The organism is Variovorax sp. J31P207 (assembly GCF_030316965.1).
In the GTDB taxonomy this organism is placed as follows: Bacteria; Pseudomonadota; Gammaproteobacteria; order Burkholderiales; family Burkholderiaceae_C; genus Variovorax; species Variovorax ginsengisoli_B.
In genome coordinates this window covers 390,836-499,305 of sequence record NZ_JASZYN010000004.1, presented here as the reverse complement: position 1 = coordinate 499,305, position 108,470 = coordinate 390,836, and the positions used below count along the sequence as shown (strand labels likewise).

The following is a 108,470-nucleotide window of genomic DNA, read 5'->3' as shown; positions in this document are numbered from 1 at the left end:
CGATCACCCGGCCCCCGCCATCCAGGCCCGTGACCTGCACGTTGCCGACGAGGTGCGTGGTGCGCGTGACTGGCTGCTGCGACCAGTTGCGTGCGTGCTCGATGCGGCGCTGGCGTGTTTCGCGCAGCATGCGGTCTTCCCAGAACAGCGAGATCTGCTCGAAGGGGTCGGCCTGGCCGTGAAAGCGCGGCACCCAGTAGCGGCCGCCGTCGGTCCACAGCGCCAGCCACTCTGCGAAGCGGCGCTCGTCGAGCAGCCGCGCCTCGTCGAACAGGAAGTTCTCGATCGACCGGATGGCCGCTGCATCGAGCTTCGCACTTGCCACCGGTGTCGTCGTCACGTCGAAGTCGCGGTCAAGCAGCATGGCGGGCCTCCGTGCCGGGTGCCAGCATGTAGGCCTTCCAGGCGGCGAACTGGTTGCGCATCGGCAGTTCGCTGGTGCCGTTGGTCGACACCCAGCCGTCGTCGAGCGCGCGGTCGGTGCCCAGGTAGCGGTGCAGGCTGACCCAGTCGCCGCCGCGCGTGCCGTTGCCTTCCTGGCAGCGCCGGTACAGCTCGACGTCGTCGGGCATCACGTTCGACGACGGCGAGTTGATGAGGTTGGCATAGGTCAGCGCGCGGTCGAAGACAGCGGCGGGTGCGTCCTTGCAGCGGAACAGCTGGATCTCGATCATCGTCCGGTCGACCGTCAGGGGTCGGATGACTCGGAACTGCTGGTACACGGTGTGCGGAGATCCGCTGCCGTAGATGATCGTGTTGTGCCGGTTCATTCCGAGAATCGCGCGCGCTCTGTCTTCGCCATGGGCGGCGCTCAGGTTGGCGAAGTGTTCGGCTGCGACCGGGTCGCGGGTGGCCGCGCCCGGATCGAAGATGCCTTCCATGTAGCCGTGCCCGTGGTGGTAGGCGCGCAGTTCGAGCTTCTCCCAGAACGCGTAGGGCTCGCCGTTGCCGTCCATGATCAGCAGTTCGAACGGCATCTCACCGATTTCGCGGGACTGCTCGCGCGCCGCGGTGAACGAGGACTCGTGCGTGACGCGGGCGTGCATCGTGTCGCTGAGGTTCTCGTAGAAGACCTTCCAGTTCGACTGCTGCAGCACGCGGAAGCTGCCACCGGCCACCTCGACCTCGCCCACCGGCGACCGGTCGCAGAGGTTGTCGATCGACGACACGACGCCGCCGAGGAAGGTGCGCAGGTCGATCCCTTGCGCGCTCTGGCTGGCGAACACGAAGCCGCGGTAGCTCTCGACCCGGGCCAATGCGCGCATCGAGAAGTCGGGGTGGGTGGGGTCGTAGCAGGTGCCTTCGAAGCCGCTTCGAAGTGGCGCAGACAGGTGGGTTCCGTCGAGCTGGTAGGTCCAGGCGTGGTAGGGGCAGCGAAAGAACTTGCCGACGCAGCCGCTGCCTTCGGCCACCAGCTTGGCCCCCTTGTGCGCGCAGCGGTTGTAGAGCACCTTCACCGAGCCGTCGGCGGCCCGGACCATGATCACGTCCTGGTCGCCGATCCGGGTCGTGTCGTAGTCGCCAGGGGCCTTGACCTGGCTCTCGTGCCCGACATAGATCCATGCCTGGCCGTAGATGCGTTCCATCTCCAGTTCGAAGATGGCGGGGTCGGTGTAGACGCGCTTGTGAACGCTGTCCTCGCGCACCAGGCGCGAGAGTTCGTCGTGCGGGATCACTCTGCTGTTCTCCTGTGTCTGCCGGCCTGGCCTTGCACGGCCCGGTCATCGGCGGCATTCAGTCTGGTCGAACGGCGCCCGCCGCAATAGCCGGCGATCGCATCGGGCTATCCGCAAACGGCAAGTCGGGGCCGGAAAGCCGAAAGCGGATAGCCACCTCCGGAACCGGATAGACGCAGTGCCGCCGCCAACGCACGATGCCGGCAACCCACGCACATGAGACGACGCCAAGGACGCCCGAACCATGACTTTCACGCTCTTCATCGAGCAGCTCGCCAACGGCATCGGCTACGGCCTGATGCTGTTCCTGATCGCTGCCGGCATGACGCTGATCTTCGGCGTGATGGACACCATGAACATCGCCCACGGCACGCTGTACATGCTGGGCGCCTACTTCGGTGCCACGGCGCAGCTGCTCACGGGCTCGTTCCTCCTGGCGTTGCTGGCCGCAGTCGGCGGCGCCCTGGTCTCGGGTGCCGTGCTCGAACTGCTGCTGATGCGGCGCCTGTACCTGCGCAACCATCTGGTCCAGGTGGTCGCGACCTTCGGCGTCATCCTCGTGGCCGAGGATGCAGTGAAGGCGCTGTGGGGCGTCGCGCCGCTGATGGCCGCGACGCCGCAGTCACTGGCCGGCTCGGTGCAGATGTTGCCGGACCTGCCTTACCCCGCCTATCGATTGCTGGTGTTGTTCGTCGGGCTCGCGGTGGCGCTCGGCCTCTATGTCGTCGTCGGCCACACCCGCATCGGCATGCTGGTGCGGGCCGGGGCCTCGAACCGGCGCATGGCCGAACTGATGGGCGTGCGCGTGCGCCGCGTGTTTGCCGCGATCTTCGGGCTCGGTGCTGTGCTCGCGGGGCTGGCGGGTGCGCTGATGGGGCCGATCACGGCGGTTCAGATCGGCATGGGCGAGGCGATCCTGATTCCCGCGCTGGTGGTCATCGTGATCGGCGGGCTCGGGTCCATCCGTGGGGCCTTCGTCGCGGCATTGCTGGTCGGCGTGATCGACACCGCCGGGCGCGCCTTCGCGCCGCCGCTGCTGCGCCAACTGCTGCCGCCGGCGCTGGCGTCCGACCTTGCATCGTCGATCGCCGGCCTGGCCATGTACCTGCTGATGATCGTGGTGCTTGTCGTCAAGCCCCAAGGCCTGTTCCCGGCGCGCGGCTAGCCATGTCTGTCACTTCCACTTCCGTGGCTCGCGCCGTCCTCCGGCGCGAGAGAACCTCGTGGCTTGCCACCGCGTCGGCCTGGGCGCCATGGCTGCTCTTGTGCGCGCTGGCCGCGTGGCCGATCCTCGGTGCGGCAGTCGGTCTCGACTACTACACGGGATTCACCCGCCGCGTGCTGATCGTCGCGCTGGCGGCCACCAGCCTCAATTTCCTCGTCGGCGTCGGTGGCATGGTGGCCCTCGGGCATGCGGGATTCCTGGGCGTCGGCGCCTACACCCTGGTGGCCTTGAGCGAGGCCGGCGTCAGTTCCGCCTGGGTGCTCTGGGCCGGCGCGATGGCTGTGTCGGCATTGGTCGCGCTGGTGATCGGCGCGGTCTCGCTGCGCACCCGCGGCGTGTACTTCATCATGATCACGCTGGCCTTCGCGCAGATGCTCTATTACATCGCCGTATCGCTGCGGGCTTATGGCGGCGACGACGGCTACAACCTGGCGCAGCGGCCGTGGCTCGGCCTCGGCCTGGACGCGAACCCCGAGCTGGGCTTCCATGGCGTCGTGCTCGGCCTGTCGGCGTTGTGGTTCTGGTTCTTCAGCCAGATGCTCGGCTCCCGCTTCGGCAAGGCCATCGTCGGCATCCGCGACAACGAGGCGCGCATGGCCGCGCTGGGCCACCCGGTGTTTGCGCTCAAGCTCATGGCCTTCGCCATCGCCGGCGCGGCGGCGGGGCTTGCAGGCGCGCTGCTTGTGATGCACAACGGTTTCGTCAGCCCGTCGAGCATGCACTGGTCGCAGTCGGCCACGCTGATCGTGATGGTGGTGCTTGGCGGACTGGGCTCGCGTTGGGGAGGGTTGGTCGGCGCCGCGGTCTGGATGACGTTCGAGGAACTGCTGCGGCCCTGGACCGAGTACTGGCACTGGCCGCTCGGGTTGGCGCTGATCGCGATCGTGCTCGTGGCGCCGCAGGGATTGGCTGCACTGGCTCTTCGCGCCGGCCAGCGCCGCAACGGGAGTTCGCCATGAAGCGCCCCTTGTTCGTGGCCTGTGGCCTGCGCAAATCCTTCAGAGGCCTGCTCGCAACCGACGACATCAGCATCGAGGTGGCGGCTGGCGAGGTGCATGCGCTGATCGGACCGAACGGTGCCGGCAAGAGCACCTTGGTCAACCTGCTTTCTGGCCTGCTGCCGGCCGACGGCGGAACCATCGAGCTCGACGGCCATCGGCTGGAGCGCCTCGCGGCGCATGCACGCGCCAGGGCCGGGCTGTCGCGCTGCTTCCAGGTCACCAGCCTGTTTGCCGCCGCGTCGGTGCGCGACAACCTGCTGATGGCGGTGCAGGCGCATCGCGGCGGCAGCTTCTGGCCCTGGGGCCGGCGCGACAGCGAAGCCGCACTGGTGGATGCCGCGGCCGCGCTGGCGGACCGGGTCGGGCTGGGCGACCGCCTGGAGGCGATCGCCGGCACCCTGCCGCATGGCGCCCAGCGCCAGCTCGACGTCGCGCTCGCGCTGGCGGCGCGACCGAAGCTGCTGCTGCTCGACGAACCGATGGCCGGCATGGGCCCCGACGAATCGGCCCGTATGGCCGAGCTGATCGGGCAGTTGCGCCGCGAGATGGCAATCCTTCTGATCGAACACGACATGGAGGCGGTCTTCCGGCTGGCGGACCGCATCTCGGTGCTCGTGAACGGCCGTGTGCTCGCGACCGGAGACGTTGCGGCGATCCGGCGCGATCCGACGGTGCAGGCGGTCTACCTCGGATCGGAGCTGGCCGCATGAAGCCGCTGCTGTCTTGCCGCGGCCTGAACGCCGGCTATGGCGCGGGTCAGGTGCTCTTCGATCTCGACTTCGACATTGAAGCCGGTGAAGTGGTGGGCCTGCTGGGCCGCAACGGCATGGGCAAGACCACCACGATCAAGACCGTCGTCGGACTGCTGAAGCCGATGCGGGGCCAGCTGCTGTTCGAGGGCGTCCGCATCGACGCGCTGCCGACCGACGCGGTGGCGCGCCTGGGCATCGCGCTGGTGCCCGAGGGCCGCCAGTGCTTTCCGAACCTCACGGTCAGAGAGCATCTGCGGGCCTTTGCCGATGTCCGCCACGGCGGCCCCAGGCGCTGGACGCCGCAAGCGCTCTGCGAGCTGTTCCCGCGCCTGGCGGAACGCAGCGGCCACTTCGGCAACCAACTGTCGGGCGGCGAGCAGCAGATGCTCGCAATCGCGCGGGCGTTGTCGACCCACCCGCGCCTGTTGATCCTCGACGAGGCCACTGAAGGGCTGGCGCCGCTGGTGCGCGAGGAGATCTGGCGCTGCCTCGAACAGCTCAAGCACCAGGGCCAGACCACGATCGTGGTCGACAAGTACGTCGACCGCCTGGTCCGGCTGGCCGACCGTCACCTGATCCTCGAACGCGGCGCGCTGGCCTGGACCGGCAGCTCCGACGCGCTCGATGCCGATCGCGGCCTCTGGTCGCGCTACCTCGGTGTTTGACTTTCGATTCCCCACCTCCTGGAGCCTTGCCATGATCCACCGCAGAATTCGCCACGGACTTCTTCTCGCCGCTCTGGCGCTTGCGTCCACCGCGCAGGCGGCCGACAGCTTGAAGATCGGCTTCCTCACGACCCTCTCGGGGCCCGGTGCGGCGATCGGGCAGGAGGTGCGTGATGGCTTCCTGCTCGGCCTGCGGCATTCGGGCGGCACGTTCGGCGGCGTGCCGGTTGAGCTGAACATCGCCGACGATCAGCAGAACCCGGAAACCGGCCGCCAGGCGGTAGAGCGCTTCGTCAAGCGCGACAAGGCGGACATCGTCACCGGCATCGTGTTCTCGAATGTGCTGCTGCCGGTGCTGCCAGCAATCCTCGGTTCGGACACGGTCTACCTCAGCACCAATTCCGGCCCGGCCGAGTACGCCGGCGGCAAGTGCAACAAGAACTTCTTCGCCGTTGCCTGGCAGAACGAGGACATCCCGGCTGCGATGGGCAAGTACGCCACCGACCGCCAGTTCAAGCGCGTGGCATTGATCGCGCCCAACTATCCCGGCGGGCGCGAATCGCTCGGTGGCTTCAAGCGCCTCTTCCGCGGCCAGGTGGTCGAGGAGATCTATACCAAGCTCGGCCAGCTCGACTACGCGGCCGAACTGGCGACCTTGCGTGCGGCGGCACCCGACGCCGTGTTCTTCTTCCTCCCGGGCGCGATGGGCGTCAACTTCATCAAGCAGTACCAGGGCGCGGGGCTCGCCAGCCGGGCCACGCTGCTGGCGCCGGGTTTCTCCGCCGACGAGGACACGATCAAGGCGGTGGGCGACGCGCTGGTGGGTACCTACAACGCTTCGCAGTGGGCGGCCGATCTTCCGAATGCGGCCAACCGCAAGTTCGTCGACGATTTCAAGGCGACGTATGGCCGCATGCCGAGCCTGTATGCCTCGCAGGGCTACGACACGGCGCTGCTGGTCGACAGTGCGGTCAAGGCTGCCGGCAACCGGCGCAGCGACCCTGTCGCATTGCGCGATGCGCTGCGCCGTGCCGACTTCCAGTCGGTGCGCGGCGGCTTCAAGTTCAACAACAACCAGTACCCGATCCAGAGCCTGCACCTTCGAGTGGTCGAGAAGGACGCGACCGGCCGCGTCGGCAACAAGTTCGTCAGCACGCTGCTCGCGGACCATGCCGATCCGTTCGTCGCCGAATGCGCCATGAAATGACGCGCATCCCTTTCGGATCGCCAATCGACACAGCAAAGGAGTAACGCCATGCCGACAGACCGGTTTGACGCATTGATCGTGGGCAGCGGCATCAATTCGCTGGTCTGCGCAGCAATGCTTGCCAGGGAGGGCAAGAAGGTGTGCGTGCTGGAGCGCGAGTCGCAGCTCGGGGGCTGCATCCGCACCGAGGCGCTGACCCGCCCCGGCTTCCTGCACGACACTATGTCCACCGCGCACCCGCTGTTCGTCACTTCGCCGGCCTATGCAGAACTCGGCCCTGCGCTGCACGAAGCCGGCTTGGCGTACTGCCGCAACGACAGGCCCACTGGTGTCCTCCTGCCCGATGGGCGTCACCTGCTTTTGCAGACTTCGCGCCAGGGCAACGTCGAGCGCTTCGAGCAACTGGCGGCCGGCGATGGCGTGGCCTACGCGGCGGCCATGGGGGAGGTCGAGGGCAATGCCGAACTGGTCTTTGCGCTGCTCGGGCAGGAACTGTGGAGTTCCGGCGTCGCCAAGGCCGTCGCCAAGCGCGTGTGGCGACGCGGCGCCCATCCAACACTGGGGTTCTTCGGCGCGTCGCTGCAAAGCTGCCGTGCGTGGCTCGAAGGTGACTTCGAGTCGGACCTGCTGCGCGCGCTGCTGGCTCCGTGGGTCTTGCATTGCGGCCTCGGTCCGGAGAGCGCGATGTCCGGGCTCATGGCGCAGGTCGTCGCGATGTCGCTCGAAAGCGTCGGCCTGCCGCTGGTGCAGGGTGGCAATGCCAACACGGTGCTGGCCTTCAGGCAACTGATCGAATCGAAAGGTGGCCGGATGCTCACGGATGCCGACGTGACGGAGGTGATGGTGCAACGCGGCCGTGCAGTCGGCGTGAAGCTCACCGATGGGCGCGAGTTCGCCGCCCGACAAGTGGTCTGCAACGTCACGCCGACGCAACTCTACGGACGGCTGCTCGCGCCCGGGCATGCGCCGCCGGAGATTCGTCGGCAGGCTTCGGCCTACCGCTACGGCAAGGGAAACATGCAGATCCACCTGGCGCTGTCGGAACCGCCCCAGTGGCCCGATGCGCAACTTGGCGAAGTCACCTACCTGCACCTGACCGGTGGGCTCGACAGCGTGTCGCGGGCGGTCGACGAGGCCCAGCGCGGCCTGCTGCCGGCCGAGGCCACGGTGTGCGTGGCGCAGCCCAGCGCGGTCGATCCCTCGCGGGCGCCGGCAGGCCAGAGCGTGCTGTGGATCCAGTTGCCGGAGTGCCCGCGCGAACTGCGCGGCGATGCCCTCGGCCAGATCGCCACGCCGGCCGACGGCCGATGGAACGAGGAGGTGCGTGAACGCTATGCCGACCGCATCATCGAGCGCATCGCGCGCCAGGTGCCGAACCTGAAGCGCAGCATCGTCGGCCGCCACGTCATTTCCCCGGCGGACCTCGAACGCATGAACATCAACCTGGTGGGCGGCGACCCCTACAGCGGCGAATGCAGCCTGGACCAGTTCATGATGTGGCGCCCCTTGCGAGGCCTCAAGAACCACCTCACGCCGGTCGCCAACCTCTGGCACATCGGCGCCTCGACCCATCCCGGACCAGGGCTCGCCGGGACCTCGGGGTTCCACGTCGCCAGGCATCTGTCGCGCGCTTCTTCCTGACGATCTCGCGCGCACGTTCAACCCGCCATCTCTCAGAAGGAACCTCATGAGCATCGATCTCGTCAAGTTCGCGTCCGACATCGCATCGGGCCGCATCCGCATCGTCGACCTGACGCACACCTTGTCGGCGGATTTCCCGGCCCTGCAACTGCCACCGCAGTTCGGCCAGGTGTGGGCCTTCAAGCAGGAGCGCATCAGCCACTACGACGAGGCGGGCCCCGGCTGGTACTGGAACAACTTTTCCTGCGGCGAACACACTGGTACGCACTTCGATGCGCCTGCGCACTGGATCACCGGCAAGGATGGCGCGGACAACACGGTCGACACGATCGACCCGCGCAACTTCGTCGGCCAGGCCGTGGTGGTCGATGCGAGCGCCGAGGTCGCGGACAACCCCGACTGGCTGCTGAGCTCCGATTTCCTGCGCGCCTGGGAGGCCCGGCACGGCCGGATTCCGCGCGATGCCTGGCTGCTCTTCAGAACCGATTGGTCCAAGCGCGAGATGCCGGCGGCCTACGTCAACATGCACGACGATGGTCCTCATACGCCGGGCCCGACGCAGGAGGCGATCGAATGGCTGATCGGCGAGCGCCAGGTGCGCGGCTTCGGCGTCGAGACCATCAACACGGATGCTGGCCAGTCCTTCGGCTGGCCCATGGCCTATCCGTGCCACACGCTGATGCACGGCGCCAACCGCTTCGGCCTGCAGTGCCTGAGGAATCTCGATCAACTGCCGTCGACCGGCACGCTGATCTTCTCGGCACCTCTGAAGATCCAGAACGGATCGGGCAGTCCGCTGCGGGTGCTGGCGCTGGTGCCGGCAGAGCAGGGCGAGCGCGAGGGCGCTTGAGGAGGCGAGGGCGAGTGTGCGGCGATCCGCACACGATTTCTGCCCTGTGTCTGGATTCACGGGATCGGCCGACTCCGGATTCGAACAAGAGTCAAAGGAGCTTTTGAACGGCCTGAGCGCCCCCGGAGCGTGGCCAAAGAAAAAGGGCGCCGGAGCGCCCTTTGTTTATCCTGCGGATCGCCGCCGAGGATCAGCGGCCGAAGGAGCGGCCACCGCCGCCACCGCCGTAACCACCACCGCCGCCGCCGTAGCCGCCACCCGAGCGACCGCCGCCACCCGAACGGCCACCGCCGCCGGAACGGTTGCCGCCGTAGCCGCCACCGCCGCCACGACGGCCGCGGCCGCCCAGGCTGTCGACGCTGGTACGCAACGGATCGGGCTGGCCGTCGCCGCCGGCGACCGCTTCGGCGCGCAGATGCGCCACCGCATCGGCTTGCGTCGGGCTGTGGCTGTTGCCGTGATGGCGCGGCTGGCGCTCTTCATGCGGCAGATGGTTCTGATGGTGCGTCGGCGCATGGTGCGGCGCGCGCGCCGGTCCTTGCGGTCCGCGTGCCGGACCCTGGCCGCGGCCGCCCTGGCCACGCGGGCCCTGGCCGCCGCCGTTGGCGCTGCGGCCGGCCGGTGCGCCCTGGCCCTGGCCGCCGCCGCGGCGCTGGCCACCGCCATTGCCACCGCCGCCGCCGCCACTGCGCTCGCCCTGGCCCGCCTTGTTCTCGCGGATGCGCTGCATCATCTCGGTGCGAGCCGCCTTGGCGGCGGCCTGCATCACTTCGCGGCTCGGCGGACGGCCAGCGCCGCCCCAGATCGTCTGACGACCCATGGCGATCGGCTCGGCGCGTTCGCCGTCCTCGGGACCGAAGCCGTCGATGACCTGCACCGGAATCGTCTGCTTGGTGAAGCGCTCGATCTCCTGCATGAAGCCTTCTTCGTCGAGGCACACGAAGCTCACGGCCTCGCCGCTCGAACCGGCACGGCCGGTGCGGCCGATGCGGTGCACGTAGTCTTCGCTGACGTTCGGGATCTCGTAGTTGACGACATGCGGCAGCTCGTCGATGTCGATGCCGCGGGCCGCGATGTCGGTCGCCACCAGGGCGCGGATGTCGCCGCTCTTGAAGCCGGCCAGCGCCTGCGTGCGGGCGCTCTGGCTCTTGTTGCCGTGCAGCGCCATCGCCTCGATGCCGTTCTTGGTCAGGAACTCGGCCACGCTGTTGGCGCCGAACTTGGTGCGGGTGAAGACCAGCACCTGGCTCCACTTGTGCTCGTTGATGATGTGGGCGAGCAGCGCCTTCTTCTTGCCGCGGCCGACCGGGTGGATCACCTGCGTGATGCGCTGCACCGTGGTGTTGCGCGGCGTGACCTGGATGCTCTGCGGGTTCTTGAGCAGCGTGGCGGCGAGGTCGCGGATCTCGTCGCTGAAGGTGGCCGAGAACAGCAGGCTCTGCTTTTCGCGGGGCACCAGCGCGAGGATCTTCTTGACGTCGTGGATGAAGCCCATGTCGAGCATGCGGTCGGCTTCGTCGAGCACCAGGATCTGCACCTGCGACAGGTCGAGCATGCCTTGTTGCTGCAGGTCGAGCAGGCGGCCGGGGGTGGCGACCAGGATGTCGACGCCGCTCTTGAGCTTGCTGATCTGCGGGTTCATGCCGACGCCGCCGAAGATCACGGTCGAGGTCAGCTGGAGGTACTTGCCGTAGGTGCGAACGGACTCTTCGACCTGGGCCGCGAGTTCGCGCGTGGGGGTCAGCACCAGGGCACGGATGCCGGTGCCGCCGAACTTGTTGGTGGCGCTGCGGCTCATCGTGAGCTTGTGCAGCAGGGGCAGGGTGAAGGCAGCGGTCTTGCCGGTGCCGGTCTGGGCGCCGCCCAGGAGGTCGTGGCCGTCGAGCACGGCCGGAATGGCCTGGGCCTGGATCGGCGTCGGCGTTTCGTAGCCCTGCTCATGCACGGCCTTCAAGATGGCCGGGGCCAGCTTCAGTTCATCAAAGTTCATTGAGTTCAACAAGCGCCCTACACGGCGCAGTGGTATCCACCCGCTCGGGCGTCATGTGGACGTCGAGCCAGTAAGGGCAGATGAAGGTCAGAGGTGGGAGCCCGAAAGCCTGCATAAGGCCGTCTTCGTCCCCGGCAGAGAGCCGGCGTCGCGGGCAACTGGACCCGGCAACAGCCGCTATTGTCTCATGAACCGGGATGAAGGGTGAAATGACGCGGCGGGTCGTGGAAGCACGCGGTCCGGAACTGCGGCGCTAAACTCTTACTTCGCCAGTATTACCAGGAGCGCCCATGCGACTCACCTCCAAGGGTCAGGTGACCATTCCCCAGAACATTCGCGAGCTCGCGGGCCTCAAGCCCTACGACGAGGTGGAGTTCGAGTACCGCAACAAGCAGATCATCGTGAAGCCCGTGAAGCGCACGACATCGCCCGCCAAGGAAGCGATCGGCCTGCTGCGCGGCAGCGCGAACTCGAATATCGGCCTGTCGGCGGACGAGTGGCTGGAGATGACGCGTGGCGAACGCTGAGGCGCTGGAAACCTTCCTGATCGACAGCAACGTCCTGATCGACGTCATCCACGAAGATCCGAGATGGATGGACTGGTCGGCCTCGGCCATCGGCGATTGCCTGAACCGCGGCAAGCTGGCCATCAATCCGTTGATCTATGCCGAGGTGTCGGTCTACTTCATTTCGGACCGCGACCTGGACGCCGCGCTGCCCCCGCGACTCTACGAGCGGCTGGAGCTGCCTTATGCGGCGGCGCGAACTGCGGCATCGGCGTTCCACCAGTATCGCAAGGCCGGCGGCACGCGAGCCTCCCTGCTGCCGGACTTCTACATCGGCGCCCACGCTCAACTGGCGGGTTGCACCCTCGTGTCGCGCGACAGCGCGCGCTACAAGACCTATTTCCCCAAGCTCAAGCTCATTTCGCCGAAGCACAAGTAGAGCGTCCGCCGCCGGCCCGCTCCAGATAGACGAACATGCCCTGGATCGCCTCGCGCTGGTCTTCGCGGATCGGTGCCCGGATCAGTTGGACCAGGTCGAAGCCGTGCCGCGCGGCCAGCCCGCGCAGGTAGCGCTCCGAATGAGCGTAGCGCAGGCTCGGCAGCAACTCGAAATCGACGCTTTCGTCGGTGCTGCTCTCGGCCGAGAAACAGAAGAGTCCGCCTGGTTCCAGCCGCTGCTCCAGCGCGGCGAAGACCGGCTCCAGGTCGCCCACGTAGATGAAGACGTCGGCGGCGGTGACCAGGTCGTAGCGGGCGTCCGTGCCTCGCAGGTAGGCCCCGATGTCAGCGTGCGCAAGCTCGTCGTAGAGCCCGAGGGCCCGGGCCTTGTCCAGCATCTGGCTCGACAGGTCGACGCCGGTGAGCCGCACCGCCATCGGCTTGAGCAGCGCAGCGCACAGGCCGGTCCCGCAGCCGAGATCGAGGGCCGAGCGGAAGCGGCCCCGGCCCAGCGCGGCGAGGTGCCTGGCCAGGGTGCTGTGCGCCTGGTAGCCGAGCAGGCCCACCAGGTGCGCATCGAACTCGTCGGCGTAGTCGTCGAACAGGGTTTCGACATAGTGGCCCGGCGCGGTCGCCGGCGCAGGGCCGTCGGAGACCGCGGCGAGGTAGTACCGGTGCAGCGCCGGATCGCCGCCGTGCGCCAGGGCCTGCTCGAAGGCGTGGGCGGCTTCCGGGTGGCGGTTCAGTTCCCGCAGGATGCTGCCTCGATTGCTCCAGGCCTGGGCGATGCCGGGGTCGGCGGCCAGCGCGTGGTCGTAGGAGGCGAGCGCCTCCCCCGGCCGGCCCAGCGCCTGCAGGGTCTGGCCATGGCGAAGCCACAGCTCACCGGCGGGAAGCACGCCCAGCGACAGCAGCTTCTCGAAGGCCGCCAGGGCTTCCGGGTGCCGGTTCAGCTGCCCGAGGGCGCTGGCCTTGTGAAACCAGGCGTCCGGGTCCTCGGCTTCGGCCTCCAGGGCCTGCTCGGCGGCCGCCAGGGCCGCCTGCGGGCGCGACAGCTTCAACTGCGTCGCTGCGAGGTTGACCAGGGTCGAGACGCGGCCCGGCAGCAGCGCGAGCGACGACAGGAACAACTGCTCCGCGGCCTCGAAGCGGCCGGTCTCGAGGGCCTTCAGCCCATCGAGGAAGAACTGCCGGGCCTGGGCGAAGGCATCGGGGGTGGGGGTGGGGCGCATGGCGGCAGGGGCGGCGGCCGCCGCGGGCGGCGTCCGGAGAGCTCGGATGGAGCCGGAGAATAGCAGCGCCGCGCGCGCTTCTTCGGGGAATCAAGGGGCCTGGGTTAGACTTGGCCCCAAACCCCGGTCGGAAAACGCGCTGCAGCAGCAAGCGCCTGCCACGCAAGGCAGATTCGCCATCGATCCTCGCACAAGATCGTTGTCGGGTTGCCCGGCCACCCCGAACAGTCCCCATCACCGAACAGAGATAGACATGGCCCAGTACGTCTACACCATGAACAAGGTCAGCAAGACCGTGCCGCCCAAACGGCAGATCTTGAAGGACATTTCGCTCTCGTTTTTCCCCGGCGCCAAGATCGGCGTGCTCGGCCTGAACGGCTCGGGCAAGTCCTCGCTGTTGAAGATCATGGCCGGCATCGACAAGGAGATCGAGGGCGAGGCGCTGCCGATGCCCGGTCTCACGATCGGCTACCTCGAGCAGGAGCCCAAGCTGAACGCCGCCCACACGGTGCGCGAATCGGTCGAGGAAGCCATGGGCGCGGTCTACGCGGCCAAGGCGCGACTCGAGGAGGTCTACGTGGCCTACGGCGCCGAAGACGCCGACTTCGACGCACTCGCGGCCGAGCAGGCCGAGCTCGAAGCCATCATCGCCACCGCCGGCACCGATTCCGAACACCAGCTCGAGATCGCCGCCGACGCGCTGCGCCTGCCGCCATGGGACGCCAACATCGGCGTGCTGTCGGGCGGCGAGAAGCGCCGCGTCGCGCTGTGCCGGCTGTTGCTGAGCAAGCCCGACATGCTGCTGCTCGACGAGCCGACCAACCACCTGGACGCCGAATCGGTCGAGTGGCTCGAAGTCTTCCTGCAGCGCTTTCCCGGCACTGTCGTGGCGATCACCCACGATCGCTACTTCCTCGACAACGCGGCCGAGTGGATTCTCGAACTCGACCGCGGCCGCGGCATTCCCTGGAAGGGCAACTACAGCACCTGGCTCGAGCAGAAGGGCGAACGCCTGGCGCAGGAGCAGAAGAGCGAAGAAGCCCACGCCAAGGCCCTGAAGAAGGAACTCGAATGGTCGCGCCAGAACCCGAAGGCGCGCCAGGCCAAGAGCAAGTCGCGCCTGGCCCGCTTCGAGGAACTGAGCGACTTCGAATACCAGAAGCGCAACGAGACGCAGGAAATCTTCATTCCGGTGGCCGAGCGCCTGGGCAACCAGGTGATCGAGTTCAAGAACGTCACCAAGTCCTTCGGCGACCGGGTGCTGATCGACAACCTGAGCTTCGAGATCCCGGCCGGCGCGATCGTCGGCATCATCGGTCCGAACGGCGCCGGCAAGTCGACCCTGTTCAAGCTGATCGCCGGCAAGGAAACGCCGGACTCCGGCGAGGTGGTGATCGGCCAGACGGTCAAGATGGCCTTCGTCGACCAGAATCGCGACGCGCTCGGCAACGAGAAGACCGTGTGGGAAGACATCTCCAACGGCCTCGACATCATCAATGTCGGCAAGTTCCAGATGGCCAGCCGGGCCTACGCCGGGCGCTTCAACTTCAACGGCGCCGACCAGCAGAAGAAGGTCGGCACCCTGTCGGGCGGCGAGCGCGGGCGGCTGCACCTGGCCAAGACGCTGATCGCGGGCGGCAACGTGCTCATGCTCGACGAGCCGTCGAACGACCTCGACGTCGAGACGCTGCGGGCGCTCGAAGACGCGCTGCTGGAGTTTGCGGGTTCGGTGCTGGTCATCAGCCATGACCGCTGGTTCCTCGACCGGATCGCGACCCACATCCTGGCGGCCGAAGGCGACAGCCAGTGGACCTTCTTCAACGGCAACTACCAGGAGTACGAAGCCGACAAGAAGAAGCGCCTGGGCGAAGAAGGTGCCAAGCCGCACCGGATGCGCTTCAAGGCCCTGAAGTAACGACAGCAAGGCGCATAGACCCGGGCGCGTCGCGGCGCCCTTTCCGAAGGAGCATGCCATGGCAGCAGCGACTCGGTATCTTCTGGCGACGGCCCTGGCCGCCGTGGCCGGTTGCGGCGGTGGTGGTGGCGGCGGCAGCAGCGTCGCCGTCTCCGCCTTCGGCGTCAACGGCATGTCGACGCAGGGCGCGCCAGCCCCGGCCGGCAGCAGCGTCGCCGCACCACCCGCGGGCGCCGCGCCCTCATCGCCGTCGTTCAAGGTCACCGAACTGGCGACTGGCCTCGACACCCCCTGGGCTTTGGCCTTCCTTCCCGACGGCCGCATGCTGATCACCCAGCGCGGCGGCCAGTTGCGGCTGCGCAATGCCGATGGGTCGGCCGTCAATGGCGGTGCCGATCAGGTCGCCGGCGTGCCCGTGGTCGCGGCGGTGGGGCAGGGCGGGCTGCTCGACGTCGCGGTGGATCCGGCCTTTGCGAGCAATCGCCGCATCTATCTCAGCTTCGCGGAGCGCGATGGCGCCGATCCGAGCCTCAACGGCACGGCGGTGGCCCGGGCCGAACTCGACGCGGCCAATCGCACGCTCGGCAACCTGACGGTGATCTACCGCCAGTCGCCCAAGGTCGACAGCACGGCGCATTTCGGTTCTCGGCTGGTGTTCGACCGCAGCGGCTATCTGTTCGTGACCCTGGGCGAGCGCCTGCTCGACACCCAGCGCGGCTTCGCGCAAGACCTGTCGCGCGGCAACGGCAAGGTGGTACGGATCACCACCGACGGCGCGCCGGCTCCCGGCAACCCCTTCGCCGCCACCGCCGGTGCACAGCCCCACATCTGGAGCTACGGCCATCGCAATCCGCAGGGCGCGGCGCTGCATCCCGCGACCGGTGATCTCTGGACCCACGAGCATGGTCCGCAGGGCGGCGACGAGGTCAACCTGACCCTGCCGGGGCGCAACTACGGCTGGCCAGTCATCAGCTACGGGCAGGAATACGGCACGCTCACGCAGGTGGGCGAAGGCACCACCAAGCCGGGCCTCGAGCAGCCGCTGACCTACTGGGAAAAGATCGACGGCTCGGCCTGGACGCCGGGCACGCAGAAGTCGTCGATCGCGCCGAGCGGCATGGCCTTCTATACCGGCGATGCGCTGGCCGAATGGAAGGGCAATCTCTTCGTCGGCGCGCTCGCCGGCACCGCGCTCTGGAGGCTCAAGCTCGACGGCAACGCGGTGGTCGGCCGCGAGCGATTGCTGGCCGAGCGCGGCGAACGCATCCGCGACGTCCGGCAGGGGCCCGACGGCTGGCTGTACCTGTTGACCGACAGCAGCAACGGCAAGCTGCTGCGGGTGGAGCGCCAGTGAACAGGCCGAGCGCGCGGCGAGTCAAGCGGATCCGGTGGAGAACCTTTGCGCGGCACCTGCCGCGCGCGGCGCGCCCGCGAGCACGCGCCGGCGCACCGCCTCGATGTTGTTGCGCAGCGCATAGAGCTCGTCGGCATAGGACAGCGGCACCGCGACCTTGTTGACCACGCGGTCGAGGTCGCCGAGTTCCTTCAGCAGCGCGTCGGGGTCGCCGGTATGCGCCTCCAGCTTGTGCTCGACCTCGCGCAGCCGTGCATACCAGCGGAACACGCGGCGGCGGACCCGGAACTGGTAGAGCGGCGGCACGATCCGGCTCAGCGGCAGCATCAGCACCAGCAGGCCGCCCAGCACCAGCCACATCCGCTCGACCAGGTTGCTGGCCCAGAACGGCAGGTAGCGCTGCCAGAACGGCGGCGTGCCGTTGATGGCGCGATCGCCTTCGGGGCTGACCGGCAGTTCGCTGGTCCGGGTGTTGGGAAAGTCGCGCGCGCGGTTGAACCAGCCGGCGCCGCCATGCAGGCTCTGCGCGGTCTGCGCGAACAGCTGTCGCAGCGCGGGGTGGGTTTCCTCGCGCGACAGCAGCGAGGTGGTGGCGGCCAGCAGCGACACGTCGTGCGACGGCAGGTCGGCCGCCAGGTCGACCACGCCGCGCGGCAGGTCCACCGGCTGCAGGAAGGCGAAGCGCCGCGAATAGGCGTCGCTCTGCTGGAAGTCCATCAACTGGATGTCGGGCGCGCGCAGCAGCCGCTGCACCAGCGGCGATTGCGGTGCCGAGGCCAGCACGATCACGTCGAGCAGGCCGGCCTGCAGCGCTTCGGTCGCGGGCGTCTGCTCGAGGTTCGACAGGTTCAGCGCGGCCGGGTCCATGTGGTTGGCGTGGAACATCCGCTCCATGATGTCGGGCACGCCGCTGCCCGGCTTGTCGACGTTGATGCGCAGGTCCTTGAGCTGGGTCAGCGAGGTCAGGGTGCCGGTCTTGCGGTCGACCCGCTTCGCCGCATCGGTCCGGTAGAAGAACCACAGCGGCTCGAAGAACAGGCTGCCCAGCGAGGTCAGGCCGGCGGCCTCGTCCTTGACCGGGTCGGCGCTGCCGCCGCGCACGAAGGCGACGTCGGCGCCGCCGCTGCGCAGCAGCTGCAGGTTGTCGAGCGAGCCATCGGTGGGCTTGAGTTCGACTTCGATGCCGTTGGCCTTGAGGGCCGCGGCGTAGCGTTTGCCGAACTCGGCATAGGCGCTGCCGGCCGGCCCGGTGGCCAGGGTGACGCGCTTGGGCGGCTGCGGCTGCAGCCACCAGTAGGCGGCGACCAGCAGTGCGATGACGAGGAAGATGACGGGCCCGGCGGAAGCGATCAGGTCGCGGATCGACAGCAGGAACAGGCGGATGGCTTGGGGCATGCGGAAAGTTGGAACGAGGCTCGGGGACACCGCGGTCGCGGCAGCGGCATTTTCTGTGCTTTCCGCCCCCGGCTGGTTACAAAGCGCATGTCGGGTGCCCGCGCCGGCAGTGCTCAGCCCAGGTCGCCGGCGGCCGGGAAGTGGCTGTCGCCGATGCGCACCGAGCGCGCCGCACGTACCGCGCGCACGGTCGCCAGCGCCACGACTTCGGCAGCCATGGTGCCGAGCACCGTCATGCCGGGCGCGTCGCCTTCGAGCGGCACGCGGCCGGTGGCGAGCGCGAAGAGGGTGTCGCCGTCGCTCATCGTGTGCACCGGGTTGATCGCCCGCGCCAGTCCGTCGTGGGCCACGCTGGCCAGGCGGTTGGCCTGCACCTTGGTCAGCACGGCGTCGGTGGCGACCACGCCCAGCGTGGTGTTGGTGCCGGCCAGCAGCGGCTTCGGCAGCTCGCCGCGCAGCAGGGCGCGGCGGGTGTCGAGCAGGGCGCGGCCGTCTTCGGTGCGCGCGCCCGCCACGACGTGACCCGTATCGGGATCGATCACGTCGCCGAGCGCGTTGCAGGCGATCAGCGCACCGACCGTGACGCCCTTGACCGTGATCGACGCCGTGCCGATGCCGCCCTTCATGGCCCGGTCGACACCGAACAGCTTGCCCACCAGCGCGCCGCTGCCAGCACCCACGTTGCCCTCGGCCGGCGCCGTCCGGGAGGCCGCCGCGCAGGCCGCGTAGCCGGCATCGGCATCGGGCCGGATGCGGGCGTCGCCGACCGGCAAGTCGAACAGGACGGCCGCAGGAATGATCGGCAGGGTGCCGAAACGGACGTCGAAGCCCACGCCGCGCTCCTCGAGCCAGCGCATCGCACCGTCGGCGGCTGCCAGGCCCCAGGCGCTGCCGCCGGCGAGCATCACGGCGTGGACCTGCTGCACCAGGTTGCCGGGCGCCAGCAGATCGGTCTCGCGGGTGCCGGGCGCGGCGCCGCGCACGTCGACGCCGGCCACGGCGCCTTCGCGCGCGATGATCACGGTGCAACCGGTGGGGCGGCGGGGGTCGCTGTAGTGGCCGACTTCGATGCCGGCGACATCGGTGATGGCGCCGGCATGGGGGCGGTCGGGTGCAAACTGATCAGACATCGGGCGATTATGGTTGCTGTTCGACCTGTTCAATGGAATCGACCGGTGATAACATTGTTGCCACCATGAAAGCACTGCAAGTTCCTATCCGGGCGATCGGAAATTCTCGCGGGATCGTCATTCCCAAGCCACTGCTTGCGCAGGTCGGCCTGGAAGCTGTCGTCGATCTCACCGTCGAGCGGGACACGATCGTCCTGCGCAAGCCGGCCGCGGCAGTGCGCAGCGGCTGGGCCGAAGCTGCGCGGCAAGTGGCCGAGCGCGGTGAGGACGTGTTGGCGATCGGCGATTTCCCCAACGCCGAAGACGATGAGTCGGCATGGTGAAGCGCGGCGAGATATGGCTGATCAACCTTGACCCGACGATCGGGAGCGAGATCAAGAAGAGCCGTCCCTGCGTGGTGGTGTCGCCATCGGAGCTGCATGATCATCTGCGCACGGTCATCATCGCGCCGATGACTTCCAAGGGCTTCGAAGCCCCGTTTCGCGTGCCGGTGACGCATGCCGGTACCAAGGGCCTGATCTTGCTCGATCAGATTCGCGCCGTCGACAAGGTCAGATTGATCCGCCGGCTCGGCGCCGTGTCGGGCAGCCGTTTGAATTCGGTTCTGGCAACCTTGCAGGAAGTCTTCGCGCAGTAGCAGGCAGCGCCAACTAGCGCCCTCAGCGCCCGCGCTTCGGCGGGAGGGGTGCGCCCCGCTCGCCGAGCAGGTCGCGCAGGATCGCCGGGTCGTCCGTGATGATGCCGTCCACGCCCCAGTCCAGCAGGCGCGCCATGTCGGCGCGCTGGTTGACGGTCCAGGGCAGCACGGCCAGGCCGAGCGCGTGCGCCTCTTGCACCAGGGCAGGGCTCAGATCGTTGTAGGCCGGCGACCACGTCACCGGCCCTTTGCTGTCGCCCGCGGCGGCCTTCACGAGCCGCGGCGCGCTGCCGAAGTCCGCGTACTTCAGGCCCGCGGTCCAGCGGCTGTCCTGCAGCGTCCGGCTGCTCGTGAGGTAGGCGCGCGGCATCAGCGGCGCCGATTGGCCGACCAGCGCCAGCGTGCGCCAGTCGAAGCTCTGCACCGTCACGCGCGGGGCCATCCCGGCCTTGTCGATCTCGGCCAGCAGCGCGCGCACCATCTGCTCGGGCGACGCCGTTTCTTCCGGCCGCCCGGGGTCGAGCTTGGTCTCGATGTTGAAGCGGACTTCGGTCGCGCCGAGTTCGTTGGCCCGCGCGAACAGCGCCGCGAGCGTCGGAATGCGTTCGCCGTCGTGCCACAACTGCTTGGGAAAGGGCTTGCCGTAGCTGCTCTCGGGATTGATCCGGCCGACATCGTAGGTCTGCAATTGCGCCAGCGACAGCGAGCGGATCGGAGGGCCCTTGGCTGGCAGGAAGTTGCCCCGGGTGTCGCGCGTGTGGTCCGGATTGAGCACCGTGTCGTGCGAGATCACGACCACGTCGTCGGCGGTCAGGCCGATGTCGAGTTCGAGCGTGGTGACGCCAATGGCGATCGCATGGGTGAAGGCGGCGAGTGTGTTCTCGGGCGTCAGGGCACGCCCGCCGCGATGGGCCTGCAGGTCGACGGCGCGCTGCTGTGTCGGCGCCGGTGCGGCGCAGCCGGCCAGCAGCAGCGCCGACGCGACCCAAAGGGCCGGGCGGCTCACTTCAGCGCGACGGTGATGCCGTCGTCCTGTACCGTGATGTCCCCAATTTCGTAGGTCTTGCGCCCGACCGTGAGTTCCTCCGGCTTGAAGGTGCGCAGGGGCTGGTCGCGCAGCAGCTCCTGTGCGACCGCGCCGCCGATCTGCTGCAGCCGCTCGGCGTCGCGGCCGCCCAGGCCCTGCAGCTCGATCCGGTCGGCCTGCGGCCGGTCGAGCCGGACCGCACGCGCCGCGGCGTCGTACTTGAGGGCGCTGCTCACCGTGACGATGCCTTCGACCTGCGAGGGTCGCAGCAGCGGGCTGGCGATCGAGAGCACCGCGGTGATCGCCGCCCGGTTGTTGCGGGCATCGAGGCTGAGCTGGGGATCGCGCAGGCCGACCGTGAAGATATCGGCGTAGCGCTGCTGCACCGGGAAGCGCTTGGCGACCTGCGCCTGGAGTTCCTCGCGGCTGGCGGTGTATTCGCTGGTGAAGAAGTTGAAGCCGGCCAGGGCCGCCAGCGGCGCCATGGCGGTGGCGCCCCACAGGGCGCGCAGCAGCTGTCGACGGGAATGGTGTGGCATACCCTTCCGAGCTTGCCACAGGCCGGGGGTTCCCGGCCGCGCCCCTCGATCAGTCGTGCAACGATGAAAGAAACTGTTGCAGCTCCGGCGTCTTCGGACTGCCGAACAACTCCGCCGGCGGCCCCATCTCGTGCACCCGGCCCTGGTGCATGAAGATCACGCGGTCGCTGACTTTGCGTGCGAAGCTCATTTCGTGCGTCACCATCAGCAGGGTCATGCCCTCGACCGCCAGCGACTCCACCACGCGCAGCACCTCGCCCACCAGCTCGGGGTCGAGCGCCGAGGTGATCTCGTCGCACAGCAGCACCGCCGGCTCCATCGCCAGGGCGCGGGCGATCGCCACGCGCTGCTGCTGGCCGCCCGAGAGCTGGTCGGGCATGGCGTCGAACTTTTCGGCCAGGCCGACCCGCGTGAGCAGCTTGCGGGCCTGCGAGGCCGCCTCGATGGCGCTGCGCTTCTTGACCAGCGTCGGCGCCAGCATCACGTTCTTGCCGACCGTCAGGTGCGGGAACAAATTGAAGCTCTGGAAGATCATGCCGACGCGCTGGCGCAGCTCGCGCATCGCCATCGCGCTCTCGTGCAGCAGCGGCTTGCCGTCGACCGTGAGCGAGCCTTCCTGGAACACCTCGAGGCCGTTGATGCAGCGCAGGAGGGTGCTCTTGCCGGAGCCGCTCTTGCCGATGATCGCGATCACCTCGCCGCGCCTGACCTCCAGGTCGATGCCTTTGAGTACTTCGTTGCTGCCATAGGACTTGCGCAGCGCCGTGATGCGCACGATCGGCGCGGCGGAGACCCGGGCGGCGGCAGCGGCTTCGGATGCGGGGGCTTCAGCGACGAGCGACATTGATCTTCCTCTCGAGGTTCTTGGCGTACAGGCTCACGGGAAAGCACAGCACGAAATAAAGCAGGGCGACGCAGCTGAACACCACGAAGGGCTTGAAGGTGGCGTTCGAGATCATGCTGCCGGCCTTGGTGAGCTCGATGAAGCCGATCACCGAGGCCAGTGCCGTGCCCTTGATCACCTGCACCAGGAAGCCGACCGTGGGCGCCACCGCGATGCGGGTGGCCTGCGGCAGGATCACGTGGCGCATCTGTTCGCCGAAGCTCAGCGCCAGGCTGCCCGAGGCCTCCCACTGGCCTTTCGGAATGGAGGCCACGCAGCCGCGCCAGATCTCGGTCAGGAAGGCGCTCGTATAGAGCGTGAGCGCGACCGAGGCCGCGGTCCAGGCCGAGACGTCGACGCCGAACAGGGCGATGCCGAAGTAGGCCAGGAACAGCTGCATCAGCAGCGGCGTGCCCTGGAAGACCTGCACGTAGAGGCCGATGAGCCGGTCGACCACCGGACCTCCCGACAGCCGCGCGAACAGCAGCAGGCCGCCGACCACGCCGCCGCCGACGAAGGCGATCAGCGACAGCACCACGGTCCAGCGCAGCGCCAGCAGCAGGTTGCGCAGGATGTCCCACAGCGAGAAATCGGTCATGGGCGTTTCACCTTCCGAAGAAGTACTTGGGGCCGGCCCAGTTGAGCAGGCGGCGCGCACCGACCGACAACACGAGGTAGATCACGGTGGCGATGATGAAGGCCTCGAAGGCGCGGAAGTTGCGGCTCTGGATCAGGTTGGCCGCGTAGCTCAGCTCCTCGGTCGAGATCTGGCTGCAGACCGCCGAACCCAGCATCACGATGATGATCTGGCTCACCATCGCGGGCCAGACCTTCTTCATCGCCGGCGGCAGCACCACGCGCAGGAACACCTGCACCTTGTTGAGCGCCAGGCTCACGGCGGCCTCGATCTGGCCGCGCGGCGTGGCCTCGATGCCGGCGCGGATGATCTCCGTCGCGTAGGCGCCGAGGTTCATCACCATCGCGATCACCGACGCCACTTCGGGCGACAGCTTGAAGCCGGCCGCGGGCAGGCCGAAGAAGATGAAGAACAGCTGCACGATGAAGGGCGTGTTGCGGATCAGCTCGACGTAGCTGCCCACCAGCCAGCGCAGCCAGGTCGGGCCGCTGGCGCGCGACCAGGCGCAGGCGACGCCAACCACCATGCCGATGACGGTCGCGATGGCCGTCAGTCCCAGCGTCCAGAGCACGCCCCGCACCAGCAGGGGCCATTGGCCGAGGACCGCGCCGAAGTCGAATTCGATGCCCATGGCAGGCCGTCGCGATCAGACCGGAAGGTCGCCGGCCGGACGGCCGAGCCACTTCTTCGCCATCGCGTCGAGCGTGCCGTCCTTCTTGGCGTTGGCGATGATCTCGTTGACCTTGGCCTTCAGCGGGTCCTCGCCCTTGGCGATGCCGATGAAGCAGGGGCTGTCCTTGAGCAGCAGCTTGTACTCGGCGCCGAGCTGCGGGTTCTTCTGCATCATGTCGCCGGCGACCGCGGCGCTGGTGGCCAGGGTCTGAGTCTGACCGGCCACGAAGGCGGCGATGGTGGCGTTGTTGTCTTCGAAGCGCTTGTACTCGAGGCTGGCCGGCGCGACCTTGGCGAGCTCCTGGTCTTCCATCGCGCCGCGGGTCACGGCGACGGTCTTGCCGCCCATGTCGGCGAAGCTCTTGATGTTGAGGTTCTTGCCCGCGTAGACCGCCTGGAAGAAGGGCGCGTAGGCCGCCGAGAAGTCGATCACCTTCTCGCGCTCGGCGTTCTTGCCCAGCGTGGAGATCACCAGGTCGGCCTTGCGGGTCTGCAGGTAGGGGATGCGGTTGGCGCTGGTCACGGGCACCAGCTCGACCTTGACGCCCAGCTTGGTCGCGATCAGCTGCGCCATCTCGACGTCCAGGCCCTGCGGCGTCATGGTCTTGTCGACCGAGCCGTAGGGCGGGTAGTCGGTCGGCACCGCGATCTTGATGAGCTTGGCCTTCATGACGTTGTCGAGCGCGCTCTGGGCATGCGCGAGGCCGGTGGTGAACAGTGCGACGGCGGCGAGTGCGAGCGCGAAACTGCGCTTGGATGACTTCATAACAGGGCTCCTAGGTAGGTCGATGAATCGTCGGGTGAAGCTTCGGGTCCGGCCGCCTTGCGTCCCTTCCTGGCGGGGGTGGTACGCAAGAGCTGTGCCTCGCTCCGGGTGTGGTCGGCCGCGCCCTGCATCGGCGCCAGCGCGTCGCGCAGCCGAGCCAGCGGGTCGGTCGGTGTCGGCACGCGCAGCGCCGACTGCACGGTGCCGATGTGTTCGCTCATCAGGGCCTCGGCGGCGGCGGTGTCGCCGCGCTCGAGTGCCGCGACGATCCGCACATGGTCCTCGCAGGACTGCGCGGCGTCGTGCGAGGACTGGTAGAGCATCGCGATCAGCGTGGTGCGGGCCGTGAAGTCGCGCAGCGTGTCGGCCAGCAGCGAGTTGCCCAGGCATTCGGCCAGGCAGACGTGGAAGTCGCCCAGCAGGTAGCTGCGGTTGCCGATATCGCTGTCCTTCAGTGCGGCCTTCTCGCGCTTGAGGTGCGCCTTGAGCGCGCGCAGCGCGTCGCGGTCGATGGCGCCGGCGCTTCGGATCAGGCCGGACTCGATCACGCGCCGCGCCTCGAAGGCCTCGCGCGCCTCGTCCTGCGACGGTTCGATCACGAACCAGCCGCGGCGTGCGCTCACGGTCACGATGCCACGGGCGGCGAGCCGTGTCAGCGCCTCGCGCACGATGGTGCGGCTGCAGTCGAACAGCATCGCGAGCTGCTGCTCGCCCAGGCGGGCGCCGGGCGCGAGCTTCTGCGCCATCACCGCTTCGACGATGCGTGCACTGATTTCGGGAGCGCTGATGGACATGCCTGCACATCAGCAGCTTTCATGCCTGCTTGTATGCAAGAAGCTGGTGCGTGCGCGCGGGCGAAAAAAAGGCCCGCACGAGGCGGGCCTAACCTTGATTGCACTTGCAGCAATGACTAACACCCCGATTTTCGCGCTGTCCGGCGCGTTTGGGTGTGAAAAATTCGACAGTCGCGGACTGTTACCTGATTCTCTTTACAAGCCCATGAACTCCGAAATCCTCCGGACGACGGATTTCGGCGGCGGCGTGGCAAAGAGCGTTTCAACGGGCGGTGGCGCGCGCCGGGCGGCCACGGCCTCCAGCGCCTGGGCGACCAGCATCGACGAACCATCGGCACGCCGCCGCCATGCCCGGGCCACCTGGGCCAGCTCGGCGGGGGTCAGCGGCTTCGGCGGACTGTCCGGGGCGGGCCGCCGCTCCAACTGCTCCGGCGTCAGCCTGGGCCGCCGGCCGCCGAACAGGCCGTCGGGTGCGGGATCGGGGCGGCGAGAAAAATAAAGATGATCCATGTAAGACATTGTGACTACATGGTTTGCCCGTTTGAAGCCGTCCGAAAGTTGTAGGGCGAGCTTGGCCCGGCCTCAGTCCATCTTCGCGCCCGATGCCTTGACCGCCTTGTCCCAGCGCGGGGTTTCCGCGGCCAGGAACTTCGCGAAGTCCTCGCTGCCCAGGAAGGCCGGATCGGCGCCCTGGCTCACCATGCGCTCGCGCACCTCGGGGCTGGTCAGCACCTGCCTGAAGGCGTCGCTGAGCTTGGCGACGACGTCCTTGGGCGTGCCCGCGGGCGCCAGGAAGCCATAGAAGCCGACCACCTCGAAGCCCTTGATGCCGGCCTCGATCACGGTCGGCACTTCGGGCAGCGCCGGATTGCGGGCGGCGCTGGTCACGGCCAGCGCCCGCACCTTGCCCTGCTTGTGGTAATTGGCCGCCTGCGGGATCGACTCGGCCATGAACTGCACCTGGCCGCCCATCAGGTCGGTGAAGGCCGGCGCGCTGCCTCGGTAGGGGATATGGACCATGAAGATGCCGGTCGCGCTCTTGAACATTTCGGGCACCAGGTGGCTGATGCCGCCGTTGCCGGCCGAGCCGTAGTTGAGCTGGCCGGGCCGGGCGCGGGCGTAGTCGACGAACTGCCGCAGGTTCTGGACCGGCAGCTTCGGCGTCACCAGCAGCGCGAGCGGCTGCATCGCGGTGCGGGCGATCGGCGTGAAGTCGCGCAACGTGTCGTAGGGCAGCTTGGTGTAGAGCGCGCCGTTGATCACGGCGACGCCGGTGTTCGCCAGCATCAGGGTGTAGCCGTCGGGCGCGCTCTTGGCGACCGCCTCGGCGCCGACCGAGCCGCCGGCGCCGGGCTTGTAGTCGACGATCAGGGGCTGGCCCAGCACCGCCTGCAGCCGGTCGGTGAGCAGCCGCGCATGCTGGTCGAGCGGGCCGCCGGCCGGGAAGCCGATGACGATCTTGATCGGCTTGTCGGGAAAGGCGGCCAGGGCGGCCGTCGAAACCGTCAGCCACAGCAGTGCGGCGATGCCTTTGCGGGCCATGTTCATGCGTGTCTCCTCGTTGTGAGGCGATCATAAACAGCGGCCCGGCGGGCGCCGGCGTCAGGACTTGAGCGTGGCTTTCAGCGTGATCTCCGGCACGCTGGCCAGCGCCTTCGACAACGGGCAGCCGGCCTTGGCGCCGGCCGCCAATTCCTGGAACTTCGCCTCGTCGATGCCCGGCACCACGGCTTCGAGCTCGAGCTGGATGCGATCGATCTTGAAGCCCGGACCGTCCTTGGCCAGCCGCACGGCGGCCTTGGTGTCGATCGAGGTGGCGGTCAGGCCCGCGCCTTCGAGGGCGAAGGCGAAAGCCATCGTCAGGCAGCCGGCGTGCGCCGCGCCCAGGATCTCTTCGGGGTTGGTGCCGCGCTTGTCGTCCTCGAAGCGGCTCGCGAAGCCGTAGGGGTAGTCCTTGATCGCCCCGGTCTCGGTGCTGATCAGGCCCTTGCCGGTCTTGCCGGCGCCTTCCCAGTGAACGCTCGCGTGCTTGTCTGCAGCCATGGAAGTTCCTCGTCGAAATGGGTTGAGAGGCTGCTCTTTTACGGCAGATCGGGCGCCGCGTCTGTCGGTCGATGGCGGTAGCCGGTCTTTTCCTGGCCGGCAGAGGGAGTCGCCCAGGTGACGTCTGTCGGGGCTTCCCCGATGCGTCGGTGCGGCCGGGCATCGTAGGCTCTCACGCTCTCTGGAGACTGTATGGATCGACCGCACTACAAGTTCTGGCCCCAGCGCCTGCCCCACTCGATCACCGTGCCCGCGACTTCGCTCTGGCACAACTTGGCGGTCAACGCCGCGCGCTATCCGCGCAAGCCCGCGCTGGTGTTCTTCGGCAGCGAGATCAGCTATGCCGAGTTCGCGGCCCAGGCCGAGCGGCTGGCCGGCACCCTGCATGCGCTGGGCGTGCAGCGCGGCGACCGCGTCATTCTGGACATGCAGAACTGCCCCCAGCTGGTGATCGCGCATTTCGCGATCCTGCGGGCCAATGCGGTCGTGGTGCCGGTCAACCCGATGAACCGGGCCGAGGAGCTCAAGCACTACATCCTCGACCCCGATGCCAAGTTCGCGATCACGACCGGCGACCTGGCACCCGAGCTGGCCAAGGCCAGCAATGCACTCGATCCCAAGGACCGGCTGGCGCACATGATCGTCACCCAGTTCACCGACACCTTCGACCCCGAAGTGACCGGCGACGAGGCCCCGGCGCCGGCCTGGCGCGACTGGCTGCTGACGCAGCATCCGCTGCCGACCCTGGAGGGCGGCGCCGTGATGCGCTGGACCGAGGCGCTCGCTGCCGGCCATCCGCCGCCCGAGCACGTGGTGGGTGCCGACGACATGGCGCTGCTGCCCTACACCAGCGGCACCACCGGCCTGCCCAAGGGCTGCATCCACCATCATTCGAGCCTGATGCACAACGCCTGCGCCGGCCAGCTCTGGGGCCTGGGCTCGGCCGAGGTGGTGGTGCTGGCCGTGGTGCCGATGTTCCACATCACCGGCGTGGTCAGCATGATGCACACGACGGTGCTGATCGGCGGCACGCTGGTCATCATGCCGCGCTGGGACCGCGACGTCGCAGGGCGCCTGATCTCGCGCCGCAAGGTCACCAGCTGGACCAACATCCCGACCATGGTCATCGACCTGATGGCCAGCCCGAATTTCGCCAGCTACGACCTGAGCAGCCTGAGCTACATCGGCGGCGGCGGCGCCGCGATGCCGCAGGCCGTGGCCCAGCGCCTGTTCGAGCAGTTCGGCCTCAAGTACCAGGAAGGCTACGGCCTCACCGAGACCGCCGCGCCCTCGCATGCCAACCCGTTCGAGAACCCGAAGCAGCAGTGCCTGGGCATCCCCTACATGAGCACCGATGCGCGGGTGGTCGACCCCGACACCCTGGTCGAGATGCCGGTCGGTGAATCGGGCGAGATCATCATGCGCGGCCCGGGCGTGTTCGAGGGCTACTGGAAGCGGCCCGACGCCACGGCCGCGGCCTTCATCGAGTTCGAGGGCCAGCGCTTCTTCCGCTCGGGCGACATGGGGCGCATGGACGAGGACGGCTACTTCTTCATCACCGACCGCCTCAAGCGGATGATCAACGCCAGCGGCTTCAAGGTCTGGCCGGCGGAGGTCGAGCTGCTGATGTTCCGCCATCCCGCGATCCAGGAAGCCTGCGTGATCGGCACCAAGGACGCCTACCGCGGCGAGTCGGTCAAGGCGGTGGTGGTGCTGCGCCCCACGCACAAGGACACGACCGAGCAGGAGATCATCGACTGGTGCCGCGAGAACATGGCGGTCTACAAGATCCCTCGCGCGGTGCAGTTCGTCGACGCGCTGCCCAAGAGCGGCAGCGGCAAGGTGATGTGGCGGCTGCTGCAGGAAGCCGAGAGCGGCAACGCCTGAACCGGGTGCTGCCTGCCACCGCGGGCCGGGGCGCGCAACGCCCCCGGCCCCGTGCGCATCAGGACTTGCCGCCGAAGTCCAGCGCGGCCGTCAGGTCGCCCATCGGATGGGCGCCGTTCTTCACCAGCGCCGCATCGCGCTCGAGCAGGCCCTGAAGCGGCGGCAGCGACCAGCGGTGCGTGATGAAGCGCAGGGTCGAGGCGGTGTCGTACGGGGTCTTGTCGACGTAGCCCTTCTTCGAGAACGGCGAGACGATCAGCGCCGGGATGCGCGTCCCCGGGCCCCAGCGGTCGCCCTTGGGCACCGCGGCGTGGTCGTAGAAGCCGCCGTTCTCGTCGTAGGTGATGACGACCAGCATGTGGCCCCATTGCGGGCTGGCCTTCAGCTTGGCGACCAGGTCGGCGATGTGCTCGTCGCCGTCCTTGATGTTGGCGTAGCCGTTGTGCTGGTTCAGGTTGCCCTGCGGCTTGTAGAAGCTCACGGCGGGCAGCTTGCCGGCGGCGGCGTCCTTCAGGAAGTCGCTGTCGAAATCCTTCAGGTGCGCGGCGCGGGCGTCGGCGTGCGCCACCGGGTCGAAGCTCGCGTAGTAGTTGAAGGGCTGGTGGTGGAACTGGAAGTTCGGCGACTGCGCCGCGGGCGGCACGGCGGCCGGGAACTTGCGGTCGCCCTCGGCGATGGCGGTGGTGCTGTTCCAGGCGCCGCCGTACCAGGCCCAGCTGAGGCCCTTCTTGTCGAGCAGGTCGCCGATCGTGGTCTGGGTCTGCGGCGGCAGCGTGTTGGCCTTGGTCGGGTCGGCGTAGAGCTTGGTGCTGTCGCCGGCCGCCGGCGCATTGCTGCTGGGCTGGTAGGGCGGCTGCATCGTGTTGACCGCATAGAAATTGCCGCTGGCGTCTTTGGGCGTGAGCGTGTTGTCGTTCTTGTAGACCGCGGCGCCGGCCAGGACCGAGGCCGGCGAGGTGGCGGCCGGCGTCAGCCGCACGAAGTTGCCGGCGGCATCGACGTCGATGGCCGAGATCGAGGCCTTGGCCGGCGAGCTGTCGGCGTCGGCATTGGGATAGACCGGTGCGCAGGCGCACACCAGGTACTGGTGGTTGAGGAACGAGCCGCCGAAGGCCCCCATGTAGAAGTTGTCGGCCAGGGTGTTCTCCTGCGCCAGCTTCCACAGCTTCATCTGGCTGCCGTCGAAGTAGCCCATGCTCAGCGCGCCGGCGTCGGAGTAGGCCGCGAACTTGTCGTTCTTGCCGCCGTTGATCTGCATCTGGTTGTTGTAGAAGCGATGGACCAGGTCGCGCGTGATGGTGGTGCCGTCGACCGCGGTGCCGGTGTTGAAGAAGCCCGCGGGATCGTCGATGCGGAACATCTTGTTGGGCATGCCGACCGTCTGCGCCTGCGTGATCACGGTGGTCTGCCCGCTGGCGGTGACGCCGCCCCAGACCGGCGGCAGTGCCGGCAGCACCGAGCCGTCGAAGTCCTTCTGCGGCTCGACACTGCCGGTCGATGCCGGGTTGACGCCCGGGATGCCGTTGGCGCCGGGATAGAGCCCGTAGAGGTTGTCGAAGCCCCGGTTCTCAGCGTAGATGACGACCACGTTCTGGATCTGCTCGAGTGCGAAGCGGTTGCGCAGCGCCTGCGCGATGTTGCCGCCCGCGCCGGCCTCGGCGACGGCCTCGGCAATGCGTTCGATCGACTGGTCGATCTCCACCTGCAGCGCGGTCCGGACGGCGACGTCGGTGATCTTGTTGTGGTCGGCCAGCAGCTGGGCCTCGCTGACGCCAATGCGCGTGGCCAGCGCGGTACGGGCGGCGGCCAGGTCGCCGCCGTTGGCATCCATCAGCGCGGCGAGCTCGGTGCTGATGGCGCTCACCACGCCGTTGGCGCCGGCCGGGGCGCGGAACACCAGCGCATCGGTGACCGCGCTCTCGACGCCGGTGGCCGGATCGAAGCGCTTGCTCCCGGTGCCGATCTCGGCCACCAGCGCGCCCTGGCCGTTGAGCTTGAAGGCGCCGTTGGCATCGGTGACGGCGCTGGCCTCGCCGCTGTCGCAGCGGCCGTTGTTGTTGGCGTCGATGCAGACCTTGGCATTGCGGTAGTAGCTGCCGGTGACGCCGCCCGAGGTGGTCGGCGTGGCGGCGCTGGTCGGCAGGAAGCCGAAGTTCGATCCGCTGCTGCCGCCGCCGCAGGCGGCCACCACCGCGACGGCGATGATCGAGGCGGGCCAGGGCGCGAGGCGCAGGAACTTGGCGCGCAGGGGAGCGCGTTCGCGATTTGAAGTGCGGTTCATCATGTGAGGTGTTTTTAGATGTCGATGAGCTGGCCGAACGGCCAGCGCCCGCGATGCTCTGCCGGCTTCGTGACAAGGAGATTTCAGTGCGGCTGTCATGGCGCTGACACGGGCTCCGGATAGGCTGGGCTCCCCGCACCGCCTCCGTTCCCTTGAGGCGGCGCCCCTCGATGCCGCTCTTGTTTCCGTCGTTCTCCCGCTTCGTCCCGCACGGCCTCGCCGTCCTGCTCGCCATGGCACTGGTCGGCTGCGAACGGCCGGCGCCGCAGGCAGCGGCCGCCACGCCCGCCACGGCGCCCGTCCCTGCCTACGTGGGAGCGGCCTATGCACCGGTCCCCGGCCGGCCGCAGCCCAGTGCCGCGCAACTGACCGCCCTGGGCCGACGGATCTTCTTCGACGCCTCGTTGTCGGCATCCGGCGCGCAGTCGTGCGCCAGCTGCCATGACCCGCGCCATGCCTACGGCCCGCCGAACGCGCTGTCGGTGCAACTCGGCGGCGCCGACGGCCGCACGCCGGGGCCGCGGGCTTCACCGTCGCTGCGCTACCTGCAGACGCTCGCCGCCTTCAGCGAGCACCATCACGACAACGACGGCGACGACAGCATCGATGCCGGACCAACCGGCGGCCACATGTGGGACGGCCGTGCCGATTCGGCCCACGCGCAAGCCGCGCTGCCCCTGCTGTCGGCGGCCGAGATGGCGAATGCCTCGATCGGGGAGGTGGCGCACAAGCTCGCGCGGGCCGCGTATGCGGACGAGCTGCGGGCGGCCTTCGGCGACGACCTGTTCAAGGACGACGCGGCGGCGTTCCGGGCCGCGAGCCTGGCGCTGGAGGTGTTCCAGCAGTCGCCCGTCGACTTCTACCCGTTCACGAGCAAGTTCGACGCCGTGCTGCGCGGCCAGCAGAAGCTCGATGCCGCCGAGGCCCGCGGGCTGAAGCTCTTCAACGCGCCGGACAAGGGCAACTGCGCCGCCTGCCACATCAGCGAACGCACGCCGGACGGCGCCTTTCCGCTGTTCACCGACTTCGGCATGATCGCGATCGGCGTGCCGCGCCATCGCGGATTGGCGGCCAACGCCGATCCGGACTTCCACGACCTCGGCCTGTGCGGGCCGACCCGCACCGACCTGCGGGACCACCCCGAATATTGCGGCCTGTTCCGCACGCCGAGCCTGCGCAATGTCGCGGTGCGCCAGGCCTTCTTCCACAACGGCGTGTTCCACTCGCTGGAGGAGGCCGTGCGTTTCTATGCGCAGCGCGACAGCGCGCCGGGGCGCTGGTACGGGCGCGACGCCAGGGGCCGGACGGTGCGGTTCGACGACCTGCCCGCGCAGTACCACGGGAACATCAACACCGAGCCGCCCTTCGGCCAGCATCGCGGCGACCGGCCGGCCTTGAGCGAAGCGGAGATTCGCGACGTGGTCGCGTTCCTGAAAACGCTGACCGACGCCGATCAGTTGCCGCCGTCGAATTCGACCTCGGCCTCGATCTCGACCGGGATGTCGAAGGGCAGTTCGGCCAGGCCGACCGCGCTGCGGGCGTGGGCCCCGACCTCGGGGCCGTAGAGTTCGAGGATCAGGTCCGAGAAGCCGTTGATCACGGCCGGCATGCGGTTGAAGCCGGCCGCGGCGTTGACCATGCCGAACACCCGCACCCAGGCGGTGACGCGGTCCAGGTCGCCCAGGGCGCGCTGCAGGCTGCCGAGGATGCCGAGCCCAGTCAGGCGTGCCGCGTCATAGCCCTGCTCGACGCTGAGTTCGCGCCCGACCTTGCCCAGGGGCAGGGCGAGTCCGCCGTCGCTCGCGGTCGGGCCGTGGCCCGAAATGAGCGCCCGCCGGCCGACCAGCCGGACCCACGGAAAGGGCAGCACCACACCGGGCGGCAGCTTGGCGGGGGGCGGCAGCGACAAGCCGAGGGTCTGCAGTTTCTGCTCGATGCGTGCCATCAGTCTTTCCCCTTGGCGCGGACGTCCGCCACGACCCGCGCATAGCGCTGGAAGCTCCAGTAGGCGCTGGCCCAGTCCATCAGCACCACGAAGCGGTTGCGGAAACCGATCAGGAAGTAGATGTGCGCGAAAAGCCAGAACAGCCACGCCAGCTTGCCCGAAAAGCGCAGCGGACCGAAGGGGCTGCCGAGGTCGACCACGGCCGAGTTGCGGCCGATGGTGGCGAGGTTGCCGTAGTCGCTGTATCGGAAGGGTTCGGTCGGCTGGCCCGCGATCCGGCGCAGGATGTTCGAGGCCGCGGCGCGTCCCATCTGCTTGGCGCCGGGCGAGACGCCGGGCACGGGCGTCGGCTCTTTGCCGGGCTGGTGGCTCATCGCGGCCGCCAGGTCGCCGACCACGCTGATGTCGGGCCGGCCCGGCAGGCTCAGGTCGGGCAGGACCTTGACCCGGCCGGCGCGGTCGGTCTCGGCGCCGGTGGCCGCGGCCAGCATCCGGCCGAGCGGCGAGGCGGCGACGCCGGCGGCCCAGATCACGCAGCCGCAGTCGATGCGGTGGCTGCCGAGGCCGGCGCCGCCATCGCTGAACGGGGAGGCGATCTGCAGTCCGGTGCCGTCGATCGCGGTGACGCGGGCGTTGAGCCGGACCTGGACGCCGAGCTTCTGCAGCTGTTCCAGCGCGCGCTGGCTCAGCGACTCGGGCATCGCCTGCAGCACCCGGGCGCCACCCTCGATCAGCAGCACCTCGGCGCTGCTCGGGTCGATGTGGCGGAACTCGCCTTCGAGGGTATGGCGGGCGATCTCGGCCAGCGTGCCCGCCATCTCGACGCCGGTCGGGCCGGCGCCGATGACCGCGAAGGTCAGCAGCGCGCGCCGCCGCACCGGATCGGTCTCGACCTCGGCCGCCTCGAAGCTCACCAGCACGCGGCGGCGGATCTCGAAGGCGTCGGCCAGGGTCTTGAGGCCCGGTGCCATCGGTTCCCAGGCGTCGTTGCCGAAGTAGCTATGGGTGGAGCCGGCGGCGACGATCAGGTGGTCCCAGCCCAGCTGGCTGCCGTCGGCCAGTTGCACCGTGCGGGCCGCGGGATCGATCTGCGTCACCTCGCCGAGCAGCGTCGTCACGTTGGAATGGCCGCGGAACAGCACCCGGATCGGTGCCGCGATGGACGGCGCGGCCAGGCCCGCGGTGGCCACCTGGTAGAGCAGCGGCTGGAACAGATGGTGGTTGGTCTTGTCGACGATCGTGATGTCGACGTCGGCTTTTTGCAGCTTGCGCGCCGCCTCCAGGCCGCCGAAGCCGCAACCGACGACGAGGACATGGGGGCGACCGGAAGCCGGGGCCGTCGGCAGGGGGATGCTCATCCGCCGGATGATACGCAGGGACCGGGTCGGCGCCGGGCTGGCAGCCGGGAGCGAGTTGTGCCAAAGTGGCGCGTTCCGGTCAGCGCGCAGGCGCGACCTCGTCCTACGGCGTCTCCCCGCCTGCATCGGCTAGAAACACCAAGTCAAACTGGAGACCCCATGAACCTGATCCGGCCCAAGCTGCCGGCGGCAGAGGCGTTGCGCGAACTTTTCGAGGCCGTGCGCGCGCACAGCCTCGAACTGGCCGCCCCCCTGTCGGCCGAGGACCAGTGCATCCAGTCGATGCCCGACGCCAGCCCGACCAAGTGGCACCTGGCACACACCACCTGGTTCTTCGAGACCGTGCTGCTGCAGCCGCATGCGAGCGGCTACCAGGCGTTCGACCCGCGTTTCCACTACCTGTTCAATTCCTACTACGAGGCGCTGGGACCGCGCCATCCCCGGCCCCAGCGCGGCCTCCTGACGCGGCCCTCGCTCGACGAGGTGCACGCGTACCGGCGCCACGTCGACGGCGCGGTGCTGGCCCTGCTCGCGCACGCCGGGGAAGCCGACTGGGCGACCATCGAGCCGATCCTCACGCTCGGCCTGCACCACGAGCAGCAGCACCAGGAATTGATCCTCACCGACATCCTGCATGCGCTGTGGTGCAACCCGTTGCTGCCGGCCTACCGGGCGCCGGGCGGACCGGGGCTGCGGCTGGCATCGTCCCCGCCGCCGCTGAACTGGCTGGCGCGCCCCGGCGGCGTCGCCGAGGTCGGCCACGCCCAGGGCGGCTTCGCCTTCGACAACGAGATGCCGCGCCACCAGGTCCTGTTGCGCCCCCATGCGATCGCCGACCGGCTGGTGAACTGCGGCGAGTTCGCCCAGTTCGTCGCCGACGGCGGCTACCAGCGGCCCGAGCTCTGGCTGTCCGACGGCTGGGCCGCGGTGCAGGCACAAGGCTGGCGCGCACCGGCCTACTGGCTGGCGGCCGACGACCCGCGGCTGGCGCACGAAGGCGTGCCGGGCGGCTGGCAGGTGTTCGGCCTGCACGGGGTGCGGCCGCTGGAACCCGAGGCGCCGGTGGCGCAACTGAGCTTCTTCGAGGCCGCGGCCTACGCCGAATGGGCCGGCGCGCGGCTGCCGACCGAATTCGAATGGGAAGCCGCGCACGACGCGCCCGGCATCACGCAGATGAGCGGGCAGGTCTGGCAGTGGACCCGTTCTTCGTACGATCCCTACCCGGGCTTCCGGCCGCTCGCAGGCGTCGCGGCCGAATACAACGGCAAGTTCATGGTCGGCCAGCTGGTGCTTCGCGGCGGCAGCGTCGCGACGCCCCCGGGGCACACGCGGCCCAGCTACCGCAATTTCTTCCCGCCGGCCGCACGCTGGCAGTTCTCAGGGCTGCGGCTCGCGAAAGACCTCTGATGGGCAATCCGGCATTCAACCTCCATGCGTTCCGCGCCGCGCAACGCGCCGCGCCCCTGTCCGACTTCGCGCGCGAGCTGTTCGCCGGCCTGAGCCTCGACGCCCGCAGCATCTCGCCGAAGTTCTTCTACGACGTCGCGGGCTCGGCCCTGTTCGATCGCATCTGCGAACTGCCGGAGTACTACCCGACGCGCACCGAGCTGCGCATCCTCACCGAATGCGCCTCGGAGATCGCCGCCCAGATCGGTACCGATGCCGAGATCATCGAGTTCGGCGCCGGGTCGCTGACCAAGGTGCGGCTGCTGCTCGACGCGCTCGAGTCGCCGCGGCGCTATGTGCCGATCGACATCTCCGGTGCCCATCTCGAGGCCGCGGCCGAGCGGCTGCGCACCGACTATCCGCGGCTGGCGGTGCAGCCGGTGGTGGCCGACTACACCATGCCGCTGGTGCTGCCGCCGGGGCGCGGCAATGGCGCCGGCCAGCGCGTCGGTTTCTTCCCGGGCTCGACGCTGGGCAATTTCTCGCCCGACGAGGCGCTGGCCTTCCTGCAGCTCGCGCACCGGCTGCTGCGCGGCGGCGGCCTGTTGCTGGGGGTCGACCTGGTCAAGGATCCGGCGCTGCTGCACGCCGCCTACAACGACGCCCAGGGCGTCACGGCGGCCTTCAACCTCAACCTGCTGCGGCGCGCCAACACCGAGCTCGGCTGCGACTTCGATCTCGACGGCTTCACGCATGCGGCCTTCTACAACTCGCCGCTGCGGCGCGTCGAGATGCACCTGGTGAGCCGCCGGGCACAGGCTGTGATGCTCGACGGCCAGCGATTCCACTTCGACGAGGGCCAGACGCTGCACACCGAGAATTCGCACAAGTTCACGGTCGAGGGCCTGCGCGCGCTGGCCGTCAAGGCCGGCTTCCGGCCGGCGGCGGTGTGGACCGATCCCGAGCGGCTGTTCAGCGTCCACTGGTTGCAGGCGCCCGCGGCACAATAGGGCGCTGCCCCCGTTGTGGCGGGCACCGGAGAAACTTGATGAAAGCAGTTTGGAACGGCGTCACCGTGGCGCAGAGCGACGACACGGTGCTGGTCGAAGGCAATCACTACTTCCCCATGGATTCGCTCAACCGCGACCATGTGACCTTCAGCAATCACAAGACCACCTGCGCCTGGAAGGGCACGGCGAGCTATTTCTCGCTGCTGGTCAACGGCGAGCTGCATGCCGATGCGGCCTGGTACTACGCCGATCCCAAGCCCGAGGCCGAAATGGTCAAGAACCGCGTCGCCTTCTGGAAGGACGTGAAGGTGACGGAGTGAGCCTTGCGTTCAGTCCCCCCTTCACTCCGCCCGACCGACTCGTTCCCACCCTGCGCCAGGACGGCTATGCGGTGCTGAGCCCGCAGGGCGTGGCCGACTGGCTGGGCACGCCGCTGGCACAGCTCGAAGCCCTGCACGACGACTGGTCCCATCTGCCGCCTGACGACTACCTGAAGGACGGCGGCCGCTATCGCACGCGGCGCCATGCCTGTTTCACGGTCGACGGCGCGACGCTCGAGCAGGCGCCCCACCGCGCCCACTGGCAACCGGTCGAATACAACGCCTTGCACGGCGGCATGCAGCGCTGGTTCGCGCCGATGGAGGCCGCGACCGTGGCGCAGCCGGCCTGGCAGCAGCTGATGCGCAGCCTTGGCGAGGTGGCCAGCGGCGTGCGCGGGGCGCAGCGCTGGTACGTCGAGGCGCACCAGTTCCGCATCGATACCGCCGACGGCATCGGCCGCCCGACGCCCGAGGGCGCCCACCGCGACGGTGTCGACCTGGTGGCGGTGGCGCTGGTCGGGCGCCACAACATCAAGGGCGGCGAGACTCGCGTGTTCGAGGCCAGCGGCCGCCGCGGCGAGCGCTTCACGCTGACCGAGCCGTGGACGCTGCTGCTGCTCGACGATGCCCGGGTGATCCACGAGTCGACGCCGATCCAGCCCTTGATCGAGGGCGAGGCCGGCTGGCGCGACACGCTGGTCGTCACCTGTCGCAGCGGCGGTTTCCAGGGCGATTGACGCCGGCGTCCCCGCTCCGCAGTCGTCCTACAACCGATGGCCGTGCCTTGGATGTAAATTCGAGGCCCGGTTCGCGCGAACGAGCCCTGTAGAGAACCAAAGAGGTCCGCCATGTTCAATCACATCCTGGTCCCGATCGACGGATCCGACACCTCCATGCTCGCGGTCAGCAAGGCCAGCGGGCTGGCGCTGGCGTTCGGCAGTCGCATCACGCTCATCCATGTGGTGGACAACTACCCCTTCATCGGCGTCGGCGCGGACTATGCGCTGGGCCAGAACGAATACCTCGCGGCCGCCACCAGCAGCGCCAACGCGGCGCTGGCACGCGGCGTCGCGGCGCTGGCCGCCGAAGGCCTGCACAGCGACCAGCGCGTCATCGACGGCCATGTGGTGCACGAAGGCATCGTCGACACCGCGATCGCGATCGGTGCCGACCTGATCGTCATGGGTTCGCATGGGCGCACGGGCATCGAGAAGCTCTTGCTGGGCAGCGTCACGCAGCGCGTGCTGCAAGACGCCAAGTGTCCCGTGCTGGTGGTCCGCGGCGACCTCCACTGAAGGCCCTCAGGCGAACGGCAACGGACTTTCGAATCGGAGCGCCCGGCCGTCGGCCGGGTGGTGCAGGGCGAGCGTGGCCGCGTGCAGCAGCAGGCGGGGCGCGCGTTGCCGGATCTCGTCGCTGCCGTAGAGCGCATCGCCCAGGATCGGGTGCCCGATCGACAGCAGGTGCACACGCAACTGGTGGCTGCGCCCGGTCAGGGGCTCCAGCCACAGGTGGCTGGCCTGGCGTTCGGGGAGCAGCCGCTTCACGCGCCAGCGCGTCTGGCTCGGCTTGCCCGACGGATCGATTTTCTGCAGCGGCCGGCGCGGCCAGTCGGCCGCCAGCGGCGCGTCGATCAGCGACCATTCAGGCGACACCGGCAGCAGGCCGTCGACGATCGCTTCATAGCCCTTGTGCACCTGCCGGTCCGCGAACGCATCGCCGAGCAGGCGCTGCATCTGCGCACTGCGCGCCATCAGCACCAGGCCGCTGGTCGCCATGTCGAGCCGGTGAACCACCCTTGCATCGGGCCATTGGCGCTGGGCCCGGGCACTGAGACAGTCCTGCTTGTCCTCGCCGCGGCCGGGCACGCACAGCAGTCCGGCGGGCTTGTCGAGCACCAGCAGGTGCGGGTCTTCGTGGATCGGCTGCAGTTCGGTCATCGGGAGACCGAGTCTAGGGCCTGTTCACACGACTTCCGGGGATCGCGTTGTCGAGCAAAGGGGCTGGATGCAAGGCGCCCGCGCGCAGCAAGGCTTGCGCCTTGCAAGCGCGGGCAACGCGGCAGACGGCCCCTTTGCTCGGCAACCCGAAGGGAAGGTATGCCAGGGCGGGCCACTCCGCGTTGCACTCTTTGCATGTGCCAACGCACATGCGGCGTCGCGCGCCTTGATTGGCCCGCCCTGGCATACCTTCGCGACCCCGGAAGTCGTGTGAACAGGCCCTAGGCTCGGATATCCTCGACGCCGATGTCCGCCGCCTCCGAACCCGTCCGCGCCCCGAGTTTTTCCGACCTGACGAGCGAGCGGCCCTTCATGCGGCTGTGGTCGGCGCGGCTGTTCGGGACGGCCGCCAGCCAGATGCTGCTGGTGGCGATCGGCTGGCACATGTACGACCTCACCGGCAGTGCCTGGGATCTGGGGCTGGTCGGTCTCTACCAGTTCGTGCCGGCGCTGCTGCTGGCATTGCTCGCCGGGCATGTGGTCGACCGGCACCATCGCGGCCGCATCGTGGCGGCCTGCTTCGGGGTCCAGGGCGCGGTGGCGCTGGTGTTGCTGCTCGCGGTGCAGGCCCGGCACGACACGCGCGGCCTGCTGCTCGCCCTGTCGCTCGTGCTTGGCGCCGTGCGTGCCTTCCAGATGCCGGCGCAGCAGGCGCTGACCCCGCTGCTGGTGTCGCCGATGATGCTGCCGCGCGCGATGGCCTTCAGCTCGGCCGGCATGCAGGGCGCCATCATCGGCGGGCCGGCGCTGGGCGGGTTGCTGTTCGTGGCCGGCATGGGCGTCGTCTACGGGGTTGCGGTGGCCTTCTTCGTGGTGGCGGCCGCACTGGTGCTGCGGCTGCGCTATGCGCACCTGCCGCCGGCGCGCGAGCCCGTCACGCTGCGCACGGTGCTGGCCGGTGTCGACTTCATCTGGAAGCGCAAGCCGGTGCTCGGCGCGGTCTCGCTCGACCTCTTCGCCGTGCTGCTCGGCGGCGCGGTGGCGCTGCTGCCGATCTATGCCAAGGACATCCTTCACACCGGGCCGTGGGGCCTCGGGCTGCTGCGCGGTGCGCCGGCGGTGGGCGCGCTGGCCATGTCAATCCTGCTTACGCGGCGGCCGGTCGAGCGGCACGTGGGCCGCACGCTGCTGCTGGCGGTGGGGCTGTTCGGGGTCTGCATGGTGGTGTTCGGCATCTCGCGCAGCTTCACCGTGTCGCTGGTCGCGCTGGCGGTCTCCGGCGGTGCCGACATGGTCAATGTCGTGATCCGGCAGACCCTGGTGCAACTCGAGACGCCCGATGCCATGCGTGGCCGCGTCAGCGCGGTCAACTCGATCTTCATCGGCGCCAGCAACCAACTCGGCGAGTTCGAATCGGGCGCCACGGCGGCCTTGCTGGGGCCCGTGGGCTCGGTGGTGGCGGGCGGCGTCGGCACCGTGCTGGTGGCGCTGGCCTGGCTCAGGCTCTTTCCGTCGCTGGCGCAGCGCGACCGCATCGTTCGTCAGTCAGCGGCGGCGTGAAGCCCTAGAAGACGGAGAACGCGTACGGCACGTCGAGCACCACATCCCCCACCGGCTCAGCCACGCACGGCAGGATCCAGCCCTCGGCCTTCTCGTCGACGCTGACGCCGGGCCACTCGATGCGATATCGGATCTCGCCGCTGACGAGCCTGCACAGGCAGGTGCGGCAGGTGCCGTTGCGGCACGAACTCGGCAGTTCGATGCCGGCGGCATCGGCGGCCTGCAGCAGCGTCTGGCCGGCGTCGCAGTCGAAGCTGAAGCCGCCCGGCTGGATGTCGGCCTTCATTCGGGGCGCTGCGCCGCCGACTGCTGGCGGCGCTGGTCGCGCAGCATGAAGAGGTAGAGGCTCTCGACCTTCTCGCGCGCCCACGGCGTCTTGCGCAGGAACTTCAGGCTCGAGGCCACGCTCGGGTCGCTGGTGAAGCAGCGCAGCGGAATGCGCTCGCCCAGGCCGGCCCAGCCGTAGTGCGCCGCCAGCGCGGTCACGATGGCTTCCAGCGTGAGGCCGTGCAGGGGATTGCGCGGCTGCTTCGGCGCGGCCGCGCCCGGAACGGGCGCCTGGCTCACTTGTTCTTGAGCTTGCCGCGCGGAATCACGGCCGTGGTGATGGTGCGCACCGGCTCGATGGCGGCGCCCGGCGGCTTCGGCGGCGAAGTGTCCTTCTTCGGTTTCTTGGCTTCCTTGGTGCTGCGCTGCTGACTCTTTGCCATGGTTTTCTCTCCGGAATAGATGCGAATTGCGTCGGTCAGTTTAGCGGGGCGGCGACAATAGGCTGCTTTACCGTTCCGTTTCCCGCATTCATGTCCGACTACGAAGTTCGCCCCGCCACCCTGCGCGATGCCAAAGCCATCGCCGAAGTCCACGCCGCCGCCGCCCGGGCCGCCTACGAAGGCCTCTTGCCCGAGGACGAATTGCGCGCGCTGGCGCCTGCCACCCGCGAAGCCAAGTGGCGCGAGGCCATCGAATTCAGCGAGCCGCAGGTGCAGGTCGCGGTGCTCGACGGCGAAGTGGTCGGTTTCGTCGGCTTCGACCGCTCGCGCGATGCCAAGACGCCGTCGACCACCGGCGAGATCTGGGCCATCTACGTCCTGCCCGAGCATTGGGACAAGGGTGTCGGCGTCGCCCTCTGGGACGCCGCGCGCGACGGCCTCGAGGAAGAGGGCTGCACCGTGGTCACGGTCTGGGTGCCGCTGCGCAACGATCGCGCCATGCGCTTTCACGAACTGGCCGGCTTCAAGCGCGAGATGAAGACCGCCAAGACCACGGCCATCGGGAGCGTGAAGATCGAGGAGATCCGCCTCAAGCGCAACGTCTAGCGCCGCGCGATGGCCTCCAGCCTGCTGCTGCTGCTCGACGACATCGCGACGGTGCTCGACGATGTCTCGGTCCTGACCAAGGTCGCGGCCAAGAAGACGGCCGGCGTGCTCGGCGACGACCTGGCGCTCAATGCGCAGCAGGTGTCGGGCGTCAAGGCCAACCGGGAACTGCCCGTGGTGTGGGCGGTCTGCAAGGGGTCCTTCGTCAACAAGGCGATCCTGGTGCCGGCGGCCCTGGCCATCGGCACTTGGCTGCCATGGCTGGTGACGCCGTTGCTGATGGTCGGCGGCGCCTTCCTGTGCTTCGAGGGTTGCGAAAAGCTCGCCCACAAGTTCCTGCACAAGGAAGAGCACGCGCAGGACACGGCACGGCACGAGCAGGCGGTGGCCGACGAAGGCGTCGACATCGCCGTGGTCGAGAAGCAGAAGGTCAAGGGCGCGGTGCGCACCGATTTCATTCTCTCGGCCGAGATCATCGCAATCACGCTGGGGACCGTGCAGGGCCAGCCCTTCCTGACCCAACTCACGGTGCTGGTCGGCATCGCGCTGATCATGACCGTCGGGGTCTACGGGCTGGTCGCCGGCATCGTCAAGCTCGACGATGCCGGCCTGTACCTGAGCCAGCGCCAGGGCGCGGGCCCGCGCGCCATCGGCCGCGCCATCCTGGCCGCGGCCCCCTGGCTCATGAAGGGGCTCTCGATCGCCGGCACCGCGGCGATGTTCCTGGTGGGCGGCGGCATCCTGGTGCACGGCGTGCCGGCGCTGGGCCATGCGCTCGAGGCCTGGGCGGCGCACTTCGGCGGCCTGCTGGGCGGCCTGGCCTCGATGGGCGCCAATGCCGCGGTCGGGATCGTCGCCGGCGCCCTCGTGCTGGCCGGGGTCGAAGGGGTGAAGCGGGCGCGCCGGACCCGCTGAGCCAGGCCGGCTGCGGCCGTTCTTTCAGCGGTCCTGGCCCCGGGCCCGCTGCACCAGGGCCACGACCACCAGCGCGACGCCCAGCACCAGCGCGAACCATCCCACCACGGAGGCCCCGCCGACCGTCTCGCGCCAGCCTGGCGAACTCAGGAAGTTGGGGGCGATCAGCACCGCGGCGCCGATGAGGATGCACAGCACGCCGCGCTCGATCATGCGCGGGTTGCGGGAGGGTCGTCTGGAAGCCATCGTGCAAGTGTAGGGCGCCGGCAGGCTGTCACGGCCATGTGACAGCGGCCGGTCCAGTGTCGGCCCCAGCCCCGATCCAGTGCAAGGTCGCCGTTCGGCCCTGTGGCTGCTGGGATCGCTGCTATCTGAACCATAGCGTTGTTAATCGAAAGTGCACCATTTGTGCGCAATCCGTGAACTTGTTCCAACGAAAAAGAGTACCTAAATACTACAGTCGTAAGTATTAGTTTTGGCCTTCGGGCCTCTCATTTTCGGAAGAGCAACAGCATGAACCGCGTTTTCAGTGTCGTCTGGAATTCCTCACTTCGGGTCTGGGCCGTGGCCTCCGAACGGGCGCCGCGTGCCGGCAAGACGACGACGCGTAGCGTTGCGGTGGGCGGGATCGCCGCCGCGCTGCTGGGCTTCGGCGGGGCCGCGGCGGCCGCCTGCACTGCCAGCGGAACCGTGATCACCTGCGACACCAGCTCCACGCAGACAGCGACGGTGGGCACCGGGCCCGGCATGCCGCGGAACATCTCGGTGATCGTGAACGCCGACGCCCAGGTCAGCACCGGCAACCACACCGCCATCAGCATTGGCGACAACTCCAGCATCGTGATCCACGACAACGCCACGGTCGAGAACTTGGCGCTGAACGGCTCCACCGGCCCCCACGGCACGGGTGCCAACACGATCGAGATGGGCTCGAACAACACGCTGACCATCGCCGAGGGAGCCAAGGTGCTGTCGAGCGGTTCGTCGGGCACGGCCGAGGCGATCAATCCGGTCGGCAGCGGCAACGTGATCGTCAACAACGGCGAGATCCGCTCTAGCGCCGGCGGCGGCGCCTTCTGGTTCGAGGCCACTTCGGGCCACAACACCGTCGTCAACGGTGCCACCGGCATCATCGCGTTCACCGGCGGCTCGAACAACATCATGGGCGTGTCCGGCACGATGGCGATAGATTTCACCAACAAGGGCCAGGTGCTGGGCTCGCTCACCTTTGCCAACGGCGACGACCGGCTGACCATCCACGACGGCTCGAAGATCACCGGCAGCATCGACGGCGGCGGCGGCAGCAACACGCTGGCCCTCGGCGGCACCGGGGTCGGCACCTTCGACAAGGCGTTCTCCAACTTCCAGACCCTGGTCAAGGAGGACAGCGGCACCTGGACCTACAAGAACCTGCTGCCCGGTTCGGGCATCACCAGCACCCGGGTGGCGGGCGGCACGCTGGTGCTCGGCTCCAACGCGAGCGCCTATGCCGGCAGCATGACGGTCGACGCCGCGGGCACGCTCCAGACCCCAGCCGCCTTCGCGCCCCTGGCGATCACCGACAACGGCCTGGTGCGTTTCGCACAGCCGGCCGACGCCAGCTACACCGGCCTGCTGAGCGGATCGGGCGGCATCGAGAAGACCGGCAGCGGGACGCTGACCTTGACTCGCGACCAGGCCATCACCGGCACGACCACGATCAGCGCCGGCACCTTGAAGCTGGGCACGGGTGTCACGGGCGGCACGGCGGGCAAGGTCGACGGGCCGATCGTCGACAACGGCGCCCTGGTGATCCACCGGTCGGACGCCGTCACCTTCGGCGCGCCGATCAGCGGCAGCGGCAGCGTGACCCAGCTCGGCGGCGGCGTCACCACCTTCACGGCCGACAACAGCTACCTGGGCGGCACCACCATCGCGGCCGGCACGCTGCAACTCGGCAATGGTGGCTTCACCGGCAGCGTGGTCGGCGCGATGGTCAACGACGCGGCCCTGGTCATCAACCGTTCGAATGCCCTGACCCTGGCCGGCCCGATCAGCGGCAGCGGCAGCGTGACGCAGCTCGGCACCGGCAGCACGACCTTCACCGCCGACAACAGCTACACCGGCGGCACGACCATCGTCGCCGGCGCCTTGCACCTCGGCGACGGCGGCACCACCGGCAGCGTGGCGGGCAATATCCGGAACGACTCGATGCTGGTCCTGAACCGCTCGAACACGCTGCAGCTGGCGGGCATGGTCAGCGGCAGCGGCGACTTGCTGCAGATGGGCGGCGGCACCTCGGTGCTTTCGGGCGCCAACAGCTACCGCGGCGCGACCACAGTCGCCGCGGGCACGCTGAAGGCCGGTGCGGCCGGTGCCTTGAGCGCCGCGTCGGCTCACACGGTGGCGGCGGGCGCGACGCTCGACACCGGCGGCTTCGACCAGCGCGTCGCGTCGCTTCGCAACGCCGGCACGGTCAGCCTGCTCGGCGCCGCCGCGGGCAGCAGCCTGACGGTGAATGGCGCCTACATCGGCAGCGGCGGCGTGCTGAGCCTCGGCACCGTGCTGGGCGGCAGCGGCAGCCTCAGCGACCGCCTGGTGCTCAATGGCGCCGGCGCCAGCGCCAGCGGCAAGACCACGGTGCGCATCACCAACCTCGGCGGCCTCGGCGGCCTGACCGCCGGCAACGGCATCGAGGTGGTGAGCGCCGTCGGTGGCGCCACCACCACGGCGCAGACCACGCGCGACGCCTTCGCGCTGGCCAATGGCCATGTCGATGCCGGTGCCTTCGAATACCTCCTCTATGCGGCCGACGCCTCGGGCGCGGGGGAGAACTGGTACTTGCGCTCGACGACGGCGTCGCCGACGCCACCGACGGTCCCGCCGGTGCTCGAGAACACCCAAACGGGCAAGACCGAGTCGCCGGTCAACAGCGTGCCGACCTACCGCGCCGAGGTGCCGTTGTTCGCCGCGCTGCCGGCCCAGCTGCGCCAGTCCGACCTGGCGATGCTGGGCAACCTGCATCGGCGCGTCGGCGATGAACTGGCGCCGGCGGCCGGCATGGCGGCCGGCGACCCGTCCGGCGGCCGCCAGGCCTGGGCGCGCGCGGTCTACAGCGACCTCGACATCCGGCAGGAAGGCCCGGCGTCGGCCCAGAGCCAGGGTCACGTAAGCGGCATCCAGGCCGGCACCGACCTGCTGGCCAGCGGCGCCTGGCGTGCCGGCATCTACGTCGGCACGCTCGACGGCAATGCCAACGTGGTCGGCAATGCGCGCGGGCTGATCGCCTCGGTCGGGAGCAACGACCTGAAGTCGCGCTTTCTCGGCGGCTATGCGACCTGGATGGACGGCGACGGCCTCTACGCCGACGCCGTGGTGCAGGGCGGGCGCCACAGCTACACCGTGCAGCCCTACGGCAACCTGAACATCGACGGCAAGTCGAGCAGCCTCACGGCCTCGATCGAGACCGGCAAGGCCTTCGCCTTGGGCGAAGGCTGGACGATCGAGCCGCAGGCCCAGCTGATCCACCAGAGCATGCGCTTCGACAACGTGCTGATCGGTGGCGCGCTGGTGACGCAGGATGCCGGCGGCGGCTGGATCGGCCGCCTGGGCGTGCGCGTCAAGGGCGACGTCATGACCGCGGCCGGCCGGCTCCAGCCCTATGGCCGCCTCAACGTCTACCGTGCCGGTTCTGGGACCGACGTCGCGACCTTCATCGGGCCGGCGGCGAGCACCCCGATCGCCAGCCCGGTCGGCTATACCTCGACCGAGGTGGCCGCCGGCATGACGCTGGCGCTGACGTCCACCACCACGCTCTACGGCGAAGTCGGGCAGATCTACAGCGCCGGCGGCGCCGCCAAGGTGCAGTCGACGCTGCAGGGCTCGATCGGCATGCGGCTGCGCTGGTAGGCGGGCGTGCGGGGGGGCTGGTTTGGGTTCAAATACGCTTCCAGCAGCCGCCCCCGCCGGGCGGTGATCCGAAGCCATCGCCAGACCCGAACCCATGGACCATTCTCGTACCCGACTTTTCGTTTCCCTCGGGCGCATCGTTGCGCCGCTGCTGCTCGCCTTCGCCGTCTCGGGCGCGCCCGCGCAGCAGGACGCCGACCGCTTTCCCGCCGCCGCGATGAGTTTCCTGGGCGGCGAGCTGCCGGCCATGGAAGCCGCCATCACTGCGCGCGACCGCGATTATTTCGAGGACGCGATGGGCCGGATGCTCGACTTCTCCGACAGTTGGGGCTTCAAGACGCGCGACAACCCGGCGCTGGCGCGCTTTCCGATGTGCACCGATGCCGTGTCGGATTTCCTGGTGGTCGGCATGTGCCGCATCATGACCACCAATTCGGCCTGCGAGCCCGGCATGGCAGCCAGGTTCAACAGCAACCTGCAGAAGTGCCGCGAGCTCGCGGCCAAGCTCTGACGACCCGAGGGACTGCACCATGGACTACGGCCACTACCGCACCCTGTCGATCACCCGCCGCGGCGACGCCGGCGCCGTGCTCGACATCCAGATGCGCGCCGCCAACGGCAAACTGCCCACGGCCGGGCCTGACGGCCACCGCGAGCTGGCCGAGATCTGGCGCGACGTAGCGGCCGACGACAGCGTGCGCTGCGCCGTCCTGCGCGGCGAAGGCATGGGCTTCTCGGGCGGCGGCGACCTTGCCATGGTCGAGCAGATGTCGGTCGACGACGCGGTCCGCACCCGGGTCTGGAAAGAGGCGCGCGACCTGGTCTACAACCTGATCAATTGCGACAAGCCGATCGTCAGCGCGATGCATGGGCCGGCGGTCGGCGCCGGGCTGGTGGCCGGGCTGCTGGCCGACATCTCGATCGCCAGCAAGACCGCGAAGATCGTCGACGGCCACACCCGCCTGGGCGTCGCGGCGGGCGACCATGCGGCGATCGTCTGGCCGCTGCTGTGCGGCATGGCCAAGGCCAAGTACCACCTGCTGCTGTGCGAGCCGGTGAGCGGCGAGGAGGCCGAGCGCATCGGCCTGGTCTCGCTGGCGGTCGACGAGCCCGAGCTGCTGCCGCGCGCCTACGAACTGGCCGACCGGCTGGCGGCCGGCACCCAGAGTGCGATCCGCTTCACCAAGTACGCGCTCAACAACTGGCTGCGCCAGGCCGGGCCGACCTTCGATGCTTCGCTGGCACTCGAGTTCATGGGCTTCGCCGGGCCCGACGTGCGCGAGGGCGTGGCCTCGCTGCGCGAGCGGCGGGCACCGAAGTTCGGCTGACCGGACAGCCGTTCAGACGGCCTTGAGTCCCTGCAGCGTCTGCAGCAGCACCACACGGGTCTGGCCCAGCACCATGCCCTTCCATTCGTCGTTGTCGCAGTAGAAGGCGTCGCGCAGGTCCTGGCGGATCGCGCGTTGCTGGGCTGCCGGCGCGTCCGGATGGCGGCGCAGCCAGGTGTCGGCGCGCAGCCGGTTCAGCACCTCCTGGTCGGGCAGGGTGCCGAACTCGAGGCCCATCAGCGAGGCCCGCGCCTGCGGGCACTCGTCGTACACCGTCGACACCACGGGACCCGAGACGTCGGCCGAGGCCGAATTGCCCTCGAAGGGCGCGAACACGTCGGCGCCCCACCAGGCGCGCGCGCGGGCCAGATCGGCCGCCGCGTTGCGGCCCGGGTAGATCTTCTCGCCGTGGCCGTAGGGACCGAGGCCGGTGTGGACGTCGATCCAGGCGATGTCGGTGGCGTTCGCCGCGTACTTGCGCAGGATCGCACGCACCGTGCGGTTGCTCCACGAGGGCCCGGTGCCGCCATAGAACACGCCGTCGGGTGAGGCGTACTGGCCAGCGGTCACCGCGGTGCGGTAGGCGCGCAGGCCGTGCTGCGCGATGTAGGCGGCCATTGCGGCCTCGTCGGCGGGGCCCGGCGGCCAGCTGGCCGGCAGCACGAAAGGCTCGACCTCGGCGTAGGCCGCGTTGACCGGCAGCGGCGCATCGAAGGAGATGTGGTTGCGGTTGAGGTCGATGTTGTCCTCGTTGGTCCGATGCAGGTGCGAGAAGCCGTGGGGGTTCACCGCGTGCACCAGCAGCAGCGCGACGCCCGCCTGGGCCAGCCGGGCCAGCAGGTCGGCGTCGTGCAGCGTTGCCACCTGGCAGCCGGACCCGCTGAACCCCTCGGGCCCATGGGTGCCGGAGCTCACGATCAGCAGCTTGGCGGCGCCAGTCGCGCCAAGCAGCGCGACGTCGGTGGCCAGCGTCTCGCCGAGTGCGCCGCGATGGGCCTCGAGCACGAAGGATTCGACCGTGGCGCCGCTTGCGGCGGCGGCGTCGAGGAACTTGCGCCGGGCCTCGGCGTAGGTGCCTGAAAAATGGCGGGTGGCTGCGGAAGTGTGCATCGTGGGTCCTTGGGATGTCATTCGGGTTCAGGCGGGCTGATGGGCGCCCGCCGCGTCGATGTCCTTGCCGGTGAAGTCCTTGAGCCACAGAAGGCCCAGCAGCGACACCAGCGTCATGGCAAGAAGGTACCAGGCCGGCGCCAGCCGGTTGCCGGTGACGGCGAGCAGCCAGGTGCTGATGAAGGGCGAGAAGCCGCCGAACAGCGCCACGCCGACGCTGTAGACCAGCGACATGCCGCTGGCGCGCACATGCTTCGGGAACATCTCGGGCAGCATCGTGATCCCCGGCACCGTCTGGATCACCAGCGTGATGCTGAGCAGGCCGACCACGGCGAACAGCACCGCCGGCGTCGGCGACTGGTTGAGCCAGAGAAAGCCCGGATAGATCATCAGCACCAGCGCGATCCGGCTCCAGACGATCAGCGGCTTGCGCCCGATCCGGTCCGACCAGCGGCCGATGAAGGGCGCCAGGCCGAAGGACAGCAGCCCGGTGAGCGCGGCGCCGAACAGCGCCACCGTGGGCGGCAGGCCGAGTTCGCGGACCGCGTAGGTCGGCATGTAGAAGGTCACGACGTAGGCCGCCGCGGTGCCGCCGACGATGCTGAGGATGGCCGCCAGCACGGTGCGGCCGTGTTCGGAGCAAACCACCGACAGGCTGCTGCGGCGTGCCTTCGCCCGTGCCGCCGGCGTTTCGACGTCCAGCGATTCTTCGAGGTGCCGGCGGATGTACATGCCGACCGGCGCGATCAGCATGCCGAGGAAGAAGGGCACCCGCCAGCCCCAGCTTTCGAGTGCCGCCGGCGAGAGGGTGGCCGTGAGCAGGCCGACCGCCACGGCGCCGAGCAGGATGCCCAGGCCCTGGCTCGCGAACTGCCAGCTGGCCATGTAGCCGCGATCGGCCGGCGTCGCGTGCTCGACCAGCAGGGTGGTCGAGGCGCCAACCTCGCCGCCGGCCGAGAAGCCCTGGATCAGCCGCGCCAGCACGATCAGCATCGGCGCGGCGACGCCGATCCGCGCATAGGTGGGCGCCAGCGCGATCAGCGCGCAGCCCAGCGCCATCAGGAAGATGGTCAGGGTCATCGCCTTCTTGCGGCCGGCCCGGTCGGCATAGGCGCCGATCACGATGCCGCCGAGCGGCCGCATGATGAAGCCGACGCCGAAGGTGGCGGCGGTCAGCAGCAGCTGGCCGTAGGCGGTCGAGGTCGGGAAGAAAAGCTTGCCGATCAGGAGCGCCATGAAGCCGTAGACCGTGAAGTCGAAGAACTCAAGCGCATTGCCGATGGTGGTGGCGACGATGGTCTTGCGCCGTGTCATCGGACGGTTGAGAGCGGGAGGTTTCATCTGAATATGTTTCGTGATGTTGTCGCGGGCGGATGCTAGGCAAACATGGTGCTCATGAAAAGACAATAATTGGTCTTCGTCGATAACTTTTGGTTTTCATGAAGCCCAACCAGCTGCTGGCTTTCGTCGCCGTGGCGGAACAGTTGAGCATCCGGGGCGCGGCACGGACACTCGGCCTCTCGCAGCCCGCGGTCACCAAGATCGTGCGCGAGCTCGAGCGCGAGGTCGGCGCGCCGCTGGTCGAGCGCAGCGTCAAGGGCGTGAGCCTGACCCCCTACGGCGAGGCCTTCGCGCCGCGCGCGAGGCTGCTGCTGGCCGACATGCGCCGGGCCCGCGACGAGATCGCGCAGATCCGCGACGGCGCCACCGGCAAGGTGGCCGTCGCGGTCAGCACGTCGGTGGCGCTCACGATCCTGCCGGCCGCCTTCAAGGCCTACCACGCACGCCTGCCCGCGGTCGATGTCCACTTCAGCGAGGCGGTGCTGCCCTGGATGCTGGCGCGGCTGCGCGACGGCCAGCTCGACCTCGCGGTGGCCCACGTGATTCCCGGCACCCTCGATGCCGAGTTCGAGGCCATCGACCTGTTCCCGGTCCATCTGGCCGTCGGCGTGCGCGACGGCCATCCGCTCGGCGGCGCGAAGTCATTGCGGGAGCTGCATGCGGCCGAATGGGTGTTGCCCGGCGACGGCGAGCTGGGCCGCGAGGTGGTGGCGCCGCTGTTCTCCCCGATCGGCCTGACCGCGCCCCCCCGCGTGATCCTCGGCGCGTCGGTCACGGTGGCGCTCGGGCTGGTGGGCCACATGGACCTGGTCGGCCTGTTCGTCGAGCCGTTGGTCGAGCTCGCCTTCAGGCACCACGGCATCCGGCGCGTCGCCATCAGGGAGCAGCTGCCGCCGCTGCACGTCTGCGTGGTCAAGCTGCGCAGCCATCGGCTGACCCCGGCCGCGCAGCACTTCGTCGAGTGCGTGCAGCTGGCTGCGACGGCGCAGACAGGTTCTCAGGCGTAGCGCGCCAGCATGGCTTCGGTGTTGGTCTTGCGGTCGGCGTTGACCCTGGCCACGTGCGGCCGCTGGCCCATGCGCTTGAGATAGTCGCGCGAGGCCGGCAGCAGTTCGGCCAGCAGGTCGCGCCCGTAGATCAGCCGGGTCGCACCGGCGACCAGCGGCAGGTGCGTGATCGCGGCGCAGTCGGCCAGGGTGAACTGGTCGCCGGCGATGAAGGGCGTGTCGAAGCGCGCCAGCTTGCCGAAGGCCGGGATGTTCTTTTCGAGTTGCTGGCCGATCTTCTGCTTGAGGCCGTCGCTGACCTTGCCGCCGAAGAAGGCCTCGGGGTAGAGGTTGCGGGCCACCAGTTCGAGGTGCAGCTCGAGGTAGAGATTCAGCTCGCGCACCTTGGCGGCGGCATAGGGGTCGGCCGGCAGCAGCGGAATGTCGGGGTAGGCCGCCTCGATGTATTCGTTGATCGCGGCCGACTCGCACAGCATGCCCTGGTCGGTCCGCAGGTAAGGCACCTTGCCGAGCGGTGAGGCCGTCAGGTCGGTTTCGCCGATCCAGGCCAGCTCTTCGTCGAAGCGAACGTTCTTCTCGAGCAGCGCCAGCTTGACCTTGTTGTAGTAGTTGCTGGCGGCGAAGCCGATGAGTGTCAGCATGGGATGTCTCCTTGGTTGGTCGGCCGCCATTCTTGCCGGCTTGCCGGAACCCGGGCCGATTTCTGCGGTAACTTCGGTGCCATGTCAAATCCGCCCATCGAAATCGAAACCGGCCCGAACCCCACGGCCACCGTCCTCCTCATGCACGGCCTCGGCGCCGACGGCAACGACTTCGTGCCGATCGCCAACGAACTGGACCTGTCGTCGGTCGGGCCGGTGCGTTTCGTGTTCCCGAACGCGCCTGTGATCCCGGTCACCATCAACGGCGGCTATCGCATGCCGGCCTGGTACGACATCCTGGGCGCCGACCTCGCCAAGCGCGAGGACGAGGCCGGCCTGCGCCGCTCGCAGCTGACCCTCGAGGCGCTGATCGCCAACGAGAAGGCCCGCGGCATCCCGGCCTCCCGGATCGTGATCGCCGGTTTCTCCCAGGGTTGCGCGATGGCCTTCATGACCGGCCTGCGCCATCCGGAGCGGCTGGCCGGCATCGTCGGCCTGTCCGGCTACCTGCCGCTGGCCGACCTGACGGCGGCCGAGCGCCACCCGGCCAACCAGCAGACGCCGATCTTCCAGGCCCACGGCCAGCGCGACGGCGTGGTGGTGATCGCCCGGGCGATCCAGGGCCGCGACACCCTGAAGGCGCTGGGCTACGACCTCGAGTGGCACGAGTACCCCATGGAGCACTCGGTCTGCATGGAGGAAATCGCCGACCTGAACCGTTTCCTGGTCCGGGTGCTGGGCTGAAAAGGGGGCGCTGGCGGCGGATTTCAGTCCGCCTGCGCGCCTTTTCCGGTCATGCTACCTTCCGTCCCCACGAAAGAACGATGGGTGATAACTAAATGAGTAACTTCAAGGAGCGCCTGGACGCGCTCTCGCCCGCGCGGCTCCGGGGGGTGCGGCGCGGGATCGAGAAGGAAAGCCTGCGGGCGCAACCCGATGGCAAGCTGGCCCTGACGCCGCATCCCGCGGCGCTGGGCTCGGCGCTCACGCACCCCCACATCACGACCGATTTCAGCGAATCCCAGCTGGAGCTGATCACCGGCGCCCATGCGGACGTCGATACGGCATTGGACGAACTGGTGCGCGTGCACCAGTTCACCTACCGCGTGCTCGATGAAGCCGGCGACGAGCGCCTGTGGGTGTCGAGCATGCCCTGCGGCCTGCCGACCGACGAAACCATCCCGATCGGGCGCTACGGATCGTCCAATGTCGGCCGCGCCAAGAGCGTCTACCGCATGGGCCTGAGCCATCGCTACGGGCGGCGCATGCAGACCATCTCGGGCATTCACTACAACTGGTCGCTGCCGGACGTGTCGAGCGAACAATACTTTGCGCTGATCCGCAACTTCCGCCGCCACGCCTTCCTGCTGCTGTATCTGTTCGGCGCCTCGCCGGCGCTGTGTTCGAGCTTCGTCGACGGCCGGCCGCACGAGTTGCAGCCGCTGGGCGAGGGCAGCATGCACATGCCGCACGGCACCTCGCTGCGGATGGGCCGGCTGGGCTACCAGAGCGACGCGCAGGCCTCGCTGGCGGTGAGCTACAACAGCCTCGACGGCTACGGCGCCTCGCTGCAGGATGCGCTGACCCGGCCCTGGCCGGCCTACGAGGCGATCGGCATCCGCAACCTGGGCGGCGACTACAACCAGCTCGCCACCAGCCTGCTGCAGATCGAGAACGAGTTCTACGGCACGATCCGCCCGAAGCGCGTGATCTACCCGGGCGAGCGCCCGCTGCACGCGTTGCGCGAGCGCGGCGTCGAGTACGTCGAGGTCCGCCTGATGGACCTCGACCCCTTCGAGCCGGTCGGCATCAATGCCCAGACCATGCGCTTCCTCGATGTCTTCCTGCTGCACTGCCTGCTGTCCGACAGTCCGCCGGACACCCGCGAAGAGATCGCCGACCTGGCGCACAACCAGCACCTGACCGCCGCCCGCGGGCGCGAGCCCGGCCTGCGGCTGCGGCGCGGCGGCCGCGAGGCCGGGCTGACCGAGTGGGGCGCCGAGCTGCTGGAGCAGTTCGGCCCGATCGCCGCCGCACTCGATGCGGCGCACGGTGGCACGCAGCATGCCGATGCGGTGCGCGCGGCCGGCGCGGCGCTCGGCGACCCGGCCGTGCTGCCGTCGGCCCGCGTGCTCGAGGCCATGAAGGCCCACGGCGATTCCTTCGTCGGCTTCGTGCGTGCCCGCTCCGAGGCCACCCGCGAGGCGCTGCTCGCGCTGCCGTTCGCGGATGCGCAGCGGACCCTCTTCGAGCGCATGACCCAGACCTCGCTCGAGGCCCAGAAGCGGATCGAGGCCAGCGACAGCATGCCGTTCGAGATCTATCGCGAGCAGTACGTGTCGCCGGCGCGGCTCGGCTTCAAGAACCACTGGGCCGAGACGCCGGCCGAACCGGTGAGCCAGCGCGCCGCCCTCTGAGCGGGGCATGGGGTAGGCGGCTGCCTACCCGCATTGGCCGCCATGGCCCACCCGCGGGAGCGCGGCGATGGGGATGATGGCAACAGAGACACATACCGTCCTTTGTTGACATCCCACCATGACCTTCAAGACCTACCTGGTCGAAGACAACCCCGTGATCCGCGAGAACCTGGTCGGCTTTCTCGAAGAGATCGTCGATGCCACCGTGGTCGCGCACGCCAGCGGCGAAGACGAGGCCGTGGCCTGGCTGCGCCAGCACGGCGAGAGCTGGGACGTGGCCATCGTCGATCTCTTCCTTGACCAGGGCAACGGGCTCGGCGTGGTCGACGCCTGCCGCCAGCGGGCCGCCCACCAGAAGGTGCTGGTGGTCAGCAACTACGCCACCCCGGACGTGCGCGCCCGCTCCAAGGCGCTGGGTGCCGACGCCTTCTTCGACAAGTCGGGCGAAATCGACCTGCTGCTCGACTACTGCGAGCGCCTGAGTCGCCAAAACGACTGATCTTCCCGCTTCGCCGGCCGGACGGCTCGCTTTCTGGGGTAAAACGCGTCGCGTCAACGACTCCTACGAAAGCACTGAAAGCATGAGCAGCATCGATTTCAAGGGCCGCGTGGCCATCGTCACCGGCGCCGGCGGCGGGCTGGGCCGCCAGCACGCGCTGGCATTGGCGGCGCGCGGCGCCAAGGTGGTGGTCAACGACCTCGGCGGTGCCCGCGACGGCTCCGGCGGCTCGGTCAGCGCGGCCCAGGCGGTGGTCGACGAGATCCGGGCCGCCGGCGGCGAGGCGATCGCCAATGGCGCCTCGGTGACCGATTTCGAGGCCGTGCAGGCGATGGTCGCGCAGGCGGTCGCCACCTGGGGCCGGGTCGACATCCTGGTCAACAACGCCGGCATCCTGCGCGACAAGAGCTTCGCCAAGATGGACCTGGCCGACTTCCGGCTGGTGATGGACGTCCACCTGATGGGCGCCGTGCATTGCACCAAGGCGGTCTGGGCGCTCATGAACGAGCAGAAATACGGCCGCATCGTGATGACCACCTCGTCCTCGGGCCTGTACGGCAACTTCGGCCAGAGCAACTACGGCGCCGCCAAGCTGGCGCTGGTGGGCCTGATGCAGACCTTGTCGATCGAGGGCGCGAAGAATGACATTCGCGTCAACTGCCTGGCGCCGACCGCCGCCACCCGGATGACCGAGGACCTGATGCCCGAAGCCGTGCTCGAGGCCTTGAAGCCCGAGGCCGTGGTGCCGGCGATGCTGGTGCTGGCGGGCCAGGAGGCGCCGAACCGCACGATCCTGTGCGCCGGCGCGGGCAGCTTCGAGTCGGCCCACATCACCTTGACGAATGGCGCCTGGATCGGCCTCGGCGGCGATGCGCCGGAGCGGCTCGCCGAGCGGCTGGCCGAAGTGACCGACCGCAGCGGCGAGATCGTCCCGCAGAGCGGCGCCGCACAAGGCAGCAACGAGGTCGGCAAGGCGATGGCGAACGCCGGCCGGCACTGATGATGCGGCCCGGGCATGCGCGGGCCGTCCTTATTCGACCACCGCGTCGCCGTCCTTGCGGATCGAGTCGCGGTCGCGGTGGCCATAGAGCCGGCCCAGGGTGCTGTCGAGGGCGCGCTTGAGCTTGTCGGCGGCGCCGCGGAAGGCCTCGTCGAGTCCGGCCGCCTGGTGGCTCACGGCCAGCGGTTGATGGCCCGCGATGCGGGCCTCCATCGCGCAGCGCTTGGCCGCGCCGCCGCTGGCGGCGTGGTTCTCGTCGCTCAGGTGGATCTCGACACGCGTGACCTCGGCCGCGAAGCGGGCCAGGGTCTGGCGCATCTCGGTGTCGGCCCAGCGCTCCAGGGCTTCCTTGTTCTCGAGGCCGTTGCTGGTATTGATCTGGATCTGCATGGTGAGCGGTCCTTTCCTCGCAAAACCCTACTGTGCCCCGATCGGGGCGTGCCATACGTAAGCATTTCGGCAACGTGGTCGAGGTCGCAATGACCACACGCGCGGCGCGGCGACAATGGCGGGCCGCATCCTGCAGACAGAGAAAGAATTTCCCCGATGGCCATCCAGTGGTTCCCCGGTCACATGCACCTGACCCAGAAGGCCATTGCCGAACGGATCAAGGACATCGACGTCGTCATCGAGCTGCTCGACGCCCGCCTGCCCGGATCGAGCGCCAACCCGATGCTGGCCGAGCTCACCGGCCACAAGCCGGGGCTCAAGGTGCTCAACAAGCAGGACCTGGCCGACCCGGCCTGCACCGCGCTCTGGCTGGCCCACTACAACGCGCTGCCCGAGACCCGCGCGATCGGCCTCGACGCCAGCCAGACCACGCCGGCGCGCCAGCTGATCGATGCCTGCCATGCGCTCTCGCCGGCCCGCGGCGGCATGGCCAAGCCGATGCGGGTGCTGATCTGCGGCATTCCCAATGTCGGCAAGTCGACACTGATCAACACCCTCACCGGCAGCCGCAAGGCCAAGACCGGCGACGAGGCCGGCATCACCAAGCTGGAGCAGCGCATCACGCTGGCCGACGACTTCTACCTGTGGGACACGCCGGGCATGCTGTGGCCGCGCATCATCGTCGCCAAGAGCGGCTACAACCTGGCGGCCAGCGGCGCCGTCGGGCGCAATGCCTTCGACGAGGAAGAGGTGGCGCTCGAACTGCTCGACTATCTCAAGGGCCACTACGCGGGCCTGGTCGAGGCGCGTTTCAAGATCGATCCGATCGGTGCGCTGAGCGACGAAGAGGTGCTCGAGGCGATCGGCCGCAAGCGCGGCGCGCTGCTCGGCAAGGGCCGGGTCAACCTGCAGAAGGCGGCGGAGATCGTGATGAACGAATTCCGCAGCGGCAACATTGGTCGCATCACGCTGGAGACGCCCGGGGAGTTCGCGCAGTGGCTGGCGGCCGGACAGCTGCTCGATGCCGAGCGCGCCGCGAAGAAGGCGGCCCGGGGGCGCAAGAAGGGGTCGGGCCGGCGCGAAGACGCGCAGCCGGATCCGGCGGACGATCCGACCTGAGCACCGCTCTGCTCAGGGCGCGAGCACGAGATCGGCGTCGCGCGCGATGTAGGGCACGTGGCGGAAGTCGCGGATCAGGCAGAGCCACCCGTCGCGCCACTGCAGCTCGATGAAATAGCCGGGCGGACCGTCGCCGCGGCCCGGCAGCACGGCCAGCACCGCGCGGCCGTCCAGCCATGCGGGCACGAGCCGCCAGTCGTCGAGGCGCTCGTAGTTCGAGAAGTACACGCCGACCTCGCGCCGCCCCGCGGCCTTGCGGCGCGACACCAGGTCCAGCCGCACGTCGTCGGCCAGCAGGGCGCGCACGCCGTCCCAGTCGCGGGCGTTGAACAAGCGGGCGTAGTGCAGCAGCTCGGGCGTCGCGGTGCGCGCCGGCGCCGCGTCCGGCGTGGTGGCCGGCAACTGCCGCAGCAGGCCGCGTCCGCGATGCAGCGCTGCCTTCACGGCCGGCACGCTGAGCTCGAGTTCGGCGGCGATCTCTTCGAGCGAATGGTCGAGCACGTCCTTCAGGATGACGCAGCCGCGCTGCGCCGGCGCCAGCTGCAGGAAGCTGCGCAGCGCGGCCCGCACGGCCTGCTCGCGCGCCAGCGCATTGTCGGGCTCGAGCGCCGCATCGTCGGCGAGCTCGAGCGCCGCTTCGAGCGGCTCGGCCCGCCGATGGGCCTCGCGCCGCCAATGGTCGATGGCGCGGTTGTGGGCGATGCGAAACAGCCAGGGGCGCAGCGGCGGCATCGCCTTGTGCTGGGCGAGTTCGAAGCAGGCCCGCGCCAGCGTGTCCTGCACCACGTCCTCGCCATCTGCGACCGATCCGGTCATGCGCGTGGCGTAGCGGTGCAGGTCGGGCCGGATGTCGTCGACCAGCGCGAGGAACTGGCGCCGCGCCTCTTCGAGGGTGGCGATCAGCGCCTCGGGCGCCTCAGGACCCGAAGAAGCCATAGGAGCCGATTTCGCTGATCTCGACCGTGACGGGCGGCTCTTCGCAGCGCTCGCGCACGCCCGCCACGAAGGCCTTGAAGGCGGGCAGGGCGGTCAGCAGGTTGCTGCCGTCCGGCGCCTCGTGCGAGGCGATGTGGACGAAGCTCACGCCGTCCTCGAGCTTGAAGGTGGCGTAGCGCAGGCCGGCCGGCCGGCGCTCGGCGAGTTCCTGGTACACCGCCCGGACCAGGCGCTCGTTCTCGTCGACCCGATCGGCCTTGAGCTTGTAGCGGACCATGCGTTTCATGATGGAGCCTTTCTCCGGCGAGGCCGGTCTCATTGTTCACCAGGCAATGACGTTTCGGGCTGCCCGAAGGATGCGGAGGGCGGCCGCCTGCACGATCGGCCGTACGCGCCTATGCTCTGCCGCTTCGACACAAGGAGTGTTCTCGATGCGCAACCGTCCCCTGGGCCGCACCGGCCTTTTCGTTTCCGAACTCTGCCTCGGCACCATGACCTTCGGCGGCAGCGACGGCATCTGGAGCCAGATCGGCGACCTGCAGCAGGCCGACGCCGAGCGCCTGGTCGGCCAGGCGCTCGACGCCGGCATCAACTTCATCGACACCGCCGACGTCTATTCGGGCGGCCTGTCGGAACAGATCACCGGCCAGGCCCTCAAGAACCTGCAGGTGCCGCGCGACAGCGTCGTGGTCGCCACCAAGGTGTTCGGCGAGACCGGCCCCGGGCCGAACGCCCGCGGCGCCTCGCGCAGCCACATCATGGACGGCCTCAAGGCCAGCCTGAAGCGGCTGCAGCTCGACCACGTCGACCTCTACCAGATCCACGGCTTCGACCCCGCCACGCCGATCGAGGAGACCGTGCGGGCCCTCGACCAGCTGGTGCGCCAGGGCCATGTGCGCTACGTGGGCGTCTCCAACTGGGCCGCCTGGCAGATCGTCAAGGCGCTCGGCATCGCCGAGCGCTGGGGGCTGGCGCGCTTCGAATCGCTGCAGGCCTACTACACCGTGGCCGGCCGCGACCTGGAGCGCGAACTGGTGCCGATGCTGCAGAGCGAAGGTGTCGGGCTGATGGTCTGGAGCCCGCTGGCCGGCGGCCTGCTGAGCGGCAAGTACGGTCGCGAGCAGCAGGCCGAGCAGGGCAGCCGGCGCGTGAGTTTCGACTTTCCGCCGGTCGACAAGAACCGGGCCTGGGATTGCGTCGATGCGATGCGCCCGATCGCCCAGGCGCACGGCGTCTCGGTGGCCCAGGTGGCGCTGGCCTGGCTGCTGCACCAGCCCCAGGTCACCAGCGTGATCGTCGGTGCCCGCCGCGCCGAACAGCTGGCCGACAACCTGGCGGCGACCCAGGTGGCGCTCAGCGCGGCTGAGCTGGCGCAGCTCGACCAGGTCAGCCGGCTGCCGGCCGAATACCCCGACTGGATGTTCGCGCGGCAGGGCGAGAACCGCCGCAAGCAACTGGCCGGCGAGCCGCGTTGAGGCGCGCTCCGGCAGGTCTGGAGAACGATATTTCTTATAGCGTTTTTAGGGTTGTCACTCTCTCTGAAGAACGCATGTAACGGTATGTTCTGCGGACGACTTTTTTTCGACCCCTATTGGAGATTTTCCTGATGCTGTTTCGATTCAAGCTTCTTGCCGTGGCGGGCGCCGTGGCCTTCAGCGCTGGCGCGTTCGCGGCCGACCCGATCAAGATCGGCGTCGACGGCCCGTTCACCGGCGGCTCGTCTTCGATGGGCGTCAGCATGCGCGACGGCGTGCGCCTGGCCACCGAGGAAATCAACAAGAGCGGCGGTGTCCTGGGTCGCCAGATCCAGCTGGTCGAACGCGACGACGAGGCCAAGAACGAGCGCGGCGTGCAGATCGCGCAGGAGTTCATCAACAAGGAAAAGGTCGTGGCCGTGGTCGGCTACATCAACACCGGCGTGGCCCTGGCGTCGCAGCGCTTCTTCCAGGAAGCCAAGATCCCGGTGCTGAACAACGTCGCGACCGGCTCGATCATCACGCACCAGTTCGACAAGGAGCCCGAGAACTACGTGTTCCGCAATGCGGCGCATGACAGCATCCAGGCGCCGATGATCGTCGAGGAAGCGGTCACCCGCCGCGGCTTCAAGAAGGTCGCGATCCTGGCCGACTCGACCAACTACGGCCAGCTGGGCCGCGAAGACCTCGAGAAGGCGCTCAAGGCCAAGGGCATCACGCCGGTGGCGGTCGAGAAGTTCAACATCAAGGACGTCGACATGACGGCCCAGCTGCTGAAGGCCAAGGAAGCCGGCGCCGAGGCGGTGCTGACCTACGGCATCGGCCCCGAGCTGGCGCAGATCGCCAACGGCATGACCAAGCTGGGCTGGAAGGTCCCGATGGTCGGCAGCTGGACCCTGTCGATGGCCAACTTCATTGACAACGCAGGCCCGGGCGGCGACGGCGCGCGCATGCCGCAGACCTTCATCCAGGAGCCGACCACGCCCAAGCGCAAGGCCTTCATCACCAGCTACCTGGGCACCTTCAAGCCGAAGAACAACCGCATCGATTCGCCGGTCTCGGCCGCCCAGGGCTACGATTCGATCTACCTGCTGGCCGCCGCCATCAAGCAGGCCAACAGCACCGAGGGGCCGAAGATCCTGGCCGCGCTGGAAGACCTGAAGACGCCGGTCGAGGGCGTGGTGACGACCTACACCAAGCCCTTCACCAAGGGCGACCACGACGCCATCACCGCCAACATCCCGGTGTTCGGCGAGGTCAAGGGCGGCCGCGTCAACTACGCCAACGCCGACGACATGAAGAAGGCGGCCACGGTGCAGCTGAAGAACAACGCGGCCAACGACGCCCTGCTGAAGCCCTGACCCGCGCCTGCCTGACGGCGCCGCCCCGGGTCGCTCCCGCGGCGGCGCCTTTTTGTGCCAACGCCTCCCGAAAGCCGTCATGCAAATCCTGACCCAACTCATCTTCAGCGGCATCGCGCTGGGCATGATCTATGCCGTCATCGCCTTCGGCTACCAGCTCACCTTCGCCACCTCGGACACCCTCAACTTCGGCCAGGGCGACGCGCTGATGCTCGGCGCCCTGGTGGGCCTCACCCTGGTCACCCTGGGCGTCAACTACTGGCTCATGATCCCGCTGGTGTGCCTGTTCGGCGCGGTGCAGGGCGCCGTGGTCGAACGCATCGGCGTGCGGCCGGCGATCAAGATCAAGTCCGAATTCGGCTGGATCATGTCGACCATCGCGCTCGGCATCATCTTCAAGAACGTGGCCGAGAACGTCTGGGGCCGCGACGACCTCAAGTTCCCGTCGCCGCTGCCCGAGGCGCCGATCAAGTTCCTCAACGCCAACGTGCTGCCGATGGAGATCCTGGTGGTGGTGGGCGCCATCCTCATGATGCTGGCGGTCGAGCTGTTCAACCGCCGCTCGATCTACGGCAAGGCGGTGGTCGCGACCTTCAACGACCGCGACGCGGCCAAGCTGATGGGCATCAACACCGGCCTGGTCATCACTTTCTCGTATGCGCTGTCGTCGCTGACCGCGGCCTTCGCGGGCGTGCTGATCGCGCCGCTGACCTTGACCGGCGCCACCATGGGCGCGGTGCTGGGCCTGAAGGCCTTCGCGGTGGCGATCATCGGCGGGCTGACCAGCGGCATGGGCATCATCCTCGGCGGCATCATCCTGGGCATCGCCGAGACCACCACCGGCTTCTACCTGAGCACCGGCTACAAGGACGTGCCGGGCCTGGTGCTGCTGCTGATCGTGCTGGCGGTGCGCCCGGCCGGCCTGTTCGGCAAGACCGCGATCAAGAAGGTCTGACGCACACATGAATACCAAAATCGGACGCTTCCTCCTCGCCCTCGTCGGCTTCGCGGCGCTGCTGCTGTTCCCGATCGGCATCGACAACCCGTACTACATCCACCTGCTTGAGACCATCATGATCTACGCGATCCTGCTGTTCGGGCTGGACATCGTGGTCGGCTATACCGGGCAGGTCTCGCTCGGCCATGCGGGCCTGTTCGGGCTCGGCGCCTACACGGCGGGCGTGCTGGTCTACAAGCTCGGCGCACCGCTGATGGTGGCGCTGATCGCATCGATCGGCGTCACGGCGCTGTTCGGTGCGCTGCTGGCATTGCCGGCGCTGCGCGTCACGGGGCCGTACCTGGCGATGGTCACGCTGGCCTTCGGCACCATCATCCAGATCCTCATCAACGAGATGAGCTTCATCACCGAAGGGCCGATGGGCATCAAGCTCACCAAGCCGCCGCTGTTCGGCCACAAGCTCGACGAGCGCGAGTTCTACTGGCTGGTGGTCGTGATGCTGGTGCTGTCGCTGGTCGTGGTGCATCGCATCCTGCGCTCGCACCTCGGGCGCGCCTTCGAGGCGCTGCGCGGCAGCCCGGTGGCGTCGGACTGCATGGGCGTGTCGGTGTACCGCTACAAGGTCTATGCCTTCGTGATCAGCGCCGGCTTCGCCGGACTGGCCGGCAGCCTGTATGCGTATTCGGAGCAGTACATCTCGCCGAACACCTACAACTTCGAGCTCACCGTGCTGTTCCTGCTGGCCGTGATCATGGGCGGGCGCAAGAGCCGCATCGGCGCCATGCTGGGCGCGACCATCATCGTGCTGTTGCCCAAGCTGCTCGACGACGTGGAGTTGTTCCGCTACGTGTCGGTGGCGCTGGCGGTGCTGGTCATGGTGGTGGCGGTGGTGGGCGTGCAGATGAAGCGCGTCACGCCCAAGCAGATGGCCATTCCGGTGGTCGGCAGCATCGCGCTCGCGGGCCTGGCTTTCTGGCTCCAGACCATGACCGACTGGCGGCTCTCGATCTTCGGCGTGATCATGCTGTTCGTCGTCTACTACCTGCAGGACGGCATCGTGGGCTTCGTGCGCAACGCGCTGAACCTGCGCCGGCCCAAGGCCCAGCTCGAGGTCGAGGGCGCCGGCATCGCGCCGGCCGATGCCGTGGCGACCGCCGCCATGGCCGGCGGCCAGCCCGAGGTGCTGCAGGCGTCGGGCGTGCTGATGCAGTTCGGCGGCCTGAAGGCGCTCAACAATGTCGACCTGACTGTCAGGCGCGGTACCATCCACGGCCTGATCGGGCCCAACGGCTCCGGCAAGAGCACGATGATGAACGTGCTGACCGGCATCTACGTGCCGACCGCCGGCGCGATCAGCTTCGGCGGCCGTTCGCTGGTCGGTCGCACCTCGTCCGACATCGCGCTGTCGGGCATCGCGCGCACCTTCCAGAACGTGCAGCTGTTCGGCGAGATGACGGCGCAGCAGAACGTGCAGGTCGGGCTGCACCACACCTTCCGCAGCAACCTGTTCGACGTCGCGGTCCACACGCCGCGCTACAAGCGCGAGAGTGCGGCGGCGGCCAACCGGGCGCTGGGCCTGCTCAAGTTCGTCGGCCTCGAGGCCTTCGCCGCCGAGGAGGCGCGCAACCTGCCGTACGGCAAGCAGCGGCTGCTCGAGATCGCCCGCGCGCTGGCGCTCGACCCGCAGCTGCTGCTGCTCGACGAACCGGCCGCCGGCCTGACGGCGCCGGACATCAAGGAGCTGATCGCCATCATCCGCAAGATCCGCGAGCACGGCGTGACCGTGATCCTGATCGAGCACCACATGGACGTCGTGATGACCATGTGCGACACGGTCTCGGTGCTCGACTTCGGACAGAAGATCGCCGAAGGCGAGCCGGCCGCTGTGCAGGCCGACGCCAAGGTGATCGAAGCCTATCTGGGCGGCCAGGAAGCCGAGCCGCAGCCTGCTTGAGGAAGACCATGAACCCCCACGCTCATCACTTCGTGTATTCGCTGCCCCCCGAGGGGGCGCAGGCCTCCCTTGGGGCGGCCCGGCGGGAGGCCTGACCATGCTGACCATCCAGAATCTCTCCGCCGGCTACGGCAAGGTGCAGGTGCTGCACGGCGTCTCGATCGAGGTGCCCAAGGGCAAGGTCGTGACCCTGATCGGCTCCAACGGCGCCGGCAAGACCACGACCATGCGCGCGGTGTCCGGAATGATCCAGCCGACGGCCGGCGAGATCACGCTCAACGGCAAGCGCATCGACGGCCTCGAGTCCTACCACATCGCCAAGCTCGGGCTCGCGCATTCGCCCGAAGGCCGGCGCGTGTTCGCCACCATGACCGTGACCGACAACCTCACGCTGGGCGCCTTCCCCCGGCTCACGGGCAGCCGGCCGCGCGGCGATGTCGCGGGCGACCTCGAGCGGGCGCTCGACCTGTTCCCGCGGCTCAAGGAGCGGCGCACCCAGCTGGCCGGCACCTTGTCGGGCGGCGAGCAACAGATGCTCGCGATGGCCCGTGCGGTCATGCTGAATCCCGAGGTGGTGCTGCTCGACGAACCCTCGATGGGCCTGGCGCCGATCCTGGTGGCCGAGGTCTTCCGCATCATCGGGCGGCTCAAGCAGGAGGGCGTGACCATGCTGCTGGTCGAGCAGTTCGCGGCCGCCGCGCTCGGCGTGGCCGACTACGGCTACGTGCTCGAGAACGGCCGCATATCGCTGCACGGGCCGGCCGAGAAGCTGCGCAACGATCCGGGCGTGAAGGCGGCGTACCTGGGCAGCGGGCACTAGGTTTGCGGCCACGGGGTGCGGGTGTCGCCGCGATAGATTCCGTCAATGAACGGGGCTGGCTCATTCGAGACTAATTTCTTGTAATGAGATTGTTGTCTCATTAAAGTTTACGGGAACCCCATCACCTGGAGGACCCGGACATGGCGCTCACCCGAACCGAGATGGACCGCAGGATCGACCAGCATTTCCGCTTCGAGGCCACGGACGATGTCGAAGGCGTGCTGGCGACGCTCTCTCCCGACGTCGAGCACGACATCGTCGGCGCGCCGTCGGGGCCGACGCGGGGGCGCGACGGCGCGCGGCCTTTCTACGAGGCGTTGTTCAGCGACCTGTCCGACAGTCGCGTCGAATGCCTGCGGCGGCTTTACGGGGCCGATTTCCTGGTCGACGAATCGATCTGGCGCGGCAGGGCGCCCGGTCGACCCTTCGGCCTCGAGGGCCGCGGCCGGCCGCTCGAATTCAGGCTGCTCCATGTGGTCGAGTTCACCGACGCCGGGGACATCCGGCGTGAAAACGTATGGCTCGATCTCGCGGCCATCCTGCAGCAGTTGCCGCAGGATTCATGAGCGGCCCGTCAAGCGAGCAGGCCGGCCGCCCCAACCAGCGGCGGCGCACGCGCAAGGACCTGCTGCAGGCCGCCGCGCGCCTCATGCAGGCGGGCCGCCAGCCCAGCCTCGAGGAGATCGCCGAGGCGGCGGCGGTGTCGCGGGCCACCGCCTACCGCTACTTTCCGAGCATCGAGGCGCTTCACCGCGAGGCCTCGCTCGACATCGCGGTGCCCGAAGCCGCGGCGGTGCTCGGCGACACCCGCTCGCAGGACCCGGTGCAGCGGCTGGAACGCATCGATGCGGCGCTGAGCAGCATGATCGCCGCCAACGAGGCGTCGCTGCGCATGATGCTGGCGCAGTCGATGGAGCGCGTGGTGCGGGGTGGACACGACGCCGAAGTGCCGGCGCGCCAGAACCGGCGCAGCCCGCTGATCGAGGCCGCGCTGGCGCCGGCCCGCAGCCAGTTCAGGCCGGCGGCGGTGAAGACGCTCGAGCAGGCACTGGCGCTGGTGATCGGCACCGAATCGATGGTGGTCTGCAAGGACGTGCTGCAACTCGACGACGCGCAGGCGCTGAAGGTCCGGCGCTGGGCGATCCGGGCGCTGGTGGAGGCGGCGAAGAAGGCCGACTGACGCTCGCCTGCCGTGCCGGATCGGCGCACTTGTAGCAAACTGCTGCAATTCCGTCTCCTAACGACCCCCTCATGACCGACACCCAACCCGCCCTTGAAGTCCTGCCGCGCGACATTTCCGCCTACTGCGAGGGCAACACGGGCATCGACTACGTGCACCGATTCGAATCCGGCAAGCCCGGCCCGCACGTGCTGATCAATGCGCTGACCCACGGCAACGAGATCTGCGGCATGGTGGCCGCGACGCATCTGCTGGACAGCGGCGTGCGGCCCAAGCTCGGCACGCTGACTGTCAGCTTCGCCCACGTCGAGGCCTACAACGCCTTCGATCCGGCCAAGCCTTTCGACAACCGGCAGATCGTCCACAACCTCAACCGCGTCTGGTCCGACGAATGGCTCGACGGCCCCGAGGACAGCCCCGAGCTGCGGCGCGCCCGCGAGCTGCGGCCGGTGGTGGCTGCTGCCGACCACATCCTCGACATCCACTCGACCAGCCAGGACGTGGTGCCGTTCTGGGTCTACCCGGACTTCGAGCGCAATGCGCGGGTGGCGACCGCGATCGGCCTGCCGCCGGTGCACCTGGTGATGCCCAGCGGCCTGGGCTCGGGCACGCCGTTGATCCAGCACGGCATGCATGCCGGCGCCGATGCGCCGGGCGCCGCGATGGTGGTCGAGTGCGGCCAGCATTTCAAGCAGAGCGCGGCCGATCTCGCGACCGAGGTGACGCTGCGCTTCCTGGCGCACTTCGGATTGATCGACCGGGCAGGGGCGACGCCCGAGGTGGAAGCACAGCGCCGTTTCGAGTTGCTGCAGACGCACCTGATCAAGTTCGAGGATTTCCGCTTCGTTCGGCCGCTGATCGGCTTCGAGACCTTTGCCGAGGGCGAACTGATCGCCACGCAGGGGACCGACGAGATCCGCGCGCCCTGCGACGACTGCACGGTCTTCATGCCGGCGCAGCGGGTGATCGTGGGACGTGAGGCGGTGTATCTGACGAAGCCGCTGTAGGCTGCCTCAAGCCGCAATGAACAGCGCCGGATCCACCATCGTCCGGTTCAGCATCACCCCCCAGTGCAGGTGCGGCCCGGTCACGCGGCCGGTGGCGCCCACGGCGGCCAGCCGCTCGCCGCTCTGCAGCGCGTCGCCGGTCTTCACGTCGATCCGGCTCAGGTGGCAGTACATCGTGAGCAGGCCGCCGCCGTGGTCGAGCCAGACGGTGCCGCCGTTGAAGAAGTAGTCGCCGGTGTCGATCACCCGGCCCGGCAGCGGCGCCAGCACCGGCGTGCCGGTGGCGGCTGCGATGTCCATGCCGCTGTGCGGATTGCGCGACTGGCCGTTGAAGACGCGGCGCAGGCCGAAGGAGCTCGATCGCCGCCCCGGCACCGGCACCCGCATCTGCAGCTCGTGCGGCTCGGGTTCGCTGAAGGTGGCCATCACCGTCGCCTGGTGGTCGCGCTCGCGCTCGTAGCGGGCCTGGTCGGCAGCTGACAGGTCGACCGTACCCGGTGCCACCTTCAGGCGCTGTTCGCTGTATTGCTTGGGCGCGATCGTGTAGGCGATCGGGCGCTCGGCGCCATCCCCCGTGCGCACCATGATGCGGGCCTTGCCCGGGGCGGTCGCGAGTGGAATGCCGACCAGCACGGTCCATTCGATCGGGTCGCCCAGCACCAGCAGCGGGATGCCGCCCTCGGTGCGCGCCTCCGGCCGCGCCGCGGCAGGACCGAGCGACAGGCGCGCCACGCCGCCCGGGACCTGGGCACCATGCGGCCAGAGCGCGGGAGCGGGCGTGGCCGGCGAGGGTGTTGCAGCGGCCTGCGCGGCCGGCAGCGACAACAGGCCCATCGATGCAAGCAGGAGCGAGCGGCGCTGCATGGCGTGCCTCACTTGCCCCAGCTGTCCCGCATGCCCGCTGCGCGGTTGAACACGCGCTGGCCGGCGGTCGCCGCCTTGGCATCGACCACGAAGTAGCCGTGGCGTTCGAACTGGAATCCGGCTCCGCCCTCGGCGGCGCCGGCGAGCGAGGGCTCGACGAAGGCCTGGCAGGTGACCAGGCTGTCGCGATTCAGCTCTTCCAGCAATTCGCCGCTGCCCGGCTGGGCCGCCGCGAACAGGCGTTCATACAGGCGCACCTCGGCCTGCAGCGCATCGGCGGCGGCCACCCAGGTGATGTTGCCCTTGACCTTGATCGCGTCCGCGCCCGGCGTGCCGCTCTTGGTGTCGGGCACCAGCGTGGCCTGCACTTCCTGCAGCTTGCCCGAGGCGTCGCGGGTGCCGCCCGTGCAGACGATCGTGTGCCCGTACTTCAGCCGCACCTTGTTGCCCGGGAACAGGCGGAAGAAGCCCTTGGGCTGTACGTCCTCGTAGTCGGTGCGCTCGATCCAGACCTCGCGGCCGATCTTGAAGCTGCGCTGGCCGCGCTCGGGGTGGTGCGGGTGCACCGGCGCCGTGCAGTCGTCGAGGAAGCCGGCGCCCATCAATTCGTCCCAGTTGGTGATGACCAGCTTGACCGGGTCGAGCACCGCCATCGCGCGCGGCGCGATCGGGTCGAGGGTGTCGCGCAGCGCGGCCTCGAGGCTCGCGTAGTCGATCCAGCCGCCGGACTTGGTGACGCCCGAGCGCTCGCAGAACAGCTTCAGCGCCTCGGGCGTGTAGCCGCGGCGGCGCAGCCCGGCCAGGGTCGGCATGCGCGGATCGTCCCAGCCGTCGACGTGGTTCTCCTCGACCAGCTGGCGCAGGCGGCGCTTGCTGGTGATGACGTGGGTCACGTTGAGCCGTGCGAACTCGTATTGGCGCGGATGCGGCGAGGCGATCAGGCCGCCTTCGGCCAGCCTGTCGAGCAGCCAGTCGTAGAAGGGCCGCTGGTCTTCGAACTCGAGCGTGCAGAAGCTGTGGGTGATCTGTTCCAGCGCGTCCTCGATCGGATGCGCGAAGGTGTACATCGGATAGATGCACCACTTGTCGCCGGTGTTGTGGTGGGTGGCGCGGCGGATCCGGTACAGCGCCGGGTCGCGCATGTTGATGTTGGGGCTCGCCATGTCGATGCGAGCCCGCAGCACGGCGGCGCCATCGTCCAGCTGGCCGTCGCGCATGGCGCGGAAGCGCGCGAGGTTTTCCTCGGGCGTGCGGCCGCGGAACGGGCTGTCGGTGCCGGGCGTGTTGAAGTCGCCTCGATTGGCGCGGATCTGCTCGGCGCTCTGCTCGTCGACATAGGCCAGGCCGGCGCCGATCAGGTACTCCGCGGCCCGGTACATGAAGTCGAAGTAGTTACTCGCGAAGTACACATGGTCGTTGGCTTCGCCCGGCTTGGCGGGGTTGTCGGCCAGATGGGTGTCGTAACCCAGCCACTGCACGGCGTCGCGGATGGCGTCGACGTATTCCTGTTCTTCCTTTTCGGGGTTGGTGTCGTCGAAACGCAGGTGGCAGACCCCGCCATATTCCTTCGCCAGTTCGAAATTGAGCCAGATGCTCTTGGCGTGGCCGATGTGCAGGTAGCCGTTGGGCTCCGGCGGAAAGCGCATGCGGACCTTGGCCGGATCCTGCATGCCCTCGGCGTGATGGGCCGCGTCGCCCGGGGATCCGCCCCACTTGCGGGTGGAATAATTGCCCTGTTCGAGGTCGCTTTCGATCACGTGGCGCAGGAAATTGCTCGGCTTGGTGCTGTCGTTGTCTGCAGGGGAAGTCATCCATCCATTCTAGGTGGCCCCTCAGGCGCGTTACCTTTGGCAACGATCTTCACGCAAGGCCGTGCACCAGGTTCACACCTCGCGCGTTCAATACATTACATGGGCGGCCAATACCCGCCTTCACAGGAGTTTCACGATGAGCCTTACCCGCACCACCTTGTTCAAATGGGCTGCCGCCGGCGTCGTTGCCGCCGGAGCCTTGTTCGCTACAGCGTCGGCCAGCGCGGCCGTTGGCTGGTCGGTGGGCGTCAACGTGCCCGGCGTGGCGATCGGTGTCGCCGCCCCGCAGCCCTACTACGCACCCGCCCCGGTGTACGTGGCGCCGGCGCCGGTCTATTACCCGCCGCCGCCGGTCTACTACCGCCCGGCGCCGGTGTACTACGCGCCGCCTGCCGCCTACTACCGTCCGGCTCCCGGCTACTACCGTCCGGGCCCGGGCTACTACCGCCATCACGGACACGGGTACTACCGCTGAGCGGCCGATAGCCTCTTTTTTTTGCTGTCACCATGAAAAACCGGCCCCGTCGAACGGGCCGGTTTTTTCATGTCGGTTCACATGGCACGGAACAGGTGGGCGTAGAGCCGGCTGACCGGTATCCGGTCGTCCCGGCCCCGCAGGCTGAGGTGCTGGCGGCCGGTCTCGTCGCGGTGCACCGCCTCGATCGCGCTGCTGCGCACGACCACCGCGCGATGCACCTGCCAGAAGACATCGGGGTCCAGCTGCGGCAGCAGCTGCTTCAGCGGCGTGCGGATCAGGTATTCGTGGCCGGCGGTCAGGACGCGGACGTACTTGTCGGCCGCCTCGAAATACAGCACCTCGTCGACCGGGACCATGCGCACCGTGGCGCCGCCGGCCTCGCTGGCGGCGATGAACCTGAGCGGCCCGCCGTTGGGGGCCGGTGCCGCCGCGGCGCCGGCCAGCAACTGGCGCCACTGGGCCAGCGTCCGCTCCAGGGCGGCCGGCTCGGAGGCCGCCGCGGGCGCCTGGGCCGCCAGCGCCTGCTGGAGGCGCGCGACGGTCTTGCGCAGCCGTTCGGGCTGGACCGGCTTGAGGACGTAGTCGATCGCCTGGGTCTCGAAGGCGCGCGCCGCGTATTCGTCATAGGCGGTGACGAACACCAGCTGCGGCATCGGCGCCTCGTCGGCCGGCCAGGTGTCGGCCAGTTCGGCGGCAGCGCCCAGGCCGTCCTGCCCCGGCATCCGGATGTCGAGGAACAGCACCTGTGGCAACCGCTGCAAGGCCTCCCGCACGGCGCTGGCACCGTCGCCGACGCAGGCGACGATCTCCAGGTCGGGCCAGGCGGCGGCCAGTTCGGCGCGCAATGCCTGCGCGAGCAGCGGTTCGTCTTCGGCGATGAGGGCGGTGGCTTTCATGCGATCAGGTGGGAAAGACGACAGTTGCGAGGGTTCCGCCCGCGGCCGTCGCCTCGAGGGTCAGGCTGCCGCGCGCGCCGTAGACCGTGGCGAGGCGCTCGCGCACCTGCGTGACGCCGAAACCGCCGCCGTCGGACGGCGGCGCGGCGCCGAGCCCGACACCGGTGTCGAGGATCTCGATGCGGACCTGCGGCAGGCCGTCGGCGGCGCGGTTCTCGCGCAGCGCGCGAATGCGGATCTCGCCGCCCTCGACCTTCGGCTCGAGCCCGTGGCGGATGCTGTTCTCCACCAGGGGCTGCAGCAGCAGCGGCGGCACGGGCAGGTCGCGCAGGGCGTCGGGCAGGTCGAGCGCGAAGCGCAGGCGCGGACCCATGCGCACCGACATCAGTTCGAGGTAGTCGCGCAGGCGTTCGAATTCGCGCGCCAGCGGATGCGCAGTGGCGCGCGAGGCGGCGAGCGTGACGCGCAGGTAGTTGTTGAGATGGTCGAGCATCTCGACCGCCCGCGGCGGATCGACCATGATCAGCGCCCGCAGGTTGGCCAGCGTGTTGAACAGCATGTGCGGCTCGAGCTGGGTCTCCAGCAGCTTGAGCCGGGCCTCGCCGGCGTCGCGCTCGGCGGTGGCGATCTTGGCGATGAGGGCGGCGGCCTTGCCGCGGGCGTGGAAGTAGAAGCTCGCGGCGGCGCCGGCGACCACCGTGATGACCAGGCTGATGGTGTTGTCGCGCGAGGACGGGACGTTGCGGTAGTTGAAGAGGAAGTCGCCCACCCGGTCGCCCGCCAGGAAGCCGCAGGCGATGCCGATGGCCGTCAGCAGCAGGCCGCGCCAGCCTTGCGGCCAGCCATGGCCGCGGCCCGGGCCGCCGCCCTCGCAATGACGCTCGTCGACCAGGTAGCGGCCGAACTCGATGACGCTCCAGGTGATGGTCCCGACCGACAGCGCATAGCCGACCTGCACCAGGTAGGTCTTGTTCGGCCAGATGGCGGTGGTCAGCACGGCCACCACGCAGCAGAACGCGATGACTTGCAGGTAATGCCGGCCCGCGCTGGACCAATGGATCTTCATGGCGCCAGATTCTGGACGAAGAAGCGGGCGATGGCGTCGTAGACGGCGGGCAGGCTGGCCCGGTCGAAGCCCGGCGGGTCGTCCAGCAGCCGGGCCGCGCGCGGCGGCAGGTCGGGTGGCTGCGGCGACAGGATCGAGCCGTGGCCGGCCGACGGCATGTCGGCGACCAGCACGCAGGTCGTGCAGGCGGCGCGTACCGCGTCGATGTGCCAGGGCGGCGCCAGCCATTCGTCCTGGCCGGCACGCACCAGGCCGAGCGGGATCCGGGGCGTCGCTATCGAAGCCATGTCGATCGTCGCGGCCATGGGGACGGCGGCCACGGCGGCTGTGATCCGGGGATCGGTCCATGACTCGAGCGTGGTCTGGCTGCCCAGCTTGAAATGGATCACGCGGCGGGAGACCGCCAGGCGCATGCCGTCGAGCATGCCGCCCGTCAGCGCGGTCGCGAGGCCGACGCAGGCCGGGAAATCGTCGGCCAGGTGTGCCTGGCAATGGGCGTCCAGCAGGGCCGGCGACCAGCGGGCGCCGGCCAGCGTGAGCGCGGTCAGCCCACCGGCCGACATGCCGTAGACGCCGACGTGGCGGAAGTCCAGCAGCGGGGCGAAGCGCGCATCGGCCGCCATCGCGTCGATCGCCTGCGACACCTCCCGCGGCCGATGGCGCCAGGTGGCGGGACCGACGTCGCGCATGTCGCGGTAGTTGTCGCCGGCGTGCTCGGGCATGGCGACCGTGAAGCCGGCATCGACCAGCGCGATCGCCAGGTCGGCCTGCGGCCAGGGAGAGCCGCCCGAGCCGTGCGACATGACGACCAGGTGGCCGTTGCCGCGCAGCGGCGCCGCGTCGGACGCCAGCTCGAACGCGAACGGGCCGCGGACGAACCGGGCGGCCGGCGCGGCGGTCGGGAAGAACACCGTGACCGGACCGGTGTCCGGCGGTGCCGGCAGCACGGCGACACCGGTGGCGGCCGACGCCGCGTGGCCCAGGGCGCCGAGCAGCGCCAGCGCCAGCAGGCGCCGCAGGACCGCGGTCACCACGGGTCCCCCTTGGCGCTCGCGGCCAGCCTGGCGCGCTCGCGCTCGACCATGCGGCCGAGCAGCGCGCCGCCCGGCGGCAGCATCCAGACCGACAGGCCGTGGGCCAGCAAGCCGACGCCCCAGCCGAGCAGCGGGTAGATGGCCCAGCTGCGGCCGTTGGCCAGCGACAGGGCGACCAGCCCGAGGTTGACGAGGGCGTAGACCGCCGCATGGGCAAACCAGCCCAGCTTGGCCTTGGCCCGCCGCAGGGCGAGCTTTTCGATGCGTGCTTGATCGATGGACATGAGGGACTCCCGGGTCGAATGGATTCAGGCGCCGCCGACGTTGTACAACGCGCGGTCCTCGCGCAGCGCCAGCTTCCAGAGCCGGAGCGCGCGGCCGGCGAAGACACCGCTGAAGAAACCGTACATCAGGGGCACCGCGAGCGTGAAGGTGGCGTCGTGGCGGATTTCAGGATGCATCGCGAGCGTCGCCCCCACAGCGTACTTGGTGAAGAAGATGCCCATCATGAGCGCCAGCGGCACCGCGCTGCCGGCCAGGTGGAAGGTGCGCGACGCCGGCGTGTAGCGCGTGCTGGCCGGCAGCCCGCGCTGGAGCACCAGCGTCAGGGCCACCAGGGCGGTGGTGGCCCAGGCCAGCAGGGCGGTCGGCGAATCGCCGAAAGCCGAGGTCACACCGAAGATCGACAGGCCGGTCATCACGATCGGCATGACCGTCACGCGCCCCAGGCCAACGCTGTTCGCGAACAGCTGCTTGGCGCCGAGCCACACCAGTGCCGCGAACAGGACGAACACCCACTTGGGCGTGTGCAGGAAGATCTGGGTCAGCATGGTGGTTCTCCGTGGGAGGGTTGAAGAATGGCGGTTCCGTTCAAGCGAGGCCGAGCCATTGGCCCCAGAGGATCTGGCCCAGATAGCGGCTCGGCAGCAAGGTGAAGGCGCCGGCGACGATGCAGGCGCTGATGTAGGTCGCCTGCATGGCGATGCGGTGGCCGCGGATGTCGCCCTTGGCGAGCTTCCAGAAGGCGCGCGACAGGCCGAAGAAGGTGGCCGGCACCAGCAGGTGCACCAGCGTGTAGCCGCCGATGTTGGGCAGCCTGAAATCGCGGATGAAGAGCGCCGACAGCGCGGCCATGACGATCAGCGTGACCCAGGCGTAGCCCAGTGCGCGGTGCAGGCGCGGCCGCTGGGTCCGGCTCTGGCGGGCCCAGAGCACCACCGGCCCGAGGGCCAGGGCGGAGGCGGCGGCGGCGAGGTGGACGGCGATCACGGGGGACATCTGCATGGCGGGCTCCTGAAGACGATGGGCGGACTGTGCCGAGGCTCCCGGGCGCCCGCCACGGCCATGCGACGAACTGCAGCCGGGCGGCGCCAGTTGCATTCGGTGATCGCCGGACGCACGCGGTCAACGCCGGCTTTACCGAGGCTTTACGGTTCGTAAGGGCTGGGCGCTACGATTCGGCGATCCACTACGGGCTGCCGAATCCACGCCCACTCACCGATGTCGTCCCCCCTTCCCGAGCCCGCCACCGATCACCTCCCCACGATCCGCCCTGTTCCTTCACGACGGCGGCGCTGGCTCGGCAGCCTGGTGGCGCTGGCCGTGGTGCTGGGCCTGGCCGTGGGCGGCTGGTACCTGATCAAGCGTTCCGGCGAGCCGGCCGGCGGCCGGCCGAATTTCGGCGGCGCCAGTTCCACGGTCGGCCACGCGGCTGCCAGGCGCATGCAGATGCCGATCGTGATCGACGCCCTCGGCACCGTGACGCCGCTGGCCACCATCACGCTCAAGCCGCAGGTCGGCGGCGTGCTGACCGAGGTGCTCTACACCGAGGGCCAGTCGGTCGCCAAGGGACAGCTGCTGGCCCGCATCGACCCGCGTCCCTACGAACAGGCCTTGATGCAGGCCCAGGGCACCCGGGTGCGCGACGAGGCCCAGCTCGAGGCCGCGCGCGTGACCCTGTCGCGCTACCGCACGCTGCTGACCCAGGACTCGATCGCCCGCCAGGACGTCGACACCCAGGCGGCGCTGGTCAAGCAGCTCGAAGGCGCCGTGATCACCGACCGCGCCGCCGAAGCGGCCGCCAAGCTCAACCTCGACTACACCCGGATCACCGCGCCGGTGGCCGGCCGCATCGGGTTGCGCACGGTCGATCCGGGCAACAACGTGGCGGCCAACGCCAGCACCGGCATCGCGGTGATCACCCAGATGAACCCGATCGACGTCCAGTTCGCGGTGCCTCAGGACCGTGTGCCCGACATTCAGGCCCAGCTCGCCAAGGGCGAGGCGCTGCAGGTCAAGGCGCTCGACCGGGTGCGCAGCGCGGTGCTCGATACCGGCGTCTTCTCGACCCTCGACAACGTGGTCGACACCAGCACCGGCACGGTGCGGGCCAAGGCGCGCTTCGCCAACAACGGCACGCCGCTGTTCCCGAACCAGTTCGTCAACGTTCAGATGGTGCTGCGCACCGTCGATGCGCTGGTGGTTCCGGTCACCGCGGTGCGTATCGGGCCCAACGGCAACTTCGTCTACGTGGTCAACGAGGACCGGACGGTGTCGGTGCGCAACGTCAAGCGCGGCGACGCCACGGTCGACGTGGTGGCGATCCTCGATGGCCTGACGGCCGGCGAGGATGTCGTCACCGAAGGCGGCGACCGGCTGAAGGACGGCGCCCGCGTGGCGCTGCAGGGCGACAAGCCGGCGACGGCGCCGCGGCCGGGCGCGTCCGGTCCGCGCGGCCCGCGCGCGCCCGGCAGTCCGGGCGGCGAGGGCAGGCGTCAGCGGCCGCCGCAGTGAGGCAGACGTGCTGAGTCCTTCACGTCCCTTCATCGAGCGGCCGGTCGCGACCGCGCTGCTCATGGTCGCGATCGTGCTCGCGGGCCTGGTCGGTTTCCGATTTCTTCCGCTGGCGGCGCTGCCGCAGGTCGACTATCCGACGATCCAGGTGCAGACGCTCTACCCGGGCGCCAGTCCCGAGGTCATGAGCCGCACCGTGACCGCGCCGCTGGAGCGCCAGTTCGGCCAGATGGCGGGCCTCGACCGCATGAGCTCGACCAGCGCCACCGGCGTCTCGATCGTGACCCTGCAGTTCGCGCTCGACCAGACCCTGGACGTCGCCGAGCAGCAGGTGCAGGCGGCCATCAACGCCGGCGGCTCGCTGCTGCCGGCCGACCTGCCGGCGCCGCCGGTCTACGCCAAGGTCAACCCGGCCGATGCGCCGATCCTGACCCTGGCCGTGAGCTCCGAGACCATGCCGCTGACCGAGGTGCAGAACCTGGTCAACACGCGGCTGGCGCAGAAGATCAGCCAGGTCGGCGGTGTCGGGCTGGTGTCGCTGTCGGGCGGCCAGCGCCCGGCGGTGCGCATCCAGGCCAACACCAACGCGCTGGCCGCGGTCGGCATCGGCCTGGACACCCTGCGCACCGCGATCGCGGCGGCCAACGCCAACAGCGCCAAGGGCGGCTTCGACGGCCCGAAGCGGGCCTACACGATCAACGCCAACGACCAGCTGGTGACCGCGGCCGACTACAAGAACCTGATCGTTGCCTGGAAGAACGGCGCGCCGGTGCGCATGACCGATGTGGCGCGCGTCATCGATGGCGCCGAGAACACCCAGCTCGGCGCCTGGGCCGGTTCGGATTCGAGCGCCGCGCCGGGCGCGCAGGACGGCAAGCTCTATCCCGCGATCATCCTCAACGTGCAGCGCCAGCCCGGCGCCAACGTGATCGGCACGGTCGATGGCGTCAAGAAGCTGCTGCCCGAGCTCGAAGCCTCGTTGCCGGGCGCGCTCAAGGTCGAGGTTCTGAGCGACCGCACCACCGGCATCCGGGCCTCGGTGCGCCACGTGCAACTCGAGCTCGCGCTGGCGGTGGTGATGGTGGTGCTGGTGATCTTCTTCTTCCTGCACAGCCTGCGCGCCACCGTGATCGCCAGTATCGCGGTGCCGATCTCGCTGATCGGCACCTGCGGCCTGATGTACCTGCTGGGCTACAGCCTCAACAACCTGAGCCTGATGGCGCTGACCATCGCGACCGGCTTCGTGGTCGACGATGCGATCGTGATGATCGAGAACATCGCACGGTACCTCGAAGAGGGCGAGCCGCCGTTCCAGGCCGCGCTCAAGGGCGCGACCCAGATCGGCTTCACCATCATCTCGCTGACGGTGTCGCTGGTCGCGGTGCTGATCCCGCTGCTGTTCATGGGCGACGTGGTGGGGCGGCTGTTCCGCGAGTTCGCCGTGACCCTGGCGATCACGATCCTGATCTCGGCCGTGGTCTCGCTGACGCTGGTGCCGATGATGTCGGCGCGCTGGCTCAAGCCGCAGGCCGAGGAGGGCGGGCGCTTCGGTGCCGCGGTGCAGCGCTTCTTCGATCGCGTCATCGCGCGCTACGACACCTGGCTGCAATGGGTGTTCCGCCACCAGCCGCTGACCTTGGTGGTGGCGCTGCTGACGCTGGCGCTGACCGTGGCGCTGTACGTGCTGATTCCCAAGGGCCTGTTCCCGACCCAGGACACCGGGCAGCTCAAGGCGCGGGTGCTGGCCGCACAGGAAGTGTCCTATGCGCGGATGGCCGAACTGCAGCAGTCGGCGGCCAACATCGTGCTGGCCGACCCGGACGTGCAGAGCCTGAGTTCGGTGGTCGGCGTCGACGCCGCCAACAACATGGCGCTCAACACCGGCAGCATGCTGATCAACCTGCGCTCCGGCCATGACAGCCAGGCTGTCGTGATGCAGCGGCTGCGCGACCGCGTGCGCGAAGGCGTGGCCGGCGTGTCGCTCTACCTGCAGCCGACGCAGGACCTGACCATCGACGCCGAGACCGGGCCGACCGAGTTCCGGGTCTCGCTCGAAGGCGCCGACACGGCGACCGTGAACACTTGGGCGCAGAAGCTGGTCGAGCGCCTGCGCAGCGTGCCGCAGGTGCGCAACCCGACCACCGACGCCGGCGCCCAGGGCCTGTCGGCCTACGTCGACATCGACCGCAACACGGCGTCGCGGCTGTCGGTGACGGCTAGCTCGGTCGACGATGCGCTCTACAGCGCCTTCGGCCAGCGGATCGTCTCCACCATCTTCACCGAGACCAACCAGTACCGCGTGATCCTCGAGGCCGACCGCGAGTCGCTGTCCTCGCCGGAGGGCCTGGGCACGCTGCAGCTGCGCACCGGCGGCGGCACGGCGACGCCGCTGTCGGCGCTGGCGACGGTGCGCGAGCAGTTCGCGCCGCTGCAGGTCACGCGGGTGGCCCAGTACCCGGCCGCCACCATCGGCTTCGACACGCCACCGAACGTGGCGCTGGGCAAGTCGGTGGCGGCGATCCGCGCCGCGGCCAAGGACATCGCGCTGCCGCCGAGCGTGACCATGACCTTCCTCGGCGCCGCCGGGGCCTACGAGAAGTCGCTGACCAACCAGCTGTGGCTGATCCTGGCGGCGGTGGTGTGCGTCTACATCGTGCTGGGGGTGCTCTACGAAAGCTACATCCACCCGCTGACCATCCTGTCGACCTTGCCGTCGGCCGGCGTCGGCGCGCTGCTGGCGCTGATGGTGACCGGCAACGACCTCGGGGTGATCGGCATCATCGGCATCATCCTGCTGATCGGCATCGTCAAGAAGAACGCGATCATGATGATCGACTTCGCGATCGACGCCGAGCGCAACCAGGGCAAGGGGCCGCTGGAGGCGATCCACCAGGCGGCGCTGCTGCGCTTCCGTCCGATCCTGATGACCACGCTGGCGGCGCTGTTCGCGGCGCTGCCGTTGATGCTGGGCTGGGGCGAGGGCGCCGAGCTGCGGCGTCCGCTTGGCCTCGCGATTTTTGGCGGGCTGGTGGTGAGCCAGGTGCTGACCTTGTTCACCACGCCGGTGATCTACCTGGGCTTCGATCGGCTGGGGCGGCGGTTCGGGGCGAGGGCCGTGGCATGATTTTCTCTTGTCGCTGGAAGGGCGCCCGGCATGCGGTGCGGGCCGAACGACCCCACTGCGCCGGCCCTTCGGGCTGCCTTGCGGTGCTCGCTTCAGGCGGGGTCCGCGCGAAACTCGCTTCGCTCAAACACGCGCGGCCCTTTTTCCGCCTGAAGCTGCGCTCCTCAGCGGCGCAGAGGGGATCGCTCGTCCCGCACCGCATGCCGGGCACAGGGGGTGATCAAAGAGTTGCGACGCCTCCAACTCCGATGCAACCCCAACGTGTCAGCGGTGGCGGGCGGTATGCCCTGGGTCGGCCGTTGAGGCACCGCCGAGCAGCGCAGCGGTGCGCGGAAAAAGGGCCGCGCGTGTTTGAGTGGAGCGCAGCGGAGCGAGTTTGCGCGGACCCCGCGTACCGCGAGCAGCGCAGGGCAGCCGCGAAGCGGCCGGTGACGTCGGCCGGCCCAGGGCATACCGCCCGCCATCGCCGCCCCGAATCGACGGCGTGCGGAGAGGCGACATGAACCTCTCCAAGCCCTTCGTAGAGCGCCCCATCGCCACGATGCTCCTGACAATAGGCATCGCCCTGGCAGGCATCGTCGCCTTCTTCGTGCTGCCGGTCTCGCCGCTGCCGCAGGTCGACTATCCGACCATCTCGGTGCAGGCCAGCCTGGCGGGCGCCAGTCCGAGCACCATGGCCTCGAGCGTCGCCACGCCGCTGGAGCGAAGGCTGGGCATCATCCCGGGCGTCAACGAGCTCACATCGACCAGTTCCAACGGCTCGGCCCGGGTCACGCTGCAGTTCGACCTGAGCCGCAACATCGACAGCGCCGCGCGCGAGGTGCAGGCCGCGATCAACGCCGCTCGCGCCGACCTGCCGGCCACGCTGCGCAGCAACCCGACCTACCGCAAGCGCAACCCGACCGCGGCACCGGTCGTGATCCTGGCGCTGACCTCGAAGACCCGCACGCCGGGCCAGATCTACGAAGCGGTCTCGAATATCGTGAGCCAGCGGCTGTCGCAGGTCGAGGGCGTCGGCGAGGTCGAGATCGGCGGCGGTTCGCTGCCCGCGGTGCGGGTCGAGCTCGAGCCCTTTGCACTGAACCGATTCGGCATCAGCACCGAGGACGTGCGCGCCGCGATCCAGGCCAACAACGCCAACCGGCCCAAGGGCGCGATCGAGACCGCCGACCGCCGGCTGCAGATCTACACGCCGGCACCGGGGCGCTATGCCGCCGAGTACCGCGACATGGTGATCGCCTGGCGCAACAACGCCGCGGTGCGGCTGGGCGACGTCGCACGGGTGATCGACAGCGTCGAGAACACGCGCACGCTGGGCTTGTTCAACGGCGAACCCGCAGTGATCGTGCTGGTGACGCAGTCGCCCGGCGCCAACATCATCGAGACCGTCGACGGCGTGCGCGAACTGCTGCCCGAACTGCGCGCGCAGCTGCCGCAGGACATCGACGTCCAGGTGGCGTCCGACCGCACCAACACCATCCGCGCCTCGCTGCGCGAGATCGAGATCACGCTCATGATCTCGGTGGCGCTGGTCGTGCTGGTGGTGGGCCTGTTCCTGCGCAAGGCGCGCGCCACCATCGTGCCGGCGGTGGCGACCGTGGTCTCGCTGCTCGGAACCTTCGGCATCATGTACCTGCTGGGCTACAGCCTCAACAACCTGAGCCTGATGGCGCTCACCGTCGCCACCGGCTTCGTCGTCGACGACGCCATCGTGGTGCTCGAGAACACCACCCGCCACGTCGAGGCCGGCATGAACCGCGTCGAGGCCGCGCTGCGCGGCGCCCGCGAGGTCGGCTTCACGGTGCTGTCGATCAGCCTGTCGCTGGTGGCGGTGTTCATCCCGCTGCTGTTCATGGGCGGGCAGGTCGGCCGGCTGTTCCGCGAATTCGCGGTCACGCTGTCGGCCTCGGTGCTGATCTCGCTGGTGATCTCGCTCACCACCACGCCGATGCTGTGCGCCATGCTGCTGCGCAGCGAGGCCGATGAAGCCAAGGGCAAGCCGCCCGGGCGCCTGCGCGCCTGGTTTGGCCGTGTCGGCGAGCGGGCCTGGAACGGCACGCTGCGCACCTACGCCCACAGCCTCGACTGGGCCCTGGCCAGCAAGGGCGTGGTCGTCGTGGTGCTGCTGGCGGTGATCGGCCTCAACGTCTATCTGTTCAACGCCATTCCCAAGGGCTACTTCCCGCAGCAGGACAACGGCCAGCTCAATGCCGGGCTGCGCGCCGACCAGAGCATCTCGTCGGCGGCCATCGCCGACAAGCTGCGCCAGGCGGTGGACATCATCCGCAAGGACCCGGCGGTCGACACGGTGGTCGGGTTCTCGGGCGGGGGGCGCTCGGGCGGCGGCTTCATGTTCGTCAACCTCAAGCCGGTATCGCAGCGCACCGACAAGACCCAGGCGGTGATCGACCGCCTGCGCCCCCAGCTCAACCAGCTGACCGGCCTGCGCGTGTTCCTGAGCCCGGTGCAGGACCTGCGCATGGGCGGGCGCTCGAGCAATTCGAGCTACCAGTACACGCTCAAGAGCGACAACCTGGGCGACCTGCGCACCTGGTCGACCAAGCTCGCCAACCGGCTGCGCGAGGAGACTGCGCTGACCGACGTCGACAGCGACGATGCGGACAACGGCGTCGAGACCTTCGTCGACGTCGACCGCGATGCCGCCGCCCGGCTCGGCGTGAGTTCGTCGGCGGTCGACAGCGCGCTCTACAACGCCTTCGGACAGCGCTCGGTGGCGACCATCTACGACGAGCTCAACCAGTACTCGGTGGTGATGGAATGGGCGCCGCGCTTCCAGCGCTCGCCGATCGTGCTGAAGGACCTGTACGTGCCCTCGACCTTGCAGACCAGCACCGATGCCAACGGCCAGTCGATCACCAGTTCGATCAAGAACACGACCGACGCCAACACCGGCACCTCGACCACGGTGTCGGCCAATCCGGCCCTGCGCACCGCGTCCACCGGGCAGCAGATCGCCACCGACACCACGCTGATGGTGCCGCTGTCGGCCTTCGCCAAGCTCAGCGAGCGGGCGGTGCCGACCTCGATCGACCACCAGGACACCGAGCTCGCGAGCACGGTCTCGTTCAGCCTGGCCGACGGCGTCAGCCTGTCGGACGCCAAGCGCATCGTGGCGCAGGCCGAGGCCGACATCGCGATGCCGATCAACGTGCGCGGCAGCTTCCAGGGCACGGCGCTGGCGGCTCAGCAGTCGCAGGGCCAGCAGTGGTTCCTGATCGTCGCGGCGCTGGTGGTGATCTACATCGTACTCGGGGTGCTCTACGAAAGCCTGGTGCATCCGATCACCGTGCTGACCACGCTGCCCTCGGCCGGGGTCGGCGCGGTGCTGGCGCTCTTGATGTTCCGCATGGAGTTCTCGATCATTGCGCTGATCGGCGTCTTCCTCTTGATCGGCATCGTCAAGAAGAACGCGATCCTGATCATCGACTTCGCGCTCGAGGCCGAACGCTCGCGCGGGCTCAGCGCCGTGGAAGCGGTGCGCGAGGCCTGCCTGCTGCGCTTCCGCCCGATCCTGATGACCACGCTGGCGGCCGCGCTCGGTGCGCTGCCGCTGGCGATCGGCTTCGGGCTGGGCTCGGAGCTGCGCCAGCCGCTGGGCGTCGCGATCATCGGCGGGCTGATCGCCAGCCAGCTGCTGACCCTCCTCACCACGCCGGTCGTCTACGTGCTGCTCGACAAGCTGCGCCGGCGGCCCGCCAATGAAAAGTCCCTGAGCCGCGGCGCCGATTCCGCCCCGTCCGGCACGCCCGATATCGCCTTGAACCCATGACCGCAGCTACACGTTCTTTCCCCCGCCTTCCCCTGGCACTGGCCCTGGCGGTGCTGCTGGCCGGCTGCGCCGTCGGCCCGGCCTACGAGCGGCCACCGGTTACGACGCCGGCCGCCTGGAAGTCGGCCCCGGCCGCCGCCGGCTGGCAGCCCGCGGCACCGGCCGATGCCTTCGACCGGGGCGAGTGGTGGAAGCTCTTCGGCGACGCCACGCTCGACGAACTCGCGGCGCGCGTCCAGATCTCGAACCAGAACGTTGCCGCGTCGGTCGCCAGCTACGCGCAGGCCCAGGCACTGGTGCGCGGCCAGCGAGCCGCGCTGTTCCCGCAGGTCACGCTCGACGGCAGCGCGCGCCGTACCGGGGGCCGCGACATCTCGGCCGCCACCGCCTCCGCGGCGGCGCTGGGCGTCGACTGGCAGCCGGACGTCTGGGGCCGGCTGCGCCAGGCGGTCGACAGCGCGCAGGCCAACGCACAGGCCAGCGAGGCCGACCTGGCGGCGGCGCGCCTGTCGGCCGTGGGCGACCTCGCCACCAACTACTTCTCGCTGCGCGAAGCCGATGCCGAACTGCAGATCCTCGACGACACGCTCGAGGGCTACCAGCGCAGCCTGCAGATCACGCGCAACCGCTATGCCGCCAGCATCGCCGCCCAGAGCGACGTGCTGCAGGCCGAGACGCTGTACGCCAACACCCAGGCCGAGCGCGCGGCGCTGAAGCGCAACCGCGACGCGCTCGAGCATGCGATCGCGGTGCTGGTCGGCGTCGCGCCGGCCGACTTCAGCCTGCCGGTGGCCGAGTGGAAGATGACGGTGCCCGGCGTGCCTGCCGAGCTGCCGTCGACCTTGCTCGAGCGCCGGCCGGACATCGCGGCGGCCGAGCGCCAGGTGGCGGCGGCGAACGCGCAGATCGGCATCGCGCGCTCGGCCTACTACCCGAACTTCAGCCTGAGCGGCGGCATCAGCACCAGCGCATCGCGCATCGGCGACCTGTTCAATGCCTCGAACACGCTGTGGTCGCTCGGCCTGTCGGTGGCGCAGGTGGTGTTCGACGGCGGTGCGATCGGCGCCAGCGTCGATGCCGCCAAGGCCGGCCACGAGGCCACGGTGGCGCGCTACCGCCAGACCGTGCTGGCCGCCTTCCAGAGCGTCGAGGACCAGCTGACCGCGGGCGGCAGCCTGGCGCAGCAGGAGGACCTGCGCCGCCAGAGCTCGGCCGCGGCCGACCGCACCGAGCAGCAGTTCCTGAACCGCTACCGGGCCGGCACCATCGACTACACCAGCGTGGTGGTGGCGCAGGTGTCGGCGCTCAACAGCCGGCGCGCACTGCTGCAGGTGCAGGTCAACCGCCAGGTGGCCGCCATCACGCTGATCCAGTCGCTGGGTGGCGGCTGGCATGCCGAGTGGATGGCGCCGGCGCCGCAGCCGGTCGCCGCGGCGTCGCTGCCCAAGTCATGATTCAGGCGCCGCGCAGCCGCGGCGGCTGCAGGTAGGCGCCGGACTCGAACAACTGGGTTTCGGCCTGGTCGATGCGCTTCACGACCGGCTTGCCGGCGCGGCTCGCGAGGAGCTCCAGCAGCGCTTCGGCCAGCGCCGTGCCGGCGGCGATCGAGGGAAAGAACGACGGGCTCTGGATCGCGAACAGCAAGGTCTCGTCGGCCAGCAGCGACAGCGGCGAGGCCGCGCTGTCGGTCAGCGCCAACACCTTGCAGCCCGCCGCCCGGGCGGCCTCGGCCACCTGCAACGCCTCGCGCGAATAGGGGGCGAAACTGGCGACGACCAGCGCATCGCCCTTGCTCATCGCGCGCTGCTGCATCTCCAGCGAGCCGCCCTGGCCGTCGATCAGCTGCACGCTGGTGCGGAACATCCGGTACACGTAGACGAACGAGAAGGCGATCGGGAAGCAGGCCCTGAAGCCGGCGGCATGCACCGTGGCCGCCTTTTCCAGCAGGGCGCAAGCCTTCTGCAACGAGGCGGCGCTCTGCCGTTGTGTCGCCTCGAGGTTGCGGCGCTGCACCTCGAACATCTCCTCGACCAGGCCGTGGTCGGTCGCCCGGCCGACCAGCGTGCGGGCCCGCTCGCCGTAGGCCTCCGGACCGAGCCCCATCTCCGACGCCACCGCTTCCTTGAACTGCGGCCAGCCGGCATAGCCCAGGTGCTGGGCGAAGCGCACCAGCGTGGCGGGGGTGCCGCCCGAGCGCGTCCCGATCGTGCGCATCGAATGAGTGACCACGTCATTGGGGTGGTCGAGCACGTACCTGGCCACCTGCTGCAGCGCGGGGCTCAGGCCGGCGAAGCGCTGGCGGAGATCGTCCTTGACGCCCATGGAAGTCCTGTTGTGGTTTGGAACGAATGTACCGGATGGAACGGAGGTGTTCCAGAATCCCTTGACGGAACAAATGTTCCAAACAATAATTCAGTCGGTACATTAGTTCCATTGAGCCGACGCCATGACGCATGTCTTCCACCGCCATCTCCACCACACCCCGCCGGTCGCCGTTGCCGCGAGCGGCATGACGATCCGCGACGCCGCCGGCCGCGACTACCTCGACGCCTCCGGCGGCGCCGCGGTCTCCTCGCTGGGCCATGGGCATCCGGACGTGATCGCCGCGATGCACGCGCAGGTCGATCGCCTGGCCTATGCCCACACCAGCTTCTTCACCACCGAGGTGGCGGAGCAGCTGGCGGACGAGCTGGTCGGCAGCGCGCCCGAGGGCATGAGCCATGTCTACCTGGTGAGCGGGGGCTCCGAGGCGGTCGAGTCGGCGCTCAAGATGGCGCGCCAGTATTTCGTCGAGATCGGCCAGCCGCAGCGCACCCACTTCATCGCCCGTCGCCAGAGTTACCACGGCAACACGCTGGGGGCGCTGGCCGTCGGCGGCAACGCCTGGCGGCGCGAGCCCTTCGCGCCGATCCTGGTGCCGGCCACGCACGTCTCTCCCTGCTATCCGTACCGCGAGCAGCACGAAGGCGAAAGCGCCGAGCAGTACGGTCTGCGGCTCGCGGTCGAGCTCGAGGCGGCGATCCTGGCGCAGGGCGCCGACCGCGTGATCGCCTTCGTCGCCGAGACCGTCGGCGGCGCCACCGCCGGGGTGCTGACGCCGGTGCCGGGCTACTTCAAGGCCGTGCGCGAGGTCTGCGACCGCCATGGCGTGCTGCTGATCCTCGATGAGGTGATGTGCGGCATGGGCCGCTGCGGCACGCTGTACGCCTGCGAGCAGGAGGGCGTGGTGCCCGACCTGGTGACGGTCGCCAAGGGCCTGGGCGGCGGCTACCAGCCGATCGGCGCCGTGCTCGCGCAGCGCCGCATCGTCGAGGCGATGTCGCAGGGCAGCGGTTTCTTCCAGCACGGCCACACCTACCTGGGCCATCCGGTGGCCTGCGCCGCCGCACTGGCGGTGCAGCGGGTGATCCGCCGCGACGGCCTGCTGGCCAAGGTGCGCGATGACGGCGAAGCCTTCGGCGCGATGCTGCGCGAGGCGCTCGGCGACCATCCGCACGTGGGCGACATCCGCGGCCGCGGCTTCTTCTGGGGCGTCGAGCTGGTGGCCGAGCGTGCCACCAAGTCGCCATTCGCACCGGGGCTGAAGCTGCACGCCTGGATCAAGAAGGAAGCGATGGCGCGCGGCCTGCTGTGCTATCCCTTCGGCGGCACGGTCGACGGCCGGCAGGGCGACCACGTGCTGCTGGCGCCGCCCTTCATCGCGACCCGGCAGGACCTGCAGGAGATCGCGACGCGGCTGGCCGGCGCGATCGACAGTGTCACGCGCGCTGAGCTGCGCTGACCCGCCGCAACGAATTTCCCCTTCGCCTTCATTCCACCTGTTCCGAGGAGTTGCTCCATGGCCTTCGCTCGCCTGTCCCCGTTCGCCTGCGCCGCCCTGATGGCGGCCTGCGCGCTGCTTCCGCTCACGACCGCCCAGGCCCAGGAGGGCGGCACGCTGGCCAAGGTCAAGGCCAGCGGCGCCATCACCTTCGGCTATCGCGAGTCGTCCTTCGGCTTTTCGTACCTCGACGCCAGCCTGAAACCGGTGGGCTACAGCATCGACATCTGCATGCGGATCGTCGACGCCATCAAGACCGAGCTCCGGATGCCGAGCCTGGAAGTACGCTACCAGGCTGTGACATCGGCCAACCGGATCCCGCTGGTGGCCAACGGCACGGTCGACATCGAATGCGGCTCGACCACCAACCTGGTCGAGCGGCAGAAGCAGGTGGCGTTCTCGCCCGACATCTTCCGCTACAACGTGCGCATGCTGGTGAAGGCCGATTCGGGCATCAAGGACATCGCCGACCTGCAGGGCAAGACGGTCGTCACCACCACGGGCACGACCTCGTTCCGGCTGCTGCGCGAGGCCGACAAGGGCAAGAACCTCGAGGTCACGAACGTCGCGGCGAAGGACCACACCGAGTCCTTCCTGCTGGTCGAGAACGGCCGCGCCCAGGCTTTCGTGCTGGACGACATCCTGCTGGCGGGCCAGATCGCCAACGCCCGCAGCCCGAAGGACTTCAAGATCACCGGCGAAAGCCTGCGCACCGAGAACCAGTCGCTGATGCTGCGCAAGGACGACCCCGAATTCAAGGCGCTGGTGGACCGCGTGGTCGGTGGCATGATGAAATCGGGCGAGATGGAAAAGCTCTACAACCGCTGGTTCATGTCGCCCATTCCGCCGAAGAACATCAACATCAACTACCCGCTCAACGCCGAGACCCGGGACGCTTTCGCGAATCCGTCGTCGAAGGGGATCTGAGCACCGCCGATGACCCGTATCGCACTCATCCACGCCCTGGCGCATTCGGTTGCGCCGATCAACGAAGCGCTGGCGCGCGAATGGCCCGAGGCCTTGCGCATGAACCTGCTCGACGACAGCCTGTCGGGCGATCTCGCACGCGGCGGGCGCGGGCTCGACGCGGCCATGCACGAGCGCTTCCAGCGGCTGGCGCAGTATGCGGTCGATTGCGGCGCGCAAGGCATCCTCTTCACCTGCTCGGCCTTCGGTCCGTGCATCGAGGCGGTGGCGCGGCGCCACGCCGGCATGCCGGTGCTGAAGCCGAACGAGGCGATGATCGATGAGGCCGCGGCCGGCGCCGGCACGCTGGGCCTGATCGCGAGCTTCGGGCCCACGCTCGAATCGATGCCGGCCGAATTCCCGCCCGGCGTGGCGCTCGAACTGGCGCTGGCCGAGGGCGCGCTCGAGGCCCTGAATGCCGGCGACGGCGAGCGGCACGATGCGCTGGTCGCCGCCCAGGCCAGGGCCCTGCGCGCGCGCGGCTGCACCCGCATCGCGTTGGCGCAGTTCAGCCTGGCACGCGCCCGGGCGGCCTGCGAAGTGGCCTCGGGGCTGCCGGTGTTGACCACCGTCGACAGTGCGGTGCGCGCCCTGCGGCGGCGACTGGAAACGCGATGAACCCGCTGCTCGACAACATCGCCTGGAACACGCTCTCGGGCCCGCACGCCGGCTTCGCCACTGGCACCGACCGCGCCCGCCGCTACGCGCCCGGCTTTTCTCCGATCGTCGGCTTCGCGAATGCCGGGCATCCCGAGCTCGACGATCTCACGCCGTTCTGCGCGCCCGGCGATCACTTCTACTGCATGGACTGGTCCGGCAGCGCACCCGCGGGCTGGCGCATCGATCTGGACTCGACCATGTTCAGGATGGTGTGGCAGGGCGCGATGCCGGACGACGACCCGGCCCTCGACGCCACGCCCTTGCGGCCGGAACATGCGGCCCAGGCGGTCGAACTGGCCGCGCTGACCCGCCCCGGGCCCTTCGGCCCGAGGACACCCGAGCTCGGCGACTACTTCGGCTGCTTCGAGGGCGACCGCCTGATCGCGATGGCCGGCGAACGCATGTGCGCCGGCACCCTGCGCGAGATCAGCGGCATCTGCACCCATCCCGACTTCCAGGGGCGCGGCCTGGCGCGCCGGCTGGCCGTGAAGCTGATTCGCCGCCAACTGCAGCGCGGCGAGACTCCGTTCCTGCATGTCATGCGCGACAACCAAGGCGCCCATGGGCTTTACCAGCGGATGGGCTTCAAGGACCATCGCGAGGTGGTGGTGCGCGTCATCTCGCCGTGTTGATCTGAACGGAACCTGACCGCCGCGATCGCGATAATCGACGCTCTTTCAAGGAGCGCGCGTGGATATCGTTTTGCTGGCCAAGGCCGCCATCATGGGCATCGTCGAGGGCCTGACCGAATTTCTTCCGATCTCGTCGACCGGCCATCTGATCCTCGCCGGTTCGCTGCTCGGCTTCGACGACGACAAGGCCAAGGTCTTCGACATCGCGATCCAGACCGGTGCCATCTTCGCGGTGGTGCTGGTCTTCTGGCACAAGATCCACTCGACCGTCGTGGCGCTGCCGCGCCAGCCGAAGGCGCGGCGCTTCGCGCTCAACGTGTTGATCGCCTTCCTGCCGGCGGTGGTGCTGGGCCTGCTGTTCGGCAAGGCCATCAAGGCCCACCTGTTCACGCCGACCGTGGTGGCGAGCACCTTCATCATCGGCGGCTTCATCATCCTGTGGGCCGAGCGGCGCCCGCCGGGCTCGGTGCGGATCGAGAACGTCGACGACATGACGCCCTGGGATGCGCTCAAGGTCGGCCTGGTGCAGTGCTTCGCCATGATCCCCGGCACCAGCCGCAGCGGCTCGACCATCATCGGCGGCATGCTGCTCGGGCTGTCGCGCAAGGCGGCGACCGACTTCTCCTTCTTCCTCGCGATCCCGACCCTGATCGGCGCCGGCGCCTACAGCCTCTACAAGGAGCGCGCGCTGCTGTCGATGGCCGACATCCCGCTGTTCGCGGTCGGCCTGGTGTTCTCGTTCGTGAGCGCATGGCTGTGCGTGCGCTGGCTGCTGCGCTACATCAGCACGCACGACTTCGTGCCTTTCGCCTGGTACCGGATCGCCTTCGGGATCGTGGTGCTGGCGACCGCCTGGAGCGGGGTGGTGGTCTGGGCCGACTAGGGCCTGTGTGAACAGGCCCTGGTGTCAGTGGTAGTCGTCTTCGCGCTGATGGCGAATCGCTGCGATCGATACGGTGTCGCTGTCCTGGATTTCGAACAAGGCCACGTAGCCGCTGTGTCCGAACGGGATCACGAGTTCGCGAATGAACGGGTCATGGCCCGCCTTGCGGCAGGTAAAGGGTGAGTAGCGCAGCATGGCGATGCCGGCCTCGATGGCTTCGAGGGCGCGTTCGGCCAGTTCGAGGTTGCCGGCTCGCTCCATTTCGCGCTCCAGCACGAAAGCGTAGAGCCGATCCAGGTCGGCCAGCGCTTCCCGCGTGAAGCGGACGCGATAGCTCACGGAGCAGGCTGGGGACGGCGCGCCTTGGCAATTGCGAGCTTCTTGCGCAGGCTGGCCACGACCTCATCGGCTTCGAGGTAGTCACCGGTGCGCTTCGCCTTCTGGAGCGAGCGGAGGCCGCGCGCGACGAACTCGGCTTGTTCGATGCGCTGGCGCACCGAATGGCGGACCGCGTTCTCGACGAATTGGGACAAGGACTCGTCTTCGCCCAGCACTTGCTCGATCTGTTCGCGCAGTTGCGGCTCGACGCGAACCGCGGGAATGGTGGAAGTCTTCATGTGGCTCGAATGTAGTGCAATTGCAGCACATTCTCAAGGCGCTCAGACCAGCAGGTTGCGCAGCGCCGCCTCGACCGCCGCGGCGGTGGCGATCGGCTTTTCCATCGGGAACAGGTGGGTGCCGTCGAGCATCATGATCCGGCCCTTGGTGACCTGCTGGGTCATCGCCATGCCGACCCGCTTCATCTCGACCGACTGGCGGCCGCCGACGAAGGCCGCGCGGCACTTGAGCGGATGGGCGCGCAGCAGGGCGCCCAGGTTGTGCGGGATGGTGTCGTAGATGGCGGTCTCGACATCGCGGTCGAAGCTCAACGCCCGGGCATCGTCCAGATCGAAGGTGCCATGCTCGATGTAGTCGCGCAGCACCCGCTCGTCCCACTTGGCGAAGGCCTTCTTGCTGCGGAAATGCTCGAACACCGCCTCGCGGTGCTCCCAGCTGTTCCTGCGCTTGCGGCTGATCATGCCGGGGGACACGCTCTTCATCAGCGGCGTGCGCTTCATGAGGTTGATCGTGCCGGCGCGCCAGCCGCCGATCAGCGGCGAGTCGAGCAGCACCACGCCGCGGGCGAGCGCCGGATGCAGGGCGGCGCACATCAGGCTCAGGAAACCGCCGAGCGAATGGCCGACCAGCAGCACCGGGGCGCCGGCCCGGTCGGCCCGTGCCTGGGCGAAGTCCGCCAGCTGCTGCACCAGGTGCGGCCAGTTGTCGGTGACCGGGTACTTCGGGTCATGGCCGAATTTCTCGACCGCATCGACGTCGAAGCCGCGGTTGCGCAGGCTGTCGAGCATCACGCGGTAGGTGCTCGCGGGAAAGCTGTTCCCGTGCGAGAAGATGACTGGAGGGAGCATGGCAAAGGGGCACCGGCGGGCGGCGCCGGGCACGGTCAGATCAGCTTTTCTTCGGGCGTCGAGATCTTGCGCAGCGGGCTGTGCCGCGTGGCCGGCATCTTCAGCGGATGCTCGGTGTAGGCGTCGTCCCAGACCGGGTCCTCGATGCTGTCGAACACCTCGCGCAGCTTCTGGCCCCAGCTGTTGTGCATCATCCGGTAGTAGGGGTTGTCGGCGTCGATGCAGATCACCTTGTCGGTGCGCAGGGTGTTGGCCTCGTACACCACCAGGTCGAGCGGCAGGCCGACCGACAGGTTCGACTTCATGGTCGAGTCCATCGACACCAGCGCGCACTTGGCGGCTTCGTCGAGCGGGGTCTCGGGGGTCAGCACGCGGTCGAGCACCGGCTTGCCGTACTTCGACTCGCCGACCTGGAAGTAGGGCGTCTCGGTGGTCGCCTCGATGAAATTGCCGGCTGCGTAGACCAGGAACAGGCGCATGCCCTCGCCCTTGACCTGGCCGCCGAAGATGAAGGAGACATTGAAGTCCAGCCCGGCGTGCTTGAGCGCCTCGGCATCGCGGTCGTACACGTGGCGCACGGCCGAGCCGAGCACGCGGGCGGCGTCGAACATGCTCTTGGCGTTCCAGATGGTGATCGGCGGGCTTTCCTCGCCGTTCTCCTTGGTTTCGCGCAGCTCTTCGATCTGGAGGATTTCGCGCACTGACTGCGAGATGCTCAGGTTGCCGGCCGACAGCAGCACCATGACGCGGTCGCCGGGCTGCTCGTAGACGATCATCTTGCGGAAGGTGCTGATGTGGTCCACGCCCGCATTGGTGCGCGAATCGGACAGGAACACCAGTCCGGCGTTGAGTTTGATGCCGACACAGTAGGTCATGAGTTCTTCTTGCACGAATCGAGCCATCAGCCCTGCTCGCGCATCTGGAGTTTCTTCAGTGTGTAGAGGGCCTCGAGCGCTTCGCGCGGGCTCATCGCATCGGGGTCGATCGCACTCAGCGCGGATTCTACGGCGCTCGCCAGCGGCGCCTCGGCCGCCGGCGGCGGCGCGAACAGATCGACCTGGGCGCGGGTCTGGGTCTGCTGCGATTCCAGGGCCTCCAGCGCCTGCCGCGCGTGGTTGACCACCGCCGCCGGCATGCCGGCCAGCCGCGCCACCTGGATGCCGTAGCTCTTGCTGGCCGGGCCGGGCTGCATCTCGTGCAGGAAGACGATGTCGCGGCCGGCCTCGGTGGCGCTCACGTGCATGTTGACCGCGCCGTGGTGGCTGGCCGGGAATTCGGTGAGCTCGAAATAGTGGGTCGCGAAGAGCGTGAAGGCGCGCGTGCGGTCGTGCAGCTGGGCGGCGATGCCGGCCGCCAGCGCCAGCCCGTCGAAGGTGCTGGTGCCGCGGCCGATCTCGTCCATGAGCACCAGCGAGTGGGCGGTGGCGCCGTGCAGGATCTGCGCCGCCTCGGTCATCTCGAGCATGAAGGTCGACTGCGCGTTGGCCAGGTCGTCGGCCGCGCCGATGCGGGTGTGGATGGCGTCGATCGGCCCGAGCCGGCAGGCGGCGGCCGGCACGTGCGAGCCGATGGACGCCAGCAGCACGATGATCGCGACCTGCCGCATGTAGGTCGACTTGCCGCCCATGTTGGGGCCGGTGATGACCTGCATGCGCTGCTGGGGGCCGAGGCGGGTGTCGTTGGCAATGAACGCGCCCGATGATTTCTCGGCCAGCCGGGCCTCGACCACCGGATGGCGGCCCTGTTCGATCTCGATGCAGGGATGGGCGACGAAACTCGGCGCGCGCCAGTGCAGCGCATGCGAGCGCTCGGCCAGCGCGCAGAGGGCGTCGAGCGTGGCGATGGCGCCGGCCAGCCGGGTCAGCGCGGCCACCGAGGGCTGGAGGGCGTCGAGCAGCTGCTCGTAGAGCCACTTCTCGCGCGCCAGGGCGCGGTCCTGCGCCGACAGCGCCTTGTCCTCGAAGGCCTTGAGCTCGGGCGTGATGAAGCGCTCGGCGTTCTTCAGTGTCTGGCGCCGGCGGTAGTTGTCGGGCACCTTGGCCAGCGCGCTCTGCGTGACCTCGATATAGAAGCCGTGCACGCGATTGAACTGCACCCGCAGGTTGCTGATGCCGGTGCGCTCGCGTTCGCTGGCCTCGAGCTGGAGCAGGAAAGCGTCGCAGTTCTCGCTGATGGCGCGCAGCTCGTCGAGCTCCGCATCGTGGCCGCTGGCGATCACGCCGCCGTCGCGGACCAGGGCCGAGGGCTCCGGGGTGATCGCGGCGACCAGCAGCTCGGCGCAGCCGGAGGGTGGCGCCAGCTGGTCGGCCAGTTGCGCCAGCAGCGCCGACGCACCGGGCAGGGCGGGTGCCAGCTGCCCGGCCTTGGCCAGCGCCATCCGAAGGGCCAGCAGCTCGCGCGGGCGCACCTGCCTGAGCGAGATGCGGGCCGCGATGCGTTCGACGTCGCTGGTGTTCTTGAGCTGGTCGCGCAGGGTGCGCCAGGGCGCCGCGGTGCCGCCGGGCGGCGGGGCCTGCAGCGCGGCGATCGCTTCGAGCCGCGACTGGGCCGCGCCGCGGTCGCGTCGGGGCGCCAGCAGCCAGCGCTTGAGCAGCCGGCTGCCCATCCCCGTCATGCAGGTGTCTAGCAGCGAGAACAGGGTTGGCGACTCTTCGCCGCGCAGGGTCTGGACCAGCTCGAGGTTGCGCCGGGTGGTCGGCGGCAGTTCGATCAGTTCGCCGTCGCGCTCGACCGCCAGCCGCTGCACGTGCGCCAGCGCCCGGCCCTGGGTGTGCTCGGCATAGCCCAGCAGCGCGGCGGCGGCGGCATGGGCGTTGGCGAGCGATTCGGCATTCCAGGCCGCCAGGTTGGTGCTGCCCATCTGCTCGCAGAGCTTGCGCTCGCCGAGGCCGCCATCGAATTGCCAGGCCGGCCGCAGCGACAGGGTGAAGGGAGTGGCGCCGCGCGCTGCCTTAAGGCGTTGCTCGAAGGCGGGCGTCACCTCGGCGCTGTAGAGCAGTTCGCTCGGTGCGATCCGTGCGATCCAGGCTTCGAGGGCGTCGGACGGGCATTCGGCCAGCCGCAGCTCGGCCCCGGTGACGCTGAGCCAGGCCAGGCCGCAGAAGTTGCGCGCACCCGCGTGCACGGCCAGCAGCAGCGATTCGCTCTTGTCGTTGAGCAGTTCGGCATCGGTCAGCGTGCCCGGCGTGACCACCCGTACCACCTTGCGCTCGACCGGTCCCTTGCTGGCGCCGACTTCGCCGACCTGCTCGCAGATGGCGACCGATTCGCCGAGCTTGATCAGCCGGCCGAGGTAGGTATCGACAGCGTGAAAGGGCACGCCGCACATCACGACCGGCTGGCCGGCCGACTGGCCGCGCTGGGTCAGCGTGATGTCGAGCAGCCGCGCGGCCTTCTCGGCGTCGGCGTAGAACAGCTCGTAGAAGTCGCCCATCCGGTAGAACAGAAGGGTGTCGGGGTGGTCGGCCTTGAGGCCGAGGTACTGAGCCATCATGGGCGTGTGACCGGACAGGTCAGGCGTCGCAGGCCCCTTCGCGGACGTGCCTTTGGGCGCTATCCCTTTGATTTCAATAGGGATATCACGGTCTTCGACGATCTGGTTCAACTTGCGGGCACCTAACAAAACTTGGCCGTTGCAGCCGGGCCCGCACATTATGGTGGACGGTTGTCCGGGCTTTCTCTCGCCGATTCGTGCGCACAATCTGTATCAATTGCACCGCCAGCGCACTTTCGCGAGGGGCCGGAGAATCTACAGATGAACGACAAAAGCGATTTCGGATTGATCGGCCTGGCCGTCATGGGCCAGAACCTGGTGCTGAACGTGGAAAGCCACGGCTTCCAGGTCAGCGTCTACAACCGCACCGAGGCCACCACCGAGGCCTTCGTCGCCGCCAACCCCGGCAAGAAGCTGGTCGGCGCCAAGACGCTCGAGGACTTCGTCCAGAGCCTGGCCAGGCCGCGCAAGATCCAGATCATGGTGAAGGCCGGCGCACCGGTCGACCAGGTGATCGAGCAGCTCATCCCGCTGCTCGACAAGGACGACATCGTCATCGACGGCGGCAACAGCCTCTACACCGACACCGAGCGCCGCGACGCCTACCTGGCGGGCAAGGGCCTGCGCTTCATCGGCGCCGGCGTGTCCGGCGGCGAGGAGGGGGCGCGCAAGGGGCCGTCGATCATGCCGGGCGGACCGCTGTCCACCTGGGAAGTGATGAAGCCGATCTTCGAGAGCATCGCGGCCAAGGTGGACGGCGAGCCTTGCGTGATCCACATCGGGCCGGGCGGCGCCGGGCACTACGTCAAGATGGTGCACAACGGGATCGAGTACGGCGACATGCAGCTCATCTGCGAGGCCTACAGCCTGTTCAAGGCCGCCGGCTTCACGACCGACGAGATGGCCGCGATCTTCGATGAATGGAACGAGGGCGAGCTGCAAAGCTATCTGATCCAGATCACCGCCAAGGCGCTCGGACAGAAAGACCCGGAGACCGGCAAGCCGATCGTCGACGTCATTCTCGACAAGGCCGGCCAGAAGGGCACCGGCCAGTGGACGCTGATCAACGCCGCCGAGAACGCGGTGGTCATCAGCACCATCAACGCCGCTGTCGAGGCGCGGGTGCTGTCGTCGCAGAAGAAGCAGCGCGTGGCGGCCAGCCGGCTGCTGCAGGGTCCGAAGATCGCGCTGTCGCTCGACAAGAAGGCGCTGGTGGCCAAGGTCCACGATGCGCTCTATGCATCGAAGGTCATCAGCTACACCCAGGGTTTCGATCTCATCAAGACCATGGGCGACAAGAAGGACTGGGGCCTCGACCTCGGCCGCATCGCGGCGATCTGGCGCGGCGGCTGCATCATTCGGGCGCGATTCCTGAACCGCATCACCGACGCCTTTCGCACCGACCCCGCGCTCGGCAATCTGATGCTCGACCCCTTCTTCAAGGACCTGCTGAACCGCACCCAGCAGAACTGGCGCGAAGTGGTCGCGCTGGCGGTCGGCAACGGCATCCCGGTGCCTGCGTTCAGCGCCTCGCTGGCCTACTACGACAGCTACCGCACCGAGCGCCTGCCGGCGAACCTGCTGCAGGCGCAGCGCGACTTCTTCGGTGCCCACACCTACGAGCGGACCGACCAGCCCGAAGGCCGGTTCTTCCATACCGAATGGCCCGAAGTGATCGGATGATCCTGCGCCGGACCTAGGCCGAATTTCGCCAGATGCGGCCGATCACGACCTGGTTGTTCAAGGTGAAGTCGTTGTAGGCGTCCAGTTCCTCCTGCGAGCGGTTGGCACGCCGGAGCGCGTCCCCGACCTCCCGCGTGTTCGTTTCGTGCCGCGCGTACAGCGTGCGCAGCGTTTCCACCGGCAATGACTGCAGAAGACTTTCGAGCAGGACGTTGCTGGCGATGAACTGGCCACGCAACTGCGCGAGCGACATCTCGTTCTTCACGTCGATCCCCTTCAAGAGTAGGTGGCTCGGGCCGGTGACATTTTGCTTCGGAATGAATGCGGCGAGGGTCGGCCTTTTGCGCTACCTTCCGGGTCATGAGCAAGAAGTCCGCCCGCCGCGAATACCTCCAGGCCGTCGCCGAGTTCGACGCCGGCTGCGAGCGCTTCGCGCGTGGCATGGCCCGGATCCTCGAGACGCCCCTGCCGACGGCGGTGAGCCTCGTTCAGCTGGGCCCGAGGAAGCCGGCCAAGCGGGCGCCGCGCCCCGAGCCGGCGCGCGCTGGCGGCATCCGCAGGGCCTGACGATCCGCCTCCCAACAAATGATGAGGCAAGGCACGAGGGCTGCAGTAAGCTCCCGGCGTGAAGCACCTCCAACCACTCCTTCTTTTCGGTGCCGTCGTCTTCGCTGGCCTTGCCTGGTCGGCGGAGCCTTCGACCCCACCCGCGACCCAATCCAACAGGGCCTGCCACTGGGACCGGCAGACAGGCCGGATGATCTGCCAGCGGGTCCGCGCACCCGGCACCGGCGCGCCGCCGCCGGTGGCGGCGCCGAAGCCCCAGCAAGGCGGGACGCCCTGACTCCCTGATGGTCTGCAGGATGCGCAGAGTCGGCTGAAGGCTGCCGCTCAGGCCTGGCCGCGCCGGCGGCGGGCCACGCGGACGGCCTCGACCCAGGTGTCGATGTTGAAGCGCTGCCCCGATTCGGCGATGCGCGCCGATGCTATGCGGTGCAGGGGCAAGCGCCGCGTGTCGCCCGGCAGTTCGCCGTGGCCGACGATGACCTTCTTCTGCAGGTCGAGCTGGTCGACCTGCAGGATGCACTCGATCTTCCGGTCCTGGCCATCGAAGTACCGGACCCGGATGCGCGGCGTCTCGTCGACGATCGCGTGTTCGCCCTTGCCCTGGATGAACCACTCGGGCAGCGTGTCGGGCACCGAGTCGCCCGAGGGGCTGCTCCCGCCGCGCACGGTCGGTATTTCCAGCGGCACATGGCCGGAGCGAACCCTCGCGGCCTCGATGCGGCGTTCCATTTCGCGGCGACCGGCGACCCGTCGCCAAGCCCACATCAGGGCCAACAGCAACGCGCCAGTCAGCACGGCGATCAATATCTGCCAGTGCGCAGGTCCGGTGCTCATCGCTCAACCCCCTCGGCGCACGCGCCGCCTAATTCCAAAGTACTCAGTTTCTGGAATTTTGGGACCATGGGCCGTCATCGTCAAACGGCCGCGCGGCATAGCGCGTTTGGGGGAGAGCCGCCGGCGCTCAGTCCTCGTGGGTGTCGTGCGTGGCGGCGGCGCCGCGGCGCCAGTAGCCGGCCGCCTTGACCCATTTCGGGTGGGCGCCGCGCTCGCCCACGAGATGGGCCCGAATGGCCTTGGCGGCGCTGGACTCGCAGGCCACCCAGGCGTGGAAGTCACCTTCGGGCAGGGTCAGTCCGCGCAGTGCATCGAGCAGCGGCGACCCGGTGCCCGGCTCCGCGCCGCGGCGGTGCACCCACTGCAGGTCGAGGCCGACCTGGGTGTCGAAGCAGATTTCGTCGGCGTCGCTGTCGACTTCGGCCAGCACCACGGCGCGCGCGCCGGCGGGCAGTTCGGCCAGCCGCCGCGAGATCGCGGGCAGCGCCGTGTCGTCGCCGATCAGCAAGTGCCAGTCGAAGGCGGTCGGGATGATGAAGGAGCCGCGCGGGCCGCCGACGCCGACCACGTCGCCGGGCCGGGCCGCTTCGGCCCATTGCGTGGCCGGACCGGCATCGTGCAGCGCGAAGTCGATCTCGAGCGTGCCGGCCTGGGCATCGTGGCGGCGTGGCGTGTAGTCGCGCATGGCCGGCTTCGGGCCGGGCGGCCAGACCGGGCCTTCGGGGCCGGCCGTGGGCACCGTGAGTTGTCCGGTCGCGGCATCGGGAAAGAAGACCTTGGCGTGGTCGTCGAAGCCCGGGCTCGTGAAGCCGGCGAGCTCGTCGCCGCCGAGCGTGATCCGGATCAGGTGCGGCGTGAGGCGCTGCACGCGACGGACTTCGAGTTTGCGGAAGCGCAGGTCGTGGCGCACCCGGCGCGGCAGCCGGTCGGGGGTGGACGAAGCGATAGAGGTGTCGTTCATGAGGTTCCGATGCGATCCAGTTGTTGGGCGGCGTGGTCGAGCACCGCGGCGAATTCGTGGGCCTGTTGTTCGGTGAGGGGGGCGCCGGCGAGGCGCAAGCGCATCGCCAGCTTGAGGTTCTCGATGGCGCGAACGACCTGCGGCGGACGGCCGGCGCGCGGGCCGGCACCGTCGACGCCGCCGGCCATGCGGGCCATCATCTCGTCGACGGTCGCGCGATGGGCGGCGAGATAGTCGAGGCCGCCCGCGGTGACGCTGTAGCGCTTGCGCCCGCCGCCGTCGGCGGCATCGACGCTGACATAGCCCAGTTCCTCGAGCAGTGTCAGGGTCGGGTAGACGATGCCGGGGCTGGGACTGTAGCGGCCGCCGAGGCGCTCTTCGATGGCCTTGATCAGTTCATAGCCGTGGCTCGGCTTGTCGGCGATCAACTGCAGCAGCACGAAGCGCAGGCCGCCGTGGCCGAAGATCCGGCCGCCGCCGCGTCCGCCGCGGTGTTCGCCCGCTTCGGCTCGGCCGCCGCCGAGGCCGTCGCCGTGTTCAGCGCGCCGGCTGCCATGTAGGAAGTGTCTGTGATCTCGCATGGTGAGTCCTTGAATTCGTTATCTATTTGATAAAAGATATATCTAAATGATATCGAAGTCAAGATGCGACCCGGGCATTCGTGACAGAGGCCCGGATTTGGCGGGGTCGTCGGGACTGGGAGCACTTGAAATCTAGGGTAAACCCTTAAAATAGCGCCCATGACCCACTCCAACGCCTATTTCCCCCGCAATCCGAAGTTCACCGACACCTTCGAACGCGAGCTGGCCAACGACGACGCCAGCCACCTGAGCCGCAACGAACCGTCGGTGTTCATGCCGCTGCTGAAGCGCCTCGGCGCCGGCCTCTCGGCATTCGCGCAGACCGTGCGCTTCCTGCGCGCATCGGCCCAGCGCCCCCAGCAGCGCTACCAGGCCAGCTGATGCGGGGCGGCCCGGCGCTGGCTCAGCGCTGCGGCATGTCCTTGACCGAATAGCCCAGGCTCACCGTCGCATCCTCCGGGATCGGCGGCATGGCGGCGTTCCAGGCCAGCCAGTCGGCGCGCATCGCGGCCAGGCGCTCCGGTTCCTTCTTCGCCTGATTGGCCCGCTCGCGCTCGTCGGCCGGGATGTTGAACAGGTACTCGTTGCCGTCGACCTGCAGGTATTTCCAGTCGCCGTCGCGCAGCGCGCGCTGGCCGCGATGGTTCATGCGCCAGTGCAGCGGCCGCGCGAAGGTCTTGCCGGCGTCGCGCAGCACCGGCAGCAGCGACACGCCGTCGAGCGGGTAGCGCGGGTCGGCCGCGACACCCGCGGCGGCGAGCATCGTCGCCGACCAGTCCATCGTCATGCATTGCTGCGCGGTCACGCCGCCGGCCCCGATGCCCTGCGGCCAATGCGCGATCCACGGCACCCGGATGCCGCCCTCGGTCAGGTCCATCTTGCCGCCCACCAGCGGCCAGTTGTCGGAGAAGCGCTCGCCGCCGTTGTCGCTGGTGAAGACCACCAGCGTGTTGTCGGCGATGCCGTGCTTCTCGAGCGCCGCCATGATCCAGCCGATGCCCTCGTCCATGTGGTGGATCATGCGGCGGTAGGTGTGGATGTTGCCGCCCGAGAGGTCGAACAGGTTGTCCTTCACCGCCGGTGCCTTGGCCGCGTCGTCGCGCGTTTCCCAGGGCCAGTGCGGCGCCGTGTAGTGCAGGCTCAGGAAGAAGGGCGCCTCTTGCTGCGCCATCCGCTCGACGTAGTCGACCGCGCGGCGTGACAGCAGGTCGGTGAGGTAGCCCTCCTGCGGGCAGTCCTCCTCGCCCGACCAGAGGTCGTGCCGGCCGCTCGAATCGCAGTGCGTGAAGTAGTCGACGCCGCCCGACATCGGGCCGAAGAACTCCTCGTAGCCCGATCGCAGCGGACCGAAGCTCGGCGGATAGCCCAGGTGCCACTTGCCGACCAGCGCCGTGCGGTAGCCGGCGCCGCGCAGCAGCGAGGGCAGGGTCGGGTGATCGGCCGGCAGGCCCAGGGTGGCGCTGCCGCGGCTCTTGCTGTTGATCGGCTCCTCGGCGGCGCCGCGCAGGCGGTACTGGTAGCGCGCGGTGATCATCGCGAAGCGGGTCGGCGAGCACACCGGCGAGTTGGCATAGCCCTGCGTGAAGCGGATGCCCCTGGCTGCCAGGCCGTCGAGCACCGGCGAGACCGGGCCGAACTCGGCATCGCGGCCGCCGTAGCAGCCGAGGTCGGCATGGCCGAGGTCGTCGGCCACGATGAAGATGATGTTGGGTCGTTGCATGGGGTTCAGGGTTGGTAGCCGGATTTCTGCACCACCGGCGCCCATTGCGCGCGGTAGGCCTTGAGCATGGCCTCGGTCTGGGCCTGCGTGCTGACCACCGGCGTCATCAGCGTGTCCTTGAAGCGGCGCTGGATGTCCGGGTCCTGCATGACTTCGCGGATTTCCTGCGACAGGCGCGCCACCTTGTCCTTCGGCATGGTGGCCGGCGCGAAGAAGGTGTTCCAGCCAGTGGCGACCAGGTCGAGGCCGGCCTCCTTGAAGGTCGGGATCTCGGGCGCGAAGGGCGAGCGCTTGGCCCCCGAAACCGCCAGGATGCGGATCTTGCCGGCCTGGTGCTGCGGCAGGTCGACGTCGAAGGTGTCGAAGGCGATCGGCACCTGGCCGCCGATCAGGTCGGTCAGCAGCGGGCCCGAGCCGCGGTAGCCGACCACCTCGGCCCGCACCTTGGCCTTCTCGCCCATCATGAGGCCGAAGAAGTGCGGCAGGCTGCCGGTGGCGGGCACGCCGAAGTTGGCCTTCTCGGGGTTGGCCCGCATCCAGGCCAGCAGGTGCGACAGCTCGCGCACCGGCACCGCGGTCGACACCGCCAGCGCGAACTCGTAGTCGTTGACGTGCGAGACCGGCACGAAGTCGCGCTCGGCGTCGTAGCCGTTGTCCTTGAAGACCAGCGGCGCCACCACCATCACGGCCGGATTGGCGAGCATCAGCACGTTCTGGCCGGCCGGCGTGGCCTTGGCCTGCTGCGCCGCCAGCCGGCCGCCGGCGCCGGGCTTGTTGTCGACGATCACGGGCACGCCGAGCCTGGCCTGCAGCTTGTCGCCGACGATGCGGGCCACACGGTCGGTGGCGCCGCCGGCCGCATAGCCGACCACGATGTGCAGCGGGCCGCCTTCGAGGGCCTGGGCCTGGGCCCCGAGCACCACGGTGCCCAGGGTGAGGGCGGCGGCGAGGCGGGGAAAGAGTCGACGAGAAAACATGGGAGCTCCGATGCGAGGCAAGGTCAGTCGTTGGCCTGGAAGTTCACGGCCTTCATGATGCCGCCCCAGCGGGCGGTGTCCTCGCGCATTGTCTTCAACAAGGCGTCGGGGCCATCGCCCACCGGATACATGCCGTTCTGCAGCAGTTGCTGCCGCACCTCGCGCGAATTGACCGCGCGGGTGAACTCGGCCCGCAGCTTGTCCACGATCGGCTGCGGCGTCTTGAGCGGCGCGTAGTAGGCAAACCAGGCAGTCGCAACCACGTCCTTGAGGCCGGCCTCGGTGAAGGTCGGCAGGTTGGGCATCAGCGGCGAGCGCTTTTCGCCGCTGGTCGCCAGCACCTTCACGCGGCCGCCGGGCTGCATCTGCAGCGCGCCGCCGACGGTGTCGAAATACACCGGGATCTGGCCCCCCATCACGTCCTGCCGCGCCGGCGTGGAGCCGCGATACGGCACATGGACCATCTTCAGCCCCGCCGAGCGATTGAGCATCTCGCCGAGGAAGTGCGAGGGCGTGCCCGCGCCGTACGAGCCGAAGCTGAGCTTGTCGCCCTGCGCCTTGGCCCAGGTGATGAACTCGGCCAGCGTGTTGGCCGGCACGTCCTTGCTCACCACCAGCGCGAGCTCGAAGCGGGCCGCGTTGACGATCGGGATGAAATCCTTGATCGGGTCGTACGAGAGGCTGCGGTAGGCGCTCGGGAACATCGCCATCATGCTGGCGGTGCCGAGCAGCAGCGTGCGGCCGTCGGGCGCGGCGTTCTTCACCGCCTCGGCCGCGATGCGGCCGGCGGCGCCGGAGCGGTTGTCGATGATCAGCGGACCGAGCGAATCGCGCACCTCGTGGGCGATGGCGCGGGTCAGCACGTCCTGCGTGCCGCCGGCCGGCACGCCGATCAGGACCTTGATCGGTTGGCCGGGGGTGAATGCCTGAGCGCGAGCGAGGGGCGCCAGTGCCAGGCCGCCCAGGGCCGCGAGTGCGCGGCGGCGGTCGAATGCGTGATGCATGTGTGCGTGTCTCCTTTGGATCGACTTTAGAGTCGTGCCATTCGATTGTTCTAATCAACCATTCCAAGGATTTACCACTAGATGAGTGTGAGCGCGCCACGCCGACCCCTGGACGACCTGCTGCTGTACCGCCTGTCGCGGCTGATCGCGGTCGGCGGCAGCATGGTCATCCGCCTGTGCGAAGGGCGCTTCGGCATCACGCGGCGCGAGTGGCGGCTGATCGCCACGCTGGCCAGCCGCGGCGAGCTGAGTTCTTCGCAGCTGGCCGGGCGTGCCCAGCTCGACCGGGCCCGGACCTCGAAGGCGGTGGGCTCGCTGGTCGCCAAGGGGCTGCTGTCGCGCACGCACCCGGCGGGCGATCGAAGGCAGGTACTGCTCGGCCTCACGGCGAGCGGGCAGGCCTTGTACGACGAGCTGTTTCCGCTGGTGTCGCGGATCAACGCCGACCTGTTGGGGGCCCTGGACGAGGAAACCGCCACCCGCCTGGACGATGCGCTCCGGCGCTTGCAGGCGCAAGCCGAACGCATGGCCGGCGAAGCGGTGCTGCCGAAAGCCGACCGATCGCGGCGCGGCGCCGGCAGCGGCTGAGCCGGATGCCGTGGCTCAGGGCTGCGCCGCCGGCACCGCCGGGCGGGCGTCGTCGCCCTCGATCCGCATCCGTGGCAGGAATTGCGGGTACTCGCGCTGCATGAAGGCGATCAGTCCCTCGCGCACCGTGCAGCGCAGGTCGAAGGCCAGCGCCGACGAGGCCGCGGTGCACAGCACGCGGATCTGCATGGTGCGTTCGGTGGCGTCGGTCACGCGCAGGTTGAAGAAGCGCCCGTCCCATTCGGGCGCCGCCTTGACGATGCGCTCGACCTCGGCGCGCAGCGGCGCCAGCGGCATGCCGTAGTCGGCGTAGACGAAGACCGAGCCGAGCAGCTGGGAGTCGTGCCGGGTCCAGTTCTGGAACGGCTTCTCGATGAAATAGGTGAGCGGCAGGATCAGCCGGCGGTCGTCCCAGATGCGCAGCACGACGAAGGTCCCGGTGATCTCCTCGACCCGACCCCATTCGCCCTCGACCACCAGCACGTCGTCGATGCGGATCGGCTGTGCCAGCGCGATCTGCAGGCCGGCGATGAGGTTGCTGAACACCGGCTTGGCGGCCAGGCCGGCGACGATGCCGATCACGCCGGCCGAGGCCAGCAGGCTGGCGCCGACCTGGCGCGCGCCCGGGAAGGTCATCATCATCAACGCCGCCCCGGCCACCACCAGCACCGTGTTGGCGGTGCGCGCCAGCACCCGCGCCTGGGTCAGGATGCGGCGTGCCTGCAGGTTGTCGCGCACGTCCGACGGATGCTGCCTCACCATGCCCTCGGCGAAGCCGCTGACCGCCCGCACGGCGAGCCAGGTCGCCGCCCCGATCAGCGCCAGGCCATTGAGGTGGCGCACGTTGCCGACGAAGCGCAGGTCCTCGGGCGCCGCCTGCCAGACCAGCTGCAGCGCTACCAGCGGAAGCACGAACAGCGCCGGCCGCTTGATCGCCATCAGGGTTGCGTGGAGCGTCGGCACCGAGCGGGTGAGGCGCTCGAGCACCAGGCCGGCGAGGCGGTGGCCCAGCAGCGCCAGCGGCACCGCCAGCAAGGCCGCGAGCAGCGGGGCGGACCACGGATAGGCGAGCAAGGTCGTCATCATGAGGCGGTCTGGGGGCTGTCCTCGGCGGCGGGTTGCAGGATGCGCGCCGCGTCGTCGCGCAGCTGGGCGGCGATGCCGGTGGCGAGATCGAGCCGGCGCAGCAGCCAGGGCGTGACGTCGTTGTCGAAGGGGTCGGGCAGGGGGATCGGGCCAGCCAGCGTGGTGGCGGGCGCGCCCTCGGGCATCACGGGGCCGCTGGTGGGTGCGGCGCCGATGCTGGCCTCGATGCGCTGGGCCGTGCGGGCCAGGGGGCCTTCGATCTCGGCCGGCGTCAGCCGGTCGCGCCGCAGCACCAGCATCGACTTGACCGCGCTCAGCTGGGCCAGCAGCTGGTAGCTGTGGGCCTGCAGGTGCTCGAGCGGCTCGAGCGGGGGCCGCACCGCGCGCGGCTCCGAGAGCGAGCGCTGCGTGGCCTGCACCAGGGCCGACAGGCTGTCGTAGGCCTCGCGCCGGGCCAGCCGCCATTCGAGCTCGGGGCTGACGCCGACCGAGCGCAGCTGGCCCAGCCCCAGCGCCAGCCGCGCGTGCCGCGCCTGGGCGTTGAGCACCCGCGCCACCAGGGCCGGAATCTGCCCGCGCTCCCAGGACGGCAGCACGTAGCAGAAGGCCCAGGCCAGCGCGGCGCCGATCAGGGTGTCGGCGACCCGCTCGAACAGTGCGAAGGTGGTGCTCATGCCGGTGTTCAGCATGTGGGCCTGGACCAGGCCCAGCACAGTGGCCGCGACCGCGGTGATCAGGTAGCGCCGCACCGCGAAGCCGTGGGCGATCGCCTGCGCCAGCGTCATGCCGGCCAGCAGCGTCAGCGGCGATGGATGGGCCGACAGCAGCGCCACCGCGAAGACACAGCCCAGCAGCGTGCCGGCCACGCGGCTGTTGCGCCGCTCCAGGGTCTGCGAGAGGCTGCCGCGCAGCACCACCACGATGGTCAGCAGGATCCAGTAGTCGTGCGAGCCCCAGGGCAGGGCCAGCGCGATGCCGTAGCCGGCCGCGATCGCCAGCGCGGCGCGGATCGCATGGCGCAGCGGCGGCGCGTCCCAGCGCCAGAGCGCGAGAAAGGGCCGCAGCGACCATTCGGTCGGGCTCACGAACATCTGCCAGCTGGCCCGCACCACCGCCAGATCGGGCTCGCGCTCGCCGCGCGCCAGCGCCGACAGGCGCAGCACCTCGTCGTTGATGTGGCCGATGCGGCTGGCCAGCCCGCGCGCCAGCATCGCCGGCGTCGGGCCGGTGTAGCTGCGCGGCGCCGCGTCCTCGTCGAGGTGGATCGCCGTCAGTTCGCGCCGGCGGTCGGGCACCGTGGCCGGCGGGCGCCCGAGCAGCAGGGCGTCGGCCAGCGCCGCGGTGTCGGCGGCCAGGGCCTCCAGGATGCGGCGCATCTCCACCAGCGCCGCCGCATGGCCGGGATGGGTCTTGAGGGCGTCGAGGTCGAGCTCGCTGGCCAGCAGCAGGTCGCGCAGTTCGAGCACCGTCATCAGCATGCCGGCGAGGCGCTGCCGGTAGGGTGTGCGCGGCGATTCGAGCACGATGTCGCGCGCCGCCTGCAGCAGGTCGGCCAGCGCGGCCTGTTCGCGCAGCAGCTGGCCGAGCAGCGAGGCCGGCACCTCGCGGATGTCGCCGGAGTCGTCGCGGGGCGTGAACTGGCGCGCCTCGGTCCGCATCAGGGCGGCCAGCGAGAGCAGCAGGTCGGCCATCACCTGCACCCGGTAGCGGGCGTTGAGCGCCAGGTTGGCGAGCACCGCGTAGATCACGTAGAGCCCGGCGCCGAGGCCGAAGTACAGCGTGCGCTGCACCGCCTCGGCCATGTCGTCGGGCTTCGGCGTCGCCATCGAGAAGATCATCGAGAACATCACGGCGATCGCGATCGGGATGCCCCGCTTGCCCCAGGCCATCGCCAGGAAGGCCAGGAAGGTGGCCGGCACCAGCAGCAGGCCGAGTTCGAGCGGCTTGGCGTGCAGCAGCTGCACCAGGAAGAACAGCGGCAGCCCGATCAGCGGCGCCGGCAGCATCTGCAGCAGCTTGCCGCGGCGGGGGGCGGGCAGATCGGGTGGTGCGGTCACGATGACCCCGACCGAGGCGGCCGACGCCGCGAGGGTTCCGAGCACCAGGTGGACGCCGCCGGAGATCAGCAGCAGCCCGAAGGCCACCGAGATGCCGTTGGCGATGTAGTGACCCAGCGCCACGCGCAGGGCGGCACGGCTGCGGACGGCGGCCGCGCGGGGCGCCTCCATCACTTCGCGGCGGCGTCGCCCTCGGCGGGCGCCACGGGGACTTCGCGGCGGATGCGCGTGAGCTTGCGCGGTGCCGGCGCCGCCTCGGCGGCCGGCTCGGTCTCGGGCGCCGCGGCCGGCGTGGCGTCGATGGTGCTGCGGGCGTAGGTGTCGCCGCCCTGGGCCGAGGGGTCGACCGCGCGCATCCGGTCGCTGGCGCGCAGCTTGTCGTCGAGGCCCGCGAACTTGGAGTACTTGGCCAGCAGCGGCACCAGCTGGCCGTAGATGCGCGGGGCGCCGGCCAGGCATTCGCGCTGGTCGAGGAACTCGGGCTCGCCGGTGAAGTTGCCGATCAGGCCACCGGCCTCGGTGACCAGCAGCGAGCCGGCCGCCACGTCCCAGATGTTGAGGCCGGTCTCGAAGAAGCCGTCGGTGAAGCCGGCCGCGACATAGGCCAGGTCGAGCGCCGCGGCGCCCGGGCGCCGCAGGCCGGCCATGCGCGGCATCAGGTCGGCCATGATCGCCAGGTACTGCTTGAAGTTGTCGCCGGTGCGGAACGGGAAGCCGGTCGAGACCAGGCATTCGTTGAGGCGGGTGCGCTTGCTGACGCGGATCCGGCGCTCGTTCATGAAGGCGCCGCGGCCCTTGGTGGCGGTGAACAGGTCGTTGCGGCTCGGGTCGTAGATGACCGCCTGCTCGATCTTGCCGCGCACCGCGAGCGCGATCGACACGCAATAGACCGGGAAGCCGTGGATGAAGTTGGTGGTGCCGTCGAGCGGATCGATGATCCAGACGTAGTCGGAATCCTTGGCGCCGTGTTCGGTGCCCGATTCCTCGGCCAGGATGCCGTGCCCCGGGTAGGCGGTGAGCAGCGTCTCGATGATCGCTCGCTCGCTCGCATGATCGACTTCGGTGACGAAGTCGTTCACCTGCTTTTGCGAAATGCGCACCGCTTCGACGTCGAGCGCGGCGCGATTGATGATGGCGCCGGCGGCGCGGGCGGCCTTGACGGCCACGTTGAGCATGGGGTGCAGGTTGGGGGACGACATGAATTGTGTGAAGAACGGAAAAGGGGCGATCGGTTGATGCGGTGGCCCCCTGAAAAGCGGCCCGGCGATGCGGGCGGCGAGAATCATGGGATTTTACCCGCAGCCATGCGCAC

The 108,470-nt window shown here is 69.0% G+C and carries 109 protein-coding genes (2 of these 109 running past the window's edge); 55 read left to right on the top strand and 54 right to left on the bottom strand.

Annotated features, from left to right (window positions below):
- A protein-coding gene (locus tag QTI68_RS16965; protein WP_286522911.1) for an aromatic-ring-hydroxylating dioxygenase subunit beta crosses the window boundary here: on the bottom strand, positions 1-364 show its 5' portion. The gene continues 170 nt to the left of window position 1, outside the view; 364 of the gene's 534 nt are visible here — the first part of the coding sequence; its start codon is at positions 362-364; the stop codon falls past the left edge of the window.
- Positions 354-1,673 carry an aromatic ring-hydroxylating dioxygenase subunit alpha gene (locus QTI68_RS16960; RefSeq protein ID WP_286523196.1) on the bottom strand — a complete coding sequence of 440 codons (1,320 nt, stop codon included), beginning with the start codon at positions 1,671-1,673 and terminating at the stop codon, positions 354-356. The genes QTI68_RS16965 and QTI68_RS16960 overlap by 11 nt, the downstream gene beginning before the upstream one ends.
- Before the next feature lie 247 nt (positions 1,674-1,920).
- On the opposite strand from QTI68_RS16960, the gene QTI68_RS16955 reads away from it, so the two are divergent.
- From QTI68_RS16955 to QTI68_RS16925, 7 genes are read left to right on the top strand one after another with little or no spacing between them, the layout of a single operon-like run.
- On the top strand, positions 1,921-2,841 hold the full coding sequence (locus QTI68_RS16955; RefSeq protein ID WP_286522909.1) for a branched-chain amino acid ABC transporter permease: 921 nt from the start codon (positions 1,921-1,923) through the stop codon (positions 2,839-2,841).
- A gap of 2 nt (positions 2,842-2,843) precedes the next feature.
- A complete protein-coding gene (locus QTI68_RS16950) occupies positions 2,844-3,860 on the top strand; it encodes a branched-chain amino acid ABC transporter permease (RefSeq protein WP_286522907.1) in 1,017 nt (338 codons plus the stop codon).
- Positions 3,857-4,612: an ABC transporter ATP-binding protein gene (locus QTI68_RS16945; RefSeq protein WP_286522905.1), complete on the top strand. Its 756-nt coding sequence runs from the start codon at positions 3,857-3,859 to the stop codon at positions 4,610-4,612. The genes QTI68_RS16950 and QTI68_RS16945 overlap by 4 nt, the downstream gene beginning before the upstream one ends.
- On the top strand, positions 4,609-5,319 hold the full coding sequence (locus tag QTI68_RS16940) for an ABC transporter ATP-binding protein (protein WP_286522903.1): 711 nt from the start codon (positions 4,609-4,611) through the stop codon (positions 5,317-5,319). Before QTI68_RS16945 ends, QTI68_RS16940 begins: the two co-directional genes overlap by 4 nt.
- Positions 5,320-5,350: 31 nt before the next feature.
- Positions 5,351-6,526, top strand: a complete 1,176-nt coding sequence (locus QTI68_RS16935; protein ID WP_286522901.1) for an ABC transporter substrate-binding protein — start codon at positions 5,351-5,353, stop codon at positions 6,524-6,526.
- Between the two features lie 48 nt (positions 6,527-6,574).
- Positions 6,575-8,167 carry a phytoene desaturase family protein gene (locus tag QTI68_RS16930; RefSeq protein WP_286522900.1) on the top strand — a complete coding sequence of 531 codons (1,593 nt, stop codon included), beginning with the start codon at positions 6,575-6,577 and terminating at the stop codon, positions 8,165-8,167.
- A gap of 46 nt (positions 8,168-8,213) precedes the next feature.
- On the top strand, positions 8,214-9,017 hold the full coding sequence (locus QTI68_RS16925; protein ID WP_286522899.1) for a cyclase family protein: 804 nt from the start codon (positions 8,214-8,216) through the stop codon (positions 9,015-9,017).
- 190 nt (positions 9,018-9,207) lie between these two features.
- Here QTI68_RS16925 and QTI68_RS16920 read toward each other — a convergent pair whose 3' ends face one another.
- Positions 9,208-11,007, bottom strand: coding sequence for a DEAD/DEAH box helicase (locus QTI68_RS16920; protein ID WP_286522897.1), 1,800 nt, complete (start codon positions 11,005-11,007; stop codon positions 9,208-9,210).
- 290 nt (positions 11,008-11,297) lie between these two features.
- Between QTI68_RS16920 and QTI68_RS16915 the strand changes: the two genes are divergently transcribed.
- Positions 11,298-11,534: an AbrB/MazE/SpoVT family DNA-binding domain-containing protein gene (locus QTI68_RS16915; RefSeq protein WP_286522894.1), complete on the top strand. Its 237-nt coding sequence runs from the start codon at positions 11,298-11,300 to the stop codon at positions 11,532-11,534.
- Positions 11,521-11,952, top strand: a complete 432-nt coding sequence (locus QTI68_RS16910; protein ID WP_286522893.1) for a type II toxin-antitoxin system VapC family toxin — start codon at positions 11,521-11,523, stop codon at positions 11,950-11,952. The genes QTI68_RS16915 and QTI68_RS16910 overlap by 14 nt, the downstream gene beginning before the upstream one ends.
- On the opposite strand, the gene QTI68_RS16905 is transcribed toward QTI68_RS16910, so the two are convergent.
- Complete coding sequence (locus QTI68_RS16905) at positions 11,930-13,183, bottom strand: tetratricopeptide repeat protein (protein WP_286522892.1); 1,254 nt, start codon at positions 13,181-13,183, stop codon at positions 11,930-11,932. The two genes, QTI68_RS16910 and QTI68_RS16905, sit on opposite strands and share 23 nt — an antisense overlap.
- Positions 13,184-13,436: 253 nt before the next feature.
- Here QTI68_RS16905 and ettA point away from each other — a divergent pair, with 253 nt between their 5' ends.
- The gene (ettA, locus tag QTI68_RS16900; protein ID WP_286522890.1) at positions 13,437-15,098 is read left to right on the top strand and encodes an energy-dependent translational throttle protein EttA; all 1,662 of its coding nucleotides are present in this window, start codon (positions 13,437-13,439) and stop codon (positions 15,096-15,098) included.
- Between the two features lie 58 nt (positions 15,099-15,156).
- Positions 15,157-16,452 carry a PQQ-dependent sugar dehydrogenase gene (locus tag QTI68_RS16895; protein ID WP_286522889.1) on the top strand — a complete coding sequence of 432 codons (1,296 nt, stop codon included), beginning with the start codon at positions 15,157-15,159 and terminating at the stop codon, positions 16,450-16,452.
- 21 nt (positions 16,453-16,473) lie between these two features.
- Here QTI68_RS16895 and QTI68_RS16890 read toward each other — a convergent pair whose 3' ends face one another.
- Positions 16,474-17,847: a TAXI family TRAP transporter solute-binding subunit gene (locus tag QTI68_RS16890; protein WP_286522887.1), complete on the bottom strand. Its 1,374-nt coding sequence runs from the start codon at positions 17,845-17,847 to the stop codon at positions 16,474-16,476.
- Between the two features lie 113 nt (positions 17,848-17,960).
- Positions 17,961-18,977, bottom strand: coding sequence for a P1 family peptidase (locus QTI68_RS16885; protein ID WP_286522885.1), 1,017 nt, complete (start codon positions 18,975-18,977; stop codon positions 17,961-17,963).
- A 32-nt stretch (positions 18,978-19,009) separates the two neighbouring features.
- Here QTI68_RS16885 and QTI68_RS16880 point away from each other — a divergent pair, with 32 nt between their 5' ends.
- Together QTI68_RS16880 and QTI68_RS16875 are read left to right on the top strand one after the other, a co-directional pair.
- Positions 19,010-19,300 carry an AbrB/MazE/SpoVT family DNA-binding domain-containing protein gene (locus QTI68_RS16880; protein ID WP_503011702.1) on the top strand — a complete coding sequence of 97 codons (291 nt, stop codon included), beginning with the start codon at positions 19,010-19,012 and terminating at the stop codon, positions 19,298-19,300.
- A complete protein-coding gene (locus QTI68_RS16875; protein WP_286522882.1) occupies positions 19,294-19,614 on the top strand; it encodes a type II toxin-antitoxin system PemK/MazF family toxin in 321 nt (106 codons plus the stop codon). The genes QTI68_RS16880 and QTI68_RS16875 overlap by 7 nt, the downstream gene beginning before the upstream one ends.
- A 22-nt stretch (positions 19,615-19,636) precedes the next feature.
- Here QTI68_RS16875 and QTI68_RS16870 read toward each other — a convergent pair whose 3' ends face one another.
- From QTI68_RS16870 to QTI68_RS16825, 10 genes are all read right to left on the bottom strand, one after another.
- The gene (locus QTI68_RS16870; protein WP_286522880.1) at positions 19,637-20,620 is read right to left on the bottom strand and encodes a glycerophosphodiester phosphodiesterase; all 984 of its coding nucleotides are present in this window, start codon (positions 20,618-20,620) and stop codon (positions 19,637-19,639) included.
- Positions 20,617-21,180: a YceB family lipoprotein gene (locus tag QTI68_RS16865; RefSeq protein WP_286522878.1), complete on the bottom strand. Its 564-nt coding sequence runs from the start codon at positions 21,178-21,180 to the stop codon at positions 20,617-20,619. Before QTI68_RS16865 ends, QTI68_RS16870 begins: the two co-directional genes overlap by 4 nt.
- Before the next feature lie 49 nt (positions 21,181-21,229).
- Positions 21,230-22,024 carry an amino acid ABC transporter ATP-binding protein gene (locus QTI68_RS16860; protein ID WP_286522876.1) on the bottom strand — a complete coding sequence of 265 codons (795 nt, stop codon included), beginning with the start codon at positions 22,022-22,024 and terminating at the stop codon, positions 21,230-21,232.
- Positions 22,008-22,661, bottom strand: coding sequence for an amino acid ABC transporter permease (locus QTI68_RS16855; protein ID WP_286522874.1), 654 nt, complete (start codon positions 22,659-22,661; stop codon positions 22,008-22,010). The genes QTI68_RS16860 and QTI68_RS16855 overlap by 17 nt, the downstream gene beginning before the upstream one ends.
- Positions 22,662-22,668: 7 nt before the next feature.
- Entirely contained in the window at positions 22,669-23,331 is a 663-nt protein-coding gene (locus QTI68_RS16850; protein WP_286522871.1) for an amino acid ABC transporter permease, read from the bottom strand.
- A gap of 15 nt (positions 23,332-23,346) precedes the next feature.
- A complete protein-coding gene (locus tag QTI68_RS16845) occupies positions 23,347-24,138 on the bottom strand; it encodes a transporter substrate-binding domain-containing protein (RefSeq protein ID WP_286522870.1) in 792 nt (263 codons plus the stop codon).
- Positions 24,135-24,932 carry a GntR family transcriptional regulator gene (locus QTI68_RS16840; RefSeq protein ID WP_286522868.1) on the bottom strand — a complete coding sequence of 266 codons (798 nt, stop codon included), beginning with the start codon at positions 24,930-24,932 and terminating at the stop codon, positions 24,135-24,137. The genes QTI68_RS16845 and QTI68_RS16840 overlap by 4 nt, the downstream gene beginning before the upstream one ends.
- Before the next feature lie 195 nt (positions 24,933-25,127).
- Positions 25,128-25,442, bottom strand: coding sequence for a hypothetical protein (locus QTI68_RS16835; protein ID WP_286522866.1), 315 nt, complete (start codon positions 25,440-25,442; stop codon positions 25,128-25,130).
- Positions 25,443-25,514: 72 nt separating this feature from the next.
- Positions 25,515-26,480: a Bug family tripartite tricarboxylate transporter substrate binding protein gene (locus QTI68_RS16830; protein ID WP_286522864.1), complete on the bottom strand. Its 966-nt coding sequence runs from the start codon at positions 26,478-26,480 to the stop codon at positions 25,515-25,517.
- A 54-nt stretch (positions 26,481-26,534) separates the two neighbouring features.
- Positions 26,535-26,975 carry an OsmC family protein gene (locus QTI68_RS16825; protein ID WP_286522862.1) on the bottom strand — a complete coding sequence of 147 codons (441 nt, stop codon included), beginning with the start codon at positions 26,973-26,975 and terminating at the stop codon, positions 26,535-26,537.
- Positions 26,976-27,167: 192 nt separating this feature from the next.
- Here QTI68_RS16825 and QTI68_RS16820 point away from each other — a divergent pair, with 192 nt between their 5' ends.
- Entirely contained in the window at positions 27,168-28,862 is a 1,695-nt protein-coding gene (locus tag QTI68_RS16820) for a long-chain fatty acid--CoA ligase (RefSeq protein ID WP_286522859.1), read from the top strand.
- A gap of 58 nt (positions 28,863-28,920) precedes the next feature.
- On the opposite strand, the gene acpA is transcribed toward QTI68_RS16820, so the two are convergent.
- Entirely contained in the window at positions 28,921-31,146 is a 2,226-nt protein-coding gene (gene acpA, locus QTI68_RS16815; protein WP_286522857.1) for an acid phosphatase, read from the bottom strand.
- Between the two features lie 167 nt (positions 31,147-31,313).
- Here acpA and QTI68_RS16810 point away from each other — a divergent pair, with 167 nt between their 5' ends.
- Positions 31,314-32,708 (top strand): cytochrome-c peroxidase, encoded by a 1,395-nt coding sequence (locus QTI68_RS16810; protein WP_503011700.1) that lies wholly within the window; start codon positions 31,314-31,316, stop codon positions 32,706-32,708.
- Here QTI68_RS16810 and QTI68_RS16805 read toward each other — a convergent pair.
- Positions 32,597-33,088 carry a RidA family protein gene (locus tag QTI68_RS16805; protein WP_286522856.1) on the bottom strand — a complete coding sequence of 164 codons (492 nt, stop codon included), beginning with the start codon at positions 33,086-33,088 and terminating at the stop codon, positions 32,597-32,599. The two genes, QTI68_RS16810 and QTI68_RS16805, sit on opposite strands and share 112 nt — an antisense overlap.
- Positions 33,088-34,446, bottom strand: a complete 1,359-nt coding sequence (locus QTI68_RS16800; protein ID WP_286522855.1) for an NAD(P)/FAD-dependent oxidoreductase — start codon at positions 34,444-34,446, stop codon at positions 33,088-33,090. The genes QTI68_RS16805 and QTI68_RS16800 overlap by 1 nt, the downstream gene beginning before the upstream one ends.
- A 159-nt stretch (positions 34,447-34,605) precedes the next feature.
- Between QTI68_RS16800 and egtB the strand changes: the two genes are divergently transcribed.
- The 5 genes from egtB to QTI68_RS16775 all read left to right on the top strand — a co-directional run bounded on the left by egtB (position 34,606) and on the right by QTI68_RS16775 (position 38,457).
- On the top strand, positions 34,606-35,853 hold the full coding sequence (gene egtB, locus QTI68_RS16795) for an ergothioneine biosynthesis protein EgtB (RefSeq protein WP_286522854.1): 1,248 nt from the start codon (positions 34,606-34,608) through the stop codon (positions 35,851-35,853).
- On the top strand, positions 35,853-36,842 hold the full coding sequence (gene egtD, locus QTI68_RS16790) for an L-histidine N(alpha)-methyltransferase (protein ID WP_286522853.1): 990 nt from the start codon (positions 35,853-35,855) through the stop codon (positions 36,840-36,842). The genes egtB and egtD overlap by 1 nt, the downstream gene beginning before the upstream one ends.
- A gap of 38 nt (positions 36,843-36,880) precedes the next feature.
- Positions 36,881-37,162, top strand: a complete 282-nt coding sequence (locus tag QTI68_RS16785; protein WP_286522852.1) for a DUF427 domain-containing protein — start codon at positions 36,881-36,883, stop codon at positions 37,160-37,162.
- Positions 37,159-37,899 (top strand): 2OG-Fe dioxygenase family protein, encoded by a 741-nt coding sequence (locus QTI68_RS16780; RefSeq protein ID WP_286522850.1) that lies wholly within the window; start codon positions 37,159-37,161, stop codon positions 37,897-37,899. Before QTI68_RS16785 ends, QTI68_RS16780 begins: the two co-directional genes overlap by 4 nt.
- Positions 37,900-38,010: 111 nt before the next feature.
- Positions 38,011-38,457 (top strand): universal stress protein, encoded by a 447-nt coding sequence (locus QTI68_RS16775; protein ID WP_286503925.1) that lies wholly within the window; start codon positions 38,011-38,013, stop codon positions 38,455-38,457.
- 6 nt (positions 38,458-38,463) lie between these two features.
- Here the strand turns inward: QTI68_RS16775 and QTI68_RS16770 are convergent, their stop codons facing one another.
- Positions 38,464-39,102 (bottom strand): RluA family pseudouridine synthase, encoded by a 639-nt coding sequence (locus tag QTI68_RS16770; protein ID WP_286522848.1) that lies wholly within the window; start codon positions 39,100-39,102, stop codon positions 38,464-38,466.
- A gap of 372 nt (positions 39,103-39,474) precedes the next feature.
- On the opposite strand from QTI68_RS16770, the gene QTI68_RS16765 reads away from it, so the two are divergent.
- Positions 39,475-40,662: an MFS transporter gene (locus QTI68_RS16765; protein ID WP_286523192.1), complete on the top strand. Its 1,188-nt coding sequence runs from the start codon at positions 39,475-39,477 to the stop codon at positions 40,660-40,662.
- 4 nt (positions 40,663-40,666) lie between these two features.
- Here QTI68_RS16765 and QTI68_RS16760 read toward each other — a convergent pair whose 3' ends face one another.
- Genes QTI68_RS16760 through QTI68_RS16750 form a run of 3 tightly spaced genes read right to left on the bottom strand, consistent with a single transcriptional unit; the run spans position 40,667 to position 41,372 of the window.
- On the bottom strand, positions 40,667-40,948 hold the full coding sequence (locus tag QTI68_RS16760; protein WP_286522846.1) for a 2Fe-2S iron-sulfur cluster-binding protein: 282 nt from the start codon (positions 40,946-40,948) through the stop codon (positions 40,667-40,669).
- On the bottom strand, positions 40,945-41,229 hold the full coding sequence (locus QTI68_RS16755) for a VF530 family protein (RefSeq protein ID WP_286522845.1): 285 nt from the start codon (positions 41,227-41,229) through the stop codon (positions 40,945-40,947). Before QTI68_RS16755 ends, QTI68_RS16760 begins: the two co-directional genes overlap by 4 nt.
- Positions 41,226-41,372, bottom strand: a complete 147-nt coding sequence (locus QTI68_RS16750; RefSeq protein ID WP_286522844.1) for a hypothetical protein — start codon at positions 41,370-41,372, stop codon at positions 41,226-41,228. The genes QTI68_RS16755 and QTI68_RS16750 overlap by 4 nt, the downstream gene beginning before the upstream one ends.
- Before the next feature lie 90 nt (positions 41,373-41,462).
- Here QTI68_RS16750 and QTI68_RS16745 point away from each other — a divergent pair, with 90 nt between their 5' ends.
- A complete protein-coding gene (locus QTI68_RS16745) occupies positions 41,463-41,978 on the top strand; it encodes a GNAT family N-acetyltransferase (protein ID WP_286522843.1) in 516 nt (171 codons plus the stop codon).
- 9 nt (positions 41,979-41,987) lie between these two features.
- The gene (locus QTI68_RS16740; RefSeq protein WP_286522841.1) at positions 41,988-42,893 is read left to right on the top strand and encodes a DUF808 domain-containing protein; all 906 of its coding nucleotides are present in this window, start codon (positions 41,988-41,990) and stop codon (positions 42,891-42,893) included.
- Between the two features lie 24 nt (positions 42,894-42,917).
- Here the strand turns inward: QTI68_RS16740 and QTI68_RS16735 are convergent, their stop codons facing one another.
- On the bottom strand, positions 42,918-43,139 hold the full coding sequence (locus QTI68_RS16735; RefSeq protein ID WP_286522840.1) for a hypothetical protein: 222 nt from the start codon (positions 43,137-43,139) through the stop codon (positions 42,918-42,920).
- 267 nt (positions 43,140-43,406) lie between these two features.
- Between QTI68_RS16735 and QTI68_RS16730 the strand changes: the two genes are divergently transcribed.
- From QTI68_RS16730 to QTI68_RS16720, 3 genes are all read left to right on the top strand, one after another.
- Positions 43,407-46,781 (top strand): autotransporter outer membrane beta-barrel domain-containing protein, encoded by a 3,375-nt coding sequence (locus QTI68_RS16730; RefSeq protein ID WP_286522838.1) that lies wholly within the window; start codon positions 43,407-43,409, stop codon positions 46,779-46,781.
- Positions 46,782-46,875: 94 nt separating this feature from the next.
- Positions 46,876-47,292, top strand: a complete 417-nt coding sequence (locus QTI68_RS16725) for a hypothetical protein (RefSeq protein ID WP_286522837.1) — start codon at positions 46,876-46,878, stop codon at positions 47,290-47,292.
- Positions 47,293-47,311: 19 nt separating this feature from the next.
- Complete coding sequence (locus tag QTI68_RS16720) at positions 47,312-48,109, top strand: enoyl-CoA hydratase/isomerase family protein (protein WP_286522835.1); 798 nt, start codon at positions 47,312-47,314, stop codon at positions 48,107-48,109.
- Between the two features lie 12 nt (positions 48,110-48,121).
- Here QTI68_RS16720 and QTI68_RS16715 read toward each other — a convergent pair whose 3' ends face one another.
- Positions 48,122-49,219: a M14 family metallopeptidase gene (locus tag QTI68_RS16715; RefSeq protein ID WP_286522833.1), complete on the bottom strand. Its 1,098-nt coding sequence runs from the start codon at positions 49,217-49,219 to the stop codon at positions 48,122-48,124.
- A gap of 27 nt (positions 49,220-49,246) precedes the next feature.
- The gene (locus QTI68_RS16710) at positions 49,247-50,560 is read right to left on the bottom strand and encodes an MFS transporter (protein ID WP_286522831.1); all 1,314 of its coding nucleotides are present in this window, start codon (positions 50,558-50,560) and stop codon (positions 49,247-49,249) included.
- Between the two features lie 98 nt (positions 50,561-50,658).
- On the opposite strand from QTI68_RS16710, the gene QTI68_RS16705 reads away from it, so the two are divergent.
- Positions 50,659-51,567 carry a LysR substrate-binding domain-containing protein gene (locus QTI68_RS16705; protein ID WP_286522830.1) on the top strand — a complete coding sequence of 303 codons (909 nt, stop codon included), beginning with the start codon at positions 50,659-50,661 and terminating at the stop codon, positions 51,565-51,567.
- Here the strand turns inward: QTI68_RS16705 and QTI68_RS16700 are convergent.
- Positions 51,558-52,208, bottom strand: a complete 651-nt coding sequence (locus QTI68_RS16700) for a glutathione S-transferase (protein ID WP_286522828.1) — start codon at positions 52,206-52,208, stop codon at positions 51,558-51,560. The genes QTI68_RS16705 and QTI68_RS16700 overlap by 10 nt on opposite strands.
- A gap of 81 nt (positions 52,209-52,289) precedes the next feature.
- Between QTI68_RS16700 and QTI68_RS16695 the strand changes: the two genes are divergently transcribed.
- The 4 genes from QTI68_RS16695 (at position 52,290) to QTI68_RS16680 (ending at position 56,124) form a co-directional block, all read left to right on the top strand.
- Positions 52,290-52,952 (top strand): alpha/beta hydrolase, encoded by a 663-nt coding sequence (locus QTI68_RS16695; protein ID WP_286522826.1) that lies wholly within the window; start codon positions 52,290-52,292, stop codon positions 52,950-52,952.
- Positions 52,953-53,047: 95 nt separating this feature from the next.
- Positions 53,048-54,625 carry a glutamate--cysteine ligase gene (gene gshA / locus QTI68_RS16690; protein WP_286522824.1) on the top strand — a complete coding sequence of 526 codons (1,578 nt, stop codon included), beginning with the start codon at positions 53,048-53,050 and terminating at the stop codon, positions 54,623-54,625.
- A gap of 118 nt (positions 54,626-54,743) precedes the next feature.
- Positions 54,744-55,124, top strand: coding sequence for a response regulator (locus tag QTI68_RS16685; RefSeq protein WP_286522820.1), 381 nt, complete (start codon positions 54,744-54,746; stop codon positions 55,122-55,124).
- Positions 55,125-55,206: 82 nt separating this feature from the next.
- Positions 55,207-56,124, top strand: coding sequence for an SDR family NAD(P)-dependent oxidoreductase (locus QTI68_RS16680; protein ID WP_286522819.1), 918 nt, complete (start codon positions 55,207-55,209; stop codon positions 56,122-56,124).
- Positions 56,125-56,154: 30 nt separating this feature from the next.
- Here the strand turns inward: QTI68_RS16680 and QTI68_RS16675 are convergent, their stop codons facing one another.
- Entirely contained in the window at positions 56,155-56,514 is a 360-nt protein-coding gene (locus tag QTI68_RS16675) for an HPF/RaiA family ribosome-associated protein (protein WP_286522817.1), read from the bottom strand.
- A 156-nt stretch (positions 56,515-56,670) separates the two neighbouring features.
- Between QTI68_RS16675 and ylqF the strand changes: the two genes are divergently transcribed.
- Positions 56,671-57,633: a ribosome biogenesis GTPase YlqF gene (gene ylqF, locus QTI68_RS16670; RefSeq protein WP_286522815.1), complete on the top strand. Its 963-nt coding sequence runs from the start codon at positions 56,671-56,673 to the stop codon at positions 57,631-57,633.
- A 12-nt stretch (positions 57,634-57,645) separates the two neighbouring features.
- Here ylqF and QTI68_RS16665 read toward each other — a convergent pair whose 3' ends face one another.
- Together QTI68_RS16665 and QTI68_RS16660 are read right to left on the bottom strand one after the other, a co-directional pair.
- A complete protein-coding gene (locus tag QTI68_RS16665) occupies positions 57,646-58,569 on the bottom strand; it encodes an RNA polymerase sigma factor (RefSeq protein WP_286522814.1) in 924 nt (307 codons plus the stop codon).
- Positions 58,550-58,855 carry a hypothetical protein gene (locus QTI68_RS16660; protein ID WP_286522812.1) on the bottom strand — a complete coding sequence of 102 codons (306 nt, stop codon included), beginning with the start codon at positions 58,853-58,855 and terminating at the stop codon, positions 58,550-58,552. Before QTI68_RS16660 ends, QTI68_RS16665 begins: the two co-directional genes overlap by 20 nt.
- Positions 58,856-59,000: 145 nt before the next feature.
- Here QTI68_RS16660 and QTI68_RS16655 point away from each other — a divergent pair, with 145 nt between their 5' ends.
- From QTI68_RS16655 to QTI68_RS16620, 8 genes are all read left to right on the top strand, one after another.
- Entirely contained in the window at positions 59,001-60,044 is a 1,044-nt protein-coding gene (locus QTI68_RS16655) for an aldo/keto reductase (protein ID WP_286522811.1), read from the top strand.
- Positions 60,045-60,175: 131 nt separating this feature from the next.
- Complete coding sequence (locus tag QTI68_RS16650) at positions 60,176-61,405, top strand: ABC transporter substrate-binding protein (RefSeq protein ID WP_286522810.1); 1,230 nt, start codon at positions 60,176-60,178, stop codon at positions 61,403-61,405.
- Between the two features lie 79 nt (positions 61,406-61,484).
- Positions 61,485-62,360 carry a branched-chain amino acid ABC transporter permease gene (locus QTI68_RS16645; protein WP_286503956.1) on the top strand — a complete coding sequence of 292 codons (876 nt, stop codon included), beginning with the start codon at positions 61,485-61,487 and terminating at the stop codon, positions 62,358-62,360.
- A 7-nt stretch (positions 62,361-62,367) separates the two neighbouring features.
- Positions 62,368-64,317 (top strand): branched-chain amino acid ABC transporter ATP-binding protein/permease, encoded by a 1,950-nt coding sequence (locus tag QTI68_RS16640; protein ID WP_286522808.1) that lies wholly within the window; start codon positions 62,368-62,370, stop codon positions 64,315-64,317.
- Positions 64,318-64,414: 97 nt separating this feature from the next.
- Complete coding sequence (locus tag QTI68_RS16635) at positions 64,415-65,137, top strand: ABC transporter ATP-binding protein (RefSeq protein WP_286522807.1); 723 nt, start codon at positions 64,415-64,417, stop codon at positions 65,135-65,137.
- Positions 65,138-65,277: 140 nt separating this feature from the next.
- Positions 65,278-65,703, top strand: a complete 426-nt coding sequence (locus QTI68_RS16630; RefSeq protein ID WP_286522805.1) for an ester cyclase — start codon at positions 65,278-65,280, stop codon at positions 65,701-65,703.
- Positions 65,700-66,317, top strand: a complete 618-nt coding sequence (locus tag QTI68_RS16625) for a TetR/AcrR family transcriptional regulator (protein ID WP_286522804.1) — start codon at positions 65,700-65,702, stop codon at positions 66,315-66,317. The genes QTI68_RS16630 and QTI68_RS16625 overlap by 4 nt, the downstream gene beginning before the upstream one ends.
- A gap of 71 nt (positions 66,318-66,388) precedes the next feature.
- Positions 66,389-67,324, top strand: a complete 936-nt coding sequence (locus QTI68_RS16620; RefSeq protein WP_286522803.1) for a M14 family metallopeptidase — start codon at positions 66,389-66,391, stop codon at positions 67,322-67,324.
- A gap of 6 nt (positions 67,325-67,330) precedes the next feature.
- Here the strand turns inward: QTI68_RS16620 and QTI68_RS16615 are convergent, their stop codons facing one another.
- Positions 67,331-68,188: a M23 family metallopeptidase gene (locus tag QTI68_RS16615; RefSeq protein ID WP_286522802.1), complete on the bottom strand. Its 858-nt coding sequence runs from the start codon at positions 68,186-68,188 to the stop codon at positions 67,331-67,333.
- Positions 68,189-68,196: 8 nt separating this feature from the next.
- Positions 68,197-69,999, bottom strand: a complete 1,803-nt coding sequence (locus QTI68_RS16610) for a glutamine--tRNA ligase/YqeY domain fusion protein (RefSeq protein WP_286522801.1) — start codon at positions 69,997-69,999, stop codon at positions 68,197-68,199.
- Positions 70,000-70,135: 136 nt separating this feature from the next.
- Between QTI68_RS16610 and QTI68_RS16605 the strand changes: the two genes are divergently transcribed.
- A complete protein-coding gene (locus QTI68_RS16605) occupies positions 70,136-70,474 on the top strand; it encodes a hypothetical protein (protein ID WP_286522798.1) in 339 nt (112 codons plus the stop codon).
- Positions 70,475-70,551: 77 nt separating this feature from the next.
- Here QTI68_RS16605 and QTI68_RS16600 read toward each other — a convergent pair whose 3' ends face one another.
- The 6 genes from QTI68_RS16600 to QTI68_RS16575 are packed head-to-tail and all read right to left on the bottom strand — an operon-like array spanning position 70,552 to position 74,757.
- Positions 70,552-71,373: a LytR/AlgR family response regulator transcription factor gene (locus QTI68_RS16600; RefSeq protein WP_286522796.1), complete on the bottom strand. Its 822-nt coding sequence runs from the start codon at positions 71,371-71,373 to the stop codon at positions 70,552-70,554.
- A gap of 4 nt (positions 71,374-71,377) precedes the next feature.
- On the bottom strand, positions 71,378-72,439 hold the full coding sequence (locus QTI68_RS16595; protein WP_286522794.1) for a sensor histidine kinase: 1,062 nt from the start codon (positions 72,437-72,439) through the stop codon (positions 71,378-71,380).
- Positions 72,436-73,473, bottom strand: coding sequence for an alpha/beta hydrolase family protein (locus QTI68_RS16590; RefSeq protein ID WP_286522793.1), 1,038 nt, complete (start codon positions 73,471-73,473; stop codon positions 72,436-72,438). The genes QTI68_RS16595 and QTI68_RS16590 overlap by 4 nt, the downstream gene beginning before the upstream one ends.
- A complete protein-coding gene (locus QTI68_RS16585; RefSeq protein WP_286522791.1) occupies positions 73,467-73,757 on the bottom strand; it encodes a 2TM domain-containing protein in 291 nt (96 codons plus the stop codon). Before QTI68_RS16585 ends, QTI68_RS16590 begins: the two co-directional genes overlap by 7 nt.
- Before the next feature lie 24 nt (positions 73,758-73,781).
- On the bottom strand, positions 73,782-74,303 hold the full coding sequence (locus QTI68_RS16580) for a DUF6622 family protein (protein WP_286522790.1): 522 nt from the start codon (positions 74,301-74,303) through the stop codon (positions 73,782-73,784).
- Between the two features lie 40 nt (positions 74,304-74,343).
- A complete protein-coding gene (locus QTI68_RS16575; RefSeq protein WP_286522788.1) occupies positions 74,344-74,757 on the bottom strand; it encodes a DUF2306 domain-containing protein in 414 nt (137 codons plus the stop codon).
- A 216-nt stretch (positions 74,758-74,973) separates the two neighbouring features.
- Between QTI68_RS16575 and QTI68_RS16570 the strand changes: the two genes are divergently transcribed.
- The 4 genes from QTI68_RS16570 to QTI68_RS16555 all read left to right on the top strand — a co-directional run bounded on the left by QTI68_RS16570 (position 74,974) and on the right by QTI68_RS16555 (position 84,634).
- Positions 74,974-76,266: an efflux RND transporter periplasmic adaptor subunit gene (locus QTI68_RS16570; RefSeq protein ID WP_286522786.1), complete on the top strand. Its 1,293-nt coding sequence runs from the start codon at positions 74,974-74,976 to the stop codon at positions 76,264-76,266.
- Between the two features lie 10 nt (positions 76,267-76,276).
- Positions 76,277-79,390, top strand: coding sequence for an efflux RND transporter permease subunit (locus QTI68_RS16565; RefSeq protein WP_286523191.1), 3,114 nt, complete (start codon positions 76,277-76,279; stop codon positions 79,388-79,390).
- Positions 79,391-79,889: 499 nt separating this feature from the next.
- A complete protein-coding gene (locus tag QTI68_RS16560) occupies positions 79,890-83,180 on the top strand; it encodes an efflux RND transporter permease subunit (protein WP_286522785.1) in 3,291 nt (1,096 codons plus the stop codon).
- Positions 83,177-84,634 carry an efflux transporter outer membrane subunit gene (locus tag QTI68_RS16555; protein ID WP_286522783.1) on the top strand — a complete coding sequence of 486 codons (1,458 nt, stop codon included), beginning with the start codon at positions 83,177-83,179 and terminating at the stop codon, positions 84,632-84,634. The genes QTI68_RS16560 and QTI68_RS16555 overlap by 4 nt, the downstream gene beginning before the upstream one ends.
- Before the next feature lies 1 nt (position 84,635).
- Here QTI68_RS16555 and QTI68_RS16550 read toward each other — a convergent pair whose 3' ends face one another.
- Positions 84,636-85,502 carry a MurR/RpiR family transcriptional regulator gene (locus QTI68_RS16550; RefSeq protein ID WP_286522781.1) on the bottom strand — a complete coding sequence of 289 codons (867 nt, stop codon included), beginning with the start codon at positions 85,500-85,502 and terminating at the stop codon, positions 84,636-84,638.
- Positions 85,503-85,626: 124 nt separating this feature from the next.
- Here QTI68_RS16550 and QTI68_RS16545 point away from each other — a divergent pair, with 124 nt between their 5' ends.
- Genes QTI68_RS16545 through QTI68_RS16525 form a run of 5 tightly spaced genes read left to right on the top strand, consistent with a single transcriptional unit; the run spans position 85,627 to position 90,141 of the window.
- Positions 85,627-86,961: an aspartate aminotransferase family protein gene (locus QTI68_RS16545; protein ID WP_286522779.1), complete on the top strand. Its 1,335-nt coding sequence runs from the start codon at positions 85,627-85,629 to the stop codon at positions 86,959-86,961.
- Positions 86,962-87,018: 57 nt separating this feature from the next.
- Entirely contained in the window at positions 87,019-87,927 is a 909-nt protein-coding gene (locus tag QTI68_RS16540; RefSeq protein ID WP_286522778.1) for a transporter substrate-binding domain-containing protein, read from the top strand.
- Positions 87,928-87,936: 9 nt separating this feature from the next.
- Positions 87,937-88,584: an aspartate/glutamate racemase family protein gene (locus QTI68_RS16535; protein ID WP_286522776.1), complete on the top strand. Its 648-nt coding sequence runs from the start codon at positions 87,937-87,939 to the stop codon at positions 88,582-88,584.
- On the top strand, positions 88,581-89,258 hold the full coding sequence (locus QTI68_RS16530; protein WP_286522774.1) for a GNAT family N-acetyltransferase: 678 nt from the start codon (positions 88,581-88,583) through the stop codon (positions 89,256-89,258). The genes QTI68_RS16535 and QTI68_RS16530 overlap by 4 nt, the downstream gene beginning before the upstream one ends.
- A 58-nt stretch (positions 89,259-89,316) precedes the next feature.
- A complete protein-coding gene (locus tag QTI68_RS16525; RefSeq protein WP_286522773.1) occupies positions 89,317-90,141 on the top strand; it encodes an undecaprenyl-diphosphate phosphatase in 825 nt (274 codons plus the stop codon).
- A gap of 24 nt (positions 90,142-90,165) precedes the next feature.
- Here QTI68_RS16525 and QTI68_RS16520 read toward each other — a convergent pair whose 3' ends face one another.
- The 5 genes from QTI68_RS16520 to mutS are packed head-to-tail and all read right to left on the bottom strand — an operon-like array spanning position 90,166 to position 95,100.
- Positions 90,166-90,480, bottom strand: a complete 315-nt coding sequence (locus QTI68_RS16520; protein ID WP_286522771.1) for a type II toxin-antitoxin system RelE/ParE family toxin — start codon at positions 90,478-90,480, stop codon at positions 90,166-90,168.
- A complete protein-coding gene (locus tag QTI68_RS16515) occupies positions 90,477-90,758 on the bottom strand; it encodes a YlcI/YnfO family protein (RefSeq protein WP_286522769.1) in 282 nt (93 codons plus the stop codon). Before QTI68_RS16515 ends, QTI68_RS16520 begins: the two co-directional genes overlap by 4 nt.
- A gap of 42 nt (positions 90,759-90,800) precedes the next feature.
- Complete coding sequence (locus QTI68_RS16510) at positions 90,801-91,607, bottom strand: alpha/beta hydrolase (protein WP_286522767.1); 807 nt, start codon at positions 91,605-91,607, stop codon at positions 90,801-90,803.
- Positions 91,608-91,642: 35 nt separating this feature from the next.
- Positions 91,643-92,482: a proteasome-type protease gene (locus QTI68_RS16505; protein WP_286522766.1), complete on the bottom strand. Its 840-nt coding sequence runs from the start codon at positions 92,480-92,482 to the stop codon at positions 91,643-91,645.
- A 26-nt stretch (positions 92,483-92,508) separates the two neighbouring features.
- Positions 92,509-95,100 carry a DNA mismatch repair protein MutS gene (gene mutS, locus QTI68_RS16500; protein ID WP_286522765.1) on the bottom strand — a complete coding sequence of 864 codons (2,592 nt, stop codon included), beginning with the start codon at positions 95,098-95,100 and terminating at the stop codon, positions 92,509-92,511.
- 261 nt (positions 95,101-95,361) lie between these two features.
- Here mutS and gnd point away from each other — a divergent pair, with 261 nt between their 5' ends.
- Positions 95,362-96,783 (top strand): decarboxylating NADP(+)-dependent phosphogluconate dehydrogenase, encoded by a 1,422-nt coding sequence (gene gnd / locus QTI68_RS16495; protein WP_286522764.1) that lies wholly within the window; start codon positions 95,362-95,364, stop codon positions 96,781-96,783.
- Positions 96,784-96,796: 13 nt separating this feature from the next.
- Here the strand turns inward: gnd and QTI68_RS16490 are convergent, their stop codons facing one another.
- Positions 96,797-97,036, bottom strand: coding sequence for a hypothetical protein (locus QTI68_RS16490; protein WP_286522763.1), 240 nt, complete (start codon positions 97,034-97,036; stop codon positions 96,797-96,799).
- A 107-nt stretch (positions 97,037-97,143) separates the two neighbouring features.
- On the opposite strand from QTI68_RS16490, the gene QTI68_RS16485 reads away from it, so the two are divergent.
- Entirely contained in the window at positions 97,144-97,350 is a 207-nt protein-coding gene (locus QTI68_RS16485; RefSeq protein ID WP_286522762.1) for a hypothetical protein, read from the top strand.
- 324 nt (positions 97,351-97,674) lie between these two features.
- Here the strand turns inward: QTI68_RS16485 and QTI68_RS16480 are convergent, their stop codons facing one another.
- From QTI68_RS16480 to QTI68_RS16470, 3 genes are all read right to left on the bottom strand, one after another.
- Positions 97,675-98,184: a hypothetical protein gene (locus tag QTI68_RS16480; protein ID WP_286522761.1), complete on the bottom strand. Its 510-nt coding sequence runs from the start codon at positions 98,182-98,184 to the stop codon at positions 97,675-97,677.
- A gap of 127 nt (positions 98,185-98,311) precedes the next feature.
- Positions 98,312-99,145, bottom strand: a complete 834-nt coding sequence (locus QTI68_RS16475) for a siderophore-interacting protein (RefSeq protein ID WP_286522759.1) — start codon at positions 99,143-99,145, stop codon at positions 98,312-98,314.
- On the bottom strand, positions 99,142-99,726 hold the full coding sequence (locus QTI68_RS16470; RefSeq protein WP_286522758.1) for a PadR family transcriptional regulator: 585 nt from the start codon (positions 99,724-99,726) through the stop codon (positions 99,142-99,144). The genes QTI68_RS16475 and QTI68_RS16470 overlap by 4 nt, the downstream gene beginning before the upstream one ends.
- 159 nt (positions 99,727-99,885) lie before the next feature.
- Between QTI68_RS16470 and QTI68_RS16465 the strand changes: the two genes are divergently transcribed.
- Positions 99,886-100,107 carry a hypothetical protein gene (locus QTI68_RS16465; RefSeq protein ID WP_286522757.1) on the top strand — a complete coding sequence of 74 codons (222 nt, stop codon included), beginning with the start codon at positions 99,886-99,888 and terminating at the stop codon, positions 100,105-100,107.
- A 22-nt stretch (positions 100,108-100,129) separates the two neighbouring features.
- Here QTI68_RS16465 and QTI68_RS16460 read toward each other — a convergent pair whose 3' ends face one another.
- From QTI68_RS16460 to QTI68_RS16450, 3 genes are read right to left on the bottom strand one after another with little or no spacing between them, the layout of a single operon-like run.
- Complete coding sequence (locus tag QTI68_RS16460; protein WP_286522756.1) at positions 100,130-101,446, bottom strand: sulfatase family protein; 1,317 nt, start codon at positions 101,444-101,446, stop codon at positions 100,130-100,132.
- 5 nt (positions 101,447-101,451) lie between these two features.
- Complete coding sequence (locus QTI68_RS16455; protein WP_286522755.1) at positions 101,452-102,423, bottom strand: Bug family tripartite tricarboxylate transporter substrate binding protein; 972 nt, start codon at positions 102,421-102,423, stop codon at positions 101,452-101,454.
- Positions 102,424-102,446: 23 nt separating this feature from the next.
- Entirely contained in the window at positions 102,447-103,427 is a 981-nt protein-coding gene (locus tag QTI68_RS16450; protein WP_286522753.1) for a Bug family tripartite tricarboxylate transporter substrate binding protein, read from the bottom strand.
- 81 nt (positions 103,428-103,508) lie between these two features.
- On the opposite strand from QTI68_RS16450, the gene QTI68_RS16445 reads away from it, so the two are divergent.
- Positions 103,509-104,015, top strand: coding sequence for a MarR family winged helix-turn-helix transcriptional regulator (locus tag QTI68_RS16445; protein WP_503011693.1), 507 nt, complete (start codon positions 103,509-103,511; stop codon positions 104,013-104,015).
- A gap of 15 nt (positions 104,016-104,030) precedes the next feature.
- Here the strand turns inward: QTI68_RS16445 and QTI68_RS16440 are convergent, their stop codons facing one another.
- The 3 genes from QTI68_RS16440 to QTI68_RS16430 are packed head-to-tail and all read right to left on the bottom strand — an operon-like array spanning position 104,031 to position 108,357.
- Positions 104,031-105,101: a mechanosensitive ion channel family protein gene (locus QTI68_RS16440; protein WP_286522752.1), complete on the bottom strand. Its 1,071-nt coding sequence runs from the start codon at positions 105,099-105,101 to the stop codon at positions 104,031-104,033.
- Complete coding sequence (locus QTI68_RS16435) at positions 105,098-107,329, bottom strand: FUSC family protein (RefSeq protein WP_286522750.1); 2,232 nt, start codon at positions 107,327-107,329, stop codon at positions 105,098-105,100. The genes QTI68_RS16440 and QTI68_RS16435 overlap by 4 nt, the downstream gene beginning before the upstream one ends.
- On the bottom strand, positions 107,329-108,357 hold the full coding sequence (locus QTI68_RS16430; RefSeq protein WP_286522748.1) for an inositol monophosphatase family protein: 1,029 nt from the start codon (positions 108,355-108,357) through the stop codon (positions 107,329-107,331). Before QTI68_RS16430 ends, QTI68_RS16435 begins: the two co-directional genes overlap by 1 nt.
- A 105-nt stretch (positions 108,358-108,462) precedes the next feature.
- Between QTI68_RS16430 and QTI68_RS16425 the strand changes: the two genes are divergently transcribed.
- Positions 108,463-108,470, top strand: partial view of an RNA methyltransferase gene (locus QTI68_RS16425; RefSeq protein WP_286522746.1) — the 5' portion only. Its footprint extends 763 nt past the window's final position; the window shows 8 of its 771 coding nt (coding positions 1-8); it begins with the start codon at positions 108,463-108,465; its stop codon lies off the right edge, out of view.

Excerpts from the sequence above, each read along its gene's own strand:
- QTI68_RS16955 (WP_286522909.1), top strand. The coding sequence starts at position 1,921 with ATGACTTTCACGCTCTTCATCGAGCAGCTCGCCAACGGCATCGGCTAC.
- QTI68_RS16950 (WP_286522907.1), top strand. The coding sequence starts at position 2,844 with ATGTCTGTCACTTCCACTTCCGTGGCTCGCGCCGTCCTCCGGCGCGAG.
- QTI68_RS16945 (WP_286522905.1), top strand. The coding sequence starts at position 3,857 with ATGAAGCGCCCCTTGTTCGTGGCCTGTGGCCTGCGCAAATCCTTCAGA.
- QTI68_RS16940 (WP_286522903.1), top strand. The coding sequence starts at position 4,609 with ATGAAGCCGCTGCTGTCTTGCCGCGGCCTGAACGCCGGCTATGGCGCG.
- QTI68_RS16935 (WP_286522901.1), top strand. The coding sequence starts at position 5,351 with ATGATCCACCGCAGAATTCGCCACGGACTTCTTCTCGCCGCTCTGGCG.
- QTI68_RS16930 (WP_286522900.1), top strand. The coding sequence starts at position 6,575 with ATGCCGACAGACCGGTTTGACGCATTGATCGTGGGCAGCGGCATCAAT.
- QTI68_RS16925 (WP_286522899.1), top strand. The coding sequence starts at position 8,214 with ATGAGCATCGATCTCGTCAAGTTCGCGTCCGACATCGCATCGGGCCGC.
- QTI68_RS16920 (WP_286522897.1), bottom strand. The coding sequence starts at position 11,007 with ATGAACTTTGATGAACTGAAGCTGGCCCCGGCCATCTTGAAGGCCGTG.
- QTI68_RS16915 (WP_286522894.1), top strand. The coding sequence starts at position 11,298 with ATGCGACTCACCTCCAAGGGTCAGGTGACCATTCCCCAGAACATTCGC.
- QTI68_RS16905 (WP_286522892.1), bottom strand. The coding sequence starts at position 13,183 with ATGCGCCCCACCCCCACCCCCGATGCCTTCGCCCAGGCCCGGCAGTTC.
- ettA (WP_286522890.1), top strand. The coding sequence starts at position 13,437 with ATGGCCCAGTACGTCTACACCATGAACAAGGTCAGCAAGACCGTGCCG.
- QTI68_RS16895 (WP_286522889.1), top strand. The coding sequence starts at position 15,157 with ATGGCAGCAGCGACTCGGTATCTTCTGGCGACGGCCCTGGCCGCCGTG.
- QTI68_RS16890 (WP_286522887.1), bottom strand. The coding sequence starts at position 17,847 with ATGCCCCAAGCCATCCGCCTGTTCCTGCTGTCGATCCGCGACCTGATC.
- QTI68_RS16885 (WP_286522885.1), bottom strand. The coding sequence starts at position 18,977 with ATGTCTGATCAGTTTGCACCCGACCGCCCCCATGCCGGCGCCATCACC.
- QTI68_RS16880 (WP_503011702.1), top strand. The coding sequence starts at position 19,010 with ATGGAATCGACCGGTGATAACATTGTTGCCACCATGAAAGCACTGCAA.
- QTI68_RS16875 (WP_286522882.1), top strand. The coding sequence starts at position 19,294 with ATGGTGAAGCGCGGCGAGATATGGCTGATCAACCTTGACCCGACGATC.
- QTI68_RS16865 (WP_286522878.1), bottom strand. The coding sequence starts at position 21,180 with ATGCCACACCATTCCCGTCGACAGCTGCTGCGCGCCCTGTGGGGCGCC.
- QTI68_RS16860 (WP_286522876.1), bottom strand. The coding sequence starts at position 22,024 with ATGTCGCTCGTCGCTGAAGCCCCCGCATCCGAAGCCGCTGCCGCCGCC.
- QTI68_RS16855 (WP_286522874.1), bottom strand. The coding sequence starts at position 22,661 with ATGACCGATTTCTCGCTGTGGGACATCCTGCGCAACCTGCTGCTGGCG.
- QTI68_RS16850 (WP_286522871.1), bottom strand. The coding sequence starts at position 23,331 with ATGGGCATCGAATTCGACTTCGGCGCGGTCCTCGGCCAATGGCCCCTG.
- QTI68_RS16845 (WP_286522870.1), bottom strand. The coding sequence starts at position 24,138 with ATGAAGTCATCCAAGCGCAGTTTCGCGCTCGCACTCGCCGCCGTCGCA.
- QTI68_RS16840 (WP_286522868.1), bottom strand. The coding sequence starts at position 24,932 with ATGTCCATCAGCGCTCCCGAAATCAGTGCACGCATCGTCGAAGCGGTG.
- QTI68_RS16835 (WP_286522866.1), bottom strand. The coding sequence starts at position 25,442 with ATGGATCATCTTTATTTTTCTCGCCGCCCCGATCCCGCACCCGACGGC.
- QTI68_RS16830 (WP_286522864.1), bottom strand. The coding sequence starts at position 26,480 with ATGAACATGGCCCGCAAAGGCATCGCCGCACTGCTGTGGCTGACGGTT.
- QTI68_RS16825 (WP_286522862.1), bottom strand. The coding sequence starts at position 26,975 with ATGGCTGCAGACAAGCACGCGAGCGTTCACTGGGAAGGCGCCGGCAAG.
- QTI68_RS16820 (WP_286522859.1), top strand. The coding sequence starts at position 27,168 with ATGGATCGACCGCACTACAAGTTCTGGCCCCAGCGCCTGCCCCACTCG.
- acpA (WP_286522857.1), bottom strand. The coding sequence starts at position 31,146 with ATGATGAACCGCACTTCAAATCGCGAACGCGCTCCCCTGCGCGCCAAG.
- QTI68_RS16810 (WP_503011700.1), top strand. The coding sequence starts at position 31,314 with ATGCCGCTCTTGTTTCCGTCGTTCTCCCGCTTCGTCCCGCACGGCCTC.
- QTI68_RS16805 (WP_286522856.1), bottom strand. The coding sequence starts at position 33,088 with ATGGCACGCATCGAGCAGAAACTGCAGACCCTCGGCTTGTCGCTGCCG.
- QTI68_RS16800 (WP_286522855.1), bottom strand. The coding sequence starts at position 34,446 with ATGAGCATCCCCCTGCCGACGGCCCCGGCTTCCGGTCGCCCCCATGTC.
- egtB (WP_286522854.1), top strand. The coding sequence starts at position 34,606 with ATGAACCTGATCCGGCCCAAGCTGCCGGCGGCAGAGGCGTTGCGCGAA.
- egtD (WP_286522853.1), top strand. The coding sequence starts at position 35,853 with ATGGGCAATCCGGCATTCAACCTCCATGCGTTCCGCGCCGCGCAACGC.
- QTI68_RS16785 (WP_286522852.1), top strand. The coding sequence starts at position 36,881 with ATGAAAGCAGTTTGGAACGGCGTCACCGTGGCGCAGAGCGACGACACG.
- QTI68_RS16775 (WP_286503925.1), top strand. The coding sequence starts at position 38,011 with ATGTTCAATCACATCCTGGTCCCGATCGACGGATCCGACACCTCCATG.
- QTI68_RS16770 (WP_286522848.1), bottom strand. The coding sequence starts at position 39,102 with ATGACCGAACTGCAGCCGATCCACGAAGACCCGCACCTGCTGGTGCTC.
- QTI68_RS16765 (WP_286523192.1), top strand. The coding sequence starts at position 39,475 with ATGCGGCTGTGGTCGGCGCGGCTGTTCGGGACGGCCGCCAGCCAGATG.
- QTI68_RS16760 (WP_286522846.1), bottom strand. The coding sequence starts at position 40,948 with ATGAAGGCCGACATCCAGCCGGGCGGCTTCAGCTTCGACTGCGACGCC.
- QTI68_RS16750 (WP_286522844.1), bottom strand. The coding sequence starts at position 41,372 with ATGGCAAAGAGTCAGCAGCGCAGCACCAAGGAAGCCAAGAAACCGAAG.
- QTI68_RS16745 (WP_286522843.1), top strand. The coding sequence starts at position 41,463 with ATGTCCGACTACGAAGTTCGCCCCGCCACCCTGCGCGATGCCAAAGCC.
- QTI68_RS16740 (WP_286522841.1), top strand. The coding sequence starts at position 41,988 with ATGGCCTCCAGCCTGCTGCTGCTGCTCGACGACATCGCGACGGTGCTC.
- QTI68_RS16735 (WP_286522840.1), bottom strand. The coding sequence starts at position 43,139 with ATGGCTTCCAGACGACCCTCCCGCAACCCGCGCATGATCGAGCGCGGC.
- QTI68_RS16730 (WP_286522838.1), top strand. The coding sequence starts at position 43,407 with ATGAACCGCGTTTTCAGTGTCGTCTGGAATTCCTCACTTCGGGTCTGG.
- QTI68_RS16725 (WP_286522837.1), top strand. The coding sequence starts at position 46,876 with ATGGACCATTCTCGTACCCGACTTTTCGTTTCCCTCGGGCGCATCGTT.
- QTI68_RS16720 (WP_286522835.1), top strand. The coding sequence starts at position 47,312 with ATGGACTACGGCCACTACCGCACCCTGTCGATCACCCGCCGCGGCGAC.
- QTI68_RS16715 (WP_286522833.1), bottom strand. The coding sequence starts at position 49,219 with ATGCACACTTCCGCAGCCACCCGCCATTTTTCAGGCACCTACGCCGAG.
- QTI68_RS16710 (WP_286522831.1), bottom strand. The coding sequence starts at position 50,560 with ATGAAACCTCCCGCTCTCAACCGTCCGATGACACGGCGCAAGACCATC.
- QTI68_RS16705 (WP_286522830.1), top strand. The coding sequence starts at position 50,659 with ATGAAGCCCAACCAGCTGCTGGCTTTCGTCGCCGTGGCGGAACAGTTG.
- QTI68_RS16700 (WP_286522828.1), bottom strand. The coding sequence starts at position 52,208 with ATGCTGACACTCATCGGCTTCGCCGCCAGCAACTACTACAACAAGGTC.
- QTI68_RS16695 (WP_286522826.1), top strand. The coding sequence starts at position 52,290 with ATGTCAAATCCGCCCATCGAAATCGAAACCGGCCCGAACCCCACGGCC.
- gshA (WP_286522824.1), top strand. The coding sequence starts at position 53,048 with ATGAGTAACTTCAAGGAGCGCCTGGACGCGCTCTCGCCCGCGCGGCTC.
- QTI68_RS16685 (WP_286522820.1), top strand. The coding sequence starts at position 54,744 with ATGACCTTCAAGACCTACCTGGTCGAAGACAACCCCGTGATCCGCGAG.
- QTI68_RS16680 (WP_286522819.1), top strand. The coding sequence starts at position 55,207 with ATGAGCAGCATCGATTTCAAGGGCCGCGTGGCCATCGTCACCGGCGCC.
- QTI68_RS16675 (WP_286522817.1), bottom strand. The coding sequence starts at position 56,514 with ATGCAGATCCAGATCAATACCAGCAACGGCCTCGAGAACAAGGAAGCC.
- ylqF (WP_286522815.1), top strand. The coding sequence starts at position 56,671 with ATGGCCATCCAGTGGTTCCCCGGTCACATGCACCTGACCCAGAAGGCC.
- QTI68_RS16665 (WP_286522814.1), bottom strand. The coding sequence starts at position 58,569 with ATGGCTTCTTCGGGTCCTGAGGCGCCCGAGGCGCTGATCGCCACCCTC.
- QTI68_RS16660 (WP_286522812.1), bottom strand. The coding sequence starts at position 58,855 with ATGAAACGCATGGTCCGCTACAAGCTCAAGGCCGATCGGGTCGACGAG.
- QTI68_RS16655 (WP_286522811.1), top strand. The coding sequence starts at position 59,001 with ATGCGCAACCGTCCCCTGGGCCGCACCGGCCTTTTCGTTTCCGAACTC.
- QTI68_RS16650 (WP_286522810.1), top strand. The coding sequence starts at position 60,176 with ATGCTGTTTCGATTCAAGCTTCTTGCCGTGGCGGGCGCCGTGGCCTTC.
- QTI68_RS16645 (WP_286503956.1), top strand. The coding sequence starts at position 61,485 with ATGCAAATCCTGACCCAACTCATCTTCAGCGGCATCGCGCTGGGCATG.
- QTI68_RS16640 (WP_286522808.1), top strand. The coding sequence starts at position 62,368 with ATGAATACCAAAATCGGACGCTTCCTCCTCGCCCTCGTCGGCTTCGCG.
- QTI68_RS16635 (WP_286522807.1), top strand. The coding sequence starts at position 64,415 with ATGCTGACCATCCAGAATCTCTCCGCCGGCTACGGCAAGGTGCAGGTG.
- QTI68_RS16630 (WP_286522805.1), top strand. The coding sequence starts at position 65,278 with ATGGCGCTCACCCGAACCGAGATGGACCGCAGGATCGACCAGCATTTC.
- QTI68_RS16625 (WP_286522804.1), top strand. The coding sequence starts at position 65,700 with ATGAGCGGCCCGTCAAGCGAGCAGGCCGGCCGCCCCAACCAGCGGCGG.
- QTI68_RS16620 (WP_286522803.1), top strand. The coding sequence starts at position 66,389 with ATGACCGACACCCAACCCGCCCTTGAAGTCCTGCCGCGCGACATTTCC.
- QTI68_RS16615 (WP_286522802.1), bottom strand. The coding sequence starts at position 68,188 with ATGCAGCGCCGCTCGCTCCTGCTTGCATCGATGGGCCTGTTGTCGCTG.
- QTI68_RS16610 (WP_286522801.1), bottom strand. The coding sequence starts at position 69,999 with ATGACTTCCCCTGCAGACAACGACAGCACCAAGCCGAGCAATTTCCTG.
- QTI68_RS16605 (WP_286522798.1), top strand. The coding sequence starts at position 70,136 with ATGAGCCTTACCCGCACCACCTTGTTCAAATGGGCTGCCGCCGGCGTC.
- QTI68_RS16600 (WP_286522796.1), bottom strand. The coding sequence starts at position 71,373 with ATGAAAGCCACCGCCCTCATCGCCGAAGACGAACCGCTGCTCGCGCAG.
- QTI68_RS16595 (WP_286522794.1), bottom strand. The coding sequence starts at position 72,439 with ATGAAGATCCATTGGTCCAGCGCGGGCCGGCATTACCTGCAAGTCATC.
- QTI68_RS16585 (WP_286522791.1), bottom strand. The coding sequence starts at position 73,757 with ATGTCCATCGATCAAGCACGCATCGAAAAGCTCGCCCTGCGGCGGGCC.
- QTI68_RS16580 (WP_286522790.1), bottom strand. The coding sequence starts at position 74,303 with ATGCTGACCCAGATCTTCCTGCACACGCCCAAGTGGGTGTTCGTCCTG.
- QTI68_RS16575 (WP_286522788.1), bottom strand. The coding sequence starts at position 74,757 with ATGCAGATGTCCCCCGTGATCGCCGTCCACCTCGCCGCCGCCGCCTCC.
- QTI68_RS16570 (WP_286522786.1), top strand. The coding sequence starts at position 74,974 with ATGTCGTCCCCCCTTCCCGAGCCCGCCACCGATCACCTCCCCACGATC.
- QTI68_RS16560 (WP_286522785.1), top strand. The coding sequence starts at position 79,890 with ATGAACCTCTCCAAGCCCTTCGTAGAGCGCCCCATCGCCACGATGCTC.
- QTI68_RS16555 (WP_286522783.1), top strand. The coding sequence starts at position 83,177 with ATGACCGCAGCTACACGTTCTTTCCCCCGCCTTCCCCTGGCACTGGCC.
- QTI68_RS16550 (WP_286522781.1), bottom strand. The coding sequence starts at position 85,502 with ATGGGCGTCAAGGACGATCTCCGCCAGCGCTTCGCCGGCCTGAGCCCC.
- QTI68_RS16545 (WP_286522779.1), top strand. The coding sequence starts at position 85,627 with ATGACGCATGTCTTCCACCGCCATCTCCACCACACCCCGCCGGTCGCC.
- QTI68_RS16540 (WP_286522778.1), top strand. The coding sequence starts at position 87,019 with ATGGCCTTCGCTCGCCTGTCCCCGTTCGCCTGCGCCGCCCTGATGGCG.
- QTI68_RS16535 (WP_286522776.1), top strand. The coding sequence starts at position 87,937 with ATGACCCGTATCGCACTCATCCACGCCCTGGCGCATTCGGTTGCGCCG.
- QTI68_RS16530 (WP_286522774.1), top strand. The coding sequence starts at position 88,581 with ATGAACCCGCTGCTCGACAACATCGCCTGGAACACGCTCTCGGGCCCG.
- QTI68_RS16515 (WP_286522769.1), bottom strand. The coding sequence starts at position 90,758 with ATGAAGACTTCCACCATTCCCGCGGTTCGCGTCGAGCCGCAACTGCGC.
- QTI68_RS16510 (WP_286522767.1), bottom strand. The coding sequence starts at position 91,607 with ATGCTCCCTCCAGTCATCTTCTCGCACGGGAACAGCTTTCCCGCGAGC.
- QTI68_RS16505 (WP_286522766.1), bottom strand. The coding sequence starts at position 92,482 with ATGACCTACTGTGTCGGCATCAAACTCAACGCCGGACTGGTGTTCCTG.
- mutS (WP_286522765.1), bottom strand. The coding sequence starts at position 95,100 with ATGATGGCTCAGTACCTCGGCCTCAAGGCCGACCACCCCGACACCCTT.
- gnd (WP_286522764.1), top strand. The coding sequence starts at position 95,362 with ATGAACGACAAAAGCGATTTCGGATTGATCGGCCTGGCCGTCATGGGC.
- QTI68_RS16490 (WP_286522763.1), bottom strand. The coding sequence starts at position 97,036 with ATGTCGCTCGCGCAGTTGCGTGGCCAGTTCATCGCCAGCAACGTCCTG.
- QTI68_RS16485 (WP_286522762.1), top strand. The coding sequence starts at position 97,144 with ATGAGCAAGAAGTCCGCCCGCCGCGAATACCTCCAGGCCGTCGCCGAG.
- QTI68_RS16480 (WP_286522761.1), bottom strand. The coding sequence starts at position 98,184 with ATGAGCACCGGACCTGCGCACTGGCAGATATTGATCGCCGTGCTGACT.
- QTI68_RS16475 (WP_286522759.1), bottom strand. The coding sequence starts at position 99,145 with ATGAACGACACCTCTATCGCTTCGTCCACCCCCGACCGGCTGCCGCGC.
- QTI68_RS16470 (WP_286522758.1), bottom strand. The coding sequence starts at position 99,726 with ATGCGAGATCACAGACACTTCCTACATGGCAGCCGGCGCGCTGAACAC.
- QTI68_RS16465 (WP_286522757.1), top strand. The coding sequence starts at position 99,886 with ATGACCCACTCCAACGCCTATTTCCCCCGCAATCCGAAGTTCACCGAC.
- QTI68_RS16460 (WP_286522756.1), bottom strand. The coding sequence starts at position 101,446 with ATGCAACGACCCAACATCATCTTCATCGTGGCCGACGACCTCGGCCAT.
- QTI68_RS16455 (WP_286522755.1), bottom strand. The coding sequence starts at position 102,423 with ATGTTTTCTCGTCGACTCTTTCCCCGCCTCGCCGCCGCCCTCACCCTG.
- QTI68_RS16450 (WP_286522753.1), bottom strand. The coding sequence starts at position 103,427 with ATGCATCACGCATTCGACCGCCGCCGCGCACTCGCGGCCCTGGGCGGC.
- QTI68_RS16445 (WP_503011693.1), top strand. The coding sequence starts at position 103,509 with ATGAGTGTGAGCGCGCCACGCCGACCCCTGGACGACCTGCTGCTGTAC.
- QTI68_RS16440 (WP_286522752.1), bottom strand. The coding sequence starts at position 105,101 with ATGATGACGACCTTGCTCGCCTATCCGTGGTCCGCCCCGCTGCTCGCG.
- QTI68_RS16435 (WP_286522750.1), bottom strand. The coding sequence starts at position 107,329 with ATGGAGGCGCCCCGCGCGGCCGCCGTCCGCAGCCGTGCCGCCCTGCGC.
- QTI68_RS16430 (WP_286522748.1), bottom strand. The coding sequence starts at position 108,357 with ATGTCGTCCCCCAACCTGCACCCCATGCTCAACGTGGCCGTCAAGGCC.